Source organism: Acetobacter persici (assembly GCF_018256955.1).
Classification (GTDB): domain Bacteria; phylum Pseudomonadota; class Alphaproteobacteria; order Acetobacterales; family Acetobacteraceae; genus Acetobacter; species Acetobacter persici.
On the sequence record NZ_JAERKU010000010.1, the window covers coordinates 1 to 101,847 of the forward strand.

96 protein-coding genes, 8 pseudogenes and 1 other annotated feature are annotated in these 101,847 nt (G+C 58.6%); of the genes and pseudogenes, 46 read left to right on the plus strand and 58 right to left on the minus strand.

The genetic code is table 11. The features are described 5' to 3' along the window. Window positions 1-222 precede the first annotated feature (222 nt). From JK199_RS11135 to JK199_RS16130, 5 genes and pseudogenes are all read right to left on the minus strand, one after another. Complete coding sequence (locus JK199_RS11135; protein ID WP_039998455.1) at window positions 223-2,328, minus strand: AAA family ATPase; 2,106 nt, start codon at window positions 2,326-2,328, stop codon at window positions 223-225. Between the two features lie 470 nt (window positions 2,329-2,798). Continuing rightward, window positions 2,799-3,800 (minus strand): zinc-binding dehydrogenase, encoded by a 1,002-nt coding sequence (locus JK199_RS11140; protein ID WP_039998456.1) that lies wholly within the window; start codon window positions 3,798-3,800, stop codon window positions 2,799-2,801. After that, a complete protein-coding gene (locus JK199_RS11145; protein ID WP_039998457.1) occupies window positions 3,800-4,315 on the minus strand; it encodes a GNAT family N-acetyltransferase in 516 nt (171 codons plus the stop codon). The genes JK199_RS11140 and JK199_RS11145 overlap by 1 nt, the downstream gene beginning before the upstream one ends. Further along, complete coding sequence (locus JK199_RS11150) at window positions 4,312-4,710, minus strand: LmrA/YxaF family transcription factor (protein ID WP_456304282.1); 399 nt, start codon at window positions 4,708-4,710, stop codon at window positions 4,312-4,314. The genes JK199_RS11145 and JK199_RS11150 overlap by 4 nt, the downstream gene beginning before the upstream one ends. Before the next feature lie 48 nt (window positions 4,711-4,758). Beyond that, window positions 4,759-4,866 (minus strand): annotated as a pseudogene (locus JK199_RS16130) (TetR family transcriptional regulator); the annotation flags it as partial. A gap of 110 nt (window positions 4,867-4,976) precedes the next feature. Here JK199_RS16130 and JK199_RS11155 point away from each other — a divergent pair. Then, window positions 4,977-5,582 carry a glutathione S-transferase family protein gene (locus JK199_RS11155; RefSeq protein ID WP_007396815.1) on the plus strand — a complete coding sequence of 202 codons (606 nt, stop codon included), beginning with the start codon at window positions 4,977-4,979 and terminating at the stop codon, window positions 5,580-5,582. Between the two features lie 78 nt (window positions 5,583-5,660). Here the strand turns inward: JK199_RS11155 and JK199_RS11160 are convergent, their stop codons facing one another. The 3 genes from JK199_RS11160 to JK199_RS11170 form a co-directional block, all read right to left on the minus strand. Further along, entirely contained in the window at window positions 5,661-8,726 is a 3,066-nt protein-coding gene (locus JK199_RS11160) for an efflux RND transporter permease subunit (protein ID WP_007396816.1), read from the minus strand. Next, complete coding sequence (locus tag JK199_RS11165; RefSeq protein ID WP_007396817.1) at window positions 8,723-9,721, minus strand: efflux RND transporter periplasmic adaptor subunit; 999 nt, start codon at window positions 9,719-9,721, stop codon at window positions 8,723-8,725. Before JK199_RS11165 ends, JK199_RS11160 begins: the two co-directional genes overlap by 4 nt. Before the next feature lie 195 nt (window positions 9,722-9,916). Continuing rightward, a complete protein-coding gene (locus JK199_RS11170; RefSeq protein ID WP_007396818.1) occupies window positions 9,917-10,525 on the minus strand; it encodes a TetR/AcrR family transcriptional regulator in 609 nt (202 codons plus the stop codon). Window positions 10,526-10,643: 118 nt separating this feature from the next. Here JK199_RS11170 and JK199_RS11175 point away from each other — a divergent pair, with 118 nt between their 5' ends. The 3 genes from JK199_RS11175 (at window position 10,644) to JK199_RS11185 (ending at window position 13,856) form a co-directional block, all read left to right on the plus strand. Further along, the gene (locus JK199_RS11175; protein WP_230975727.1) at window positions 10,644-12,158 is read left to right on the plus strand and encodes an efflux transporter outer membrane subunit; all 1,515 of its coding nucleotides are present in this window, start codon (window positions 10,644-10,646) and stop codon (window positions 12,156-12,158) included. After that, window positions 12,155-12,772, plus strand: a complete 618-nt coding sequence (locus tag JK199_RS11180; protein ID WP_007396820.1) for a hypothetical protein — start codon at window positions 12,155-12,157, stop codon at window positions 12,770-12,772. Before JK199_RS11175 ends, JK199_RS11180 begins: the two co-directional genes overlap by 4 nt. A 163-nt stretch (window positions 12,773-12,935) precedes the next feature. Continuing rightward, on the plus strand, window positions 12,936-13,856 hold the full coding sequence (locus JK199_RS11185) for a LysR family transcriptional regulator (protein WP_007396821.1): 921 nt from the start codon (window positions 12,936-12,938) through the stop codon (window positions 13,854-13,856). Between the two features lie 2 nt (window positions 13,857-13,858). Here the strand turns inward: JK199_RS11185 and JK199_RS11190 are convergent, their stop codons facing one another. From JK199_RS11190 to JK199_RS11245, 12 genes are all read right to left on the minus strand, one after another. Then, complete coding sequence (locus tag JK199_RS11190) at window positions 13,859-14,092, minus strand: DUF2274 domain-containing protein (protein ID WP_007396822.1); 234 nt, start codon at window positions 14,090-14,092, stop codon at window positions 13,859-13,861. Continuing rightward, complete coding sequence (locus tag JK199_RS11195) at window positions 14,089-15,264, minus strand: TrbI/VirB10 family protein (RefSeq protein WP_039998459.1); 1,176 nt, start codon at window positions 15,262-15,264, stop codon at window positions 14,089-14,091. Before JK199_RS11195 ends, JK199_RS11190 begins: the two co-directional genes overlap by 4 nt. Then, window positions 15,261-16,262: a P-type conjugative transfer protein TrbG gene (gene trbG, locus JK199_RS11200; protein ID WP_007396824.1), complete on the minus strand. Its 1,002-nt coding sequence runs from the start codon at window positions 16,260-16,262 to the stop codon at window positions 15,261-15,263. The genes JK199_RS11195 and trbG overlap by 4 nt, the downstream gene beginning before the upstream one ends. Further along, entirely contained in the window at window positions 16,259-16,942 is a 684-nt protein-coding gene (gene trbF / locus JK199_RS11205; protein ID WP_007396825.1) for a conjugal transfer protein TrbF, read from the minus strand. The genes trbG and trbF overlap by 4 nt, the downstream gene beginning before the upstream one ends. Before the next feature lie 5 nt (window positions 16,943-16,947). Further along, window positions 16,948-18,372, minus strand: coding sequence for a P-type conjugative transfer protein TrbL (gene trbL, locus JK199_RS11210; RefSeq protein WP_007396826.1), 1,425 nt, complete (start codon window positions 18,370-18,372; stop codon window positions 16,948-16,950). A gap of 5 nt (window positions 18,373-18,377) precedes the next feature. Further along, window positions 18,378-19,181 carry a P-type conjugative transfer protein TrbJ gene (gene trbJ / locus JK199_RS11215; RefSeq protein WP_039998460.1) on the minus strand — a complete coding sequence of 268 codons (804 nt, stop codon included), beginning with the start codon at window positions 19,179-19,181 and terminating at the stop codon, window positions 18,378-18,380. Beyond that, window positions 19,178-21,619 carry a conjugal transfer protein TrbE gene (gene trbE / locus JK199_RS11220; RefSeq protein ID WP_212375992.1) on the minus strand — a complete coding sequence of 814 codons (2,442 nt, stop codon included), beginning with the start codon at window positions 21,617-21,619 and terminating at the stop codon, window positions 19,178-19,180. The genes trbJ and trbE overlap by 4 nt, the downstream gene beginning before the upstream one ends. A 13-nt stretch (window positions 21,620-21,632) precedes the next feature. Continuing rightward, window positions 21,633-21,911, minus strand: a complete 279-nt coding sequence (locus JK199_RS11225) for a VirB3 family type IV secretion system protein (RefSeq protein ID WP_007396829.1) — start codon at window positions 21,909-21,911, stop codon at window positions 21,633-21,635. After that, window positions 21,911-22,243: a TrbC/VirB2 family protein gene (locus JK199_RS11230; RefSeq protein ID WP_039998461.1), complete on the minus strand. Its 333-nt coding sequence runs from the start codon at window positions 22,241-22,243 to the stop codon at window positions 21,911-21,913. The genes JK199_RS11225 and JK199_RS11230 overlap by 1 nt, the downstream gene beginning before the upstream one ends. Continuing rightward, complete coding sequence (trbB, locus tag JK199_RS11235; RefSeq protein WP_007396831.1) at window positions 22,240-23,217, minus strand: P-type conjugative transfer ATPase TrbB; 978 nt, start codon at window positions 23,215-23,217, stop codon at window positions 22,240-22,242. The genes JK199_RS11230 and trbB overlap by 4 nt, the downstream gene beginning before the upstream one ends. 149 nt (window positions 23,218-23,366) lie before the next feature. Next, window positions 23,367-23,798 carry a ribbon-helix-helix protein, CopG family gene (locus tag JK199_RS11240; protein WP_007396833.1) on the minus strand — a complete coding sequence of 144 codons (432 nt, stop codon included), beginning with the start codon at window positions 23,796-23,798 and terminating at the stop codon, window positions 23,367-23,369. 7 nt (window positions 23,799-23,805) lie between these two features. Beyond that, a complete protein-coding gene (locus tag JK199_RS11245) occupies window positions 23,806-25,806 on the minus strand; it encodes a conjugal transfer protein TraG (protein ID WP_039998462.1) in 2,001 nt (666 codons plus the stop codon). Window positions 25,807-25,978: 172 nt separating this feature from the next. Here JK199_RS11245 and JK199_RS11250 point away from each other — a divergent pair, with 172 nt between their 5' ends. The 3 genes from JK199_RS11250 to JK199_RS11260 all read left to right on the plus strand — a co-directional run bounded on the left by JK199_RS11250 (window position 25,979) and on the right by JK199_RS11260 (window position 27,876). Beyond that, a complete protein-coding gene (locus JK199_RS11250) occupies window positions 25,979-26,131 on the plus strand; it encodes a hypothetical protein (RefSeq protein WP_007396835.1) in 153 nt (50 codons plus the stop codon). Between the two features lie 189 nt (window positions 26,132-26,320). Further along, window positions 26,321-26,983 (plus strand): hypothetical protein, encoded by a 663-nt coding sequence (locus tag JK199_RS15785; RefSeq protein ID WP_159263348.1) that lies wholly within the window; start codon window positions 26,321-26,323, stop codon window positions 26,981-26,983. Next, window positions 26,908-27,876 carry an abortive infection family protein gene (locus tag JK199_RS11260; protein ID WP_244985102.1) on the plus strand — a complete coding sequence of 323 codons (969 nt, stop codon included), beginning with the start codon at window positions 26,908-26,910 and terminating at the stop codon, window positions 27,874-27,876. Before JK199_RS15785 ends, JK199_RS11260 begins: the two co-directional genes overlap by 76 nt. Before the next feature lie 23 nt (window positions 27,877-27,899). Here JK199_RS11260 and JK199_RS11265 read toward each other — a convergent pair whose 3' ends face one another. From JK199_RS11265 to JK199_RS15790, 9 genes are all read right to left on the minus strand, one after another. Beyond that, window positions 27,900-29,639 (minus strand): relaxase/mobilization nuclease domain-containing protein, encoded by a 1,740-nt coding sequence (locus tag JK199_RS11265; protein WP_039998463.1) that lies wholly within the window; start codon window positions 29,637-29,639, stop codon window positions 27,900-27,902. Window positions 29,640-29,832: 193 nt separating this feature from the next. Further along, window positions 29,833-30,516 (minus strand): lytic transglycosylase domain-containing protein, encoded by a 684-nt coding sequence (locus JK199_RS11270; RefSeq protein ID WP_025811796.1) that lies wholly within the window; start codon window positions 30,514-30,516, stop codon window positions 29,833-29,835. After that, the gene (locus JK199_RS11275; protein WP_007396840.1) at window positions 30,513-30,854 is read right to left on the minus strand and encodes a DUF736 domain-containing protein; all 342 of its coding nucleotides are present in this window, start codon (window positions 30,852-30,854) and stop codon (window positions 30,513-30,515) included. The genes JK199_RS11270 and JK199_RS11275 overlap by 4 nt, the downstream gene beginning before the upstream one ends. 58 nt (window positions 30,855-30,912) lie before the next feature. Further along, window positions 30,913-31,539: a S26 family signal peptidase gene (locus JK199_RS11280; protein WP_039998471.1), complete on the minus strand. Its 627-nt coding sequence runs from the start codon at window positions 31,537-31,539 to the stop codon at window positions 30,913-30,915. Next, window positions 31,536-32,024, minus strand: coding sequence for a DUF2840 domain-containing protein (locus JK199_RS11285; protein WP_025811800.1), 489 nt, complete (start codon window positions 32,022-32,024; stop codon window positions 31,536-31,538). Before JK199_RS11285 ends, JK199_RS11280 begins: the two co-directional genes overlap by 4 nt. Continuing rightward, on the minus strand, window positions 32,021-33,094 hold the full coding sequence (locus JK199_RS11290; protein WP_007396843.1) for a replication initiator protein A: 1,074 nt from the start codon (window positions 33,092-33,094) through the stop codon (window positions 32,021-32,023). Before JK199_RS11290 ends, JK199_RS11285 begins: the two co-directional genes overlap by 4 nt. Next, complete coding sequence (locus JK199_RS11295) at window positions 33,091-33,387, minus strand: helix-turn-helix transcriptional regulator (protein WP_007396844.1); 297 nt, start codon at window positions 33,385-33,387, stop codon at window positions 33,091-33,093. Before JK199_RS11295 ends, JK199_RS11290 begins: the two co-directional genes overlap by 4 nt. Before the next feature lie 96 nt (window positions 33,388-33,483). Next, complete coding sequence (locus JK199_RS11300; protein ID WP_240906421.1) at window positions 33,484-34,005, minus strand: DNA -binding domain-containing protein; 522 nt, start codon at window positions 34,003-34,005, stop codon at window positions 33,484-33,486. 58 nt (window positions 34,006-34,063) lie between these two features. Beyond that, window positions 34,064-34,270, minus strand: coding sequence for a transcriptional regulator domain-containing protein (locus JK199_RS15790; RefSeq protein WP_007396847.1), 207 nt, complete (start codon window positions 34,268-34,270; stop codon window positions 34,064-34,066). A 270-nt stretch (window positions 34,271-34,540) separates the two neighbouring features. Between JK199_RS15790 and JK199_RS11305 the strand changes: the two genes are divergently transcribed. After that, a complete protein-coding gene (locus JK199_RS11305; RefSeq protein ID WP_015074649.1) occupies window positions 34,541-34,774 on the plus strand; it encodes a helix-turn-helix domain-containing protein in 234 nt (77 codons plus the stop codon). A 26-nt stretch (window positions 34,775-34,800) separates the two neighbouring features. On the opposite strand, the gene JK199_RS11310 is transcribed toward JK199_RS11305, so the two are convergent. The 5 genes from JK199_RS11310 to JK199_RS11330 form a co-directional block, all read right to left on the minus strand. Beyond that, complete coding sequence (locus JK199_RS11310) at window positions 34,801-34,956, minus strand: hypothetical protein (RefSeq protein WP_007396849.1); 156 nt, start codon at window positions 34,954-34,956, stop codon at window positions 34,801-34,803. 342 nt (window positions 34,957-35,298) lie between these two features. Further along, window positions 35,299-35,622, minus strand: coding sequence for a DUF736 domain-containing protein (locus JK199_RS11315; protein ID WP_007396851.1), 324 nt, complete (start codon window positions 35,620-35,622; stop codon window positions 35,299-35,301). Window positions 35,623-35,640: 18 nt separating this feature from the next. Beyond that, entirely contained in the window at window positions 35,641-35,856 is a 216-nt protein-coding gene (locus JK199_RS11320; RefSeq protein WP_003618604.1) for a hypothetical protein, read from the minus strand. A gap of 525 nt (window positions 35,857-36,381) precedes the next feature. Then, entirely contained in the window at window positions 36,382-37,317 is a 936-nt protein-coding gene (locus tag JK199_RS11325; protein ID WP_007396199.1) for a DUF2493 domain-containing protein, read from the minus strand. 317 nt (window positions 37,318-37,634) lie between these two features. Then, on the minus strand, window positions 37,635-38,714 hold the full coding sequence (locus JK199_RS11330; RefSeq protein ID WP_159263354.1) for a DUF7146 domain-containing protein: 1,080 nt from the start codon (window positions 38,712-38,714) through the stop codon (window positions 37,635-37,637). An 89-nt stretch (window positions 38,715-38,803) separates the two neighbouring features. Between JK199_RS11330 and JK199_RS11335 the strand changes: the two genes are divergently transcribed. Then, on the plus strand, window positions 38,804-39,079 hold the full coding sequence (locus tag JK199_RS11335) for an HU family DNA-binding protein (protein ID WP_007400755.1): 276 nt from the start codon (window positions 38,804-38,806) through the stop codon (window positions 39,077-39,079). 77 nt (window positions 39,080-39,156) lie between these two features. Here the strand turns inward: JK199_RS11335 and JK199_RS11340 are convergent, their stop codons facing one another. Together JK199_RS11340 and JK199_RS11345 are read right to left on the minus strand one after the other, a co-directional pair. After that, window positions 39,157-40,359, minus strand: a complete 1,203-nt coding sequence (locus tag JK199_RS11340) for a hypothetical protein (RefSeq protein WP_007400754.1) — start codon at window positions 40,357-40,359, stop codon at window positions 39,157-39,159. 138 nt (window positions 40,360-40,497) lie between these two features. Further along, window positions 40,498-42,570, minus strand: coding sequence for a ParB/RepB/Spo0J family partition protein (locus tag JK199_RS11345; protein ID WP_159263356.1), 2,073 nt, complete (start codon window positions 42,568-42,570; stop codon window positions 40,498-40,500). A 253-nt stretch (window positions 42,571-42,823) separates the two neighbouring features. On the opposite strand from JK199_RS11345, the gene JK199_RS11350 reads away from it, so the two are divergent. The 6 genes and pseudogenes from JK199_RS11350 to JK199_RS11370 all read left to right on the plus strand — a co-directional run bounded on the left by JK199_RS11350 (window position 42,824) and on the right by JK199_RS11370 (window position 47,170). Further along, window positions 42,824-43,165, plus strand: a complete 342-nt coding sequence (locus tag JK199_RS11350) for an ArsR/SmtB family transcription factor (protein WP_007400752.1) — start codon at window positions 42,824-42,826, stop codon at window positions 43,163-43,165. Between the two features lie 8 nt (window positions 43,166-43,173). Then, window positions 43,174-43,512 (plus strand): annotated as a pseudogene (locus JK199_RS15795) (arsenate reductase ArsC); the annotation flags it as partial. 147 nt (window positions 43,513-43,659) lie between these two features. Further along, on the plus strand, window positions 43,660-44,091 hold the full coding sequence (arsC, locus tag JK199_RS15800; protein ID WP_040000225.1) for an arsenate reductase (glutaredoxin): 432 nt from the start codon (window positions 43,660-43,662) through the stop codon (window positions 44,089-44,091). Then, window positions 44,091-45,386 (plus strand): arsenic transporter, encoded by a 1,296-nt coding sequence (locus JK199_RS11360; protein WP_007400750.1) that lies wholly within the window; start codon window positions 44,091-44,093, stop codon window positions 45,384-45,386. Before arsC ends, JK199_RS11360 begins: the two co-directional genes overlap by 1 nt. A 21-nt stretch (window positions 45,387-45,407) precedes the next feature. Continuing rightward, window positions 45,408-46,106 carry an arsenical resistance protein ArsH gene (arsH, locus tag JK199_RS11365; RefSeq protein ID WP_007400749.1) on the plus strand — a complete coding sequence of 233 codons (699 nt, stop codon included), beginning with the start codon at window positions 45,408-45,410 and terminating at the stop codon, window positions 46,104-46,106. Between the two features lie 8 nt (window positions 46,107-46,114). Then, window positions 46,115-47,170 carry an ArsO family NAD(P)H-dependent flavin-containing monooxygenase gene (locus JK199_RS11370; RefSeq protein WP_159263357.1) on the plus strand — a complete coding sequence of 352 codons (1,056 nt, stop codon included), beginning with the start codon at window positions 46,115-46,117 and terminating at the stop codon, window positions 47,168-47,170. A gap of 173 nt (window positions 47,171-47,343) precedes the next feature. On the opposite strand, the gene JK199_RS11375 is transcribed toward JK199_RS11370, so the two are convergent. The 3 genes from JK199_RS11375 to JK199_RS11385 form a co-directional block, all read right to left on the minus strand. Next, complete coding sequence (locus tag JK199_RS11375; protein WP_040000220.1) at window positions 47,344-47,904, minus strand: sugar O-acetyltransferase; 561 nt, start codon at window positions 47,902-47,904, stop codon at window positions 47,344-47,346. Window positions 47,905-48,140: 236 nt separating this feature from the next. Beyond that, window positions 48,141-49,541, minus strand: coding sequence for a DHA2 family efflux MFS transporter permease subunit (locus tag JK199_RS11380; RefSeq protein ID WP_172157284.1), 1,401 nt, complete (start codon window positions 49,539-49,541; stop codon window positions 48,141-48,143). Window positions 49,542-49,598: 57 nt separating this feature from the next. Beyond that, the gene (locus JK199_RS11385; RefSeq protein ID WP_007400745.1) at window positions 49,599-50,168 is read right to left on the minus strand and encodes a hydrolase; all 570 of its coding nucleotides are present in this window, start codon (window positions 50,166-50,168) and stop codon (window positions 49,599-49,601) included. Between the two features lie 100 nt (window positions 50,169-50,268). Between JK199_RS11385 and JK199_RS11390 the strand changes: the two genes are divergently transcribed. Then, window positions 50,269-50,928 (plus strand): TetR/AcrR family transcriptional regulator, encoded by a 660-nt coding sequence (locus JK199_RS11390; RefSeq protein WP_040000214.1) that lies wholly within the window; start codon window positions 50,269-50,271, stop codon window positions 50,926-50,928. 290 nt (window positions 50,929-51,218) lie between these two features. On the opposite strand, the gene JK199_RS11395 is transcribed toward JK199_RS11390, so the two are convergent. The 5 genes from JK199_RS11395 to recD2 all read right to left on the minus strand — a co-directional run bounded on the left by JK199_RS11395 (window position 51,219) and on the right by recD2 (window position 56,201). Further along, on the minus strand, window positions 51,219-51,902 hold the full coding sequence (locus JK199_RS11395; RefSeq protein ID WP_159263359.1) for a YoaK family protein: 684 nt from the start codon (window positions 51,900-51,902) through the stop codon (window positions 51,219-51,221). Continuing rightward, a complete protein-coding gene (locus JK199_RS11400; protein WP_029604386.1) occupies window positions 51,902-53,164 on the minus strand; it encodes a cation:proton antiporter in 1,263 nt (420 codons plus the stop codon). The genes JK199_RS11395 and JK199_RS11400 overlap by 1 nt, the downstream gene beginning before the upstream one ends. A gap of 131 nt (window positions 53,165-53,295) precedes the next feature. Then, the gene (locus JK199_RS11405) at window positions 53,296-53,589 is read right to left on the minus strand and encodes a type II toxin-antitoxin system RelE family toxin (RefSeq protein ID WP_003618711.1); all 294 of its coding nucleotides are present in this window, start codon (window positions 53,587-53,589) and stop codon (window positions 53,296-53,298) included. Then, window positions 53,586-53,846 carry a type II toxin-antitoxin system RelB/DinJ family antitoxin gene (locus tag JK199_RS11410; RefSeq protein WP_003618686.1) on the minus strand — a complete coding sequence of 87 codons (261 nt, stop codon included), beginning with the start codon at window positions 53,844-53,846 and terminating at the stop codon, window positions 53,586-53,588. The genes JK199_RS11405 and JK199_RS11410 overlap by 4 nt, the downstream gene beginning before the upstream one ends. Before the next feature lie 168 nt (window positions 53,847-54,014). Beyond that, window positions 54,015-56,201 carry an SF1B family DNA helicase RecD2 gene (gene recD2 / locus JK199_RS11415; protein WP_040000208.1) on the minus strand — a complete coding sequence of 729 codons (2,187 nt, stop codon included), beginning with the start codon at window positions 56,199-56,201 and terminating at the stop codon, window positions 54,015-54,017. Window positions 56,202-56,442: 241 nt separating this feature from the next. Between recD2 and JK199_RS11420 the strand changes: the two genes are divergently transcribed. Together JK199_RS11420 and JK199_RS11425 are read left to right on the plus strand one after the other, a co-directional pair. Next, entirely contained in the window at window positions 56,443-56,631 is a 189-nt protein-coding gene (locus tag JK199_RS11420) for a hypothetical protein (protein WP_083824344.1), read from the plus strand. A 13-nt stretch (window positions 56,632-56,644) separates the two neighbouring features. Then, the gene (locus tag JK199_RS11425; protein WP_212375995.1) at window positions 56,645-58,351 is read left to right on the plus strand and encodes a recombinase family protein; all 1,707 of its coding nucleotides are present in this window, start codon (window positions 56,645-56,647) and stop codon (window positions 58,349-58,351) included. A gap of 60 nt (window positions 58,352-58,411) precedes the next feature. Here JK199_RS11425 and JK199_RS11430 read toward each other — a convergent pair. After that, window positions 58,412-58,657: pseudogene (locus JK199_RS11430) on the minus strand (PIN domain-containing protein); the annotation flags it as partial. Here JK199_RS11430 and JK199_RS11435 point away from each other — a divergent pair. Beyond that, window positions 58,624-59,094, plus strand: a pseudogene (locus tag JK199_RS11435) (integrase core domain-containing protein); the annotation flags it as partial. The pseudogenes JK199_RS11430 and JK199_RS11435 overlap by 34 nt on opposite strands. Window positions 59,095-59,131: 37 nt before the next feature. On the opposite strand, the pseudogene JK199_RS11440 reads toward JK199_RS11435, so the two are convergent. Then, window positions 59,132-60,341, minus strand: a pseudogene (locus JK199_RS11440) (IS3 family transposase). Next, window positions 59,947-60,063, minus strand: a sequence feature (AL1L pseudoknot). (Overlaps the previous pseudogene by 117 nt.) A 90-nt stretch (window positions 60,342-60,431) precedes the next feature. On the opposite strand from JK199_RS11440, the gene JK199_RS11445 reads away from it, so the two are divergent. The 9 genes from JK199_RS11445 (at window position 60,432) to JK199_RS11485 (ending at window position 69,161) form a co-directional block, all read left to right on the plus strand. After that, complete coding sequence (locus tag JK199_RS11445) at window positions 60,432-60,668, plus strand: hypothetical protein (RefSeq protein ID WP_212375998.1); 237 nt, start codon at window positions 60,432-60,434, stop codon at window positions 60,666-60,668. 341 nt (window positions 60,669-61,009) lie between these two features. After that, complete coding sequence (locus tag JK199_RS11450) at window positions 61,010-61,552, plus strand: hypothetical protein (protein ID WP_025826739.1); 543 nt, start codon at window positions 61,010-61,012, stop codon at window positions 61,550-61,552. Window positions 61,553-62,040: 488 nt separating this feature from the next. After that, complete coding sequence (frmR, locus tag JK199_RS11455; RefSeq protein ID WP_043549143.1) at window positions 62,041-62,316, plus strand: formaldehyde-responsive transcriptional repressor FrmR; 276 nt, start codon at window positions 62,041-62,043, stop codon at window positions 62,314-62,316. Between the two features lie 41 nt (window positions 62,317-62,357). Next, a complete protein-coding gene (locus tag JK199_RS11460) occupies window positions 62,358-63,467 on the plus strand; it encodes an S-(hydroxymethyl)glutathione dehydrogenase/class III alcohol dehydrogenase (protein ID WP_043549144.1) in 1,110 nt (369 codons plus the stop codon). Between the two features lie 59 nt (window positions 63,468-63,526). After that, window positions 63,527-63,928, plus strand: a complete 402-nt coding sequence (locus JK199_RS11465; RefSeq protein ID WP_456304281.1) for a VOC family protein — start codon at window positions 63,527-63,529, stop codon at window positions 63,926-63,928. A 24-nt stretch (window positions 63,929-63,952) separates the two neighbouring features. Continuing rightward, on the plus strand, window positions 63,953-64,780 hold the full coding sequence (fghA, locus tag JK199_RS11470) for an S-formylglutathione hydrolase (protein WP_043549147.1): 828 nt from the start codon (window positions 63,953-63,955) through the stop codon (window positions 64,778-64,780). Window positions 64,781-65,006: 226 nt separating this feature from the next. Then, window positions 65,007-65,396: a hypothetical protein gene (locus JK199_RS11475; RefSeq protein WP_212376004.1), complete on the plus strand. Its 390-nt coding sequence runs from the start codon at window positions 65,007-65,009 to the stop codon at window positions 65,394-65,396. Between the two features lie 70 nt (window positions 65,397-65,466). Beyond that, window positions 65,467-67,797 (plus strand): TonB-dependent receptor family protein, encoded by a 2,331-nt coding sequence (locus tag JK199_RS11480; protein WP_244985103.1) that lies wholly within the window; start codon window positions 65,467-65,469, stop codon window positions 67,795-67,797. A gap of 11 nt (window positions 67,798-67,808) precedes the next feature. Next, window positions 67,809-69,161, plus strand: a complete 1,353-nt coding sequence (locus JK199_RS11485) for a PepSY-associated TM helix domain-containing protein (RefSeq protein ID WP_212376007.1) — start codon at window positions 67,809-67,811, stop codon at window positions 69,159-69,161. Between the two features lie 2 nt (window positions 69,162-69,163). Here the strand turns inward: JK199_RS11485 and JK199_RS11490 are convergent, their stop codons facing one another. Beyond that, window positions 69,164-69,874 carry an SCO family protein gene (locus JK199_RS11490; protein ID WP_244985104.1) on the minus strand — a complete coding sequence of 237 codons (711 nt, stop codon included), beginning with the start codon at window positions 69,872-69,874 and terminating at the stop codon, window positions 69,164-69,166. 425 nt (window positions 69,875-70,299) lie between these two features. Between JK199_RS11490 and JK199_RS11495 the strand changes: the two genes are divergently transcribed. From JK199_RS11495 to JK199_RS11505, 3 genes are all read left to right on the plus strand, one after another. Continuing rightward, the gene (locus JK199_RS11495) at window positions 70,300-70,740 is read left to right on the plus strand and encodes a DUF2946 family protein (RefSeq protein ID WP_237592402.1); all 441 of its coding nucleotides are present in this window, start codon (window positions 70,300-70,302) and stop codon (window positions 70,738-70,740) included. 119 nt (window positions 70,741-70,859) lie between these two features. After that, window positions 70,860-73,049, plus strand: a complete 2,190-nt coding sequence (locus tag JK199_RS11500) for a TonB-dependent siderophore receptor (RefSeq protein ID WP_212376011.1) — start codon at window positions 70,860-70,862, stop codon at window positions 73,047-73,049. Next, window positions 73,049-73,978 (plus strand): DJ-1/PfpI family protein, encoded by a 930-nt coding sequence (locus JK199_RS11505; protein ID WP_212376014.1) that lies wholly within the window; start codon window positions 73,049-73,051, stop codon window positions 73,976-73,978. Before JK199_RS11500 ends, JK199_RS11505 begins: the two co-directional genes overlap by 1 nt. Before the next feature lie 287 nt (window positions 73,979-74,265). Here JK199_RS11505 and JK199_RS11510 read toward each other — a convergent pair whose 3' ends face one another. Further along, window positions 74,266-74,418, minus strand: coding sequence for a hypothetical protein (locus JK199_RS11510; protein WP_212376017.1), 153 nt, complete (start codon window positions 74,416-74,418; stop codon window positions 74,266-74,268). Between the two features lie 327 nt (window positions 74,419-74,745). Here JK199_RS11510 and JK199_RS15805 point away from each other — a divergent pair. Both JK199_RS15805 and JK199_RS16050 read left to right on the plus strand, forming a co-directional pair. Beyond that, window positions 74,746-75,249 (plus strand): annotated as a pseudogene (locus tag JK199_RS15805) (TonB-dependent receptor plug domain-containing protein); the annotation flags it as partial. 302 nt (window positions 75,250-75,551) lie between these two features. Further along, a pseudogene (locus JK199_RS16050) lies at window positions 75,552-76,331 on the plus strand (IS110 family transposase); the annotation flags it as partial. Between the two features lie 102 nt (window positions 76,332-76,433). Here JK199_RS16050 and JK199_RS16055 read toward each other — a convergent pair. Together JK199_RS16055 and JK199_RS11525 are read right to left on the minus strand one after the other, a co-directional pair. Next, the gene (locus JK199_RS16055; protein WP_212376085.1) at window positions 76,434-77,057 is read right to left on the minus strand and encodes an NIPSNAP family protein; all 624 of its coding nucleotides are present in this window, start codon (window positions 77,055-77,057) and stop codon (window positions 76,434-76,436) included. 3 nt (window positions 77,058-77,060) lie between these two features. Beyond that, entirely contained in the window at window positions 77,061-77,396 is a 336-nt protein-coding gene (locus JK199_RS11525) for a YciI family protein (protein ID WP_212376024.1), read from the minus strand. A gap of 123 nt (window positions 77,397-77,519) precedes the next feature. On the opposite strand from JK199_RS11525, the gene JK199_RS11530 reads away from it, so the two are divergent. Continuing rightward, complete coding sequence (locus tag JK199_RS11530; RefSeq protein ID WP_237592406.1) at window positions 77,520-78,431, plus strand: LysR family transcriptional regulator; 912 nt, start codon at window positions 77,520-77,522, stop codon at window positions 78,429-78,431. A 109-nt stretch (window positions 78,432-78,540) separates the two neighbouring features. After that, window positions 78,541-79,486: pseudogene (locus tag JK199_RS11535) on the plus strand (IS630 family transposase). Window positions 79,487-79,739: 253 nt separating this feature from the next. On the opposite strand, the gene JK199_RS11540 reads toward JK199_RS11535, so the two are convergent. Beyond that, entirely contained in the window at window positions 79,740-80,387 is a 648-nt protein-coding gene (locus JK199_RS11540; protein ID WP_212376031.1) for an SOS response-associated peptidase, read from the minus strand. A 13-nt stretch (window positions 80,388-80,400) separates the two neighbouring features. Further along, window positions 80,401-82,503, minus strand: coding sequence for an ATP-dependent helicase (locus JK199_RS11545; protein WP_212376034.1), 2,103 nt, complete (start codon window positions 82,501-82,503; stop codon window positions 80,401-80,403). 170 nt (window positions 82,504-82,673) lie between these two features. On the opposite strand from JK199_RS11545, the gene JK199_RS11550 reads away from it, so the two are divergent. From JK199_RS11550 to JK199_RS11560, 3 genes are read left to right on the plus strand one after another with little or no spacing between them, the layout of a single operon-like run. Continuing rightward, on the plus strand, window positions 82,674-83,468 hold the full coding sequence (locus JK199_RS11550) for an ImuA family protein (protein WP_212376037.1): 795 nt from the start codon (window positions 82,674-82,676) through the stop codon (window positions 83,466-83,468). Next, window positions 83,353-84,906, plus strand: coding sequence for a Y-family DNA polymerase (locus JK199_RS11555; RefSeq protein ID WP_237592407.1), 1,554 nt, complete (start codon window positions 83,353-83,355; stop codon window positions 84,904-84,906). Before JK199_RS11550 ends, JK199_RS11555 begins: the two co-directional genes overlap by 116 nt. Beyond that, entirely contained in the window at window positions 84,903-88,079 is a 3,177-nt protein-coding gene (locus JK199_RS11560; RefSeq protein WP_212376039.1) for an error-prone DNA polymerase, read from the plus strand. Before JK199_RS11555 ends, JK199_RS11560 begins: the two co-directional genes overlap by 4 nt. Here JK199_RS11560 and JK199_RS11565 read toward each other — a convergent pair. The 5 genes from JK199_RS11565 to JK199_RS11585 all read right to left on the minus strand — a co-directional run bounded on the left by JK199_RS11565 (window position 88,062) and on the right by JK199_RS11585 (window position 92,230). Continuing rightward, window positions 88,062-89,057, minus strand: a complete 996-nt coding sequence (locus JK199_RS11565) for an LLM class flavin-dependent oxidoreductase (protein WP_212376042.1) — start codon at window positions 89,055-89,057, stop codon at window positions 88,062-88,064. The genes JK199_RS11560 and JK199_RS11565 overlap by 18 nt on opposite strands. Window positions 89,058-89,138: 81 nt before the next feature. Further along, window positions 89,139-89,402, minus strand: coding sequence for a hypothetical protein (locus tag JK199_RS11570; RefSeq protein WP_212376044.1), 264 nt, complete (start codon window positions 89,400-89,402; stop codon window positions 89,139-89,141). 69 nt (window positions 89,403-89,471) lie between these two features. Then, on the minus strand, window positions 89,472-90,131 hold the full coding sequence (locus tag JK199_RS11575) for a hypothetical protein (protein ID WP_212376047.1): 660 nt from the start codon (window positions 90,129-90,131) through the stop codon (window positions 89,472-89,474). Window positions 90,132-90,227: 96 nt separating this feature from the next. Next, window positions 90,228-90,467 carry a hypothetical protein gene (locus JK199_RS11580; RefSeq protein ID WP_212376049.1) on the minus strand — a complete coding sequence of 80 codons (240 nt, stop codon included), beginning with the start codon at window positions 90,465-90,467 and terminating at the stop codon, window positions 90,228-90,230. A gap of 548 nt (window positions 90,468-91,015) precedes the next feature. Further along, a complete protein-coding gene (locus JK199_RS11585) occupies window positions 91,016-92,230 on the minus strand; it encodes an MFS transporter (RefSeq protein WP_212376051.1) in 1,215 nt (404 codons plus the stop codon). A gap of 107 nt (window positions 92,231-92,337) precedes the next feature. Between JK199_RS11585 and JK199_RS11590 the strand changes: the two genes are divergently transcribed. The 6 genes from JK199_RS11590 (at window position 92,338) to JK199_RS11615 (ending at window position 97,307) form a co-directional block, all read left to right on the plus strand. Next, on the plus strand, window positions 92,338-92,967 hold the full coding sequence (locus tag JK199_RS11590) for a TetR/AcrR family transcriptional regulator (protein ID WP_212376054.1): 630 nt from the start codon (window positions 92,338-92,340) through the stop codon (window positions 92,965-92,967). Window positions 92,968-93,129: 162 nt separating this feature from the next. Next, window positions 93,130-93,891, plus strand: a complete 762-nt coding sequence (locus tag JK199_RS11595) for an SDR family NAD(P)-dependent oxidoreductase (protein ID WP_212376057.1) — start codon at window positions 93,130-93,132, stop codon at window positions 93,889-93,891. A 31-nt stretch (window positions 93,892-93,922) separates the two neighbouring features. Then, window positions 93,923-94,375, plus strand: a complete 453-nt coding sequence (locus tag JK199_RS11600; RefSeq protein ID WP_212376059.1) for an SRPBCC family protein — start codon at window positions 93,923-93,925, stop codon at window positions 94,373-94,375. After that, window positions 94,372-95,085, plus strand: a complete 714-nt coding sequence (bdcA, locus tag JK199_RS11605) for an SDR family oxidoreductase (RefSeq protein WP_212376062.1) — start codon at window positions 94,372-94,374, stop codon at window positions 95,083-95,085. Before JK199_RS11600 ends, bdcA begins: the two co-directional genes overlap by 4 nt. A gap of 47 nt (window positions 95,086-95,132) precedes the next feature. Further along, window positions 95,133-96,023 carry an aldo/keto reductase gene (locus JK199_RS11610; protein WP_212376065.1) on the plus strand — a complete coding sequence of 297 codons (891 nt, stop codon included), beginning with the start codon at window positions 95,133-95,135 and terminating at the stop codon, window positions 96,021-96,023. 210 nt (window positions 96,024-96,233) lie between these two features. Beyond that, on the plus strand, window positions 96,234-97,307 hold the full coding sequence (locus tag JK199_RS11615) for an alkene reductase (protein WP_187668684.1): 1,074 nt from the start codon (window positions 96,234-96,236) through the stop codon (window positions 97,305-97,307). A 186-nt stretch (window positions 97,308-97,493) separates the two neighbouring features. Here JK199_RS11615 and JK199_RS11620 read toward each other — a convergent pair whose 3' ends face one another. Beyond that, entirely contained in the window at window positions 97,494-98,366 is an 873-nt protein-coding gene (locus tag JK199_RS11620; RefSeq protein ID WP_212376068.1) for a hypothetical protein, read from the minus strand. A gap of 115 nt (window positions 98,367-98,481) precedes the next feature. On the opposite strand from JK199_RS11620, the gene JK199_RS11625 reads away from it, so the two are divergent. Further along, window positions 98,482-99,843: a hypothetical protein gene (locus JK199_RS11625; protein ID WP_212376070.1), complete on the plus strand. Its 1,362-nt coding sequence runs from the start codon at window positions 98,482-98,484 to the stop codon at window positions 99,841-99,843. A gap of 307 nt (window positions 99,844-100,150) precedes the next feature. After that, a complete protein-coding gene (locus JK199_RS11630) occupies window positions 100,151-101,815 on the plus strand; it encodes a recombinase family protein (protein ID WP_212376073.1) in 1,665 nt (554 codons plus the stop codon). Window positions 101,816-101,847: the final 32 nt, after the last annotated feature.

The window sequence follows — 101,847 nt, forward strand, 5'->3', positions numbered from 1 at the left end:
CCCCGGAACTGCCTGTCCGCTCAAGGAATGTGAAGCGGACAGGGGGCAGACGCCCTCATCTCGGTCATGTATGCCGTCGAAGAGCCGCCCCCGCAGCGGACATGAGCATCAAGATCTTTCGCGACCAAGTTTTGGCGAAAGCAGACTGGCAGCTAATGGGCAGACTCACCCAGATGCGGACACCAGCCACGACTTCCAGTTCCGTTTACTCGCTCATGCTATTTATTGAGCACGGGTTGGCGCGAGCATTCGCTCACACTCCGCCACAATATACTCCGGGATAATCTCGAATTTATGGGGGTTGAGCTGCATCACGTACTCGTTTTCAATGTGGTAAGCCTCATTGATGAACTTGCGTATGACATTATCATCATGTTCAGCATTGATGATGCGAAATAGCTGAATCTTTTCGTAGCCAACTGTCGTAGCGTGAAATTTCGCTCTAATGGCATCCACGTTGGTGACTTCGGACACGAGGGCGTCATAGTCAAAATCGGGAATGAAGGCCTCCCTGATATTAGACTCTGCCGTGTTCTTTTCTTCAGCAGTCATGTCACGATTAGCGGTGCCAGACTGAATGGTTGGCGTTTCCCGCCCCTTGAACAGGCTTGCCAGCAGATTGTATTCCAACTCAGTATCGCCATGCAGCTCGTAGTGGCGGCGCAGATAAATGGCTTTGCAAATGCTGTCATTGAGGGCAGCGACATTGTCGGCGCAGATCTTCGAGAACGTTTGTATGTCATGCCGTTCGATCGGCACTTCGCATACGACGCCTGCCCGAGATGAAAGGAAGCTGGCAGATGGCGAGGCGCCTTGGAAAATCGCACTGGTGCTTTTGATCACGTCGATCGCAGGCTCGATATCGTGGGTGAGCATAAGTGTTGTTCGCCCGCGCAAACTGGCTTTTCCACGAAAAAGCTCATGTAATATGGCGAACTTTTTATTCTTGTCGAACGATGAGATCGGGTCGTCCAGGACAACCAGGTCAGGCTTTTCGCTCAGCACCTGATACATGAACAGGACCAACGCGAAGGCATTCTTCTCACCGTAGCTCAGGTGTCGCGTGGCAGCTTCGATATGATTGGCGAGATCCTGGTGAACTAGCTTCATCTTGTAAGAGTCAGGCTCAGGCACAATCTCGACGGTGTATTTGTAGCCGGCTGATTTTAAAAAGGCATTTATGCTCGACTGGTTCTCATCGATGGCCTTTTTGATGCGGGCCTTATGTCGATTGATCTTACCTTTTAGGTTTCCGACTTTGGCGATCAGCCCGTCGAGCTGCTGATTGATGGGGTCAACAGTCTTTCGCGTTTCCTCGGAATCGAGCTTGTCCATTAACCCCAGGTCGATTTTTAAGGGCGTCAGTCTATCGGCTACTTCTTCGACGTCCCGCAAAGAGAAGAATGACATAGTGCGGAGGCCTTCAAGCTTTTCTATGAGGGCATCTATGTCTGCCTTAAGCCCCGTAAGAAAGCTGTTCTCCTGGGCTGTGAGTTCGACCTTGGCTTTTGTGACTTTATCAAGATTTTCACGACATCTTTCGCTAAAATAACTACCTAGCCTATTGATGATGGCACGCAGGGCGCTGAGATGACCAACGGCGGTAGCATCGTATTCCTTCTCAACTGCAAGAGCCGCATCCTTGCTTCCAGCTTGGTCGAGTGGTGAAGCGCAGTAAGGGCACGCGTCCCCTAATTGCAAAAATTCATTTCCCTTGATCTGCCAGTTGACCCACTTGGCAGGCTCCTGGCTCTTGATAAACGTCTCAAACGGCTTGAGCGCCGCCGGAATGTTTTCAAGTTTGTTGCCTGAGCCAAAAGCCTTATGGATCTTACTTGACTTGGGTATCGCGCCAGTTTTGCTTGGCTTGCCGAATGCGTCGCGCAGCTCCTTCAAGTCCGATATTACCTGACCAATTTTCTGATTGTCGGAGAACGCCTGCCGAATACCAGCCAGCAGTTCGTCGATCTCTGCCATTTCCGCCAGATACTCAGGCGTTCTAATGAAAACCTCGAAGCTGTTCTTTAGTACTTCGTCTTTCTGAAACACAAATTGCTGGATGTAATCGTCATCGAAAACGAGCGCTGACTTCAGCTCATCAATGCCTTCGACCTGAGGAGAGGGCGCTCCCGATTTTCCGCGCCCCTTAAACTGGGCAAGATTCTCCAGTCTGCCGTCAGCACGAATTTTGCTAACGATAGCGCGCGCAATCGTGCTTTTGCCGATCCCGTTTGGGCCATACTTAATGTTGAGGGCGCCTTCCCTCAATCCGATTTCAGCACGGTCTACGCTATTGCAGTTTGTGATTAGGACGGCGATATCCGGCATGTTGTCTCCCCTATTTAGATCTGGATGTAATATGCAATATATTTTGGCGCCGTCTAAGTGACTTAAACACACTGGTCTCAGAAACTCGTCCGCAGGCTAGTTGGTCCACACATTGCTCGCCAAGGATACCGTTGATTCGCCGACTCAAATTAGGAATCTATGGCCGCCTGAAATGCCGAAATGGGGCGCGCGACGTGCCACCGTTCCCTGTGCCGCATATGTCCGCTTCTGGACGATTGCTTTGGTCACGGCAATGACCGCCATGCGCGCACAGTGGCAGCCACATGTCGTCGAGTGAACGGCAGGAAACATTATCTGAGCGCTCCAAAGCGGACAGGCCGGATTCCCCCCCCGTTGCTGCCATTAGTCTACGCTTCGAAACCCCTGACAGCCCGAAGTCAGTCATCACACAGTTTGGAAACTCTACTCGCGCGCGTCACTGAGGGCACGGGCACGCTGGTATTACGGCTTCAAGCCTCAATGCGCACGAGAATCTTTTTCCCCTTGATGCGCCCGTGCTTCAGGGCGGAGAGGCTTGCCGGCAGGTCATCGAACGCGGTGACTATATGCGGCTGGAGGCCGAGGGCACCAATCCGCACAGCGTCGAGCAACTGCGCTCCGGCCTGGCGCCACTCCCGCCAGTTCTCCGCCGTCGCATGGCCGTGCGCGCTGTTCAGCGCGACTTCATGCAGGGACAGCGCCGTCGTGAACGGCGGCAGAGGCGGTGATTCCAGCCGATCCTGAATGCAGACCAGATGTCCGTTATACCCCACCAGTGGCGCCAGACCGCGTGCATACGCCCCGCTCGTGGTGTCGAATACAGCAAAGAGGCGGCGCGGCCCGAGTGCTACGGTCAATTGCGCACGCCAGCGCTCATCGCGATAATCGAACGTACCGGCAACGCCCAACGCAAGCAGCCGTTTGTGATGAGCCGGCGACGCGGTCGCCCAGACACGCCAGTTCCGACGCAATGCCAGTTGCACCAGGATCAGCGACACAGCGCCGCCAGCCCCGGTCACCAGTACATCCCGGTTCGGCATATCCGGTACCTTGGCGAGCGCCTGCCACGCCGTCAGCCCCGGACACGGAATTCCGGCGGCGCTCTCGTCGCTGACACCGTCGGGAATAACGAGCGCACAATCGGCATCCACGATCGTATATTCCGCGAAGCTACCCGGTTTGCCGATCCCCTGATGATATGCGATCCGCGTTCCCAGGGGGATACTCACGCCGTCGCCGACCTCCGCGACGATTCCGACACCGTCCACGCCCGGCACATGCCCCGGCCTCCATCCGTCGGGACTGGCGGCAATGACTTTCCAGTCAACGGGATTGAGCGCGATCATGGTATTCCGCACGACGATCTCACCCGGTCCTGGAGACACGAAGGCCCGGTCCACCAGTTGAAGCTGTTCGGGCTCGCCCGGCGCGTGCCAGCTCCAGGCACGGTATGTCGTTACGGAAGCGTCCATCACCGATCGTCCCTCTTGCGCTGTAAAAGCAGCGTCTGCTCCGCTCGGAAACAAGCGCTGCCTTTCAGAAAATATCCGCATTTCTCCGCGACCCTGCACGACGTCGCGTGTTCCGGTGCGATGATACAGACCGTGCGATCCACGCCGCGCCCGTCCATCCATGCCAATGCAGCCTGAAGGGCTTCGGTCGCAAATCCCTTGCCATGCGCCCAGCGCGCCAGAACCCAGCCGGCTTCCGGCGCAGCGTCCAGAGATGGCTCGATATCGCGCTTCCAATCGGCGAAGCCGACATCGCCGACATAGCGCCCATCCGCTTTCGTGCGGACACACCAGTATCCATAACCCAGAAGATCCCACAGGCCCCGATAGCGAAGAAGGCGAAACCAGCACTCCTGTTCCGACGATGGAACACAGCTGATGTGTCGAACGACATCCGGATCGCTCCACATCGTATGTAGATCGTGGAAATCCGTCATCTGATGAAGCGAGAGACACAATCTTTTGGTTTCGATCACAGTGGTCTCCCTTCCCGATCACCAATACACAGGGCACGTTCCACAGCATGCCGGAGCGGTTCCATGTCGCCCTCGGTCGTGATCCAGAGCGTTGCCCCTTCGAGTTGCGCGAGTGTATCCGTCGCGACGGATACCGGTTCAGAAACTTCCCCGGCGTCCAGAATCCCGGCCATCGCATCGCGCAATCGTGCGAAAAACGTCCGCACCGCGTCCCGAGCGTCCGGTGTCTGCGCCGTCACGCCATACGCGAGATGCAATCCCACGCAGCGCCCTCGTGCCTCGAACGTCTCCGCGATCCTCCCGATCAGCATCCGCCAGGCAGCACGCCAGTCCCCCGCTGGATCCGGAAGATCGACCAGCGTATCGTCGAGAGTCAGGGCCAGCACTGCTGGCACCAGCGATTCCTTCGACGGAAAGCGCGTGTAGAGGCTTTGCGGACGCAGACCCACGCGATCGGCCAGATCGCGCATGGATGCCCCTTCGTAGCCATATTCGCGAAACAGTTCGCGGGCTTCGACAACGATCTGATGGATAGGAACGGGTTCTCTCATTTCGCCTTTGACTCACGAACAGTCGTTCGTCACACTAGAGCCCATGGTGCTGCCGGGCAAGCTCCGTCTGTCTCCTGCCCTCTTAATTTCCAACCACAGGACACTCCGTGATGCTTCTCTATGATCTGGACGTCTCCGGAAACTGCTACAAGATCCGGCTTTTCGCGGCCCTGACCGATACGAAGCTGGATCTCGTTCCGGTCGATCTCGCAGCAGGTGAGAACCATGATCCGGATTTCCGGAAACTGAACCCGTTCGGGGAAGTCCCGGTTCTGGTGGATGGTGACTTCACACTTCGGGACTCTCAGGCCATCTTGGTTTACCTTGCCGCCCGGCTGGCGGACCGCGCTTGGTGGCCTGAAGACGCCATGTCACAGGCCACCATCACGCAATGGCTTTCAGTGGCGTCGAGCGAGGTGCGCAACGGCCCCAACGCCGCCCGTCTGATCCGGAAATTCGGGTATCCCCTCGATATGGGCACTGCCATGCGCTGGACCGACAAACTCCTGCCGGTGCTTAATGCGCATGTCGAGACACAGGACTGGTTTGCGCTCCGCCGGCCTACAATTGCCGACTGCGCTCTCTTTCCCTACCTTGCACTAGCACCCGAAGGCGGTATCAGCCTTACCCCCTACCCGGCTCTTATGCGCTGGCTCGATCGCGTCCGCGATCTACCGGGTTTTATCCCCGTACCGGGTCTCTACGGAGATTGCTGAGACATGAAGGCAGTTCCTGCCGTTTTGAGGTCATATCACAGCAATATGTGCAGAAAGCAAAGATCTAAGCGGGAAATATCAGCCATGTTCGGCATGAATCGTCCCCAATGACTTCCTCGGCCAGAGAGTATATAACGCTGGCAGAAAAAGGAGTGTCAGCACGGTACCGGCGGCAGTTCCGCCAATCAGAGTAAATGCCAGTGCTCCCCAAAAAATCGACTCAGTCAGTGGAATGAATGCCAGGACTGCCGCCAGGGCCGTCAGGATGACAGGGCGTGCCCGTTGTACCGTGGCTTCGACAACTGCATCGGAAAACTCCATGCCGTCTGCCAGATTAGTGTGGATCTGACCAATCAGAATCAGCGTATTGCGCATCAGGATGCCTGAAAGACCGATGAGACCAAGGATCGCATTAAACCCGAAGGGCTGGTGAAACAGGAGAAGCGTGGGAACCATTCCGATGAGGCCGAGAGGTGCCGTCAGAAAGACCATCGTCATCGCCGATAGAGATCGGGTTTCGACAACGATAACCCCGAGCATGAGCAGAATCATGATCGGAAAAATCGGTGCCATTGCTGCGTTGGCCTTCGCGGACTCTTCGGTATTACCTCCCGTTTCAATACGATACCCTTCTGGAAGGGTCGTTCGCAAAGGCTGCAGCACTTTGTCCAGTCGCGCGGCGACCTCGGGCGGCTGAAGCTGATCATTGATATCCGCCTGCACGGTCATCGTCGGAATGCGATCTCGCCGCCACAGAACAGGCTCTTCGCTGCGATATTCCAGCATGCCGATCTGCCGCAGCGGGATACGACGGCCGTCACCGGCAATGATATCCTGATCGAGAAGCCGGGCCGGGTCTGCACGAGACTGGCCGTCGGAGCGCACGATCAGATCAACCGACCGAATATCCTTGGTAGCCTGGGCCGCGCTTATGCCCTGCAACATAAATCGGGTTTGACGCGAGACAGTGTCAGGTGAGAGACTCAACTGCGCCAGCCTGCTCTGATTCATCACGAAATGCAGGGATGGCTGTTTTTCTCCCCAGTCGGTATTCACCTGCCGCGTCTCGGGATCGGCCCGGACAATATCGCTGACCTGCTGAGCGATATGACTTACTGTTTGGGCGTCCGGCCCCATGACGCGGTACATGATCGGAAAATGCGTATAAGGACCAAAGACGAACTCGGTCGCACGCACCCTGGCCTCTGGCGCCAGGCCCTTCGCGACTTCCTGGCGCAAGCTATCGCGCAGCCTGTCTCTCTGCTTCGCGTTTGCGGTCATAATAACGATTTTTGCAAATGCCGGATCAGGCAGTTCCGGATTATACGCCAGAAAGAACCGGGGAGCGCCCCCACCGATATAGCTTGTGACGCTGAGAGTTTCAGGCTGCTTCTGTAGCCAGTCACTGACTTTCCTTGCTGCTTCGGCCGTGCTTTCGATGGGTGCTCCTTTCGGCATTATTACTTCTGCCAGCAGCTCCGGTCGATCCGAACTGGGAAAAAACTGCTGCCGCACAAATCCCATACCGACAAACGCCAGCACGAACAGGCAGACCACGCCTGCACAGACGGCCTTATTATGAGTTATTACGCTGCGGACCAGCCGCCTGAAACGCTCATACCGTGCGGATTGATACGGTGGCTGCGCATGTGCTGCCCGGAGATCAGGCAGAAATTTGACACCCAGATAAGGCGTAAAAATAACGGCGACAAACCATGACGTGATGAGAGCGAACGCGACGATCCAGAAGATGTTTCCTGCGTATTCACCTGCGGCTGATTGTGCAAAACCGATAGGTGTAAAACCAATGATCGTCACGAGTGTTCCCGCGAGCATCGGTGCCGCCGTGTGAGACCATGCGTAGGACGCGGCCGCAATACGGTTCATGCCCTCCTCAAGCTTCACGACCATCATTTCAATAGCAATGATCGCGTCATCGACAAGAAGTCCAAGTGAGATGATCAGGGCGCCAAGCGTGATCCGATCGAGCGCGCGCCCCGTTACAAGCATGAGGATCATGACGATTGCCAGCGTCAGAGGCACGGCAGCTGCCACAACGAGACCCACACGAAAGCCGAGGCTGATAAAGCTGACCAACATGACGACGCTCAACGCCACGAAGAATTTCAACATGAACTCGCCGACGGCCGCGTGAATATTTTGCGCCTGATTAACGATCCGCGTGAGCGTAATCCCGACCGGCAGGCTCCGGTTGATCCCATCTTCAGCATGAGACAGCGCAGCACCGAGCTTCAGGCCATTCCAGCCAGGCCGCATGACAACATTGAGAACCAGGCTGGACTGGTTGTTATGACGGGTCAGAAAATCCGGTGGTTCCTCATAACCTGTGTGGACCGCCGCGATATCACCCAGTCGAACAGTCCGGCCCCCCACACTGATCGTTGTGTTTCCGATAATGTCCGGTCGCGACAGTGGTTGCCGAGTACGAACATAAATCCGACTGGCACTGGTTTCGACAAAACCCCCATCTACAACATCATTCCGTTCCTGAAGCGTCTGGATAACGTCCGTTACGCTCAGGCCGAGTTCCGCCAGCTTCGAGTGTGAGAGATCGATATACAGCCGCTCCGGCTGCTCCCCGACAATCGCTACTTTTTGGACCCCTGGCACATGCAGAAGCTTCTCTCTCACGGTCTCCGCAGCACGGGTCACCAAGAAGAGCGGAACATCCCTGCCTTCAAGGGTATAAACCGTGAAGACCACGTCGGAATATTCGTCGTTGACGAAGGGGCCAATAGCACCTCGTGGAAGCACATGCGCGCTGTCCCCCAGTTTCTTCCTCGCCTGATAGAACTCCTCCGGCACGGCAGATGGAGGTGTATTGTCCTTGAGGGTGAGCATCATGACCGCCATGCCGGGGCGTGCCATTGTTTCCACCCGGTCATACCAGGTCAGCTCCTGCAAGCGCTTTTCCAGCGGATCGGCAACCAGATCCTGTACCTCCTCTGCTGTAGCGCCTGGCCATAGAACAGTAGCTGTCAGCGTCTTGACGGTAAAACTTGGTTCCTCTGCACGGCCGAGTGCAAAGAAAGCATAGGCACCGGATAGGGCGAGCGCGACGATCAGGAACAGCGTGATCGCCTGTTCCCTAACCGCCCATGCCGAGAGATTGAACGCCTTCATTGCATCTGCGCCTGGTCAGGCGCGATCGTCACAACTTCCCCCGCATGGAGGTCATGGACACCAGCAGCGACCACCTGTAATTCGCCGGAAGCACGCAGGTCGCGCATTCTCTGATCGGGCATTATAACAGCCGCGCTGCCTTCAACACGCCGGAGAGGCACCGGGTGAAACGCGACCTTCTTGTTAGATGGTTCGATGATCCATACGCCCGGTGCGCTTCCCATATCGAAAAGAGCAGAAAGAGGAACGACCATATCGTCGGACAGTGACGATGTCAGCGTAACAGTGAGCGTCTGTCCGATCCGTAAGTTCGTCGGAAAATTCGGGATGATGTACCGTGCGTTCACCGTTCTCGTTGCAGTATCTTCAATAGCGGCGATCTGGCGGAGCGACGCGGCGCGCGTGATGATCTGATCGCTCTTTGCATCTGAAACGATCGCTGAAGAGCCGATAGGAAGATTCATGTCTTCGGGGAGATCAACCGACGCCTCCAGAGGACCGGCTGATGCGAAGGTCAGGACCTGTTGGCCTGCCGATACAACATTACCGGCCTCGGCAAAAACGGAAAGCACCGTACCGTCATGGTCGGCCCTCAAAACCGTATAGTCGTCCCGGTCAGTCGCGATCCTGCGATTGGCGTCCGCCGCCATGAGTTGTGCGTGGAGACTTTCGGCACGACTGCGTATTCCATCGTAGAAAGACTTCGACACGGCGCCCGTCTGATCCAGACCCCGATAACGACGTTCGTCAGCCGCTGCATTCTCCCAGGCCGCACGCAAGGATGCCGCATTAGCGCTCTGGCTGGTCACGTCATGCGCAAGATCGGTTCTGTCGAGGGTCATCAGTACATCACCGCGATGTACGACCTGACCCTCGTCGACCTTCCGGGAAACTATTTTCCCCGCAACACGAAAGGCAAGCGTGGGCTGCACGCGTGCTGCGACGACAGCGGGATATATCGGGGACGAAGAGGTCGTGCTGCCGGGAACAATCACAAGGACGGCACGCGGAGCCGTGCGCGGATCTGACGGCGTATGCCTATTGCAACCAACTACGGGCATGAGGAGCAATATGCCCAGCCACTTCCCGAAAAACCGTCTTCTTGGCGGCATTCAAATTGCTCCCTCGATACATCGTGGGAGCCATCTTCGCCGCGAGTGATTATATTGTCAATTCGTCACTTATTAATTCTATACTGAAAGGCTCCTCAGCACCAGGCCGGCCAGGAGAGAGGCATCCTCAATAAGGGTATTATGATTGAACTCGAGAAGCACGGGATGTCTGACAGGCTGGAGTGCAAGGACCACTCCACGGCAGGCTTCTTCTAGTGGAGTCTTGCGCTCAAACTCTCCTGCGTCCCTGCCATCGGCAATCACCGATCTGACGTGTGACAGCAATTCCGCGTCGAAGTCGGCGGCCGTCGACCAGCCTTCTTCCAGAGCCGCGAGCACAATGTCGTGCATTTTCCGGTCATTGAACAGAAGGTCGATTCCGTCACGGGCAAGGGTCAGAAAGATGAGGCGAAGCCTCTCCGACGCTGGTTTGCCGGAGCCCATGGCATCCTTGACGTCCGCCATCACCCGCTCGTGACACTGGCGACAGATCTCTTCGCCGATAGCCCGTTTGGAATCAAAGAACTTGTAGATATATGCAGTCGAGAGACCGATCGCCTTGGCAAGGTCAGCGACAGTCGTTTTCTTGTATCCATAGTGGCGGAAATGCTCATTGGCGGCATCGAGAATCTGCTCCCGCCGCTCATGGTCTATCGGGCCTCTCTGACCTTTGCCTGCTGACTGCATCCGAACCTCACGTCGAAAAAGGGAACACTTAATTCATACGTTGAGCTACTCACGTTGACAATGAGTGACGATTTATGGAACACGTCATACGCCACACTCCATGCGGCTGCACCAATTCATGACAGAGGTTCCCCAGGTGATTCAGAACCGTACCCTGAAGGAAGGAACGCGTTGCCTTATTTACCCAGGGGCGAGACGCCGCCCCGCCGCAGCCATTATTCGACAGTCGGTATTCGCCGCAGTGATGTCATGCCTGACGGCATGCGCTGTCGGTCCGAACTATCGGACACCACAAATATCGCTTATCCCGTTCCACAATGTCAGCAAAACAGCGTTCTCGATATCTTCCTCGGAGAACGCGGTTTCTTGGTGGAAATCATTTCATGATACAGAACTCGATAAAATTGAGTCCCGAGTGCTTACCCAGAATCTTGATCTGAAGGCAGCCTATGCGAGAGTGCTTCAGGGACGGGCAATCGCGCGCTCAGCAGCCGCACAGATGTTACCAACTCTCGATTTTTCCCCTCAGGTTTCGGCGACAAGATTGTCCGAAGAAGGACTCATCGGTCACATTGTTCGGGAAATTCCACACTTCAATCGGGATTATCGCGAGTACAACGTCGGTGGGGTGGCAAGTTGGGAACTGGACATCGCCGGCGGTTTGAGAAGAGCACACGAAGCCGCACGGGATGAGTTTCAGGCTGCTGAGGCAGAAGGTGATGGTACGAGACTGAGCCTCGCGGCCGAGGCTGCCGATACATACCTCCGCATCCGGGGCGATCAGGCCCGGCTACGCATAGCCAGGGATGTTTTCACCTCCAACCAGAAGATGATGGACCTTATCCGGCAGCGTCGCAGTCGAAATGTTGCCGACGACCGGGAATTGTCCTCTGCTACAGTAGTCGTCGAGGCCGCCCGGCAAAACATGATCGATATAGAAAAAGATGAGGAAACGCAGTCAAACCGACTTGATGTCCTGATGGGAACACAGCCCGGAACATACGCTGTAGAACTCAGGATTTATGCTGAATTACCCGCTGTTCCCGCACCATCCGCGAATGCGCAGCCTCTGGAAGTTCTCCGGCGTCGGCCCGATGTTATCGCCTCGGAAAGAAGACTGGCAGCAAGCAACGCCCGCATCGGCGAGGCTCTGGCAAATTATTATCCAAAAATATCTCTTCAGGGCGCGCTGGGTTTCGAAAGTATGAGCCCGCAACAGCTATTCACTGCGCCTGGATTCCAGCCGACTGCGACAGGAGCATTACGATGGCGCATTTTCGATTTCGGAAAAATATCCAGCGATGTCTCCCGTGCTCGTGGTAGTTACGCAGAGGCGCTCGCCAGCTATCAGGCCACCATGTTACGCGCAGCAGAAGATGTAGAAGATGCATTCTTTCATCTTTCCCAGACACGGCAAGCGATCGCGTCACAAATGCATAATGTTGAAGCGTTGCACCATGCTGCGGCTCTCACATGGCAGTCCTATACAGCGGGCACTCTGGCTCTAAATGATGCCCTTCAAGCAAACATCACCTTATTGAACGCGCAGGATCGACTGGCATCCATGCGGGCAGAAGAGGATCGCGCCGCAGTTGAATGCTTTCGCGCACTTGGGGGAGGCTGGCAGTCGTGAATATTACCGATCGCATCATGAATGTTCTTATCCGGCGCGGCGAAACTCTCACAACGTCATCCGATCTCGATCAAGTGTCGCCTGAATATGATTTCAAAGAACAACATGCAATCAAGGTCAGAAGCGATCAGAACTCATTGTTCAAAATCGCTTTGGCATTCAAGCTGAGGGACGACCCTCTTATCCGTTTCTTCCTTTCGCTACGCTTTCCGGCGCGACGTCTGAAAGCATCTGATGCAACGGATATGTTTGATTTTGAAGATTTTATCGTCCTTCGCGAAATTCCCTCCAAAGAAATCATACGCGGCCTTTTAGGCACATTCGATTCTTCGAATACATCTCCTGTGATGCGATCCCCCTCTGATTTTATCCATTTTACTCGGCCCGGTTTCTATAAAGTGTTTGTATCAATTATGGTAACGTCAATTACAAAAGGCGAGTGCCTCCTAACTACAGAAACGCGAATAAAATGCACAGATAGAAAAACAAAGCGGCTATTTCTTCCCTATTGGATATGCATCCGGTGGGTAAGTGGTATTTTACGGCTACGAATGCTAAATCACATCAAGAAAATTTCTGAACAGGGCGGAGACATTAATGTCTCCGCAAGATGAGTTTTATCAGCGTCATTTTATTTAGCTATGTTTTCGGAGGCGTAACAACACCCAATCACAGGATAAAACTGCCATGTTTATTCTGCCCATCTATGCTCGTTTTATACAATTAACGGACAATACGGTTTTGAAACCATGCCGTGGCAAGATGGTGTGACGGGCCATGCGGCGCCCACCGTTCGATCTGTGGCAACTCCTATGCGTGCGGGCAATCGCCGAGCAAGGCAGTATCCACGGCGCGGCACGTTTCCTGAACACCCGGCAATCGGCCGTCAGCCGCTCCCTGCACAACCTCGAAGAGCGGCTGAATGTCAGGCTGTTCACCCGCTCCCCGGCCGGTGCTACCCCGACAGCCTTCGGTGAAGAATTTATCCTCTGGACCCAGATGATCCTGGATAACGTGGCTGGCATGAACGCCCGCGCTCGGCGGACGGGCAAGGGCGAGAATGGCCAGATCTCCATCGGCATCCAGACCTGCGTCCTGCCTGGACGCCTCTCGGCCTTCACGGCGGAGTTCCGTGCTACGCATCCCGATATCATCTTTCGCTATTCCGAGGGCACAGGCAAGAGACTGGTGCGTCGGCTCCAGCGCGGACAGATCGATTTCGCGGTCGTCACACGTCGCAATCTGACGCCAGTCCTGCGCGTCATGCCCCTTTGGAGCGACCGCATCGTGGCGGCGCTCTCCACCGATCACCCTCTGGCGACACGACGGGAAATCTCATGGCAAGATCTGCGTCATGAAACATTCCTGATCGGACGTGATAATGCCGGTCATGATTTCAAGGAACTTATCCGGCGAAAACTCGGTGAAACCGATATCCATCCCAGAATCCGTCATCATGATATCGGCAGCAATCGGGTTGTCGCACTCGTCCAGAACAAGGAAGGCATCGCGCTACTTCCGGCCTCGTGGCTGCCGCTGATCCGCGATCAGCATGGCCACGACATCGCGATCATAGAAATCCGTGACGCAGGCGGTTCCTCCCATCTGGAATTCGGCATTGTCTGGCGGCCCGACAATGAGAATCCCTGCGCCCAGAGCTTCGCCCGATATATCGAAGCCCATCAGCCGTGGCCGTGAGGCTACTTTTCCGACGATGCTGCTTTTGCCTGCCTCCGCGCCCTGGCGAATCCCTTGTCCGACATCATGAACTGCCGAAGCATGGGCGCGACCAGCCGGGCCGGGTCCATCGCCCCATCGTTGCCGGAAAGAAGTGCCGCATAGGCAAGCAGGTCACGATGGAGGTCGGCGGGTAGCGCCACGGTCATTCTGACCGGTTTCTCATCGGGAAGTTCCCGGATTTTCAGGTCCGTCATCGTATATGTCCTTGATCCCGGTAGGGTTTGAGTAGCAGGTCGTGCCCGACCAGAACGGTAAAGGGCAGCCCCGGCCGATCGGTCAGGGTGGGCTGGACGTTCAGACTGCGATCGATCAGCCGGTTACCGACCATGGAAAACCCGTTGCTGGCGCCAGAACGGATCGCCTGCATCAGGTTGTTCTCGTTCCATGACGTCCCGGCTTCGGAGCCCACGCTGAGCAGGGTCGTGGCCAGGGCGGCTTTGAACAACTGCCCCCAGTGACTGTTCACCTCGTCGGACAGGCCGGACTGGCCAATGGCGTCGCCGCCGGGCAGCTTTTCCAGCACCAGGCTTTCGCCATTCGGGAAAATCAGCCGGGTCCAGATAATCTGGGTGCGCTGCTGCCCGAAGGAGACGCTGCTGTTATAGGCCCCGAACAGCAGGCTGCCCTGTGGGATCAGCAGGAAGCGCCCGGTCGGGCTGTCATAGACGTTCTGGGTCACATGGCCCACGATCTGGCCCGGTAGGTCAGAGCTGATTTTCGTGTTCAGCGCGCCAGCGATCGCCGTGCCCGCCTGGAGAACGTAGGGCGAGACCAGCGGCATGATGCGATCGGGGCTGGTTGTCGCGCGATCCGGCTGCCCTTCCAGGAAGGCAATGTTTCCAGCCTGTGGTCCGTCCGTGGTGGACGCCCGCCCCTGAGAGGCAGGAGCGCCCGGCACGGGTGGCATCGCCTGGTCACTGGCACGGTCGCGCTCCCCCGTCTGCACGAACAGCCGGCTGGCGATCGCCGCCTCGGCCTCCTGCGCGGCGCGGTGGTCTTCGGTACCGGAGGCCGCCTTCCCCTGCCCTTGCGCATGCAGGATGGCGCGCCCGAGATCACCGGGCAACGCTGGCCCGAGTTTCGGCACGTCCTTGCCGATATAATCGGAGGGCAGCCCCGCCAGCCCGTCGGCCGAGGGACGGACATCGGTATCCTGTGTGGCCGACGTGGACGGCGGCCTATGGCTGGCCTGAAGGGCGTAACCCAGCGCGAAGGCCACCGCGACCATGCCGACCCCGCCCAGCGACCAGACCACGGTGCGCGACAGACGCACCACGCGCGGCCGATCGGCCCGCAGACGCAGATCGGGCGGCGGCGTTGCAGCACCTGCGGGATTTTCGCCCACTGTCGGCGCCTGCCCGGTCATGTCCGCCGTCCGTCGGTACGGACGATGCGCACCCGTTGCTCGGAATGCTTGTCGCCCAGCCGCAGTTCGGCGGCGGCAAACAGGCGATCCACGATCATCCAGTTCTGCCGCACCCGGTAATTGACCAGTTCCGGCCCACCATCGGCCCCCAGCACAAAGAGCGGGGGCAGTTCCCCCTGCCCGATCCCGGATGGGAAAGCGATATAGACCTTATGCCCATTATCGAAAGCCCGGCTGGGTAACCAGGGCGGTGTGGCGCCTTTCACCGGCTGGATGGCGTAACGGAAATTCAGCGCGTCGAGATCCAAACCCACGTCCACAGGAGCAATGTCATCGGCCGCATCGTTTTGCCGGTGCAGGGCGATCAAATCATCCTCGGGATAGTCCCACGATACCGACGCCATATACGTCACCGGCGTGGAGCGCAGTTCGGCGAGATAGGTGCGCCGATCCGTATTGACGATCAGGTTGGTAGCCAGGTCCGGCCGGGTCGGCTTGACCAGGATATGGATGCGCTTCGTGGCCCCCGCCCCGCTCTCGGTATCGCCGATGATCCAGCGCACGGTATCGCCAGCGGCCACCGGCCCGGTGCCGACCAGCTTTTCACCCTGCTGGAGCATGATATCGGTGATCTCACCGGGCGAGGCATAGACCTGATAGAGCGCGCCGGCAGAATAGGGATAGACCTGCACCGCGTTCACATAACCGGCCCGCGTCGGCTGGATACGCGCCGCCAGATTGGCCTGCGTCACGCGCACGGTCGGGTCGGCGACTTCGGGCACCGGATGGGCCGTGCGTCGTGGCGGCAGCGGCTTGAGCTGGCCCGGCAGGGGAAGGATTTTTGGAACCTCCACGACCTGCACCGGCTTCGGCGGATCGGGCTGGCGCAGGGCCTGAGCGGCATCATCGTAGCGGATGATCGGCGGGTGGTAATGCTGCGCGCAGCCTGCAAGAGGCAGGACAAACAGCGGGAGGAAACGAAGAGCACGACGGATCATTGGCCCAGCTCCTTCGACCAGTTGATGGCGGAGACGTAGATACCCAGAGGATTTTTCCGCAGATGATCGGCGTCACGCGGTGTGCGCAGGACGACCGAGACGATGGCGGTCCAGCGCTCGGTGCCAACAAAAGCGCCGTCGCGGTAATGGCGCTCGCTCCAGGCCACACGAAAGCTGCCGGGCGAGGCCCGGATCACCGAGGCGATATCCACCTCGACCTGCTCGTGCCCGATCCGCGAGAACGGATCGTTGAGGCGGGCATAATCGTTCAGCGCCTGCGCGCCCGACGTGGTGGTGAAATCATAGGACCGCAGCCAGTTCTGCCGGACTACCACAGGGTCCGACGACAGGGCGCGCACGTCGTGGACGAACTGCGCCAGATACCAGGCGATCTGCGGATCGGCGGGCATATAGCCCGCTGTCGCGGGGGCCACGACCTGCGTCTGCCCCAGCCGGTCCACCTGCACCACCCACGGCGTGATGGTGCCGCGCGCGGACTGCCAGACCAGCCCGGCCCCGAGCCCTGCCGAGAGAAAGAGCGATCCGAACGTCATCAGCCGCCAGTTTCTTGCCTGGACGCGGGCGGAACCGATCCGTTCGTCCCAAACCTGCGCTGCTTTCTGATAGGGCGTCACGGGTTCGGGCGTGGTCCCGTAGCGGGTGGTGGAGCGACGGAACATCGTCCTCATTCCTTTTCCGAGAGATCAATGGACGCCGAGCCACTGCCGCCGTCGGCCGAGCGGATGATGTGGGCGGCCTCGGCGGCATGGGTTGCGGCATTGCGACGCTTCATCTTCTGAGCCCAGCGGGGCGGTTCACCAGAACCGCCACCATCTCCACCAGATGGACCATCACCGGCAGGGCCACCTCCCGAGGGGCCGCCGCCACCAGCTGGACCACCCCCACCCGATGGAGACGGCCCGCTGCCACCGGTTTCGTCACCCTCTCCACCGCCCATCCCGCGCGCGGCCCAGCGTCCACCGGCGGCGTAGCTTTCTTTGAGGGATGAACCGGCACGTGATGCCGCCCCTTTGACGGCATTCGCGACGTTCCCGCCGACGGCCCGGCCCATGCCTCCGATCCCGGCGGCCATGCTGCCCGCGCCGCCAGACGCGCCTGCGGCTCCCGCCGAATAGGCGGACGTGGCGGCCCCGGCGATCGCGGCCCCTCCCCGTGCGGCGGCAGCCGTGGCGCCGAGGGCTGCGGCGCCACCGGATGCGACAGCCCCGACACCCGCAACAGCCGCAGCGCCCATGGCACCGACGGCCATGCCGGTCCCTACGGCCGCGCCAGCCCCAAGCTGGGGGGCACCGGAGATCAGCCCGTTGGCGATGCTGCCGCCATAGATGGACAGACCGACGATCGACACCGACGCCAGCACGACCGAGACCGCCTGGCCAATCGTGGGAACCGCGTCGCCATAGGAGGTGTTGAACTGCCGGAACAGGACGGACGCGATGGCGGAGATCACCGCCAGCACCATCACCTTCACGCCCGACGACACAACATTGCCCAGCACCTTCTCGGCCAGAAACGCCGTCCGGTTGAACAGGGCGAACGGGATCAGCACGAAACCAGCGAGGCTGGTCAACTTGAACTCGATCAGGGCCACGAAAAGCTGCACGGCCAGGATGAAGAACGCTGCCAGCACGATCAACCAGGACAGGCACAGCACAAAAATCTGGATGAAGTTTTTGAAAAATGCGACAGGGCCGAGAAGATTATGAACGGACTCCAGCAGCGGCTGGGCCGCATCGAACCCCGTCGCGGCCAGTCGGCCGGGATGGAGGAAATCCGAAAGTGGCAGACTTCCGCCACCGGCCCTGAGACCCATGGCGGCGAAACTGTCGAACACCACCTTCGCAAGATGGTCGAAATTGTTGATCAGGAACGCGAAGAACCCGATATACAGCGTCTTCTTCACCAGACGCTGGATGATGTCCTCATCAGCCGCCCAGGCCCAGAACAGTCCGGCAAGGGCGACGTCCAGCACGGATAATGACCCCGCCAGTGAGATGACATTTCCTTTCAGAAGGCCGAAGCCACTGTCGATCGTGGTCGTGAAGGTATTGAGGAAAGTGTCGATAACACCGACATCGTTCGTGGCCATGACCGTCAGTTCCCACTGCCGCCGAACATGGACACCGTGCCCGGCACGTAGGCGTCATGCTGCGAGAAATGCTGATACTGCGCGTCACTTTCTGCTTCTGTCGCGGCATCGCGCGACTGTTGCAGGGCCATGGCACGCCCGTTCGCGGCCAGTTCCGCCTGGATGTCGGACAGTTGCCGGGATTGCAGGGCCAGAAGCTGATTGCCCGCCTGCGCGGCCTGTAACGCCCCGGTGGAAGTCTGGCTGGCGGAAACCAGTTGCGTCATGGCCGAACTATCGCTCGGGATGTTTCCTACCACCCGCGCCTGCAATTTCAGGGCGTCCTCAAACCCGCCGACGGAATTCTGCCACCGCGTCTGTGCCTGGCTGAACAGGGCGCCGTCAGACATGCCGGCCGAGACGGACGTGTACGCCTGCTGATACTGCTGCTCGACCGACTGCACGCTGTAGGCGATGTTCTGCGCCTGCGCGAGCAGTGCCGTCGTCTGCGAAATCGTTGATTGCAGGGTCGACAATGTCGAAAGTGGCAGGCTCGCGAGATTGCGCCCCTGGTTGACCAGCATCTGCGCCTGATTGGCGAGGGACGTGATCTGGTTGTCGATCTGCTGGAGGGTCCGGGCCGCGATCAGCACGTTCTCGACGTGGTTTGCACCGTCATACACCGCCCACTGGGCATGGGCCGGATGCAAGGGAGAGAATGTCCCGCCAACCGCCAGCATTGCAGAGGTAAAAAGGACACCTCGTCGGAAATGTTTTTCGCTCGCACGACCGAAAAATTCAGCCCAAAGCCGGAAAGATTTTTCAATCATGGCACGCCCTCTGGTCCACGATCATCGCGCAACAGATCTGCCGCCCACATGACGCCACGCGCCTCGAACCACGCGGGGAGAAAACCATTCCGTCCATGCTCCGCCAGCACCGCGTCGATCAGCTTGTGGTCGTCCTTGCCGGATGCCGCGCACAGGGCGAGTGCTACCGGCCCGAGCCCCAGTTCGAACAGACGGTTGCCACGCTGGGCCTGACAGTAATACTCCCGCTTCGAGGCCGCACGGGCGATGATGGCGATCTGCCGCTCGTTCAGCCCGAAATCCCGATAGATCGTGGCGATCTGCGGCTCGATCGCCCGCTCGTTCGGCAGGAAGATCCGCGTCGGGCAGCTTTCCACCACTGCTGGCGCGATCGGACTGTTGGCGATGTCGGACAGGGATTGGGTCGCGAAAATCACCGACGCATTCTTCTTGCGCAGGGTTTTCAGCCACTCCCGTAGCTGGCCGGCGAAATCCCCGTCATCCAGCACCAGCCAGCCCTCGTCGATGACCAGCAGCGTTGGGCGACCATCCAGACGGCCTTCGATGCGATGGAACAGGTAGGACAACACGGAAGAGGCTGCGCCAGAACCGATCAGACCTTCGGTCTCGAACACCACCACGTCGGCTTCACCCAGCCGCTCGGCGTCTGCATCGAGCAGGCGGCCATAGGGACCACCAAGGCAGTAGGGCGCCAGGGCCTGCTTCAGGACGTTGGACTGGAGGAGTGCCACCAGACCGGAGATCGTGCGTTCATGGTCGGGCGATGACGCGAGGGAATTCAGGGCCGACCAGAGATGGGCTTTGACGTCCGGCGTCAGCGTCACCCCCTCGCCGACAAGGATCTGCCCCAGCCATTCGGTAGCCCATTTGCGTTCATCGGGCTCATCAATCCCTGCCAGCGGCTGGAGCGAAACGGCGGGGTGGCCGTCATCATCCGTCAGGCCACCGCCGAGATCGTGCCAGTCCCCGCCCATCGCCAGCGTCGCGGCCCGCATCGAACCACCGAAATCGAAAGCGAACACCTGCGATCCTGTATAGCGGCGGAACTGGAGCGCCATCAGCGCCAGCAGCACCGACTTTCCGGCCCCTGTCGGGCCTGCAATCAGCGTGTGACCCACATCACCAACGTGGAGGCTGAAACGAAACGGTGTGGCACCGGCCGTTTTGCCGTAGAACAGAGGTGCCGCCTTGAAATGCCCATCCTGCTCCGGTCCCGCCCACACGGCGGAAAGCGGGATCATATGCGCAAGATTCAACGTCGAGACAGGTGGCTGGCGCACATTGGCGTAGACATGACCGGGCAAAGAACCCAGCCACGCTTCCACCGCATTGAGGCTTTCCGCCATGCAGGTGAAATCGCGGCCCTGGATGATCTTTTCGACCAAACGGAGCTTTTCTGTAGCGATGGAAGCGGAACCATCCCAGACTGTTACCGTGGCGGTGATGTAGGCCTGCCCGACGTCATCAGCACCGAGGGACTGCAAGGCAAGGTCCGCATCCGCCGCCTTGTTGGCGGCGTCGTTATCCACGAGAACCGACGCCTCGTTGGTCATCACCTCCCGAACAATCGCCGTAATGCTCTTGCGCTTTGCGAACCACTGGCGACGGATTTTCGTCAGCACCTTTGTGGCGTCGGTCTTGTCGAGCAGGATGGCACGAGTGGACCAGCGATACGGCATCGCCAGCCGGTTCAGGTCATCCAGGATTCCGGGGAAGGTCCGTGACGGGAAACCGGTAATGGTCAGGGTTTTCAGATAAGCATCGCCGAGCTTCGGCTCCAGACCACCCGACAGCGGCTGGTCCACCAGCAGCGCATCCAGATGCATGGGAATTTCCGGCACCCTGACGCGCTGGTTCCGTGTCGAAATGGTGGAATGGAGATACGTTAGCGTTTCGCCGTCATTGAGCCATGCCGCTTCAGGCATGAACCCGTCCAGCAGGGCAAGCATCCGATCCGTGCGGTCCACGAACGTATGGAGCATGCCATGCGGATCCGGTCCCTCCCGCTCCCGGCCCTCATAGAGAAACCGTTCGGCACGGCCTGATGATTCCGCAGGCGGCAACCAGACCAGCGTCAGGAAATACTGGCTCTCGAAATGCACGCCCTCATCCTCGAACTGCTCATGACGTTCGAGATCGACCATCTGGCTGGCCGCATCGGGGAAATCGCTGTCGGGATATACTGTCGCGGGCACGCGCTGCGCCTCGACGAACATCGCCCAGCCCGAGCCCAGACGGCGCAGGGCATTGTTCAGCCTGCCAGTGACTCCAACCAGTTCCGCTGGTGTGGCACTGTCCAGATCGGGACCACGAATTTTTGCCGTGCGCTGGAATGAACCGTCCTTGTTCAGGACCACACCATGTTCCATGAGCGCGGCCCATGGGAGAAAATCCGACAGGAGGGCAGCACGGTTGCGATATTCGCCAAGGGACATCATCGCCCTGCCCTCCCTATGACCGCAGCCAGGCGGGGTAACGGAGATGTCGCCGTCCCACCTCGACGAACTGCGGATCGCGTTTGGCACCCCAGACCGCGAGCCCGTGCCCGACGATCCAGAACACGGCTCCAACCAGCCAGAGCCGCAGCCCCAGCGAGATCGCAGCCCCCAGCGTACCGTTGGCGATCGCCAGCGTACGGGGTGCGCCACCCAGCAGGATCGGATCGGTCAGGGAGCGATGCACCGGGACATGAAAACCCGGCACCGCGTCATCGTCATATCCGGCGGCCATCAGATCAGTGCTCCACCCGAGAAGGAGAAGAACGACAGAAAGAACGAGCTGGCCGCAAAAGCGATGGACAGGCCGAAGACGATCTGGATCAGGCGACGGAAGCCGCCGGATGTTTCGCCAAAGGCCAGGGTCAGGCCGGTCACGGTGATGATGATCACCGACACGATGCGCGCCACCGGTCCCTGCACCGATTCCAGAATCTGGTTGAGCGGTTCCTCCCACGGCATGTCCGACCCGGACGCCAGGGCCGAGGAACACCACACCACGGACAACAGCAGCATGGCGGAAAGGACAGGCGCGTGTCGACGCACGCGGATTATGGCATGGGTCATTGAGGTTCTCCCGGATGCTGGAAGGGATGGATGCGATAGGCGCCTGTGGCGGGATCAAGCCCATCCACCGTGGCGAGTTCGGACAACCGGCGCTGCACGCCCCGTCCGGACAGGACGGCGATCACGTCGATCGTCTCTGCAATCAGCGCGCGGGGCACGGTGACGACGATCTCCTGGATCAGTTGCTCCATGCGGTGCAGGGCACCTATGGCGGTGCCCGCATGCAGCGTGCCGATGCCGCCGGGATGGCCTGTGCCCCATGCCTTGAGCAGATCCAGTGCCTCGGGACCGCGCACCTCACCAATCGGGATACGATCAGGCCGCAGGCGCAGGGCCGAGCGCACCAGTTCGGACAGGGTCACGATGCCGTCGCGCGTACGGAGCGAGACAAGGTTGGGCGCAGCACATTGCAGTTCGCGCGTATCTTCGATCAGCACGACCCGGTCGTCGGTTTTCGCAACCTCGGCCAGCAGGGCGTTGACCAGCGTGGTCTTGCCGGTGGACGTGCCGCCAGCGACCAGGATGTTCTTTCTCTCGGCAACGGCCTGGCGCAGGAAATGTGCTTGCCCCTCAGTCATGATCCCGGCCTCGACATAGTCGTCGAGGGTGAACACCGCGACGGCGGGCTTGCGGATCGCGAAGCACGGAGCCGTCACCACAGGTGGCAGCAGTCCCTCAAACCGCTCACCGGTCGGGAGTTCGGCCGAGACACGCGGCGCACCGTCATGCACCTCGGCTCCGACATGGTGGGCGACCAGACGCACGATGCGCTCGGCATCGGCAGGTGTGATGGTTTCCCCCGTGTCGGACAGCCCCTCGGACAGGCGGTCGATCCAGAGCCGCCCGTCGGGATTGAGCATGACCTCGACCACGGCCGGATCAGCAAGGTGCCCCGCAATCGCTGGTCCCATCGCCGTGCGCAGCATGGAAATCCCACGTTGTCGGGCGCCACTCTCAATCGATGTAACCGCCATGGAAGCCCCCCGTCCATTTGGGTCATCCGGCCTTTCCGGACGACGACGGGGATCATTAGAGAGTGTTGTTTTCTCCCGTTTTCAACAGCATTTTCCTGCGATCGTACAGGATCGTAACGGATGCGGTTTTTACTTGCTGGCTGCGGACATCATGATTCCGATGTGGGAGGTACATCCTCCGGGATCTCATGCCGAAAGAACGGCCCCCGGCTGAGTCGTCGGCCAAGGGCAGCCACGAACGCTTCGTAGCGTTCCGCCCCCTGCGCCCGCGCCGCCGCTGCAGCCGGTTCCGGCAAGGGCGGACTGACCGTCATCCAGTAGCGGATGAACAGCGCCAGCGTCTCAAGGCTGATCCCGAGATCGCGCTCCATACGGGCGACCTGCCGGTCGAGGCGGTCCAGCCTGCGACTCATCGCCGCTTCCCGCCGCTCATCAGCATCGGGCGATAGGAAGGATGCGATGGCCGCTTCCGCCACCAAGGAGAGGGACAGATCGCGCCGCGCCGCATGGGCTGTCAGGGCGTCCAGCAGCTTGGGTTCCAGATAGACCGACAGCCGCGCCTTTTTCGGGGATGTCCTCATTGCGCCCTCACAGCCCGAGATCGTTGCCACGGTCGAGACCAGCCTGCCGGGCAATCCGCGTCAGGTCGGCACGATCCCGCGCTTCCGGATCCGGTGGCAGTTCCTCGCCAAAGAGGTCAGGCGCTGTGGGCTTCCTGTGCTTGCCGATATCCGCTGGGTCATGCTCGCGCGACCATTTCCGTCCCGTGTCGAGGGATTCATCACTATCGGCATCGCCGGGTTTATCCGGTGCCGCCGACGCCCCCGCCTGCTCCGGTGGCGGGGTGACAGGAGACGGACGACCACTCCAGTCATCGGGCCGGACAGGCCGGGGCAATTGCGTGGGATCGGGCGGCGGCAGGACGCGCTCGACGAAGCGGCGATCCCGGAAATACCGCGCTTTCCGTGCGCGGATCGGTGGACACCCCGCCACCATGACGACTTCCTCCCGTGCCGGGATCTGCATGACTTCGCCCACCGTCATCAGGGGCCGCGCACTCTCCTGCCGTGATACCATGAGATGCCCGAGCCAGGGCGACAGCCGGTGCCCGGCATAGTTCTTCTGCGACCGGATTTCGGTGGCCACACCCAGCCCATCGGACACCCGCTTCGCGGTGCGTTCATCGTTCGTGGCGAAACTGACCCTGACGTGACAATTGTCCAGGATGCTGTTGTTCTGGCCGTATGCCTTGTCGATCTGGTTAAGGGATTGCGCGATCAGGAACGCCTTGATCCCGTAGCCCGCCATAAAGGCCAGCGCGCTCTCGAAGAAATCCAGCCGGCCAAGAGCAGGAAACTCGTCGAGCATCAGCAGCAGGCGACGCCGCCCCTCCCGGCCAGACAGATCCTCCGTCAGTCTCCGCCCGATCTGGTTGAGGATCAGGCGGATCAGCGGTTTGGTGCGGCTGATATCCGAAGGCGGGATGACGAAATACAGGGAGACGGGCTGCTCGCCCTCCAGCAGGTCACCGATCCGCCATTCGCAGCGACTGGTCACGGTAGCCACCACCGGATCACGGTAGAGGCCGAGAAACGACATGGCGGTGGACAGCACGCCGGAGCGCTCGTTATCTGATTTGTTGAGCAGCTCCCGCGCCGCCGAGGCCACGACGGGATGCGGTCCCTTCCCGTCCAGATGGTTCGTGCGCATCATGGCCGACAGGGTCGCCTCGATCGACCGCTTGGGGTCGGAGAGAAATTTCGCCACCCCGGCGAGCGTCTTGTCGTCCTCGGCATAGAGCACATGCAGGATCGCACCGACCAGCAGGGCATGGGAGGTTTTCTCCCAGTGATTGCGCCGTTCCAGCGACCCTTCGGGATCGACCAGAATGTCGGCGATGTTCTGCACGTCGCGGACCTCCGACGCCCCGCGTCGGACCTCCAGCAGCGGATTGTAGGCCGAGGACGCCGGATTGGTGGGATCGAACAGCAGCACCCGCCCGAAGCGATTCCGGAAACCGGCCGTAATCTGCCAGTTCTCGCCCTTGATGTCATGGATGATGGCCGAACCCGGCCAGGTCAGGAGCGTGGGGATCACCATCCCCACACCCTTGCCGGTGCGCGTCGGCGCGAAGGTCAGGACGTGCTCGGGACCGTCATGTCGGAGATAGGCCCGGCGGTATTTGCCCAGCACCACGCCATCCTCGCCCAGCAGTCCGGCCGCGCGGATTTCCGCGTCCTCGGCCCAGCGGGCGGAGCCATAGGTCGCGGCCCGCTTTGCCTCACGGGCGCGGTGGACGGACAGCGCCACGGCCGCTGCAAAAGCCAGCACCCCGCCGGAACCCGCGATCCAGGCGCCGCGCGCGAAGACCGCCGGCACGTAGGCGTCGAACTCATACCACCACCAGAAAAAAAGCGGCGGAGCGTAGACCGGCCAACGATGCAGAACCGTGAACCACGGTTGACCGAGTTCCGGTTGGAACGCCAGTTCCCAGGCCGTCCATTGAGTGGCCGTCCACCAGGACAGCACGATCATGGACAGGACCACGAGCGCCTGTCCCCACTGGATACGTGTTCCCGGCTGGTCCATCGATCCCTCCCCTTGTCATGGGAGACAGCGAAGAACCGGGATTTTCCGAGAAGCAAGCGTCCTGTGTCACCTGTCGTACCAGTGCGTACAGGAGCGAAAAAATACTTGCACGTTGCGGACTACAGCCAAACCCGCACATCATGCGCAGAATAACCCCGGAAGGAGTCGAGCCATGACCGGATCATCGCCCCTCTTCCCCCCGTCTGACGATACCGTCGATCAGCAATGCACGGAGGAACAGCGGAAGCTCGACCATGTGATTGATGCGGTGAACGCATTGCACACAGGGCACGGCTTCCTGAGCGATGAATTTCCAACGCTTTGAACTGCCCGCCATAGTCACTCTGGCCAAGGCGCTTGACGGGCAATATAAAGAAAAAGGCCCGCCTTTCGGCGGGCCTTAATATATCCTTGGACGATGAGGGGGGGCATAAGCCCGCGTTCTCAAAGCCGCTGCGTTCTTATATCGTGGCTCTGATGCCACCGTCAATATCGTGCCTACAGGAACTCCTCATTGCCTTTCTCCCCGGCCGAGATACAGGATCTGCCCGTCGTCATTTCCGCACCACGCTTTGCAACATACCTGCAAGCCATGGGCAACGACCGGGAAAAGGCTCTCGCACTTTATGAGTGGAATCTCGACGTTTCATCGGCGCTGATCATCCCGCTTCAGGTCTGCGAGGTTGCTGTCCGCAATGGCATCGCTGAAGCGATTGAGCACGTCCATGGTGCCAACTGGCCATGGAACAATGGCTTCATCCGAAGCCTGCCTCGCCCGAAAGGTCGGGCGCGATATAACCCGGCGATCGATCTTCAGTCTCGCGCCTCGACGCTGCCCACAACCGGCAAGATCATAGCTGAATTAAAGTTTGCATTCTGGGAGAATATTTTCACTGCCGGTCAGGACAGCCGCATCTGGAACACGCATTTGCGTACCTGTTTCCCCGGAGCACCATCAGGACCAACGATCTCGCAATTGCGGGCAGCAGCCTACGCGGACCTCCAGATCATTCGACGTCTGAGGAACCGGATCGCGCATCACGAACCAATCTTCACTCGGAATATCGCCGATGATTATCAACGGATCCATGACATGATCGCATGGCGCAGTCAGGTGGCTGCCGCCTGGATGGATCGAAAGCAGACTGTTCTCACCCTGCTCACGATGAAGCCATGACCGGCAAGTTCTCTCCGTTTGTTATCAAAGCTTTGGTCGATACGATCACGGGTGGTGCTGGAAACGATAATACACCACCAATTGGTATCTATCGCTCAGGCCCCAAAATCGAGCAGTTCTTTCTCAACTGTGGCCTCGATATGCGTATCGGCGCGAGTTCGCGCGTCCCGGCCACAACTGACTTCATCCGCAAGGTCGCTAACCACCCTGATGGTAATGCTGAGGTCTATCTCACCCGGATTATCGAACAGGTCTGTGACCCCCGCACCTATCTGGAGCACCCTGACAGAGCGACCGCTGTACGCGAGCATCTCAACAAGGCTCTTGGAGCCGACCAGCTGGCCGTCGTTATCGTCGGCGGGAAGGCTGTTCTGACAGAGCGTCAGGGAGCCGGTGGAATTGTCGAACCATTTATCAAGAAAGTGGCCACGCTGGATTTCGACACGGTTCAGATGGAAATCGCACGGGCTCTCCCAAATCTGGAAAGCGATCCAGAAGATGCGGTGACAGCGGCCTGTTCCCTGATTGAGGCAGTATGCCGTTCGATCCTCGTGGAACTTGCCCTGCCACTGCCGCCTAAAAAGGATATCGATGGGCTGATCCGCGCTGTGCAGATACCCCTTGGCCTGTCTCCAGGGCGTACAGATTTTCCATCGGAAATAGAAGCGGACATCCGTCAGACGCTCAGTGGTCTCACTTCCGTTGCCAAAGGCATTGGCGCATTACGAACGCACGGTGGAGATGCGCATGGTCGCGAAAAAGGTTTCCGGCGCATTGACGCGCGGATTGCTCGGCTTGCCATCAATGCGGCGAGTTCGTTGGCACTGTTCCTGATCGAAACCTGGGAACGCCAGGAACATCGTGCCCTGCCCCAACATGCTGAGCAAATCTGAAGATCAGTCATCCGATTTGCCCATCACAATCCGAGTCCTCGCTTGCGCGCGAACGACCAGTCAATCCCCCCATCGCCGCGCATGATTCCCGACACCTCCCGCCCTCGCTGTTTTTCCAGCGACGGCGACCACGGCACCAGCTCGAAGCCCAGCCCGTCGTCGATCATGGCGAACCGGCCCGACGCCAGGTTGAGACGCTGACGATAGGTGCCGGCAACGGGATTGCCCTCGTCACTCCGCCGGAAGGGGATTCCCGACTTCCCGGCGAGGTTCCGGCCCAGCGCGTCCAGTTCCCGCTGACGCAGGGTGCCGATCAGGTTCCGCGCATAACGGATGCTCCCGCCGTCGCGGCTGGCCAGCCCCTGCTTCACCAGATGATCCGCCCGCTTTTCCATGGCTTCTTTGGCCTCGGCGCCGAACCCGGTGGACGCCAGAGCAGGAGGCTCCCGAGCGATGGCCTGCCGGTCGAGCCAGGTCGCGCCCTCCGCCGTCACCTGCCGTTCCAGCGTGACGTCCGAGCGCACGGCCAGCGCGACACGGTCACGTCCCTGTTTGTCGGTGAAACGCCGCAATTCCACGATCGAACCGACCGATCCATCGCCAGCGGCTTCGAGGTGCGGCAGGCGGACATGGTGCGTGCGTCCGTCAATCCCGTCGATGACCGCATAAGCCGTGCCGCGCAGTTCATCATCCAGACCACGATCGACCAGCCGACCGATAACGGGATCGGTGGTATCCTCGGCGGCCATTACCCAGGATGACGCGGCACGGTCGATCTTCTGCTCCGCCAGCCCCCGGTGGATCCGTTTGATGATGTCGTTGCGCTCGCTGATCTCCCGCAGGGTCGCCTCCGCGCTCTCGTCCATCCGCCAGCGATCCGGCCCGACCTGGTGCGCCAGCCCCATGGTTTCCAGACGGCGCAGGCGCCCCAGCTTCACGGTGGCGAAGGCGTCCGGCGTTTCGCCCGGCGCGCGCCCAAGATCGATGACACCATCCTCTCCCGCGTCCCTCTGAAGCTGGCGGTCCAATTGAGTCCAGCGGTCGGCGTTCACCTGCCGCTCGACCGCCTGATGGATATCATGATCGGTGCGTGGTCCGAGTTCCAGCGTCACCAGATCCTGAGCACGGGCACGCATGCCTTCGCGGATATAATCGCGCGCGATCACCAGGTCGGTGCCATCTTCCGCGACACCCCGGACGATAACGTGCAAATGGGGGTGCGCGGTGTTCCAGTGATCGACGGCGACCCAGTCGAGTTTCGTGCCGAGATCAGATTCTATCTGCCCCATCAGATCCCGTGCGAAAGCCCGCAGGTCCGACATCTCCGGCGCATCCTCGGGAGAGACGATAAAGCGGAAATGGTGACGGTCCCCATCGCAGCGTTCTGCGAAGTCCGAGGCACGGATATCGTCGCTGTCCTTGCCGAACAGGCGCGCATCCTCGCCGTCCCGCGTCACGCCCTCCCGGCGGAGATAGCGAAGGTGTGCTGCCAGCGGTGTGGCGCGCGGCGCATGCCTCACGACGCGGGCCTTGATGACGACGCCGCGTGAGCGGCTGGTCAGCAGGCGATTGGCGGCATGGGCGGCTGCCCTGCCGCGCCCGAAACTGGAGCGACGCCCGGCACTGATTTTTCCCGCGCGGGAAACCCTGCCACCGGCCCGCTGCACGGACGCCAGCACCTGCGTCACGAAAGGCCGCGCCTGCCGGGCGCGGGTGGAGCGGATGCGCCCCGGTCGAACCCGGAATTCCTCATCCCTGTTCATAAAAAATGCCCTACACCGCGCGAAAGATCGCGTCGGATCAAAGAGATGACACCTCAACGCGAGGTGCGGAAAATCCACGCACCTCGCAACGAGACCTAAAAAACCCCGGAAAACAGCCAACCCGACCGAGCCGCGATGTGCGGCCTTTTATCCAGCCCTCACTTTTTCTGTCCTTTTCCGGGGTTTTCGTGATTCACTTCCCCTGCGCCAAACCCACTCCCGGCGCGCTACGGACATGACCTGCGAAGAGCGTGGACGGAGTAAAAATCGTCTGCCCGGATCGTCTTAAAAAAATGCCCTGAGATGACGATGAAAGCGCACTTTCGCTGCCGGAAATGAAGAGCGACGCGGAAGTCCAGCCACCCGCCGGAGCAATGGAAAGCGGGATGGAGAAATGCGCGCTGAACGACGGGTCATCGATCAGCCGGGCGACAGATGCGACATAGGAAACCGTCTCGGCAGGCAATGGCCGACCAGTCGCCAGATGATCGTCATAGCGACCGGGACCGGCATTATAAGCGGCGAGAAACCCTGCATCGCCGTAGCGATCATGCAGCCATCGCAGATAGGCTGCCCCGGCCGCGATGTTGTCATGTGGATCGAAGGGATCATCCCCCAGATTGAGCGTGCGGCGGACGTCCCTCCACGTGCCGGGCATAAGCTGCATCAGACCCATCGCACCGGCGCCGGAGACCGCGTGCCGATCGCCAGCACTTTCGGCACGGAGGACTGCCCGCACCCACGCTGGCGGGATCGCGTTCCGTTCCGCCGCCTGACGCACCAGATCGTCGAAATCCTGCGCGTGGGCGATGGTCGGCGAGAGCGTTAGCGCGAGCACGGCCAGCACGCCGGCGGACATAAAAAACCGGGCGCTCATTCCCGGCCTCCTGGGCGTTTTGCAGGCCGGTTCCAGACCAGTTGCCACTCGCGGCCACCACGTCCGGCCTGGAACAGTGTGGCGCGGATCGGCTGCATGAAAGTGGGATCGTCCAGGAGCACAGAAACATACTCGCCGGCACGTTCCCCGGTGCGTTTCCATCCCGCGCCCAGCTCGGGGCCAGTATCCCCGTCACCCAGGTGAATACGATAATCCGGAGCATGCTCCGCGCCATTGTTTTCCGCTGGTACGAAGGTCAGTTCAGCATCCAGCGATAGGGTGCGCACGCGTCCGGCAAAACCATCAGCGGTGCGGGTGAAAAATCCGATCTGGCTCATGGGAAAAATCCTTTCAGACAGAGTGGGAATGACGGAAAATCCGACGACCACGTCACCGTCATTGGATGGGCGGTTCGCTCTCTTTCGCGGGCAGCATGGGCGGAGCCAGAAGCAGTCCCTTCCGCGCGGGATCATCCGGTTCCGGGAGGGGATCGAAATGCGGCGGCGGCTCCGCCTCTCCCGTCCTGACATGCACCGGCACGGCGCGTCCGATGACGGTGTCCATCGGCAGGACACCGAAATACCGCCCGTCCAGACTGGTTGGCACGGCAGCGTTCATGACGAAGACCTGCCCCGGCCCGAGACGTTGACAGCCCTGCCAGACCGGCAGGACCCGGCCCCGATGGTCGATGGGTTTCGCATCACCGACGGCCTTTCCGTCGATGGTGACATGCGCGCCGTTACGGCAGACACTCTGCCCCGCCAGTGCTGCCACAGGCTTTAGCAGCGGCACGCCGAAAGGCAGGTAGCCGCGTGTCGCCAGCAGCGTCGCCTCGCGCTCCGGCAGGCGGATGGCGACGATGTCACCTACGCGCACCGGGACCGTGGGCTGAATGCGATACAGCCCGACCGGAACACTCGCCGTTTCGTTCCAGACCCAGCGTGGCGCGGGATGAAATGCCAGCGAGGCACCGACGCCGAGCACGGCGAAATACGTGGTAAAAAACCAGCCGCGCCGGGTCATGACGCCGCCCTCCGGCGCAGCCACGCCTCGTGGCGCTCTGACGTGTAGGGACGCGGCTCCTGCGCCGCCGTGAGCCGGTGATGCAGATGCCGCCAGTGATCGGGACAGGCGGCGACAGGATCGATCCCCAACGCCTCCACGCCGTCGATAGCCTCCAGCACCCGGCGCACTTTTGGCCAGCCGCTCTGGCGCAGCAGGCTCTCGCCGCCGGGACGAACAAAGGGCACGGTCTGGCATGCTTCCTGCGCCCCGACGGCGCGCACGATGTCGATGCAGGACACCACAGTGCCGAAATCGTTCGCGGCCCAGCGGATGAAAGCGAACACGCTGTCCGGCGTGAAGCTCATCAGCCTGCGCCGACGGTCGAGAATGAGATCCTCTATGGGATGACCGAACCGGACCCAGTGCTCGATGCGCTTCTCGATCCAGGTCAGTTCGACCGTGGTGAGCACATCGCCCCGTAGCCGGAAAGAACAGTCGGTCATGGGACACCGACCATGCGATCCGCGACCGCTTCCCGAGCCTCTTTTTCCCGTCTCACCGGGGCTATCGGGAAGGTGTCCGAAAGGCCGGAATCCCCTACATAATAAGTTATTATATAAGTTATATAAGTTAAGAGGCCGATTCCGCCTTCAAAACCAATGGGTTGCGCCGTTTTTCGCCAATGGTCCGACGATGAATCCGCCAACGGTCCCACGATATGATGCGCCGCCGGTCCGACGACAGGTTTCACATCGTTATCCACAGTCCCAGTGGATTGACTCGTTGGAGCGGCGCATAAAACTCCCAGTTTTCCGCCAGAAATGACACGAAACGTGTAACCTGGAACCGTGCGGGCGAGGGCTATGGCACGGATTTTGGCGGCGAAGTCGCGACGCCGGGTCAGGCTGCCCGAGCGCGCATGCAGGTCCGCCAGATCGAAGCACCATCCCTCCTTCTGTCGCCCGGCATGGCGTCGCGCCAGGCGGTAAAGCCACCGCTCCAATCCCCCGCCAAGACGGAAATAGGCAGGGTCGACGCTCAGGACGCGGGAACGGTCGCAGGCGGCCTCCATCAGCCAGTCCGCCAGCGTCAGGGCCACCCCATCCTCACGGGAAATCCGGACGTCACTGATCCAGGTAAACGGCTTCTCCCGCCAGTCCGCGCCATTGCGGATGTTGGTAGCGACGGTCGTGGCCGCCAGACGCCCGAGCGCGCCGTGCAGGCGCCGATACTCGTTCGCCCCCGTCGCCCAGCCCAGATCCTGGAACAGACGCCAGGGCGTGAAGCGCACATGGCGCGATACCCACAGGTCGTGGTTCAGGGCATCGACGATCTGTCCGGTCAGCCACAGCAGCACGTCCGCATCCCAGATCGTGGCCATGCCCGATCCGTCCGGTGCCGACACCGTCACACTGGCATGCCGCGCCTCGTAATCGACGGGGATGACACGCGGCGTTTTCCCCAACGGGAAGAACGGGCGGCCCATTAGATCGCGGACGTCGCGGGGCCTTGCCGCCCCCGTGACCACGAAGCGGCGGTCGGGCTGACGCCAGCTATCGGCGGCTGGCATCATCGTCCGGCACTCCGCTGCGCCTTGCGAGCCCTGGCCTGCAAGCGGATGATATAGGCGCGGGGATCGGCCGGCATGGGAATGCCGCCACCATCCCCGGTGGACAGCCGGACGTTTAGATCGGCCCAGGCGCAGAGATCTTCCACGGCATAGACGATCCGGCCGCCAAGCTGGCGGTAGAGGGGACCGGTGCCGCAACTCCGGTGTTTTTCGAGGGTGCGGATGGACAGGCCAACGAAATTGGCCGCGTCCGGGGTGCGCAGATAGCGCGGTGGCAGAGTCGGCTGGACACGCATGGGGTCTTCCTCCCGGTGGATCGGGCCGCGTGCGGAATGTCGCGGCTCATGGGAGGACGCTGCCGGAGAATGAGCTGTGGGGAGGGATGACAAAGTTCAGGCCGCCAGACTGTCACCCCCCTGCTTCAGCCCCTGAAGGAGGGCGATGTGGCCGCCGTTCAGATAGAAGTCGGCACCGTCGAGGTCGCGGTAGAAAGCCCGGTGCCATGAGCTGGCACGCCACTCATTGCGGGACAGGTGCAGGATGCGCTCGCCGTAGATGCCGGCTGCGATCCGGCGCGCTGTCACCCCCGTGCGCCGGCCTTCGGCGATGCAGAGCATGCGGATCTGGCGCAGTTTCTGCTGGGGACTCAGGCGCAAGCTGGAAGGAAGAGGACCGGGCGCCTGGCTGGCAAGCAGGCGGCCGAAGCGTGCAACGCAGGCCAGACGGGTCGGGAGGTGCCCGTCATCGATGACGAACCAGGTTCCTGACGCATCGGGCTGCCGATCGACGACTATGACAAGGCGCAGCGGACCCGCCGCACTGTCCAGCACGAGATGGATGCCATCGGGACCATCATGTCGTGCCCGCTCGTATGGCGTGAGACGGGACAGGATGTCACCCCCATCGCCACGCACGGCAACCTCCGGCGCGATGTCCGGATCCCAGAATGCGGGGGCAAGCCAGGCGGGGAGATCAGGATCGACAGGGAAAACGCAACCCCCAGCGACGAGCAAAAGCGCGCCATGCCTCGGCGTCAACCTTGCCCATCGTCATGGTTGCTGCATGATCGCGCCGGTAGGCCGGATTGTGTCGCAGCCATTCCTGGGCGAGACCGGCAGAGTCGAGCCCGGCGTAGGCGCGACGAAGGGGTGCGGCATCCCACGGCCGGATTGTCGGCACGTCCCCCTCCCCCGATATGTCATGGATTCGACCCAGTATCCGGTGCGGAACCGGAACGGATAGTCCCGAAGACTCAGGGAGGTGATCCCAAACATATCCGGCAAGGTCCGGGTAGTTTCGATATTGAGGGGTAATTCACGCCAGATGGGCCGGAAACTTCGGTTTCCGCGACATCACGTGATGCCCATAGCGCATCACGGGAGAAGGCGTTTGACGTCCGTGTATTATAATACGTAGCGCGATAATACACAAATCGTTCCTATCCTGCGGATGGACATCCGAGGACTTTTCGGCGCGAACGTGAGGCGCCTGCGGCGCGCCGCCGGTCTCAGCCAGGAGGCCCTGGCGGAACGGATGGGCGTGGACCGCGCCTATATCAGTTGGATCGAGACCGGGCGCCAGAACGCGACGCTGCTTTCGCTGTGGCATGCGTCGCAGGCACTGGACGTGCGGCCGGCCGCGCTACTGGACGAAAGTCACTTCCCGACGGACGATCAGAAATAGGCTTCCTCACCCTGCCGTATCCGCCCTCAATGGGGCGGTGGCGGCCTGTGTGATTCGATACGGGTCTGTTGTGCAAGCGCCTCTTTGAGTTCGCGCTCGATCTGTCGGCGCTCGCGTTTGCTGAGATGAAAGCTGGTCAGTTCGGCGCGCAGCATCTGGATATGGTCGTGTAGCGTGGTCATCGTCCTGTTCCTTTCGTTTCTCGAAGACAGGACGGACGGCTCATGCCGGGGCGGACCGGGTCAGGGATCGCCGCAGGCGACCGGCTCGCCGGCGCGTGGGGGAGCCGATTTTGCTCGGCGTGCCCGGCACGGGTGCGCCGGGCAAAATTGGGGGGACCACGCGTCCTTGACGCGGTGCGCCCTCGCGCATGGTACAATGGGAAGGCTGAGGGAAAGCCTCGTGTTCCTCCTGCGTCTCACGTCGGGCGACCAGCGCTGTCGCCCGCGCCCCGGAAGAGCACCCGGAAAAAAGACCCAGAAGGCCCCGCCCGGAGAGACCGGGCGGGGTTGGGTGTGGGAGGTTCAGTCCCCGTTCCGGCTGCGGGGCCGGGTCCAGATCAGGGAGTAACCCTCGCCGTCCTCGTCGGTGAACAGGTTGGCGAAGATCGGGGCGGCGAAGGAAGGATCATCCAGCTTCAGGCTCAGATAGGTGCGCCCTTCGCTGGAGCGGCGGGTCCAGGCCGCACCGAGTTCAATCCTGCCCAGATAGACGCGGTAGTTGGGGGCGTTGTCGTTGGGACGGTTGGTTTCGGCCACCAGGCGGACGTTGCGGGCCTGCAGGGCCAGGGTGACGATTTCGCCTTCGAAGCCTTCGCCCACCTTCTTGAAGGAACCGATGTTAGCCATTGTCGTATCTCCATGCTGTTATCGGGCCGCAACCACCGTGGCCTCGATGGCGATCGACCAGCCGGAGGCGAGCGGCAGAGCACCCTTCAGGGCCGCAGCGCAGCGGAGGACGGCAGGGCCGGAACTTTCTTGTCTCGCGAGGAATGACGGCGCAGCCGTCAGGGGAAGAAAGTTCTGGAACGCCGTTGCGGCCAGCCGATCGAGGCGCAGCCGGTCTTCGGCTAGATCAGCCATCCGACAGAGGCCATGGTGTGCGGACCCGACAGCCCCCCGGAGATGCGATGCCGGCATGACCGGTCCGTCAGGTGGGGGACGATGCGATCTGGCGCGAGACTGTCACGCTGCCACTGTTGTAAACTGGCCCCGTCCAGTGGTCGTTTTTGCCGTCCCCGATGTTACGCCGCCTTTTCACCCGCTCATGGGCAGGGTCGCCCGTGCAGTGCGACAGGCCCCCGCTCCCGGCACAGGCGCATCCTTTCAAAGCGGGCCGGATGATCCCTCGTTCGCTGCCTGCCGTCCCGGCCCTTTCACCGATGGGGTTGGCGCGGGCTTTTCATCCCAATGGACCGTCCCCGCAGACGCACGGGGCTGCCATCGAACTCCGTCCCGCCGGTTCTCCGGGTGGGGCCTTCCGGATGACGGGCGAACGTGCTTCCCGCCATCAGGTGCGCAGCGTCTGGGGAGCCCGACGTCATTGCGGCCCAGGCATCTGGCAGCAGATGTCAGGCCGCCTTCATGAAACAGTCATGGGAATGGCGCTCACGCGCCACCCTCCCTGCGGAACCTCCAGACCGGGATACCCATCTGTTTGGCCTTGTCGGCCAGGTTGTCCTGAATGCCCGATCCCGGAAACACCATGACGCCTACAGGCAGGACTTTCAGCAGGGCGTCGTTGCGCCGGAACGGGGCGGCCTTGCCATGCCGGTTCCAGTCCGGCTTGAAGGCGATCTGCGAAATTTCGCGGTGATCGGCCCAGCGGGAGGCAATGAATTCAGCGCCTTTCGGTGAGCCGCCATGCAACAGCACCATGTCGGGATGCTTCTCGCGCACCTTGTCCAGACGGTTCCAGATGAGGAGATGATCCTCGTAATCGAGCCCGCCGGTGACCGCGACCTTGGGCCCAGGAGGTACGAGCAGTTCGGTTTCGGCCTTGCGGCGGGCGTTGAGAAAATCGCGGCTGTCGATCATCGACGCCGTCAGGGTGCTGCGGCTGACCAGCGAACCGGAGCGCGGTCGCCAGGGCGACATGGTCAGGCGTTCGAACTGGTCGCAGGCGAGGTCGCGGAAGATTTCGTAGGCGTTGCGTCGCTCCAGCAGGGTCAGCCCTTCGGCGATGAGACGTTCCAGTTCCACCGAGCGGATCTCGCTGCCATCCTGTTCCTGCTGGCTGCGTTTCTGCGCCTGCTCGTTGCGGTCGAGATCACGCTCCACCTGCCCGACCATGCGGTGAAAGACGTTGACCGTGGACCAGAGCAGCGGTTCGAGATCGGGTTCGAGCCGCGTGTCGGTCAGCGTGGCTGACAGGGTGTCGAAGATGTCAGCCACCGCGCCCTCGATCTGGCTGGCGTCGGGCAGCGGTCTCGCGTCCGGCTCGTCTTCGAAGGGACGGTGGCCGTAAAGCTGGAGTTCCGCCAGCACGTGGGCGGTGGAGGAGGTGGCGTGCGCGGGTTCGAAATCGTCCTGTGTGCGGGTCATGGGTCTGTCCTCCGGTCTCGGCCGCGCCCCTCGCGGCCTTTCCGGGGGCGGATAGCGGCAGATGAAGGCCGGGCCGGAACCGCTCGCTCGCGCGCGGCCGGAACGCAGTGAAGGATGGCAGGGAGACGGCTATTTTGCTTCGCGATGCAAAGCGCGGCACGCGCGGCGGAAAATAGCCGGCTCCGCCATTGCAGGCCCGGCCTGGCTGACGCCCGCTCCCCTTCCTGAAAGGACGCGGGCGCGCCTCATCCGGAAACGGGACAGCCCCGCGCCACACCGGAAAGAAGCTGACCCTCACACCACCTTCCCGGCCCACCTCAGTGTGTGACCGGATGCAGGAACCGCGCCACATCCTGCGGGGCAAGCTGGGGATGCAGGATCGCCCGCATTGCGCCACGCCCGAGATAGCGGAGATCATCGTTGAAATCCGCCAGACGCGGTGACAGCACGAGGCACTCGATCCCGGCCTCCTGCGTCCGGTCCTGCAGGGTCGTCACCGCATGGTCCCCGGCGGGATCGTCATCGCGCAGCACGTAAAGGCGCCGCAGCGTATTTGGAAACACCATGGCGGCGAGATGCGCCGAGGACAGGCAGGCGGCCAGCGGCAGATCGGGCGTGATTTCATGGAGCGAGAGCACCGTCTCGATCCCCTCGCCCGCCGCCAGAACGTCGGACACCGTGCCAAAGCGCACGGCGTTGCCAAGCAGGTCGCCCATGGCCCGACGGGGCTTGGCGACGGGCGCCTTGCCGCGTCCGTCGCGCGCCAGCCAAGTGCGATGGACGCCGGTAACACGGCCAGCAAGGTCGGTCACGGCGGAGATCATCGCGGGCCAGGTCTCGGTCGGACTGTCGGTATCGGCACGATAGTAGCAATCCGGGTGGAAACGCAAGGATGACAGGTCCGTCAGACGTGTCAGGTGACGATGCCGCAGCCAGGTTTCCGCCAATGTGCTGACGATAGGGCGGGACATGGACCAGAGCCGACGTGCGGCGTCTGCGGTGCCAGATGCCTGCCCCGAAGTATCGTGGCTGAACGCATGGGAGCGGCCGCGATCCGGGGGCTGTCGTGGCTGTGGTTGCGGCAGGCAGAGAAAGCGCCGGGCCTCGTCGGCGACATCGCGAAAATCCAGCAGCCCGAGGCTTTCACGGATGATGTCGAGCAGATCGCCGTGCTGTCCTGTCGCGCCATCCGTCCATTTCCCCGCACGGCCACGGCCGTCCGGTCCACCATGCAGGCGGACATAGAGCGACCGTCCCGGCGTGTTGTGGACGTCGCCGACCAGCCAGTAATTGCCGTGCCGTCGCCCGGCCGAGAGGTAATGCCAACAGACCGCCTCGGCATTTTCAGCCAGCCTGCGGGCCAGATCGCCAGCATCCCATGACTGCGTATCTGTCATCTCACCCTCCCTGCAGGCTTGATGCCGCCATGATTCCCCCGTAACGGCAGAGGCAACGGGCACAGGCCCGAATGCAAAAGGATAGTTTCATGAAGATTGCCGATCTGGTCGATCATATCGCCACCACCACCGACACGAGCAAAACCGATACCCGCAAGGTGCTGGACGCACTGATCGAAGCGATGACCGCCGCCGCCAAGGCCGGTGATGAAATCACCCTGCCGAACTTCGGCAAGTTCAAGGTCAGGGAAGTCGCCGCCCGCGAAGGCCGCAACCCGGCCACGGGTGCGACCATCCAGATCGCGGCCTCGCGCAAGCTGGCCTTCACGCCTGCCAAGGCGCTCAAGGACAGCCTGAACGACTGACCTGCCGACAGGCAAAAGGCGGCGGCCCCTGTCCGCCGCCCCTTCCCCACCACGCCACTTTCTGATGACAGGCCCGCTCATCCGACCTTCTCCATCAGCTTGCGTGCCCTGCCCTCCAGATCCAGTCGTGTGTCCTGGTTGGTTTTCGTACGGGCCAACGCCGTAATTCCCTGTACGAAATCGAACACGCTCTCGGGCTTGCGTCCCTCCTCGTGCAGCACAGTTTCGATGATCCTGGTGGTTTCCGGTTTGGAGAACCCACGACGACGCAGGAAACTTTCCCGATCGTCATCTGTTCTGGCAACCAGCGCACGACGTGACGCCTGAATGCCGGAGACGAACGAGGCCGGGCTGGCCGTAGCGAAATTCCGGAGCGCCGGTGTCGCCTGATGCACAAAGCGCAAGGCGGCAAACTTGCTATGCCGGATCGTGATCTGTTCGAAATTTTCCACGCCCCAGAGCATTCTATTTTGGCACACTCCGCGTAGATAAAACGACGCAATACCGAGACTTTTACTTCCGACTTCCGAATTCCAGGCATAGAAGCCCCGGAAATAGAGATCGGGATCGCCATTGGGCAGGCGTCCGGCCTCGATCGGATGCGTGTCGTCGACCAGAAACAGGAAGACATCGCGATCCGATGCGTAGAGCGTCGTGGTCTCCTTCGTGATGTCGACATAGGGATTATGGGTCATGGTCGCCCAGTCGATAACGCCCGGCACCTTCCAGTTGGTATCGCCTGTGCCGTCACCGGCAATTTTCTGTACTGCACCAACCAGTTCGTGGTCCCAGATGCGGCCGTAATCTGGCCCCGTCACGGCGCGCAGTTCCACACGCCCGTCCTCGGTTTCCAGCGTTTTCACCAGTTCGGCGCGATGCGACAGCAGCCCATGCTGCAAATTGATCGCCGCCAGTGGGGCCGGAAGGTTACGCAGATAGGACGATGGTGCGCCGACCAGACTGCACATCTGGCCAAAGGACCAGTGGGTGGGCGCGATCGGCTCATTCTGCCCCGGCACGGTCAAGGTCAGGCGCTCGGTATTGTCGCGGGATGCTTCCACACGGATGGCGCGGCTCTCGACAGTGCGGGCCGTAGCCCGATCCGCCCGCGCCAGGGTCGCGGCATGCAGGTCGGACAGCGAGAGATACCGCTCGTCATCGGGGCGCGAGAACCATTCGGACGATACGCGGGTGCTGCGTTCGCCACGGGAGGGATCAATCCGGAAACCGCCAGATGCGGCGCCACGGGACGCAGGGGGCAGGATGGTGGCTGTGGTCATGGAAAACTCTCCTCTGATGCCGGTTATTCGGCACAGAAGGCGAAGCCGCCCTCTCCCTCTTTCCGGGGCGCCGGACATAAAAAAAGCGGCTTCCGGTGCCCGGAAGCCGCTGTCTCAAAGTTCCAGACCTCATAAGGGTTACTCGGCGGCGATGGCCTCCATACCCTCGTCCACCGTTGCCGTTTCAACCGGCACTTGCTCTGCACCTCCTGCCGTGCGCAACGCCTCGGGCAGCCAGCCCGAACCATCCAGCAGCCGCTCGGCCTCGCGCGCCATGTCGGGCTTTTTCAGGTGGGCAATACGGTCAGCCGCCTCGTCACCGCGTGCTTCCCGCACCGCCTGCAGGATGCGCGCCTTGGTCACCCGGCCGAGATAGTTCTCGACCGTCGGCTGCCAGCCCGCCTCAACCAGATCAAGGCTGAGGGCCGACGCCAGACGATCGGCCCGCTTGAGGCGCTCGGTGACGCTGCGCTGAGACACCGCGCCGTAGGCGGGCATGCGCTCGTAGAGTGCGTTGACCCCGAAGGACAGGCAATGCGCCAGCAGAGCCATTCGACTGGCATCGTCCAGCCCGTCGATCCAGCGCCACAGCGCATCCTCGTCATCGGGCAGGTCGTGCTTCCAGCCTTCGTTGCGCTGGCGCAGCGCGTGGGCCGGCACACTGCCCGGCATATCGGGCGAATGGACCGGCAGAGAAATTTCCCGGACATAGGCTTCCAGGCAGTCCGCACCCGATGTCTGCCAGTAAACATCACGCACCAGCGTATGCAGCATTTCGGTCAGCGCGATGTGCGGGTTGCTGGCAAAAGCATCCCGCAGGGCCAGCGTGCGCCAGGCCGTCAGTTCAGTGAGAAGCCGGTCAGGCAGTGGTTTGATCCCGTCTTCTTCCTCGGGCTCGACGTCGGGAGCGATGTTGTCGCCCTCCTGATAACCATGGCCTGTGCTATCATGGTCCTGCCCATCATATGCGGGGCGATCGTATTCATCGGCGCTGCCCGCATCATCGGTCTCTTCCGGCTCAGTCGGCATGTCCTCGGGTAGGACGAAGCCCCGCTCCACCTGCAGCGTGCCATCGCTGGCAAGGCTGACGAAGGCCCCGGCCCGCGCCATGTCAGCGGGATCGAATGCGAGGGGACGGGCTTCCAGGGCAAGAATGGCCTGTTCGATCTCGCCCAGCTGTGCATCCACCTCATCAGGGTATTCATCGGCCTGGGCGTATTCAGCCTCGATGGCTTCCTGCTCGGCACGCAGGGCTTCAAGACGGGCTGTCTCTTCATCGGTCAGGGGCACTTCCGTGCCATCGATCTCGACGAACTGCCTTGTGTGCCCCCATGGGAACGACAGGGCGGTTTCGACCCACTTCCAGCCCTCGGCGCGGACCTGTTCAGCCGCCTCCTGCAGCTTTTCCATGACCAGCCGGTCCAGAATGGCCGGATCCTGCAGCCAGCCGCCGTCATCGGCCTCGAACAGGTCGCGCATGATAGGCCCACCGGCCGCGAGATAGGTGTCCAGTCCGACGAAGCGCACGCGACGGTCCGAAGCCCGCACGGTTTTCTCCGTCAGCATGCGGCGAATAACATAGGGCTCGCGGTTATGGCTCTGGCTGACAATCTCCCAGACCTGCTCCTGGCGGGCATGGTCATCGCTGATGGAAAAGGCCATCAGCTTCTCCAGGTTCATGCCGTCCTGCTCATAGATATCCAGCAGCTTGTCGGACACGGTCATCAGCCGCAGGCGCTGTCTGACCACGGTCGGTGCGACGAAGAACGCTGCGGCGACTTCCTCCTCGGACATGCCTTTCTCCAGCATGTCACGGAAGGCACGGAACTGGTCCAGCGGATGCAGGGCCACGCGCTGAACATTTTCGGCAAGGGAATCATCCTCGGCAAGGATGGCCGATCCGGCCTCGCGCACGACGCACGGCACGGGCGCCGTCTTAGCCAGTTTCTTCTGCTTCACCAGCAGTTCGAGGGCACGGAAACGACGCCCACCGGCAGGCACTTCATAGCTGCCGGTTTCGACACCAGCATCATCAAGGACGGGGCGGACGTTAAGGCTCTGCAGCAACCCGCGGCGCTCGATGTCGCGGGCCAGTTCCTCAATCGACAGGCCGGACTTCACACGCCGCACGTTGGACTGGGACAGCACCAACCGGTTGAAGGGGATGTCGCGGGACGAACTCAGGCTGATTTTGGGAATAGCGGTCGCCATGGCGAAACACTCCATGACGGGCGAACAGGAGACTCTCTCCCATCCTCTCAACCCGTCACGAAAATCCGCGCAGCCCTCTGACTCTGAAGGCCCCGGACGCACCCAAAATCCGCGGCCTTTTCCCGGCAGGAAAGGGGGGGGAGGGCGGAAGGTCTGGTCTGAGCATCAAAATTAACGAAGCCGACGGTCCTGATCTCTGTTTTCTCACATAGAATAGCTTGACTTACGACAACATATCCGTGATCGTCGATTTATGGATACAGAATCCGCCCTTGCCGCACTCGGCGCCCTGTCGCAGTCCACGCGGCTGGAAATCTTCCGCCTGCTGGTGCGCCACGAACCGAACGGGCTGCCGGCCGGAGACGTCGCGCGGCATCTCGATGTCCCGCAGAACACGATCTCGGCCCATCTCGCCACTCTGACCCGTGCTGGCCTGCTGACCTCGCAGCGCCATAGCCGTGTGATTGTCTATCGTGCCTGCCTGCCGCGCCTACGGGAACTGATGCTGTTTCTCGTCAAGGACTGCTGCGGGCAAAGCCCTGAACTTTGTGAGCCACTGGTTGCAGAACTGTCGTCCTGCTGCCCATCCGAGTGAGCCCCCCAATGACCGATCGCGTCTTCAATGTCTTGTTTCTGTGTACGGGTAATTCCGCACGTTCAATCTTGGCCGAGAGCATCCTGCGCAAGGATGGTGCCGGCCAGTTCAGGGTCTTCTCCGCCGGTAGCCATCCCAAGGGGCAGGTCAATCCTCTCGCCTTGAAAGTGCTGGCGAACTTCGACTACCCGACCGAGGGACTGCGTTCCAAGCCCTGGGATGAGTTTGCTGTTGCGAACGCTCCCGTTATGGATTTCGTTTTTACCGTCTGCGATGACGCTGCTGGAGAAGTCTGTCCGGTATGGCCGGGGAAACCCATCACGGCCCATTGGGGCATTCCCGATCCGAGTAATGTTTCGGGAACCGATGCCGACCGGGAGCGAGCGTTCGTCTCGGCGTTCAAGGGTCTGAAGAACCGGATTTCCCTGCTTGTCGCATTGCCGCTGGCCAAGCTTGCGACTGCAAGTCTGGTGACGAAATTGCGCGACATTGGCATCGAGCCAACCGGCGTCACGATCTATCATAACCCGGATTGCGGCACATCGCGCAATACGCTTGCCCTGATCCGAAATACGGGGATCGAGCCAACCATCATCGAATACCTCAAAACACCGCCATCGCGCGCCGAACTGGTCAGTCTGATCACGCGCATGGGGATCTCGGTTCGCGATCTCCTGCGGCGCAAGGGCACGCCCTATGATGAGCTTGGCCTCGATAATCCGGCCTTGAGCGATGACGACCTAATCGACGCCATGATGGCGCATCCAATCCTGATCAACCGGCCCATCGTCGTCACCCCGCTGGGTACGGCACTCTGCCGTCCGTCCGAGGTGGTTCTGGACATCCTGCCCAACCCGCAGAGAGGCGCTTTCGTCAAAGAGGACGGGGAGAAGATCGTCGATGAATCCGGCAAGCGGATCGTCTGATGCTGGCGCTTCTGATTTTCGTTGCCACGCTGGTTTTTGTCATCTGGCAGCCTCGGGGGCTGGGTATCGGCTGGAGTGCCATGGCAGGCGCCGCCGTGGCCCTGGCGGCTGGCGTGATCCACTGGCACGACATTCCTGTCGTCTGGCACATCGTCTGGGACGCAACCTTTACCTTTATCGCGCTGATCGTCATCTCGCTGTTGCTGGATGAGGCCGGATTCTTCCATTGGGCCGCCCTGCACGTCGTGCGCTGGGGCAAAGGGCGAGGCCGGACGCTGTTCCCGCTGATCGTGGTGCTGGGAGCGGCCATTGCGGCTGTGTTCGCCAATGACGGCGCGGCCCTGCTGCTGACGCCCATCGTCATCGCCATCCTCACGCAGCTTCGCCTCAGCCCTGCTGCGGCGCTGGCCTTTATTATCGCCACTGGCTTCGTCGCGGATACCACCAGCCTGCCGCTTGTCATCTCCAACCTGGTGAACATCGTCAGCGCCAATTTCTTTGGCATTGCGTTCGATCGCTATGCCGCGATCATGGTCCCTGTCGATCTGGTAGCACTTGGTGCAACGCTTGCCGTCCTGTGGCTGTGGTACCGGCGGCAGGTGCCTGCGACCTATCCCGTCGCCGAACTGCCCGCACCTGCCACGGCCATTCGTGACCACCATGTATTCCGGGCGGCATTTCCGCTGCTGGCCCTCGTTCTGGCGGCCTATTTCCTGACAGCGCCGTTTCATATCCCGGTCTGTGTCGTAGCCTGCCTGGCCGCCGGAACCCTGTTGCTCGTCGCCGGGTATGGCCGGGTGATCCCTGTTCGCAAGGTGCTGCGGGGCGCCCCGTGGCAGATCGTGATCTTCTCCCTGGGCATGTATCTGGTGGTCTACGGGCTGCGCAATGCCGGGCTGACTGACTACCTTGCGACCGCACTGGTCTGGCTTGGCCATCAGGGGACGTTCACGGCCACCATCGGCACCGGCTTTCTGGCGGCTGTTCTGTCGTCCATCATGAACAATATGCCGAGTGTGCTGGTCGGGGCGCTGGCGATCCAACAGGCTCACGACATCACGCCGCTGACACGCGACCTGATGATCTATGCCAACGTCATCGGCTGCGACCTCGGGCCAAAATTCACGCCGATTGGTAGTCTCGCAACACTGCTGTGGCTGCATGTGCTGGCATCCAAGAACCATCGGGTCACATGGGGGCAGTATATGAAAGTTGGACTGGCGATTACGCCGCCCGTCCTGCTGGCAACACTCGCGGCGCTGGCTCTGTGGCTGCCCCGGATCAGCCATCCGTAATGCACGAAGGGACCGATATCTATGACCGAATCTGAGCTGCCCGCCCTGCATCCTGAATATCTCGAACGGATTGACCTCGCGCGGCTTGAGCCACACCCACGGGATGACCATCCGCCGCGTATCCTTCTTCTCTACGGCTCTTTGCGCCCCCGATCCTTCAGCCGGTTGCTGGTGCTTGAGGCAGAACGCATCCTGAAGGTGCTGGGGGCCGAGACACGGGTGTTCGACCCGACCGGCCTGCCGGTAGCGGATTCCGTGCCCGCAAGTCATTCGAAGGTGCGGGAACTGCGGGAACTCTCGATCTGGTCTGAAGGCCAGGTCTGGTGCAGCCCCGAACGGCACGGCAACATCACTGCCGTGTTCAAGAACCAGATCGACTGGTTGCCCCTGACCGAAGGCTCGATCCGCCCGACGCAGGGCCGCACGCTGGCGGTCATGCAGGTTTCGGGCGGATCGCAGAGCTTCAATTCCGTCAATGCCCTACGGGTGCTGGGCCGGTGGATGCGGATGTTCACCGTCCCCAATCAGTCCAGCGTGCCGATGGCCTATACCCAGTTCGGTGACGATGACCGGATGAAGCCATCCCCCCTCTATGACCGGATGGTAGATGTCATGGAGGAGCTGATGAAGTTCACATGGCTGCTGCGCGACCGGACCGACTACCTCGTTGATCGCTACAGCGAACGCAAGGCGGAATTCCGTCTCCCGGAAAGTCTGTGAGCCGGGCAATGGCGGAACAGTTCGATGTTGTGATCGTGGGAGGCGGTCAGGCGGCCCTCGCCGCGTCGTATTTTCTACGACGGACCGGACTGCGTTACGTCATTCTTGATAACGGGACGCAGGCGGGTGGTGCATGGGTGCATGGCTGGGACTCCCTGCATCTGTTTTCACCCGCGTCCTACAGTTCGCTGCCCGGCTGGCCGATGCCAGACACGCCGGATGGCGGCTATCCGACCCGTGACGAGGTGTTGGACTATCTGCACCGCTACGAGGCGCGCTATGCGCCGCCGATCCGCCGTCCGGTCATGGTCGAGTGTGTGGAGCGCGCGAACGGAAAACTTCTGACTGTCAGAACCAGCGCGGGTGATTTTCTTGGCCGTGCGGTTATCGGGGCGACCGGTACGTGGTCAGCCCCCTTTGTTCCCGATGTCGCGGGGCGTGACCTCTTCGGCGGGACGCAACTCCATTCCAGCCATTACCGGAATGCCGCGCCCTTTGCCGGCCGACGTGTGCTGGTGGTGGGTGGGGGCAACTCCGGGGCACAGATTATGGCGGAGCTGTCGCTTGTCGCTCAGGCAACATGGGTCACGCTGCATGACCCCGTCTTCCTGCCCGATGACGTGGATGGACGGGTTCTGTTCGAGCGGGCGACCGCTCGCGTTCTCGGCGGCCCGTCGGCCATGCCTGCCAGCGGTTTTGGCGATATCGTCATGGTACCACCTGTGCGCGCCGCCAGGGAGCGAGGCGTGCTCCACGCGGTGCGCCCGTTTGTACGTATGACCGCAACGGGCGTCGTCTGGCCCGACGGGCGGGAAGAAGCCATCGACGCGATCATCTGGTGTACCGGCTTCCGACCCGCGCTCTCCGCATTTGCGCCACTCGACGTGATCGAGCCGGACGGGCTGATCCGCGTTAACGGGCAGCAGGCCGTCAGGGAGCCACGTCTCTGGCTGCTGGGTTATGGCTCCTGGTGTGGTCCTGCATGCGCTACCCTGCTGGGGGCGGGTCGTGTCGCCAGATCCATGGTCCGGCAACTGGCGGCGTGGCTTGCGTCGCCAACATAGAATGTCTGCTTATTGAAACCTTGAGCAAGCTTATACATGGCCGCGATGAGGCGATTGTCGCCTGTCCGCTAAGACCGGGAAAACGAGCGGTCCTCTGTCGTGCGCCCGAACGAAAAGCGATTGATATGGGAACCAATGTGTCTCGGCAGTCTCAACCCGGTGCAGGTGTGTCCTCAGTCATCGCCGATAGAACGAATGACTCGTGCCGGATTTCCGCCGACAAGGCAGTTCCGGGGAACGTCCTTCGTGACGACAGAACCTGCGGCCACAACCGAGTTTTCGCCAACCGTCACCCCGCCAGTGATCGTTACGCCGGCTGCAATCCAGACGTTTCTCTCGATCACGATGGGTTTTGCAATAACGCAAGCGCGTCGCTGAGACGGTGCGACCGGGTGGCTCGACGTGATGAGACTCACATTGGGTCCGATCATCACATCATCACCAATGTCGATCCCACCCAGATCGTACAGGGTGCAGTTCTGATTGATAAAGACGTTGCGCCCAACCCGGATATGCTCGCCACCACTCGTATAGAATGGCGGTATGAGCGAAAAGCTGTCGTCCACCTTCTGGCCGATGAGATCGCTGAACACAGCCCGGATTTTATCCGCCTCGTCATATGTCAAACGGTTGAGAACCGGCGTAATCGCCATGGCTCGCCTGACGCTTGCCACCATAGCCGCTGATTCCGGCGTCCGTCCGGGAATGACCTTGGTGCGATCGTCCTTTGACATGCGTTATTTTCCTCGGGTTTCGACTGAGCATCCGTTCCCGCGTGCAAGGACGACACGGAGATTAGCTCAACGTAGCCACAAAATAAATGCACCGGAACCAGCCCAACCGCAGGCGTCCATGGTGTACCGCCGGATGGTGGCTTCCGGGAAGGAAACTAGCCCGTGACTATGCCCACGATATCCATCCTGTGACGGCTTCCTGCATCACGTCGTATAAAAATCTGGATCCCATTTAGTTATGACGACAACGTTTTCCTGTGAAGCGCTGACGGCAGCTGGAGCGTTGCCACCAACAACAGGGCATGAAACATGCAGAGCAGGCCGAATGTTTCGGTGAATGCGCCTGAAATGGCATGGGGAATGGCGGCGGTCGGCAGTTGCCATCCAAGAAACGTGGCGCAGAGCGTTGTTATGGTTGGCCCACCAATCCGCTGCACGATGTTCAGCGCGGTCGTCGCCATAGGAATGTTCGGCCGTGCAACGGACGCATAACCCGCGCTCATAGCAGGAATCCCGACTGTGCCGATGCCGGCCCCACGCAGGAACAGGGCAATGGCCAATATGCCGCCATTCAGGCCGGTATAAGCAAGGACAGCGAGCAGCAACGAGCCGACACAGGCGCAGAGTGCGCCACAACTGGTCAGCCTGCGGATACCAAAGCGGTCCGTGAGATGTCCCATCAGGGGATAGGTACACATCATCCCCAGCCCCAGCGGCAGCATGAACAGGCCGGTCCGGTCGGATGAGACGCCACAGGCATGAATGAGCCATACCGGTAGCAGCATCTGTCCGGCAAACGTCACCCCATTCAACAGGAACATGGTCGTCGCGGCCGCTGAAAACGCAGGCGTGTGAAACAGCCTGAGATCAATCAGCGCGCTGTCACCTTTCCGTTGCGCCCAACGGAAGTACGCGACAAACAGCAGCAGAGCACCGCACAGGACTATTTGCCCGAGAAGCTGGCCCGCATGATCGGTTCCATAAAGAAGAAAACTCAGCGCGGGCGCCAGCAGAGCCAGCCCCGTCATATCAAGCGAGCGGGGTCGCACCTCAGCCCGATCGTCAGGCAGAAACAGGACGGCAAGTACGAGCGCCAGCAGACCAAATGGCAGGTTGAGAAGAAAGATCCACCGCCAGGACGCCACCGACAGGATCGCGCCCGCGACGACCGGCCCGAGAAGCGGGGCAAGCAGGACCGGCATGGTGACGGCACTGGCCACTTTTGGCAAATGGCTGCCCGCTGCGCGGGCAACCATCATCTGCGCCATAGGTGCAAGCAATCCTCCCGCCATCCCTTGCAAGAGGCGGAATGTGATGAGCGACGACGCTGACCATGCCAGGGCACAGAGACCTGAAGTAATCGTAAAAGCACCGAAACACCCCACATAAACCGCCCTGCCGCCAATACGGCCCACAAGCCAGCCACTCAACGGCAGTGTCAGGGCAAGTGCCAACAGATAGCCGCTCACCACCCATTGGATGACCGAAAATGGTGCGTGCATTGTCGTGACGAGATCCGGTAGCGAGACATTCACGATCGTCGCATCCAGTTGCGACATGAAAGACCCGATCGCCGCGACACTGACGATTTTCCAGATGCCCGCCGGAAGTCGGGCGGGCTCTTGCGATTGCGGCAAAGCTGTTGCTTTCAGATTTATGTCACGGCGTTGAAGGGCTGCGGGCCGCTATTTTGCTCAGGGCTCCAGAGTGATGGCGTCACTGGTCGTAACGCGGCCGAGCATCGGGAAAACATGGTCACAGGCAAAACGCTGCATTTCTTCGGCGAAAGTGGATGTCAGATCTTCCGCGATCACCACGCCATAACCGTGCTCATGTGCAGCGCGGGCTGTGGACTCGACACCCATATTCGTTGCGATGCCACCCAGAACGATCGTCGTGATTCCGCGCCGCCGAAGCTGAAGATCCAGGTCGGTTCCATAGAAGGCACCCCACTGTTTCTTTGTGACTAGCAGGTCTGTCGGCTCGGCCAGCCCCTCGACCAGTTCGGTCCAGTCAGGGGCAAATCCACCTGGGGGCGGCGCAAAAGGACGATCGACCTCGGTATGCACGGCGTCGGCGAAATCGGGAGCAAAGGCGACATTGACCAGAATGACGGGCGAACCTGCGGCCCGAAACCGGGATGCAAGCTTTTTGGAGCGTTCGACAACCGCCTCTCCCGTGAAAGGAGCCAGCGTCCGATCGACAATACCTTTCTGGAGATCAATCAGGATCAGGGCGGTCCGGGGCGCTGAAAGAGAAATCATGACGGTTCTTCCTGCTGGTTCATGCGGGTCGGATCTGTTGTCCGGGTAGCACGGAACTGGTAAAAATTGAGGAGACACTCAAACAGGGGTATATTTGAGTATGGACTCAAATACGTCAAGTGAGAAACGGGGGACACTTCAGCCACGCCGCGCAGTCGGGCGGCAGCGGGTAGCGGAGCTGCTTGCGGCTGCGTCCGATCTCATGGCGGAACATGGGTACGAAGCCACCACAATGGCGGAGATTGCCAGCAGGGCCGGCGCGAAGATCGGTTCGCTCTACCGTTTTTTCCCCAACAAGGAGGCCGTCGGGGAAGCACTCTTGCAGCAACACATGGCGATCGTGCATGACGAATATGAAGCGCTGGAAAGGCGCGCAGCGGATCTTTCGCCTGAACAACTGGCTGACATCCTGATTGACCTGCTGGCGGTGCTTTACCCGCGTGTAAAATCCCTTCCGGCGCTGATGGAGGCGCATACTGACCGGACGGAAATCCGTGACCGATCACGCCAGCAGGCCCTGGTCGGCATTTCGGCCGCCCTGCGGGTGTGCGCGCCCGGACTGGACGAACAGACGGCCGGCGATATTGCGGCGGTTGTCTTGAATAATATGAAGGTCATGCTGGGTATGACCCTGAAGGACGCTCCGACAACACCAGGTGCGCCGGATGAACTGCGCCGGATGAACAGGCTCTATCTTTGCGCACGTCTCACACCCTGCCGGGGGACAAGGGCGGGCCACGTTTCCGGGGACAGTTATTGATTCGCTGGAACAATGCGGGCCGGAGAATACCTGTCAGCGAAAATCGACTCCTTACCTGACGATGTATCGACGGCAGATGTTGAAACCGTATGTCGATAATTCTGCTGCTCTGAATGCGGACTGCAGAGGGGAAAACTGACACCAGATATTTGGTCCGCTCATGTCAGCTTTGGGGGGGGGAAGGAGAATGTCGGCTGTCAGGCATGAAAACCCGACCTAACCGAGAGGCATATTCGCATTCGTGAACGCATTACGTCCCACGTCTGATCTGGTCCTGCCGGACTGAATGTTCAATTATCGTCTTGCCCTGCACGTTCTGTTTTCCAGATATCCCGGTATAGAAAGACAAGGAAAGGGACGGGCCACAGGAACGGAAAACTACCGTGCAAGGCCAGCCCCGTAGCGGCGGCCATCACGCCTGCCAGAAAAGCCCCCCACGAAAGTAGCGGCAGAAAAATGCTTCCTGCGATAGGGCGAATGTTCCTGTCCGGCGCAATCCATGACGCCATCCATTCCGCAATTCCCGATGCGGCTTTCAGCAGGTTTGTTGTCACGACGATCGTGGGCATGGGCGTGCCGGAGAATTTCGCGATCGTTTCGCCCTGAACAGCCAGCAGTGCCGGAAGCACGAGAAATTCGCCCCAGTAGCGTAGGGAGGATCCATGCACGATCTGTGCCAGAACCATGAAGATTGTCATCACCATGACACCATAAGCTGGCGACCATAACAGCCGCATCAGGCCGGACAGGATGGCGGCAAGGAAAAAGACACCCAGCACACCCACCAGAAGCAGGCCATGGTGCCAGTTTCCGCTGATAAACGAGGCGCCCATATGCGTGGTATTGCCCGTCATCGCGCCTGCAAAGACACCGCCCAGATCGACGAAACTCAGGGCATCCACATAGCCTGCGACAAGCCCGAGAATGAGAATCCGCCGGGCGGAAATCGAGACCGGGAGAAGGGAGGAGGGCATTATTGCGACCGGGAAGCGATTGACGGATAGAGCCTGCGGGCGACCCGCTCCATGGTCAGACCCTGCACGATGATGGTGAACACCACGACACCATAGCAAACAGGCAGTAGCAGGTCGCGCAGGTCTCCGGGTGGTAGGCCAAGCGCCAGAGAAACCGAGATGCCGCCACGCAGGCCGCCCCATGTCAGGATACCGAGAACACGGCCCCGTTCCCACTGCCGGAGATGAACCGGCAGGGTGGAGAACAGCACGCTCAATGCCCGCACGGCAATAGACAGCGGGATCACGGCAAGCGTCGCCAGCACCGTAAACAGATGCGGCGTGATCTCCAATATTTCAAAGCCAATGAGCATGAACAGGAGCACGTTCAGCACTTCGTCAATCAGCGTCCATGCAATGTCGAGTTCCTTGCGGGATACTTCATCGAAAACGGAATGGCTGTAACTGGTTCCGAAACATAGTCCGGCCACGACGACGGCAATCGCTCCGGACATCCCCAGCTGATTGGCGATGCTGAAGGTTCCGGTCGCCAGAGCCAGCGAGGTCAGCAGATCGATATGCGGGTCACGCTGCGCCTTGAGCACACGAAGCGCGATCCACCCGGTTATCGCTCCAAGAAGACCACCACCGAGCGCTTCGCGGCAGAAGCTCATGGCAATCTCAGAAGCGCCCACCCCTTGACTGTCTCCAGTCGCCAGCCCGATCGTCACACCGAAAATGACGACGCCCACGCCGTCATTGAACAGGCTCTCACCCGCAAAAACGGCCTGTATCGGTCCTGGCAGGCCGAGACGTTTCAGCATCCCCACGACTGAAACCGGGTCTGTCGGAGCGAGAATGGCGCCAAGTACGATGCACCATGTAAAGGGAACGGCGTGCCCCAGAAAGGGGAAAACACACCACGCCGCGACCGCCAGAAAAGCCACGGCCAGAACGGTTCCCAGAATAGAGAGGGCTGTTACAGACATCAGCTTTGCGCGCAGATGTCCGACATTCACCTGCATGGCTCCCGCAAAAAGCAGCAGCGAAAGGGCACCGTTCAGAAGTGCCGCAGGCAAATTGATGGCACCGAGCACGGATCGTGGGAGAGCCTGAAGATCATAGGCCGGGATCAGCGGGTTCAGGATCATGACCAACAGCGAGGTCAGCAATGAGAAGACCAGAACGCCAATCGTGACAGGAACACGCAATGTGTGGTGGTTGAGAATGCTGAAGCCTGCCGAGAAGGTCAGGAGCAGGGCAAGAAGACTGATTGTATCCATGGCCTCATCGCTGGCCGCCCTGGCGCCTCACGTCAAGAAAAACCGGGAATAGTCTGTTATTCGAGAAACTTAACCGGGCATTGAATGGCAAAAATGAGGGCGGGAGCTGACTTTCTACCAAGAAAGTAAATTCACTCTGTTCGCTTCGAAGCCAGTTCATAAATCTCATTATCGGCTCTCCGGCCAACGGCAATTACATAGATGACGATCCGTTCGTCGATGACCTGATAAACAAGGCGGTAACCATCTTTCAGAAGCTTGATCTTATAAAACCCTGATAGGTCGCGATGCAGTTCGTTTCCTGGAGAGTGAGGGTTCCAGATCAGCTTTTCCAGCTTCTTTTCAAATTTCTTACGCACGCTGCCGTCAAGAGCATCCCACTCTCTGAGTGCTCTGTCGTCGAATTCAAGACAATACTCTTTCATTCGCGATGACGGTTCTTAAGCTCTGCAAAAGTCATACGATGCTTTTGGGCAGGGTTTTTTAGGCGTTCGCGCACAATCTCGATAAGCTCCGCATCCTCGTCTGTGACAAGCCTCCGCTTGACGGGAGAGCGACCCGTTTCAGCAATATACGCGAGCGTATCGCGCAGTGCGTCAGAAAGTGAAATGCCTTGAGCCGACAACTTCTTAACTGCGGCTGCCTTCAGCGTTTCATCTACCCGGAATGTAACAGCAGACATACAAAGCCTCCTTGCGTGTATGCACATATGTATCACAGCTGTTGGTACAAATGAAGCGAAAGATGGTCGATGCTGATGTCTGCATTCGAGAAACCTGATCGGTTGCGGAAACGGCAGAAAAGAGGCGAAAGCCGACATGGGGACACACCCTTCACCCCCGCCACTCCATCATGCGACGCTACCGGCCAGCCACTCCCTGAGCTTCGACCACCGTCGCCTTCCGCCCTGGTTTCGCACGGCCATGCCCAGCGCCTTCTTCTGCCCCACAAGCACGACGAGCTTCCGCCCCCGTGTCACGCCCGTGTAGAGCAGGTTCCGCGCCAGCATGGCGTAATGCTGCGTCACCAGCGGGATGACCACCGCCGGATATTCCGATCCCTGGCTCTTGTGGATCGTGGTGGCGTAGGCCAGCACCAGTTCGTCCAGCTCGCCGAAGCCGTAAACGACCTCCCGTCCGTCGAATGAGACCGTCAGTTCGCCTTCTTCGATATCGATCCTGTCGATAACGCCGAGATCCCCGTTGAAAACGTCCCGGTCATAATCGTTGGCGATCTGCATCACCTTGTCACCGGGACCATAGGTCCAGCCAAACCGCTCGACCTTCACCTCGCCCGGCGGGTTCAGCGCCTGCTGCAATTCGATATTCAGCGACCGCGCACCAAGGCCACCCCGGTTCATCGGGCAAAGCACCTGCACGTCGCGGACCGGGTCCAGTCCGAACCGCGCCGGAATGCGATCCTTCACCACCACCAGCAACTTGCGCAGCCCGATCTCCGGTTCCGCCGCCTCGACGAAGTAGAAATCCGACCCTTCCTCCGCGCTCAACTCCGGCATTTTGCCTTCGTTAATCCGATGCGCATTGGTGATGATGCGGCTCTGCGCCGCCTGGCGGAACACCTCGGTCAGCCGCACCACAGGGACAGCACCGGAGGCGATGATATCGGCCAGCACCTGCCCCGGTCCGACCGACGGCAACTGGTCCACGTCGCCCACGATCATCAGGGCTGCGCTATCGGGCAACGCACGCAGCAGGGAGCGCATAAGCAGCACGTCCACCATGCTGGCCTCGTCCACGACCAGCAGATCGCAGGTCAGCGGGTTGGTATCGTCCCGCTTGAAGCTGCCGGTCGCCGGATCTGTCTCCAGCAGGCGGTGGATGGTCTTGCCTTCCAATCCGGTGCTTTCCGACAGGCGCTTCGCCGCCCGTCCCGTTGGCGCGCAGAGCTGCACGTCCGTGCCCTTGGCCGTCAAGATCTTCAGGATGGCGTTGACCAGCGTGGTCTTGCCGACGCCAGGACCACCGGTGATCACCAGAACCTTGCTGCGCAAAGCCAGGCGCACCGCCTCCTGCTGGCTGGGAGCCAGAGCGAGCCTGGTCTTTTTCTCCACCCAGGTCATGGCTTTTTCAGCATCGATCTCCGGCCAAGGCGGTCGGCCGACGGTACAGGCATGCAGTCGCTCGGCGATGCTCTGCTCCGCGCGATAGAGACCAGCAAGGAAGATACAACTCGTCTCTCCCACGCTGTCAGCGACCACGTCGCCCGCTTCCAGTTCCAGTGTGAGGGCTGTCTCGATCAGAGGGGCGGCGACCTCCAGCAGTTCGGCGGTGCTGGTCAGCAATTCCCCGACCGGCAGACCGCAATGCCCCTCATCCATGGCCTCGCCGAGCGCGTAGGAGATCCCTGCCCGCACCCGGATCATCGCGTCGGGTGCGATCCCCATCTTCCGGGCAATCTGGTCGGCGGTCTTGAACCCAATCCCCCGGATGTCTTTCGCAAGCCTATAGGGATTTTCGCTGATCAGTTGGACCGCATCCTGACCATAGGTCTTGAAGATACGCACCGCCCGCGAGGTGCCGACACCATTGCTGTGCAGAAACAGCATGATCTCGCGGATCACCTTCTGATCCGCCCAACCACCGACAATCCGTTCGGCCCGCTTGGGGCCTATGCCCGTCACCTCCCGCAGGCGTTCAGGTTCCTGCTCGATCAGGTCGAACACCGCCTCGCCGAACGCTTTCACCAGCTTCTTCGCGTAGACGGGGCCGATGCCCCGGATCATGCCGGAGCCCAGATAGCGTTCGATGCCCTCGACCGTGGTCGGCGGGCTGGCCTTGAGGAACTCGACCTTGAACTGCAGCCCGTGGGTATGATCGTTGAACCAGCGCCCCGACATCTGCACGAACTCGCCTGCCGAGATCATAGCGGCATGGCCGACGACAGTGACCAGATCGCGCTGTCCGCGCACCTTCACCCGCAGAACGCAGAAGCCGTTCTCGGCGTTGTGGAACGTCACCCGCTCCACGAGGCCTGCCAGCGCTTCCGTGAGCGAAGAGTCGGTGGCGCGTCCGCTCATCCGGCCTGCCGGAGGATCGGCACTTCCGTATCGTTCATGATTCGCCCTCCCCTTCCGTCACGCCGCCGTAAGCCAGTATTTGTACGACGCGCCTCTATCCGGGACTACCCATAACTACGATTCCGCACTCTGGAGCACGCGCAGGCGCGACCTTCCACAATGCGGATTTCCTTTGAAATAACAGTCATCTGTCCGGATCGTGCATCTGTTTTCCTTGCCATGCGGTCGGAAGAGAGCAACGATGACCGACAGACCCAGCCAGTCCATTGCCCCGGCGTATCGACCACCCGAGCCCGAATTGCGGCTTGTCCTGCGCCCCGATGCTCCCGACCCGCGTCTCGTGGCGCTCGTCCGCCTCATGGCCCGTCGCGCGGCACGGGACTGGTTCCGATCTCAGCAACAGGAGCAGCGCCGCCGCTCCGGACCGTAAGGGATACCCCGCCATGAAGGTCGCGCTCTACGCCCGCTATTCGTCCGACAACCAGCGCGACGCCTCGATCGCTGACCAGCTCCGCGTCTGCCGTACCTACGCGGAAAAACAGGGCTGGACCATTGTCGAGGAATATACCGACCACGCCGTCTCGGGCGCGTCTTTAATGCGGCCCGGCATCCAGGCGCTGATCGCGGATGCACAGCGCGGACGGTTCCAGATCGTGCTGGCCGAGGCGATGGACCGCCTTTCCCGCGACCAGGAGGACATCGCCGGCGTCTTCAAACGCATGAACTATGCTGGCGTGCGGATCGTCACCCTCTCCGAGGGCGAAGTCTCCCACCTCCATGTCGGCCTCAAGGGCACGATGAACGCCCTGTTCCTGAAAGACCTGGCGGAGAAGACCCATCGCGGCCTGCGCGGCCGGGTCGAGCTGGGCAAGTCCGGCGGCGGCAATGCCTACGGCTATGACGTGGTACGCAAACTCGACGCCAATGGGGAGCCGATCCGGGGCGACCGCACCATCAACTCGCAGGAAGCCGAGGTGGTCCGTCGCATCTTTCGCGACTTCGCAGCCGGGCTGGGACCGCGCGCCATCGCCTTCCGTCTCAACGACGAAGGCATCTCCGCACCGGGCAGCGGGGCCTGGGGCTTCTCGACCATCAATGGCAACCGGCTACGCGGCACCGGGATCCTCAACAACGAGATGTACGTGGGCAGGCTGGTCTGGAACCGCCAGCGTTTCATCAAGGATCCCGACACCGGCAAGCGCCAGGCCCGCCCCAATCCGGAAGCCGAGTGGGTGATCCAGGAGGTGCCGGACCTGCGGATCGTCGATCAGGATCTGTGGGATGCCGTCAAGGCGCGGCAGGCCAGCGTCAGCGCCAGCCACGACACACGCGACACATCCTCGCCTGACCATTTCCGCGAGAAGCGCCGTCCCCGCTATCTGTTCTCCGGCCTGAGCAAATGCGGCTGCTGCGGCGGCGGCTATTCGATGATCTCCGGCACCTTGCTCGGCTGCTCGACCGCCCGCAACAAGGGCACCTGCGACAACCGGACCAATATGCGCCGCGAGGAACTGGAGCGGCGCGTGCTCGACGCCCTGCGTCACCACCTCATGGACCCGGACCTGTTCGCCGAATTCTGCTCGGCCTTCACCACCGAGATGAACCGACTGCGCATGGAGGCATCGGCCGACATCGGCGCAGCGGAATCAGAACTGAAGCGGGTCGAGCGCGACATCCAGCGCCTGATGGACCTCTACCTTTCGGAAGCGATCTCGATCGAGACGGTCAAGGAACGCGGATCGAAACTCGAAGCCCGCAAGACAGAACTCAAGGAGTTCCTTGCGACTGCCGAAGCACCCCCGCCCCTGCTCCATCCCCAGATGGCGGAGTTCTACCACCGGCAACTCGCACGCCTGCACGACATGCTGCATTCCGAGCTGGACGAGAAGCGCCAGGAGGCGGCCGAGGTGATCCGCTCGCTGATCGAGGCGATCATCCTCACGCCGTCCGACAAGGGCCTCCAGATCGATGTCCGGGGCGATCTTGCCGGCATCCTGACGATGGCGTCGGGCGGACAAACGAAAACCCCAGCCCGTTTCCGGACTGGGGTTCGTGATGCGTTCTTATCGCAATTTGAGATGGTTGCGGGGGCCTGCAACCAAAGAAAACTGCTGCTTGTTAGCGGGTTCGTCGAGAGGCTCGCAGCATGACATAATCGATTGATAAACAGTCATTTTTATCAATATTTCATCTCGCCGTACCTTTCCCGGTCAGAGCGTGTCAGTCAGCCAGCCCTCGGTTCGAAGACCATCCACCAGCTGGAACTCCCGCAGATTGCCGGTCACAACAATCAGCCCCCTGCTCCGGGCATACCTGGCAATCATGAGATCATACGGACCTATGATACGGCCATTCCGTTCAAGTTCGGTCCGAATGTCCGCCGTATGGGCAGCCGCTTCACTATCGAATGGCAGGACCGCTAGCCTTGCCGCGAGGCGCTCGACTTCACGCCTTGACCAACGACTACACCCAGGAATGCCTCGGTCTGGTCGCCGACACGTCGCTATCGAGCGAACGGCTTGGCAGCGAACTCGACCGGATCGCAGAAAGCCGAGACTTTCCCATGATGATTGTCAGCGACAACGGCACTGAGATGACTTCGAACGCGATCCTGGCCTGACAGGAAAAGCGGTTAGTGCTGCGGCACTATATCGCACCGGGAAAGCCGTAACAGAACGGGTTCGTCTAGAGTTTCAACGGCCGGTTCCGCGAACGAATGCCTCAACGAGCACCTGCTCCGCAACCTTGTCCACGCTCGGACGGTCATCGACGCCCGGCGGTCCGACTGCAACGCTGTCAGGCCGCATACCGGCCTGAATGGCATGACGCCAGAGGCTTTCGTCAACACGCCAAAACGGCATACCACAACTCACAGACCTTAACTCAAAACTGAATTGCCCCGGGTTTTGTGGAGACGTTTTTTATCTGATTTAAGCGGCTAAAGCATGTGATTTCTGTTGCGCATAAAAGCGGGCCTCAGCTTCTGCTGGCGGGATGTTTCCAATGGAAGACAGAATGCGGCGATTATTGAACCAGTCGACCCATTTAAGCGTTGCCAGTTCAACAGCGTCTCTGTTTTTCCATGGTCCTTGCCGATAGATGAGTTCAGTTTTGTAAAGTCCGTTAATGGTCTCCGCGAGGGCATTATCATAGGAATCCCCAACACTGCCGACAGAGGCAACGAGGCCCGCTTCAGCCAGTCTTTGCGTGTAGCGAATGGACACATATTGACAGCCCCTATCGGAATGGTGGGTCACTTTGCCCTCGGGCTGCCTCTGGCACAGAGCCTGCTCAAGGGCATCCAGCACGAAGTCGGTATGGGCCGTTGATGAGACACGCCACCCCACAATCACGCGGGCAAATACATCAATGATGAAGGCCACATACACAAAGCCCTGCCAGGTGGAAACGTAAGTAAATCCGAAACCCAGAGCCTGTTGGGGGCTGGAGCATGAAACTGGCGCTGCACCAGATCCTGTGGGCAGGGACGTTGTGGATCAGGCCGTGTGGTTCTGATCCCCTTGCCACGAATGACACCTTTAAGTCCCATCTGGCGCATCAGCCGCTCTACCGTGCAGCGGGCGATAGTCCTGCCTTCGCGTCTGAGCTGATGCCAGACCTTACGCGCTCCATAGACACAAAAATTATCGTTCCATACTCTACGGATTTCGTCGCTCAACTCTTTGTCTTTCTGGCTGCGCACACAGGGATTTTTCTGTCTGGCAACGGTTGCATAATAAACAGATGGTGCAATCGGCAGGATCTTGCAGATTGACCCGACACCATATGTCTGCCGGTGCTCATCAATGAAGCGCGTCATGGCCTGAACCGGCGGTCGAGTTCCGCCTGGGCAAAATACGCAGAAGCCTTACGCAGGATTTCATTGGCCTGCCGCAGTTCGCGGTTCTCTCGCTCCAGTTGCCTGATCTTCTCTCGATCAGGCAGTTCACTCACCGCAGGCGCATTGGCCCGCTCATGCAGACGGGTCCATTTTGACAGCGTGTCAGGATGAATATCCAGCTTTGGCGCGATCGTCATCACCGCAGACCACCGCGAAGGATAGTTCTTCTCTTCCTCCAGAACCATGCGGGCTGCACGGTCACGAAATTCAGGCGGAAAACGCTTCGATTTGTTGCTCATGAATTCTTCTTACCTCTCGGGTCGTTCTGTCTCCACAAAACCCGGGGCAATTCAGTCCTCGACAGTCTTGCTGCAGGCGTGCCCTGCGTCATGACGCCGGTCGCCACCGAGGGGCTGATCTTACCCGAAGCACTGACAAAGCTTGTCGGCACCGGAAATGCAAATCTGGCACAGCTGATTGTTCGCGCCCACACGGAACGCGACCTTTTCAATCAAAACTCGAAGGCTGGCCAAAGCTATATCGGCGATCAGCATGACGAGCAGTGTGTCGTTCAGAGCTTGCAGATAGCCCTTCGCGCCACAGCAGACACGCAGAAGGCGGGGTAACCCAACTCACGGAAAGATAGCGAAGCAGATCTGCGACCGTCAGTGTGACGCGAAACGGCGCAGATGTAACGCCATACGGATCACGGCAAAATCAGACGATTCGGATCAAAAATAGCAAAATTTTTATTAGGGAATAAATTTTTTTCTAACAGTTGACGTTGACTGTACTTCTTCCCCTTTGCTTGTCAAGTAAAATCATGCGCCCTCTTGCCGCAACAATGTTCAGGTAATACTCTAGGCAGGATACAGAATAACCGAACACACAACGGACACTATAAGGTAAAGTCCGTTCCATTTTCTGTATTTCTCAAAAAATTAAAAATAGAGGGAAAGAAAAAGCTATGGATATTTATAGCTTCATCAAAGAACTCGTCGAAGACGAGTTCAACAGGGGAAATGTCCCCGCAAATGGATACGCCTCTGATGGGGTCTTCTCAATCATAGACGACCATTTTTACGATACGGATACCGCGAAAAAACTGGCAACTGTTCAGGCCCCCGAGTTGAATGGTGATGACTTCCACTATTACCGGGAAGAGCTTTACCGCACAGAAGGAGGTGCTTTCTTTTTGGTAGGCCGAGGCCATGGTTGCACACCATGGACATATGGTGGTTATCCGGGTCACATGGTTGTCCCTATGACAGACGCCTCTGTCCGTCGGTGGTTACAGGGACGAAACCTAAACTACCTTTACCTTAACCTTTTCGGAATACCGCCTGAAGCCGGGCGCAAAGAACCTTTTTCTGTTCTACTACCTGAAGACCTAACGGAGGAAGTTTTCCAAAGAGCATCCGCCATGAATATTCCCGTACAAACTTGGATCGAGATCTTTCTGAGAAATGCGCTAGAGCGTGAGAGCGATCAGGGAGACACACTGCCGTAACGCACCTCATGAGAGCATGGTGCCTCTCCTCACAGGAGAGGCGCTTGCGTGTCGCACAGTTAGTGTATTTTTAGAATACATATATCATACGAAATCACATTATACTATCTTATACTTGATGCTAATATTCGGGACCACAGTTATCCCCCAACAAAGGGCATTTACACGATTTGATAGCCACTCCCTTCATTCAAACTGAGCAGACAGACTGCTGTCGCCTCATCTCGGTCGTTTGGACCACAAGGTTGTTTGCCAAATAGCGGACATCAGCGCTTCAAAGCCTCGATGCAGAGATTGTCTGGATCTCACTGATTACACCTATTGAATGATCCCAAGACACAGACAGGCAACCCATGAACGTTACGGTGAAAATTTCAGCGATACGGAATTGTGATCGGATCATATGACAAGCACGTCCTTATATCCTTTCATACTACCCCATAGTATGAAAGGATACTCAAGGGCAGTATATTCGGAGTAAGCGTTTCGTGCCGCACACACCAGCTGAGAAAAAGCGCGTTCTGACCCGCGTGCGCCGTATTCGCGGGCAACTTGATGCGCTGGAACAGGCTTTGGAGAAAGGGGCTGATTGCGGTCCAGTGTTGCAACAGGTGGCGGCCATCCGGGGAGCGATCAACGGATTAATGGCCGGTGTTCTCGAAAGCCACTTGCGGGAAGAATTTGTTGAGTGTGCCGGTGATCGTGATGCTGCCAATGGTTCGATCGAGAATGTGGTGTCACTCGTGCGATCCTATCTCCGGTAATGCCCTCGATGCTGGCCGATAGGTTGTTTGGAGAAAAAATCATGAAATCACGGGCCGCAGTTGCTTTCGAGGCGGGTAAGCCCCTTGAGATTGTCGAGATCGACGTAGCGCCTCCTCGTGCGGGTGAAGTACTCGTGCAGATCACGCATACGGGTGTGTGCCACACCGATGCGTTTACCCTGTCAGGGGGTGATCCCGAGGGACTGTTTCCAGCCGTTTTGGGTCACGAAGGTGCGGGAATTGTCATCGAGGTCGGAGAAGGGGTCACCAGCGTTGCCCCCGGCGACCATGTCATTCCGCTTTACACGGCGGAATGCGGTGAATGTCTGTTTTGTAAGTCGGGGAAAACCAATCTCTGTATTTCAGTACGCGCCACACAGGGCAAAGGTGTGATGCCGGATGGCACAACGCGCTTTTCCTACAAAGGTCAGCCGATCCATCATTACATGGGGTGTTCGACGTTCAGCGAATACACGGTTGTCGCCGAGGTTTCTCTGGCAAAAATCAATCCTGCCGCAAATCCAGGGCATGTTTGCTTGCTGGGATGTGGCGTCACCACCGGGATTGGTGCGGTACACAACACGGCCAAGGTGCAGCCTGGAGATACGGTTGCCGTCTTCGGTCTGGGCGGGATCGGTCTGGCGGTCATTCAGGGAGCGCGACAGGCAAAGGCTGGCCGGATTTTCGCTATTGATACCAATCCGGAAAAGTTTGAACTTGCCAAGGCCTTCGGCGCCACGGAATTCCTCAACCCCAAGGATTATGACAAACCGATCCAGCAGGTTCTTGTGGAAATGACCGGCTGGGGCATTGATCATACCTTTGAATGTATCGGCAACGTCAACGTCATGCGCGCGGCGCTAGAAGCCGCGCATCGTGGGTGGGGGCAGTCGATCGTCATCGGTGTGGCAGGGGCCGGTCAGGAGATATCAACTCGTCCCTTCCAGCTTGTGACGGGTCGTTCGTGGCGCGGCACGGCTTTTGGTGGGGTCAAGGGACGCAGCCAGCTTCCCGGAATGGTTGAAGATGCCATGCGTGGCGATATCGAACTCGCGCCGTTCGTAACCCACACCATGCCGCTCGAAGACATCAATACGGCCTTCGATCTGATGCATGAAGGAAAATCCATCCGTTCCGTCATTCATTTCTAAGGTCTGTGTTGCGCGGTGCAATATCATTTCCAATGGTTGGAAATTACAGGAGATTGATCATGGCTGTTATTTCCGGTGACGGTGTTTTCTCTCACGTTTTTCTTGGGGCCGTGGATACTGCGGTATCCGCGAAATTCTATGACGCCGCGCTTGCGGCTCTGGGCATAAAAAACCTGGGGCCGTTCGGGCATGGGTGGGTTCTGTACGGCCGCGAAAAGCCAGCCTTCATCATTGCACGTCCTGGCAACGGTGAAGCGCCCTCAAGCAACGGTGTCACCATCGGTTTTGCAGCAGCGACACCCGCCGAAGTGGATGCTTTTCATGCCGCAGGTCTTGCCAATGGGGGAACCGATGAAGGCAAACCCGGCCCGCGAAGCCACTTACCGGGCGCTTATGCCGCCTATCTCCGGGATCCGGCAGGGAACAAGATCTGCAGTTATACCTTCACGGACGGTAACTGACATGCGCAAAAGGCAGTGAGAGCCATGGAACGCAAGGAAATGCACTGCTCTTTTGGGGGCGTGCAGGAAGTCTGGCGACACAAGTCCGTGTCGTTGGGTGTGGAAGCAAACTTCGCGATCTACCTGCCGCCTCAGGCAAAAACTGAAAAGGTTCCCGTTCTTTACTGGCTCTCCGGTCTGACATGTACGGAGCAGAATTTCATTGGCAAGGCTGGCGCGCAACGCGTGGCCGCAGAACTGGGCATCGCCATTGTCGCGCCGGATACCAGTCCACGGGGCGTGGGGGTGGCTGATGACGATGCGTACGATCTTGGTCAGGGCGCTGGATTTTACATCAATGCGACGCAGGAGCCGTGGGCTGCGCATTATCGGATGTATGATTACGTGGTCACGGAACTTCCTGCGCTGATTGAGGCGAGTTTTCCGGTTACGCAGCAGCGGGGTATTGCGGGACATTCGATGGGTGGATTTGGCGCCATCATGATCGCGCTGCGTAATCTTGGCCGCTATCGTTCTGTGTCAGCCTTTTCACCCATTGTGGCGCCAACGCAGGTACCATGGGGTGAAAAAGCATTCAGTGCTTATCTGGGTCCGGATCGTGCCAGTTGGGCAGCCTATGACCCGCTTGAACTTGTGCGGACAGCGAAGGAAAGACTGCCTGTTCTGATAGATCAGGGTCTGGCGGACCAGTTTCTGAAAGAACAGCTCAGGCCAGAACTGCTCCAGGAAGCCGCACGGAATGCAGGGCAGGAACTTATCCTGAATCTTCGTCCTGATTACGATCACAGCTATTATTTTGTAGCCAGTTTTATTGCAGATCATCTCAGATATTTCGTGAGTAAACTACGATGAATAGATTGTGAGTTTTTTGGATCCGGAATTTTCTGGCTTTGAGTGGAGATGAAATCTGTTAGGGGCATCTTTCAAACTGTGAAATCAGCTGGCAGCTTTCTGCTCCTTCTATCCGGAATCAGACATGCAATACTGCTCAAAGATCAGAGATGTCGTCATTGAATGGTAGGATTGAAGCGATCGGTATGGACTGGTTAACAGAGAGAACTTGATGTAACGGTGACGCATGACTCCACGTGCTCACAGTTCGACTTACCTGCTGGCCTTCTGGCCTCTCGTATTGCTTGCACTGATTGCACGCCTGACATTTGGCGGAATTGCTTCCCCAGCGGCACTGGTCGACGATCCTCTCAAAACTTTCACGAAGCTGAACATTCTTTGCGACGATCAGAGCGCATCGTCTGATCCAGACGGACAGCACCATCGCTCAACCACCCCCGATGATGACGGCTTTCTTCTGTCCGAAGCATTGGACTTGCTCGTTGTAAGCATCGTTTTCTGTCTTTTTGTGGGATTATGTGTTGCTGGCATTCGCCAGGCATGGATGTTCACATCCATCCGGGGTCCGCCAACACCGAAACGGACTTCTCTCTGCCCGCAGGGGCCTCCTGCCTGATCTGAATTGAAAGAGCCGCTCACCTGCCATGCCGGTGAGCATTTTGTGCTATCTCTTCAGGTTCCTTCACATGTTTCGTACTGTTTATTTTTCACTCCCGTTTTACGGGACAATGATCGCTGCCGCCATCTTCTCGGCTACCACTACCTACGCTGCCGTCGGCACAGAGAAGCCTCGCCCACCTTTGAGCAAACGTGTTCCTCCTGCGTCCAGAACCAAAAAAAATCCCGTCAAAACCGAACAGATTCTTGTAACGGGATTAAGCCGATCATCTGCCCTTACACGTCCCGCAGGCCAGACGACTTATAGTTCCGACCGAAGTAGTTTCGCGAACCAGGTTGGCCAGAGTGTTGCCGATATGGTGGTGACCATTCCTGGCGTCAGCTTCACTCAGGGGAATGGCCCTCGCGATACGAACGTGTCCATTCGTGGCTCAGGAGATCGTCAATCATGGGGACTTAAAAATATTCAGGTTCTGGAAGATGGGTTCCCCATGACCCAACCCGATGGGACCGCCCGGGCCGATCTGATTGATCCTCATGCCTATCAGGGTGTGGATGTTTTCGAGGGGCCTGCCTCAACCCTGTATGGCAATTACACCATTAATGGCGCCATCAATTTCCGCACCCGGAAGGGAGCGGATATCCACGGACTGGAACTGGGCTCTGATTTCGGCAGCTTCGGAATGTTCAATAATTATGCAACGCTCGGTTTTGGCAACAGACACTATGACCTGATGATCTTTGGCAGCGATGTGCGTGGAAACGGCTTCATTACCAATAGCCGTTATAATACCTCGACAGAAAATGTGCGGCTGCGTGTCAATCTGACGTCTGCCGATCGTCTCATCCTGAAATTTGTCAACAACGTCACGGATGCGTTTTTGCCAGCAAGATTGTCACTCAACCAGTATCGGGCCAATCCTTACCAGCAAGGGTGCGCCAATGCGTCCGGCGCAGCAACTGGCTGCGCATCTGTCAATCTGCTGGTCAATGGCCACTATGGTGCAAAAGTTGCCATGAGCCCTGAAGCCGCAGGTCTAGGGCGTTTCGACCGACGCACGGTGGTTGGCCTGCGCTGGGAGCATGATTTCAACAGCCGCACAACCTGGCGAAACCAGTTTACCTACGATCAGCGCCATATCGACCAGCCAACGTCGCCTATGGCGTATGTCGGTCCTTATAATTCCTATAATGTTAGCAGCGACATTACCAACCATGCCGAACTTGCTGGCAGAACATTGGAAACGTTTGCTGGCGTCAGTTTTGATTATCTCGATTTTGGTTCGCAGACGTACAACATCATGCCTCTCGGCGGTGCAACACGAGGGGCCATGAGTTCCGAAAGCTACGGGCACCAGTGGAATCTCGGTGCGCGCTTTCAGGAAGACTGGCATTTTGCACCCGACTGGCACATTGTCGCCGGGCTTGGCGGCACATATTCCGATATTGGCGCAACCGAAACACTCTATGGCTACTCCGCGATGGCCAGAAGCCAGCGGGCCATCACAGCCAACCGTTTCTATTTCAATCTCGCGCCAGAAGGCGCGTTGATTTATACGCCGTCAAAAAACTGGACACTGCATACTCGTGTTGGCACAGCCTATGGCACGCCATCTTCTTCTAATCTTTTCATTACGCCACAGGGGGAATACGGGAACAATACACAACTGAAAAGCCAGACAAGTGTCGGCATTGATCTGGGGGCCGACTGGCATCCCTCCTCGACGATCAGCATTCAGGCAACAGGTTTTTACGAGTTTTATAAAAACGAGTTGGTCAGCCAGTCTGCCGGGGTCAACACCGTTGGTTCCTACACTTTTAACGCACCCGCGTCAGAACATCGTGGTGTTGTTCTGGGTGTGGAGTGGAAGCCGTTGCCAAAAATGCTTCCCGGTGGTCGGGTTAAGCTGAGTTATACCTACGATAATCAGGTTTATACCAATTACACCGAGGTTCTTTCCAATAGCATGCTTTCACGCGGCTTCAGCCGTAAAGGGCATTATATCCCCGGGGTCATTCCCAATTTTCTCAATGCTCGCTTTCTCTATGATCAGCCAGATGGCCCACTGGAAGGGCTGGGCGGATATGCGGAAGTTACGTGGCGTGATTCTTACTGGCTGGATAACGCCAATCGCTTGAAAGCGCCAGGGTATGCCCTGCTTAATCTTGAAATGCATTATGATCCTCCTGCCCGGTTTGGCTGGGCACATCGTTTGCACTGGTATTTCGAGGTACAGAACGTTGCCAACCAGACCTATATCGCGGGAGCCACAAACATTAGCGATAAACTGCAAGCCAATGGTCAGCAGGCGGGCGCCACGACACTCATGAACAGCACAGGCTCCATCTACGCGGGTTCGCCCCGTGCGTATTTTGGCGGCGTGCGGATCAGGTTTTGAGGGATAGTGCCATGACCATACACAGTGCCACTCTCTGGCCAGACCGTCGCACGCTCTGGCGCTGGCATTTCTTCGCAGGGTTATTCTGCCTGCCTTTTGTGGCTTTTCTCTCTCTGACAGGGGCGGTTTATCTTTTCAAACCCCAGATAGATGACTGGATTGACTGGCGATATGACCATCTGCCCATCGCCTTGTCGCCTTCCCCCGAGCGGGATGTTCAGGCAGCCGTATCAGCAGTGCCGCAAGGGGCTTTTCTGGCTTATGAACTTCCCCGGACATCGCAGAGTGCTGCGCGTGTTCTTGTTAGCAGGCCAGACGGAGAAGCGGTGCGCGTCTATGTGGACAGGAATACCCATACCGTTCTGAAAACTGTTCTGGAAGAGAACAGATTTGAACGGCTTGTTTTTAGGCTGCACGGTCAGCTGCTATTGGGCAATGTGGGGTCTGTCATTATGGAAATGGTTGCATCATGGACCATTGTGCTCATCGTGACAGGCGTGCTGCTCTGGTGGCCGCGCCATCAGCGCGGGCTGGCAGGCATTGTCTATCCACGCCTTGGAACAAAGGGACGAACCCGCTGGCGGGATCTCCATGCTGTCACTGGTGTTTGGACGTCAGTGTTTCTGGTGCTGTTTCTGGTATCCGGTCTTCCGTGGTCTTTCGTCTGGGGGCATGCCCTGCAATCGGTCGAAAACACGGTTGGTCGCCTGACCTCTGTCAAGGACTGGGAAATTGGCGCGGTTCCAGTTGCCACGGTCATTGCCGGGCACCCGCTCGGACAACCACAGAAACTTCCCGTAAAAGAGAATACGGATATGCCCGGTATGGACATGCCAGCCGCTTCAACCTCTTTTCCTGAAGGAGATTTGCTGAGTGGTTTGGATACTGTTATACAGACTGCGAGCACTCTTTCCCTGCCAGCTCCGGTCATCATTACACCGTCTGGCTCTCTATGGACTGTGCGTTCCGACACGCAAAACCGACCTTTGCGGGAAAGTGTGACAGTAACACCCGATGGCCATGTGTTGAAACAGGAAACGTTTGCCGAGAAAGGTCTTATCGATCGGATCATTGGCTACGGCGTTGCGGCGCATGAAGGCCAGCTTTTTGGAAAGATGAACCAGGCCATTAACCTTTTAGTGGCAGTCGGCTTACTGATGATGAGCTGTGCAGCAACAGTGTTGTGGCTAAAACGCAAACCTGTGGGTTCCGTGGGGGCTCCACCTGCCTTGTCCTCTCAAAAATATGGAATGGTTGGTATGACGACCCTTGTCATTCTGGGGCTGCTTCTACCAGAACTGGGGGCCGCATTACTTGTTCTGGTTCTCGCAAACCGGATGTTTGCGAGATTAGGTCCGACCTGACATTAGGAGGATGGTAAAAGCCGTCTGAGTTCGCTTGCAATCTGATGGGCACTGGCATCAACGGGGATCATGCCAACCAGATGGTTGTGTCCATCCATGAGATAAAGAAGTGAACTATGATCGACGAGGTAGCCTGAGCCATTGGGGGCATGACGTCGTGCTGAGACATGAAAGGCCTTCATAACCGGCTGAAGCTGACTTTCGGAGCCAGTCAGGCCGACAATATGAGGTGAGAAACGCTCGACATACTCCTGTAACACTGCAGGAGTATCACGTTCGGGATCAACTGAAATGAACACGGGAATAATGTTTTGTCCCCGCTTACCAAGCTCATCAAGAGCGGCTGACACAGTCGCAAGTGTCAACGGGCAGATATCTACACAGTGCGTATAGCCAAAATACAGAAGCGTATAATGCCCCTCAAAATCTGCCTGACTGACGGTCTGCCCATGACCATTAACCAGAGTGTAAGGCCCGCCAATCTGTGTATGCTGCTGCGACGTCAGAAATAGTCTTAGTCCTGCAGCCCCAGAAAACAGAAATAACACTATACCAAGCAGAAAAAATATCGTTTTCCACTCCTGCCGTCTGGCAGAAGACGCTTGCTTGGTTGATGCAACTTTTATGTGCTTCTTATGACTCATCTTATCATCATAACAAACGGTGCCCCGAACAACAGCATAATACTTTCTCAGCCAAAAGCGCAGGTCCAATCAGTCTGTCCTCATGAAACAAACCGTTAAAGAATTCCCGTAACCTAAACCTATGTATAACTAAGTCAGCGACAACAGAACTCCTTATCATGACGTATGGCAGAACTCTCCGGAAAAAGTGGCGGAACCAGTATCTGTTTGAATCTATTTAGGATATGCACGAAATCAGCATAGAATGGCTCTGAACACATAACCATGACAGACGCACATGAGAGGCGCTGATTAAGCCATCCCCAAAATGAAAAAAGATGCATGAACTCTCATTCAATGCCTCACTAAAAATAGAGAAAATCATCTTCTTTGCGGTCTCCAGATATGAGACTTAAAATACTCAGATGACGCGCACAAAACCGATACAAATTCATTGACACTGCGAGCTAATAGTTCTTTATAAAACCAGTCATATATTGGAGTTATCAATAGTTTTGACTACTCTCGAAACTCGACTGAAACACAAAACAACACTCCTCGCAATTCTTGTGAGGATGTTGGTTCTTGTCGGGTTTTTAGGACAACTTTTCCTTCAAGGTTTCTCCCTACCTGATGAAGCGCCACGGGCCGCAATTGAGCGGCTAACAGGCATTGATATCAGCCCTCAGCGCAGCATGAGCCATGATATGGCGATGATGGATATGGATATGCCTATGAGCATGTCAGGTCATCACCATAATACGCATCATCACGACAAAAGCTGTCCGCTTTGCCCGTTGCTGGAACTTGTCGCTGTTATTCTGACAAGCCTGCCCGCCCTGCCCGCTTATACTGTATATCGATATCAACAGGAAATGCTGGCGCATCCTCCCAGAGCGCCACCATCTGTTCTGACAGGTCTGCCACCGGCGCGCGGTCCTCCTTTGTTTTCCTGAGCCTTTCGTCAGCCTCTGGTTTGTGTCGTCTTATCCCACACGCCGCTTTTATGCGTGTTTGGGAGTGTTTCTGCACGATCCAATGCTGAGTTTTTCTCAGTTCAGGATTTTCTTTAATTATGTATGAAAAAACCCGTGGCGCTCAAGGAGCGTTAGCGTGTCGCTTTGTCGCGCGCATTGTCGTGCTGTCTTACGGTTTTACCGCTACACCTTTATGGGCGCAGAGCAGCACCGACAAAACATTATTTTCCCAGACTGGGATGTCACCTCAGAAAGAAAAAAGAACAGAAGTCGCATCCCAGTCACAAAGCTTTGTGATCGTTAATGGAACACGGCAACCTGCCGAGAATTATCTTGCTCAGACCAGTAGTTCAGCTCTAAAAATTCCCGTTTCCATCCAAAAAACACCAGCATCAGTACAGGTCATCACTCATGCTGTCATACAGGATCGTGGCGCTCTCAGCATTAATCAGGCCATCGAGACAGTCAGCGGTGTTGAGCGTAATCTGACCTTCCCTAATTCTCTGACTTTTCGTGTACGTGGATTTGTGGACGCTTCTACAACCTTGCGAGATGGTTTTAGAGAACAGACCGGAACCCAAGATATTCAGGGCGTTGATAACATTGAAGTCCTGAAAGGTCCCGCATCGGTATTATACGGTGGTTCAACCTCTTCAGGCGGTACCGTCAACGTCACGACAAAGCGAGCCATTGCAAACCATAACTTTCTGAATGCCGGATTATCAGGTGGAAGTTTTGGATTATTCCGTGGAACCGCAGACGGTAATCGTGATCTATCAGGAGATGGAAAAATTGTAGGACGTATCAATTTCGCCTATCAGCATGATGATACATTCCGAGACTTCGGTTACAACGAAACAACCTATGTTGCTCCGACTGTTCAGTGGTCTCCCTCTCTTCATGATAAGATTGATTTCTTCGCGTCTTGGCAGCTTTCAAACTACACTTGGGGTGCATCCCAAACCCCTTTGATCCGAAAAGCTCTGGCCCTCCCCGTCTCCTATAACTTCGATAACCAGACGCTTGGAGCCTCGCATCAGAACTCCTGGCGTTTAGGATACAACTGGGTACATAAATTTTCCGATTCATTCCGATTTCGCTCAGGCTTTGCAAGCTCAATCAACAACTATGATTTCGGTACGGATCGTATGAGCACCTTTGCTCTCTCAACGAACGGACGAACCCTGAACCGAGGAGTATCCAGCGGCCCTCAGATGGGTAAAGATTTTGATCTCCAGAATGAATTTTCAGGCATTTTTCATACTGGTCCACTGAAACATGACTGGCTGGTCGGCAGCGAGCTCTATCAGACAGATTATAGTGCAAAAACCTACGCGGCCTCACTTCCTGCACTTGTTCTTACATATCCCGTTTATACGGGGGCACCAGGACTTGCACGGTTACGTTCCAATATTTCAACACAGGCAGAAGCCGCCTCGGTATATTTTCAGGACTACATTTCTCTTTTTGATCGCTTCTATGCCCTTGGTGGGGGGCGCTATGATGCCACGACAACATCTTCTCTCAATAAAATAAAAGACATTAACACTTCTGTCTCTGCAAATAAATTTTCTCCAAGACTTGGTATTCTCTATGCCGCACGCAGAACAACGTCTCTCTATTTTAATTGGTCAACGAGCTTTATTCCCACATCAACTTCCTCCTTCACTGGAGCTCCCCTTTCTCCGGGAAGGTCTCGTCAGATTGAAGCAGGCGTCAAACAACAACTGTTTCATGATCACCTGCAAGCGACTGTCGCGGTATATAATATTCGTCGCTCAAATGTTGCCACGACAGACCTTGCCCATCCGCTTTATTCCATTGCTGTTGGTCAGCAACGTAGCCGAGGAATAGAAGCTGATGTAGCTGGTGAGATTTTACCGGGCTGGAAAGCCGTTCTCAGTTACGCTTACACTTTTGCAAATGTAACCCGTGACAACAAGTATCCTGTCGGTAGTGTTCTTGCTGGCGTTGCCAAACATACCGGAAACGTCTGGACAACATACGAGTTTGCCGACGGAACAGTTTTGCATGGTTTAGGCTTAGGACTGGGTATCAGAGCTGCCACCCGACGGGAAGCAACACTTCCCAATTCGTTCTACCTTCCTGGCTATTTCCGACTTGATTCTGCCTTGTGGTATAAGTTTTCCTTACACGGACGACCAGTCAGGGCTCAGCTCAACATGACGAACCTGACCAATGCCCGCATTTATGACACAAATGGAACATTTTCCATGCGTGCGGAAGCGCCACGTTCGGCTTTGGGTTCACTTCAGGTGGCATTCTGATGACGAAATCCAACGGCTCTCTTGAGGCCGGCTCGTGCGCCGTTTTTGCTCAAATCAAACCCTCTTACAAAGAAACAATCATGCCAAATTTACTACCAGACGCTTCTGCTTTACCCGATCTTAAACGACGTGCCCTTGCTACTCTTGTCATGGCCTCCATAGTCTCAGAACGTGCCCAAGCAGCAACAACCAGTTCTGAGAAAGAGCATATGGCGCATATGCAAGGTATGAAATTCGCTGGCCCACCAATTAAAATTGCCATGCTTGTTTACCCCAACATGGTTCTTCAGGATCTTGTCGGTCCACAAACAATTTTTAAAATTCTAGGTTCTGAAATTCATCTGGTTGGCATGACTATGACGCCAGTCTCCACCGATGTCGGTATTCCTGTCCCTCCAACAGACACACCAGCGACGTGTCCACAGGAACTGGATGTATTGTTTGTACCGGGCGGTCTAATGGGAACAATTGCCTGCATGAACGATCCCGACGCCCTTGCTTTCTTGATAAGTCGTGCACCACACTCTCGCTTTATTACAAGCGTTTGCACAGGTAGCCTTATTCTTGCCGCAGCAGGGCTATTGGAGGGATACAAAGCCACATCCCATTGGGGTGTTGTTGATTTACTGCCGTTAATGGGAGCCATTGAAAGCCACGAACGCGTTGTGCAGGATCGCAATAGGATTACAGGAGGCGGTGTGACTGCTGGCCTTGATTTTGGGCTTACTCTCGCAGCACAATTACGCGGGCAGGCCGCAGCAGAGCATATTCAACTCATTATCCAGTATGCACCTCAGCCCCCGTTTCATCATGGCGACCCATCGGAAATTCCGGAAGCCCAAATGGCACTTGAACGTAGCCGTAGAGCATGGATGGACGGGAAAGCATTGCAAGCAGCACAAACGGCCTCAAAACGATTAAAGCTATAAGAGGCGTGTCTATCCCGGTCACCCTCGCTGCCACACCCCTCGAGGCAAAGAAATTTCTAAAATGATGGTGCATTCTGCATTTAAGCACGAACAGCCCAGAATACGGCGATCGCTGACGATCACTGGTCTGACAAGCATTATCGGGTAAACCGACCTATGCCCGCTGTTCCTCACTGCACTTCGTTTTTGTTGTCTGGCCGTCGCCTGCTCCACGGGCGGAAAATGCTTGTGGTGTTGGCGACGTTGCTGGGATTGTTGAGGCAGCTTGCTCTACAGAGTGTGGCACGCTAGGTGAAGTGCCACGCACGACACTGGAGCGCCTGACCGGGCTCCAGATCGAACCGAAAGCCATCCCGCGCGATAGGCACATGACCATGCCCGGCATGAGCATGGCGCCGGGTCGACGCCACACAACACCCGATCATCAGCATTCGCACCATGACGATGGCGCGTGCTTTCTGTGTCCATTGCTACACTTGCCCGATATCGTGCTGGCAACGCCATTTACCGCGATCTTGGTGGCTGTTCGCGTTGTTTGCACGCGATACATTCTGCCACCTGCGCAAGCGCCACCTTATGAGCGCGGAAACCGGTTGCCGCGGCCGACCGGACCACCCCTGACGACCTGAGCCATTGCCACCGCCTGACAACCGGACTGAGCGCTTTCGTAATAAGGGCGCGTGTCCGTTTTTTCAGGCTGTCTTTTGCCTCAGATCCGGATTTCTTTCATGAACTATCTTATTAGTTTCCGTGCGTCCGGCGCACGGATGCTCGCCTGCGGCTGCGCTCTCGCAGCGCTCAGTTATGGACCTGCCGCTATCGCGGCCGAGTCCCCAAACGTCACACCAAAAAAGGCGGCAGCATCCAAAAAGCGTGCCTATGAGACGACAAGCGTCCAGACGTCGAACTGGTCTGGAGAGACTCTCATCGTGAGAGGCAAGCACCTCAGTTACACGGCGCCGACGTCCTCAGCCGCAACACGCACCGATACGCCGCTCATTCAGGTTCCCCAGTCGGTCCAGGTGATCACACGCACACTCATTCAGGAGCAGGACAGCCATTCATTGAGCGCCGCTCTGGTCAATGTCTCGGGCATTACGCCGACACGAACGGATGCGATCCTGTTTGTTCCTCCGATCGTGCGAGGATTTCCCGCAGAGGTCTATCTCGATGGCTTGCCAATCTCTGCCGGGAACCAGCAGGCCTTCGCCCCCAATGCGCTGGTCGGTGTCGAGCGCATCGAAGTTCTCAAAGGGCCTAGCGCCACACTTTGTGGTGGCGGGCTGGGTACGCCCCTTGGCGGGATTATCAATATTGAATCTGAACGTCCTGGCGACAAGACAGGAGGATACGTTGCGATGCGCGACGGGAGTTATGACACCCTGAACCCGTATGGCGATGTCAACCTGAGGCTCTCACCAAAGGTTTCCATTCGTCTTGCCGGTGAATACCAGAGTTACGAAAGCTGGATTAACGAGGTTCATAGCAAGCAACCCTCACCATGCCACAGCCTGTCATCGGCTGCGATCTTTCGCGCGCCTTCCTCAATCTCTGCGACCTTCCTTCCGGCAGGATGCAGCGCATTCCCAATACCCGTGACGCCATCGCCGAATGGGCCGAAACGCTCATGCCTGATGTGCTCGTCGTTTTCGAGGCCACCAGCGGCTGCGACGACATCCTCATCGCCACCCTGACCGAACGCGCGCATCCGTTCTCGCGCGCGAATCCGCGTCAAGCTCGCGAGTTCGCCCGCGCAACCGGCGTTCTGGCCAAGCCCGACCGCGTCGATGCGCGCGTGCTTGCCCAGATGGGCGCGGCCCTGGATCTGCCTGTCACCCGCCCGGTCAGTCCGGCCCGTGCGACATTGGCCGTTTTCCTACGTCGCCGCAGGCAGTTGGTCGACATGCGCAAGGCCGAGAAGTTGCGTCGTCACAGCGCAGGCCATGATGACATCGCCGAGCAGATGGACGCCATGATCGCTCTGCTCTCGACCCAGATCAGCGTGCTTGATCAGCGCATCAAAGCCATAATCGCTGCAGATCGCGCGCTTGCGGAACAGGCCGCCCTGATGAGCACCGTGCCCGGCATCGGCCCGACCGTAATGGCCGTCCTACTCGGCGAACTACCGGAACTCGGCACATTGTGTCGCCGCAAGATCGCCTCTCTTGCCGGTCTGGCACCCCATGCACGCGAAAGCGGCTCATGGAAGGGAGTACGACGCATCTGGGGCGGGCGACGAAAGGTCCGCGAAGCCCTCTATATCGCAGCCCTGTCCGCGTCCCGCCGCGTGCCTGCACTCATTGCCATGCGCGATAGGATGCGCGCCAAGGGCAATCTACCCAAGACCATCCTGATCGCCATCGCACGCCAGCTCCTCGTCTTCCTCAATGCCATGATCCAGAAAAGTCAGCCTTTGCAGATCACACGATCAACACAGTTGCCCCCGGGTCAGTTGTCAACGAAAATCAACACACTCGCTCTCAGGCAGCGCAATGACCGACATCGCCTCGAGGATGTTTTCAGGTCCGCCTTTCGGCGGCCAGATTCCTGCAGAATAGGCGGCCGCTCGCAACGCTCCGCGCTGTGCGAGGCTATCGAATTTCCAGATATGGGTGATCCGGGGCGGTCCGTCGAGTGCGTACATGTTGACTATCAGGTGCGCCGTGTAGTCCCGGGCCGGCTCTATCGCAGCCTCCCAGCCAGCGAGCGTCGGCGGAAGCCCACCGGGCTTCAGTTTGTAGTTGCGGAATTCGTAGACCGCGTCGTGGGCAGCAGGCTGTGCTGGCGGCAGGAAGGGAAAGGGCATGTAGCTGTTCATCTCCAGCGCCGTTATCACGCCGCCGGCATTGAACGGATTGGCGCTCATTAGGGCGCGATGGCGCTCCCGCTGCAGGGAGGCGGCGTCCTCGAAGCGTCGCAGGATCAGCATACGACCGAGCGGCCCCATCTCGGTGCGCCAGCATCCCAGCAGGGCGCCGTCGGCATCGGGCATCGAGGTCCATTCCCGTGCGGCCTTCGCCACTTTCGCTGCGGAGAGAAGCGGAAAGGCCAGTGTCGTGAGTTCGTAGAGTTCGCGCATGGATCAGGCCTCCTGCGGCGAAGGTGTTTGGAGCCCGGGAAGATGCCCGGAGGATTCGGCCGCGAAAGCACCGAAGAGCGGATCCCACTCAGTGATCGTCAAGCTCTCGACGAGCCCCTCTACTGCAAACGGGTCAGCGGCGACCAGCGCCTCGGCCTTGGCGCGATCGGGAACGGTGAAAATTAGAAAACCGGATCGCAATGGCGTGCCGAGCAGGCGACCGGATGCGCGCAGGCTGCCCGCAGCGACGAGTTCCTTGATATAAGCGACATGGGCGGCAAGGTGCCGGTTCCACCCATCTCCGTCCGGATGCGACATGGTTACGATGAAGAAAGCCATTTTTGTCTCCTTGCCAGGGTGGGCGGATAAGCAGAGATAGATTGACGCGTCTGCGCGATAAAGAGATGAAAGGTTTCATGATTTGAAACCCACGGTTTGGAGTAAATGGATCGTCTCACTAGCATGGCCGTATTTGTAAAGGCGGCGGATCTCGGCTCCTTCACAGCGGCGGGAACGGCGCTGGGCCTCTCGTCGCAGATGGTCGGCAAGCATGTGTCTTTCCTGGAAGAACGGCTGGGAGCCCAGCTTCTCCAGCGCTCGACCCGGCGCCAGAGCCTGACCGCGGTCGGACGGACCTTCTACGAGCGCTGCCGCGTGGTGCTCGCCGAGGTCGAGGCGGCCGAGGCCACGGCGCGCGAATCCGCCACAACCCCGCGCGGGCGGCTGCGCGTCAGCGCGCCGGTGACTTTCGGCAGCATCGCGCTCGCACCTGTGATATCGGACTTTCTGCGCATCCGTCCCCACGTCGAGGTCGCGCTCGACCTGACCGACCATTACGTCGATGTCGTGGGCGAAGGGTATGACGCCGTCATCCGCCTCGGGCCGCTCAAGGATTCTGAGCTTATGGCCCGCGCGCTCGCTCCCTACAAGCTGATCGCGTGTGCCTCACCCGTCTATCTTGCCGCTCGGGGCGCACCGCGAACGCCTGAGGACCTCTCGAAGCATGACTGCCTCGGCTTCGTCTTCGCCTCCGGGCAACCCTTCGCCGAATGGCGTTTCGACAAGGAGGGAAAGGTTTACGAGGTGCAGGTGCGCAGCCGGTTTCAGGTGAATGACGCACGCGTGCTGCAGGCAGCCGCGCTGGACGGGCAAGGCATCATTCTCCAGGCCGACCTGATCGTGGCCGATGACTTGGCGGCAGGCAGGTTGGTGCAGGTCCTGCCCGATTATGAAACGCCCAAGCGCCCCATGCATATTCTGTTTGCCGCGACCCGCCCGCCGACGCAGACGCTGCGCCGTTTCATCGACCACGTTGTGCGCTGCTTCGGAAAAGATTCAGGCCCCGGAAGGCATCAATCAAGCCGCGGGACATAGCTGCCTCAGATCCCGCCCGTTCGGGCTAGAGCAGTTCCACTGAACTCTGAATCGAGAGGTGACAGTGAAGGCGCGATGTGATTCACCGTTTTTCCTGATGGAGACGGTGATGGCACGAGCATTGAGTTATGATCTTCGGAAGCGGGTTCTGGAAGCTGGAGTTGGGGGAGCGTCAGCCCGCTCGATTGCGGCGCGGTTCGGTGTTGGGATTTCGACGGCGATCCGCTGGCTGCGTCGGGAACGCGAAAGCGGCGAGCAGACGCCCCGTCGCCAGGGCAAGCCGCGCGGGTCACGGCTGGACGCGCATGAAGCGTTCATTGCTGGCATGATCGAAGCGCAGAAAGACATCACGCTCCACGAAATGATGGCGCGTCTGAAAAGCGAACGGGCCGTCGGGATCGGTCGCAGCATGCTCAGTCGCTGGCTGCGGCAACACGGATGGACATTCAAAAAAAGACCGCTCATGCACTGGAGCAGGAGCGTGAGGACGTCCTGAAACGACGACAGGAGTGGTTTGATCTCCAGCCTGACCTCGATCCGAAGCGTCTGGTGTTCATTGACGAAACCAGCCTCTCCACGAAGATGACCCGTCTGCGCGGACGTGCCTTGTGCGGGGAACGCTGCCGCGCCGGTGTGCCGCACGGGCACTGGAAAACCACGACTTTCACCGGTGGACTGCGTCTGCGGGCATGACCGCGCCCTTCGTGCATGATGGTCCCATGAACGGTACGGTCTTTCAGGTCTATGTCGAACGGGTTCTCATCCCGACACTGAAATCGGGCGATATTGTCGTGATGGACAATCTTCCGGCGCATAAGCTGCCGGCGGTACAGAAGGCCATTGAGCAGGCAGGGGCGGAACTGATGTTCCTTCCGCCATACAGCCCGGACTTTAATCCCATCGAGATGGCCTTCTCAAAACTCAAGGCCTTGCTGCGCGCCAGAGCCGAACGGACTGTCGGTGCTCTGTGGGATACCGTCGGCGCGCTGCTTCCGGCTTTCACTCCCAGCCAATGCAGCAGTTTCTTTACAGCCGCTGGATATGAGCCAGATTAAAGTGGAACTGCTCTAGCAGCTTTCAAGCTATCAGCCCTTTTATGATAGGCATAGGTATGATCCAATTTGGAATGCTGAGTTCAAAAGGGAGCTGCCGTCGTCAAACATCGCATTGAATGATCGGAAAGTCCCAGCCCCGGTCATAAGCGCAGTGACCGCTCATGAGCGCGTAACGATCGCAAGCGTCATGTAGTTAAATGGCAGTTTGCCTGCTGCGTCCGAACAATAGACTTTCTGTTCCCCTCCATAACTGTCACTCCAAAGGCCGCGGGGGATCAACACAAGCAAGCATGCCATCTGACAAAGACTTCTGAAGACACAGAGCCTCGCTGACAGTCGCATTCATCCATACATCCAGATCATCTGGCTGCGTCAGAATCACCGGCATGGCTTTCGGATGGATGGCTCCAACTTCCCGGTTCGCCTCGGTGGTCAGAAATCCAAACAGGTCATCCGTTGTCTCTCCATCAGCCAGTTTCCGCACGGATGTCCATCGGCACCAGATACCGGCAAAGAAAGCCACCTGCTCACCGTCGCTGCGGGCAAACCACACAGGCTGCGATTTCCCGTCAGGCAGACGTTCCGGCTCCGAGAACGCCGTCAGCGGCACCAGACAGCGGTGCTCCACCCCTTCCCAGCGCTTCCACCATACAGATCCCGGATTGCGGATATTGGTCACACCGCGATCCACCTTATGGCCTTTCAGGTAACCGGGCGGTGTCGGCATGCCCCAGCGCGCCATGACCAATTCACGACCGCCTTCCCCGTTCCGCACAATCGGCGCCATGGTGTTCGGATAGATCTCAGGCAGCGGTTGGAGATTGCCCGTGCGGTCATCAAGGACTTTGGCAATCTCGCGGATCGCCTGCGGGTTCGAGGTCATGGAATAGAGATTGCACATCCGTATTGCTCCCTTATGACCACATGCCGCGTAATCTGGCTGCCATATCGATCCTTACGGATTTCACGGCCTCCTGCCGGGCCTGTTCTTCCGGTTTTACGACCGGCCAGGATATGGACTGGAACAGGGACAGCATGTCCCGATCAATGAAACGTGTGCGCGAGGCATAGACATGCCGGTCGCCCCGGCTGTGCTGCCCATGCACATAGAAACGCTGCGGCACCATGATATCGAGACTGTCCTTCGCCCGTGTCATGGCGACATAGAGCAGCCGGCGTTCCTCCTCGATGTCGTCCTGTTCACCGGTGGCCAGATCAGACGGAATGCACCCATCGACCGCGTTCATAACGAACACGTTCTTCCATTCCTGCCCCTTGGCGGAATGAATGGTGGAGAGGATCAGATAATCCTCATCCAGCAACGGCACGCCAGCCTGATCGGATGTGGCATCCGGCGGGTCCAGCGTCAGTTCAGTCAGGAACTTCTCTCGTGACGGATAGCCCCCGGCGATCTGCTCAAGCTGCACCAGGTCGGCCAGACGGATGGAGGCGTCCTCATGCAGCCGCTCCAGATGTGGCTCATACCAGTACCGCGCAGCTGCGATCTCGCCCGGCCAGCCGACCTGATGACTGCCAAGAGCGGTCAGCATATTCACGAAACCCGCCCAGGCCTCACCACTCCGCTGTGGCGCTTTGACATCCTTCAGCGCCTCGAACGGATGCGCACTCTCGCCCATCGTATCCAGCACGCGTCGGGCCGAACCCGGCCCCACGCCCGGTAGAAGCTGCAACACCCGAAAGCCCGCGATGCGGTCGCGCGGGTTCTGGGCAAAACGCAATAGCGCCAGCACATCTTTCACATGCGCACTATCGAGAAACTTGAGGCCACCGAACTTCACGAACGGAATATTGCGCCGGGTCAGTTCCACCTCCAGCGTGCCGCTATGGTGCGAGGCCCGGAACAGCACAGCCTGCTGCTTCATCGGTGTGCCAGCCTCACGCTCTTCCAGCACCCGATCCGCGATGTAGTTGGCCTGCGCCGTGTCATCCCAGATAGTGACCAGTCGTGGCTTTTCCTCCGACGCCCGCTCGGTCCACAGATCCTTGGTGAACCGCTCGGCTGCCTCTCCGATCACGGCATTAGCCGCATCCAGAATGGGTTTCGTCGAACGATAGTTCCGGTCCAGCGTCACTACATGGGCCGGGGAATCGAAGGACGCCGGAAAATCAAGAATGTTGCGTACGGTCGCGGCCCGGAAGGCATAGATGCTCTGCGCGTCATCGCCCACCACCGTCAGCCCGTGTCCGTCCGGCTTCATGCCCAGCAGGATGTCCGCCTGCAGCCGGTTGGTATCCTGATACTCATCGACCAGCACATGATCCCATTTGCCGCCGATATCTGCGGCTAGAACCGGGTCGCTGACCATCTGCGCCCAGCATAGCAGCAGGTCGTCGTAATCCAGCACGCCCTGTTCCTGCTTGGCAGTGACATAGCCTGCAAAGAGCTGTTTGAGCTGGGCTTCCCAGCCCGAGCACCACGGATAATGCTTCAGCAGCACATCCGCGAGCGGCGCGCCTGAATTCACCACACGGGAATAGATGGCAAGGCACGTGCCCTTGCCGGGGAATCGCTTCTCGGTTTTGGAAAATCCCAGATCATGGCGGATCAGATTCATCAGATCAGCGGAATCCTCGCGGTCATGAATCGAGAAGGCCGGGTCCATACCGATCTGCTGGGCATACTCCCGCAGCAGCCGCGCACCGATGGAATGAAACGTCCCGGCCCAGGCCAGCGCGTCGGCCAGAGGTCCGACCTTGTCGCCCAGCACGGTTTTGCAGATGCGTTCCACCCGCCGCGTCATCTCAACACTGGCCCGGCGCGAGAAGGTCAGCAGCAGGATGCGGCGCGGATCAGCGCCCGAGGCGATCAGATGCGCGACCCGATGGGCCAGCGTGTTGGTCTTGCCCGATCCGGCACCGGCGATGACCAGCAGCGGGGATGAGACCGCCCTGCCTGCCGAGACTCCGGTCCCGTGCGTGACGGCCTGCCGCTGCGCGTCATTCAGACGGGACAGATAATCGTCGCTGCCCGAAGCGGGAGAAGGTTCTGGATTCAATTCCTTAGCGCACTTTCATCAACAATACTGAGCCGACATTGGACACCAGCATGCCGGATACGGAGCGAATTTGCATTGACTTGCGTAGCATGGTTGGAACAAATCAGGAACATATAATCAGGAACATATAATCAGGAAATCCGCCTACACAAGGACCGTCGAGCCGTGACATGACTGCTGAAATCCATAAAAAACCCGGTCTGGAGACGCTGCGGGCCGCAATCAGCCGTCTCGAAGGGTACAGCGACCGACGCCGCACGGTGCTGCCCTTTGGCGTGCGCGAGATCGACAGCCGCCTGCCGGGTGGCGGTCTCGCGCTGGGCTCTCTGCATGAGGTGGCGGGCGGCGGGAATGACGCCCTGCACAGTGCCGCCGCCGGTCAGTTCTGCGCCGGGATTGCAGCCCGCACGCGCGGCAAGGTGCTCTGGATTGTCACCCGTCAGGACGTATTCGCTCCCTCCCTGAAACAGGTGGGGCTGTCGGCACGACGAACCATTTTTGTCGAGGCCAGTTCGGATGTCGATGTGCTGGCCTGCTTCGAGGAAGGGCTGCGGCATGGCGGCATGGGGGCCGTGGTCGCCGAGGTGGCGCGTCTGTCCATGACGGCCTCACGTCGCCTGCAACTGGCGGCCGAAACGTCTGGTTCGCTTGGCATCGCGATCCGCCGCTGGCGGCGGCAGACGGATGCGGCGGATTTCGGCCAGCCCACGGCTTCTGTCACACGCTGGCGGGTTTCGGTCCTGCCGTCTGTGTCTTTGCCGGTGCCCGGTGTGGGCCGTCCCCGCTGGCTGCTGGAACTGATCCGTGCCCGTGCGGGCGAATGTGCCGATTTTGAAGTGGAGGCCTGTGATGCCAAAGGAAGGCTCGCCCCCTGTATCCCGGTCGCGGATCGTCTCGCTTTACCTGCCACTCTGGCCGACCGACCGGATCAGGAAACGACTTGGGCCAGACGCGCCCGCGCCTGAGACGCCGCTGGCGCTGGCCGGGCGTGAAGGACGACGTCGGGTTGTCCTGTCGGTCGATCTTGCCGCCCGGAAGCTGGGGCTGCGCCCAGGCATACCGGTGGCCAAGGCTCAGGCGCTCTATCCCGATCTGGTGCTGATGGACGCCGATCTCGAGGACGACCGTCTGGGGCTGGAAAAACTTGCCCTGTGGTTCCAGCACAGGATCGCGCCCATCGTGGCGGTCAACGCCCCGGACGGGCTGGTGCTCGACACGACCGGGGCAGATCACCTGCATGGGGGCGAACTTCCCATGCTCAAGGATATGGTCCACCGCATGGCGGGAGCCGGTTTTTGCGCTCGGGCCGTAGTCGCGGACACCTGGGGGGCGGCCCATGCGCTGGCTCGCTATGGCCGGTTAGCGATTGCGGCTGTCCCTTCAGATAAAACGACCTCTGCTCTGGCTGATCTTCCCGTTGAAGCACTCCGCCTGCCCTCACCTATCATTGAGGGTCTGGCCACGCTGGGCGTATCCCGCATCGGACCACTGGCCGCCATGCCCCGCGCACCGCTGGCCTTGCGGTTTGGCCCCGACATCGCCCGCAGGCTGGATCAGGCGTTCGGGCGTATGGGTGAAGCCATCGTGCCTGTCCGCCCGGTTGATCCCGTGGAGGTCAGCCGTAATTTTGCCGAACCCATCGGCGCGGCCGAGACCATCGCCAAATACATTGGTAAGCTGGTGCCACTGCTCTGCCAGGGACTGGACGAACGTGGGCAGGGAGTGCGCCGCCTCGATCTGCTGCTGCATCGGGTGGACAGCCGCACCGAGGCGATCCGGGTCGCGACCGCCATGCCGGTACGCGATGTGAAGCGCCTGACCCGCCTGCTGTGCGAAAAAATCGAAACAATCAATCCGGGTTTTGGCATTGAGCGCATGGTGCTGATCGCGTCACTGGCGGAGCCCATGGATCGGCGACAGACCGTGTCTTCCCTGATCGCAGAGGAAGAGACCGATGTGTCCGACCTGATCGACACACTGGCCAACCGTGTGGGCATGCAGGCGCTGTATCGCTTTGCCCCCGTAGAAAGCGATCTGCCCGAACGCTCGTTCTGCCGGGTATCGGCAATGGCCTCCGAGGAAACAAAGGACTGGCCGGAGCACTGGCCTCGACCCACCCGGCTGCTGGCACGACCGGAACCGGTGCAGGCCATGGCGGAACTGCCGGACCAGCCACCGCTGTTCTTCATCTGGCGAGGCGTGCGACGGAATGTGAAATGCGCTGACGGGCCTGAGCGGGTCTTTGGCGAGTGGTGGAAAAATGACGCCGAGCTGACCATTGCCCGTGACTATTTCCGGGTGGAGGATACGAGCGGCGAGCGCTTCTGGCTTTACCGTGCTGGTGACGGTGAGCATGGTGAGACCGGCTCGCAGGGCTGGTTTTTGCACGGGATTTTCGGATGAGCGCCTCGGCACAGCGCTACGCCGAATTGCAGGTGACGACCTATTTCTCGTTCCTACGCGGGGCGTCTTCTCCGATCGAACTGTTTACGCAGGCAAAAGCCCTTGGCATCGAGGCACTGGGCATCTGTGACCGCAACTCTCTGGCCGGGATGGTGCAGGCCCATGTCGCGGCAAAAGAGGTCGGGCTCCGGCTTGTCGTGGGTTGTCGGCTTGATCTGGCCGATTTCCCGCCTATGCTGGTCTATCCGACGGACCGCGCGGCTTACGGTCGTCTCTGCCGCCTGCTGAGCCTCGGCAAGGCCCGTGCCGGGAAAGGGAAATGCCATCTGCTTTGGGAAAACCTAGTGGCCTGGGGCGCGGGCCTGATCGTCGTCATGATCCCTGACACGGCAGATGATGCCTGCGGTCTGCATTTGCGCAAGCTGAAAGACGCCTTTGCCGACCGGGCCTATCTGGCCCTCACCCTGCTGCGCCGCCCGAATGACCAGATGCGTCTCTACGAACTGTCGAACCTGGCTCATCAGGCACGGGTGCCGACCATTGTGACGAACAATGTGCTGTTCCACACCCATGACCGACGCATCCTGCAGGATGTCGTCACCTGCATCCGGCACAACACCACGATCGACGAGGCCGGGTTCGTCCGGGAGCGTCATGCCGACCGCTATCTCAAACCACCGCAGGAGATGGCCCGGCTGTTCAGCCGTTACCCTGAAGCGGTTGTCCGCACCATGGAGATTGTCGAGCGCTGCCGTTTCTCGCTCGATGATCTGGCCTACCAGTATCCCGATGAAATGTCCGTGCCCGGTCAGACACCCCAGCAGGCGCTGGAAACCCTGACATGGGAGGCCGCAGCCCGCACCTATCCCGAAGGAGTGCCGGACGAGGTTCACAAAAGCCTGAACCACGAACTCAGCCTGATCGGACGGATGCAATATGCGCCGTACTTCCTGACCGTGAACAGCATTGTCCGCTATGCACGCAGTCAGGATATTCTCTGCCAGGGCCGTGGCTCGGCAGCCAATTCTGCTGTCTGCTACGTGCTCGGCATCACCGCCATTGATCCGGCCCGCAACTCCCTGCTGTTCGAACGCTTCGTCTCTGAAGAACGGGCCGAACCGCCGGATATCGACGTGGATTTCGAGCACGCACGCCGGGAGCAGGTCATCCAGTGGGTCTATGAGCATTACGGGCGTGACCGGGCAGCCCTGACGGCCGTGGTGATCCGCTATCGCGCCAAGGGGGCCTTACGCGATGTCGGCAAGGTCATGGGCTTGCCGGAAGACCTGATCCGCACACTCTCGAGCCAGATTCATGGCTGGGGCCGCAGGCTGGACGATGACGCTCTGACTGACAGCGGCATTAATCTGTCCGACCGGCGCATCCGTCTGACCCTTGATCTGGCCCGATGCCTTATCGGCGTGCCCCGCCACCTGTCACAACATCCCGGCGGTTTTGTGCTCACACATGATCGGCTGGATGAACTGGTGCCGATCGAACCCGCCTCGATGGAGGCCCGCCAGATCATTGAATGGGACAAGGACGATATCGACGTCCTGAAATTCATGAAGGTGGATATCCTGGCGCTTGGCATGCTGACCTGCATGAAAAAGGGGGTGGATCTTCTGGCGGACCATAAGGGACAGCATTTCACCCTTCAGACCATCCCGGCCGAGGATCCGCGCACCTACGCCATGATCCGCAAGGCTGACACGATCGGCGTCTTCCAAATTGAATCCCGCGCCCAGATGTCCATGCTGCCACGGCTCAAACCGCGCGTCTTTTATGACCTCGTCATTGAAGTGGCGATCGTAAGGCCAGGCCCCATACAAGGTGATATGGTGCATCCCTATCTGCGTCGCCGCGAGGGCCTTGAGCGCGAAGACTATCCGACACCAGAACTGGAAGCCGTTCTCAGTAAAACACTTGGAATCCCGCTGTTTCAGGAACAGGCGATGCAGGTCGCCATGATCTGTGCCGGATTTACCGCCGCCGAGGCCGATCAGTTGCGCCGGGCCATGGCGACGTTCAAAAATACGGGCACTGTCTCACAGTTTCAGAGACGGCTTATCGATGGCATGCGCGCCAACGGCTATGATGAGGCCTTCGCCGAGCGGATCTATCAGCAGTTGGAAGGGTTCGGGTCTTACGGATTTCCCGAGAGCCATGCCGCCAGTTTCGCTATTCTAGCCTATTCGTCATCGTGGATGAAATGCACCCATCCGGATGTGTTTCTGGCGTCACTCCTGAATTCCCAGCCTATGGGGTTCTATGCCCCGGCGCAACTTGTCCGCGATGCCCGGGAACATGGTGTGGAAATCCGGCCCGTTTGCGTCAACGCATCGCGCTGGGATAGCACGCTGGAAGGACCGGAAAGGCCAGACGGGATCTTCGCCGTGCGGCTGGGCATGAGTCTGGTCAAGGGGCTGGCCAATGACGATGCCGCCTGCATTGTTGCCGCAAGGGCGTCACGTCCGTTTACCTCGGTCGATGACCTATGGCGTCGGGCTGGCGTGAAAGCAGCAGCTTTGAACCATCTGGCCGAGGCCGACGCGTTCCGCCCTTCGCTCGGGCTGGCACGGCGCGAGGCGCTCTGGGCGATTAAGGCCTTACGGGACGAACCGTTGCCCCTGTTTGCGGCTGCGGAAGTAACGCGGGAAGCAGAGGAGCCGGATGTGTTGCTCCAGCCCATGCGCGATGGGGCAGAGGTGGTGCGGGATTACAACCGGCTTGGTCTGAGCCTTCGGGATCATCCGCTGACCTTTCTGCGCGAGGATCTTCGGGCACGGGACATCATAACGTGTCAGCAGGCGCTGGCGGCGAAGGACGGGAAGCGTCTCACCGTAGCGGGACTGGTGCTGGTCCGGCAGCGACCAGGATCGGCGGAAGGCGTAGTATTCCTAACGCTGGAAGATGAGACGGCCAACACGAACGTCATCATCTGGCCGGACATGTTTGATGCGAACCGGCGCGTCATACTTGGTGGCCAGATGCTTGCCGTGAAAGGCATGCTCCAGAAAGAAGGTGAGGTCGTACATCTGGTGGCGAAGGAGATCACCGACCTCTCCGGCCTACTGACGGACGTCGGGAACCGTTCTTTGCAAAACGTCGGCATAGACCTGCAGGAACCCAGATCCGAACATCTGGTGATAAAGTCACGAAACTTCCACTGACTGATGATCTATCAGCTTCTGCGCAATCCCGGTAAGGGTTGCCCGCCTCGCGGCCTGTGAGAAAAGGGGTGCGCCGATCATGAGTTCGTCGGGATGATGCTGTTTTATGAAAGTAGAAATCCCTGCGGCCACGACATCAGCCCTTCCAGTAAACGTATAACGCAGGGTTCTGTCGATAAGAGCCTGTTCCTGTTCGCTCCATGAAACGGCGCGAGGTGCTGGAAATTGCGTTGGACGCCCTCGGCGTAACGCAACAAAATGCTGTTCCAGTGAAGTCGCTGCATGCTGCGCCTCGGCAGCTGTTTCTCCGATAATCGCATTGACGGCCAACATGGCGTAAGGCTTCTGAAGACGCTCTGACGGTTCAAAACGCTGACGATAAAGTGCCAGAGCCTCTTCCATCAGATCCGGTGCAAAATGACTGGCGAAAGCAAACGGCAGGCCCATGATTGCGGCCAGATGCGCTGAAAACAGGGAAGACCCAAGCAGCCAGACGGGCACATCCAGCCCGGCTCCCGGTACAGCAAAAACCGTCTGACCTGATTGGGGTTTCTCGAAATAATGCAGCAGTTCCGCAACATCCTGAGGGAAACGATCAGCAGAGCCGGGATCGCGCCGCAATGCCCGCATGGTCGACTGATCGGAACCGGGTGCTCGCCCCAATCCAAGGTCGATCCGTCCGGGGTAGAGAGAGTCCAGCGTCCCGAACGCTTCTGCGACGGCAAGCGGTGCATGATTGGGAAGCATGATGCCACCTGCCCCCACCCGAATGGTTTTCGTCGCTCCAGCAACATATCCAATTGCCACAGCGGTCGCGGCGGAAGCGATACCGGGCATTGCATGATGTTCCGCAAGCCAGAAGCGACGGAACCCTAAACTCTCTGCATGCACAGCAAGGTCCGCGCTGCGATGTAGCGCATCTGCAGCAGAACTCCCTTCATTGATGAAGGCCAGATCAAGAATTGAGAGCGGAATCATGGGAACAGTCCTCTTATCCAGTCCGTCTTCACATGGGACTGCAGACAACATACTCCAAGCCGCCAGATGAACATCCTATTCTTAGCAATCTCTTGAAGGAGAAGAGAGCATTTTTAAATGCGATAGAACTAAAAGAAAAAAACCAGCAATTTCATATGCATCCCTCAGGGTGCGTATGAAATTGAGGTAGCGTGCCCTCATCTGCCTATAGCAACGACCATAAGTACACCAAAGGAAATAGCTGTTTTCTGCCATTTCCTTGATCTCGGGCTTTCTCGCATCTGTTGCCATCTTCTCAGTGACAGCAGTCATGACACGAGCATGACAGCATGTTTCTGATGTCATGACGCCACTTTTCAGACAGTGACACCCACACTCAGGCGTCATCATAGCGTCATTCGGCAAGCACCCCCGTCAGGCAGCGGTTCGCAGCCCGTCCTCCGCGACTGCCGCAATTGCCTGCCTGAGTGCCGCCACAACCAGTTCAGGATCACAGACCATGTCCTTGAAAATAAGGATCGGGCGCTGACTGGATGGATAGCGATGAAGTCGCCTTAAGGTCTCGTCCTTTCGCGCCTTCTGCGTTGACGAATAAGCCGTGAATGTCCGGTCAAACAGACCGACGACTTCGATAAAACAGCTTTTGCCGGACTGGGTCGAACTCACTTTGAAGTCGGCAAAAGCCTCTTCCTGAAAAATGCATCCTTTCACAACAGGATGAATGTCGAGCTTTAACGTCGAAGGCAGGGTAGACTTGATCCGCCGATACACAGCCAATTCGTAAAGGGAGTCAAACTCATGACCATCCTGTACGAGCTTTTCTTCCACCGGCAGATGCGGATGGCACTGGTGCACAGCCTCACGAAAGGCGACCCATGCCCCCTCCCCTGGCTGCCAGTATTTCTTGCGCAGATCCCAGGCCTTTCGCCCAAGGTCCGCCAACATAAAGCCATGGACACAGACGCCAACGCGGGCTGAAAGCTCGGCGTACAGGTCAATATCCCGGCGCGGAAAAAGACCGGCCCCGCCGGCCATCGGGAACTGAAGAGGGTCAAAACGATAATCCGGTGTCATGAGGAAGTATCCTAAAAAAAATGGCTCCGATCATGCAGCGTGATACGGAGCCAGGAAAAGATTGTCTGGGATAGAGATAGAGCGTGACTGAAGAGGTCAGGCTGCCTGCTTCATTGTCACTGGAGCCGCCAGAAGCTGTTCCAGGCGGCCATAACGACGTTCCATGTCGCGATGCAATATGACCAGGCCCTCAAGAGCCTCAAAAGCGACCTCGCTGCCGCCAAGGATCTCAAGCAGCAGAACACCCTCCAGAACATGAAGGGCTTTGAGTTCCATCGCTGCATGCACAACGTCATCGGTTACGGGAAACAGGTCGGAAAGCGGATAATGAGACATGACTTTTGTCCTTGTCGTCCAAAAAAAGGGAGGAAAAGACCACACACATCGCTTCCCATGGGGCATTAGCGGATATGCGTAATCGTGAGGACAGACACAAAACCATCCATGAATTACCCAGACCAAATACTATTCTTCAGAAAACCATTTCAAAACAATGGGTTAAAAGAGAGCATTTTTAAATGCGATAGAACGAGAAAAAAGAAGAAAAAAACGCAGCGATTTCATATGCTTGCGCAGCATGCATATGAAATTGCGGTAGCGTGCCTTCAAACGCCCTTCGAAAGGTCGGAAAAGAGACAAAAACGGGACAGAAAAGGGAAAAAGGCGGCCATATTTACGGCCCTGACAGTGCAGCTCATCAGTTGCACATCATATGACGCCAGTCATGACAGCATCATTTCAGCACTTTTGAAGCGTCATGACACCGTCAGGAACGATGACATGACGGGAAATGGCGTCATTGTGACGTCGTGCTTCCTTCAATGGCTCTGAATATCCTTACCTAAAAACCGCGCGGTAACTCCAGAAGCTACCACAACAAATTCCTACTTCCCGTTCCCATGCCCGAGCCGGTGCCCAGATCGAAATCCGTGGGACCGGGCTTTCCATGCGATCAGGAAGCCAGTAGCTGCGAGCGCCGTTACCAGCCAGGGCAATGATGCTGCACCCCATATGTCAAGCAGCGAGCCACCCAAAAGGCCCCCACCGGCTATGGCACTGTTCCACGCCACGACATTCATTGACAACGCAACATCCGCGCCATCGCCAGCTGCATCGGCGAGCGCTGTCTGGAGCAAAGTCGCGGCCCCACCGAATGTCAGCCCCCATATGGTCACACCAATCATAATCACCGCAGGTGACGCTGATCCGATGACGAAACCCCCTGCCACGACCACGAATATGGCCAGACTGAGCAGGACGGACAGGCGCAAGGCGCGATCGACCGTGCGGCTGGTCAGCCAGATGCCAAACAGGGCGGCGACCCCGAACAGCAGCAGGATGCGATCTGCCTGTCCCGCCAGTCCGGCAGGTGTGACGAACGGCACGATATAGGTGTAGAGAACATTGTGCGCGAGCATCCAAGCCATCACCACGCCCAGAACAGACCGCACGCCCGGCATGCCCAGGACATGCCGGAACGGCAGGCGCTCGTGATGCGCGGCCCCCGGAAAGTCAGGAACCTTCGCCAGTACCCACACGATCAGCAGAACGGTTAGGCCCGACATGATCCAGAAGGCCAGACGCCAGCCGACGGTAGCGCCCAGCCATGTCCCGGCGGGTACCCCCAGCGACAGTGCAATCGGTGTGCCGACCATGGCGATCGCCAGGGCACGGCCCTGCTGGGCGCGCGTCACCATCCGGCGTGCGTAGCCAGCCAGCAACGCCCAGGCGAGACCCGCCGCCGCACCCGCTCCGTACCGGGCCACGAGGGTGGCGCCGTAATGCGTTGAAAACGCGGTAATGGAATTGAACACCACGAAACCTATGATCGCCAGCAGCAGAACCTTCCTGCGCCGCCATCGCTGCGTGACGAGTGTCAGCGGAATCGCCGCACTCAGTGAGCCTATGGCATAAGCCGTCACCATCTGCCCTGCCAGCGCAGAGGAAATATGCAGACCCGCACCGATCTCGGGCAACAGACCGGCTGGCAGGGTTTCGGTCATAATGCAGATAAAGCCGGTCATTGCCAGTGCGAGCAGACCAGCAACAGGCAGGCGTTCATTGGAATTTTGCGACGGTAAAGTTGTCTTCGGGGTCATGCGCCACTCATATACAGATCGATTGATACACATATATGGGAGTAGCAAAATCTTGGCAATTATTTCTGGATCACTTAATATGGAAGTCTTTCGGAAGGAGCGATAGCATGGCGCGGACTGGGCGGCCCCGTGAGTTTGACCGCGACAAGGCGATTGACGCCGCCACAGCGCTTTTCTGGGCGCAGGGCTATGAGCCGACCTCCCTGACCCAGCTCAAGTCCTGCATGGGTAATATCTCGCCCGCGAGCTTCTATGCCGCGTTCGGCTCGAAGGAAGCCCTGTTCCGCGAAGTCGTGCAACGTTATCTGGAAACCTACGGACAGGTGATGGCGCCCTTATGGGACGAGAGCCTGTCCCCGCGCGATGCCATCGAACGGACGTTGCGTGGTTCGGCGCGCATGCAGGCAACCCGTACACACCCGGCCGGGTGTCTGGTCGTCTGTGGCGCCAGTAACTGCTCACCTGAAAACGAACCCGTTCAGGCGCTTCTCGCGGCAGAACGACAGCGCACGCGTAAGGGCATTAGAGCCTGCGTGGAACGCGCCATCGCCAATGGCGAATTAAAAGCGTCCCCGGCGACAAAGGTCCTGCCCAATGTTCTGACGACTTTTTTCCACGGCATGACATGCGAAGCCCGGGACGGGATTATCTCAGATACTCTGGATGCAGCCGTCACGTCTCTCCTGACACTGTGGGATATCAACGCGGTGGAGCCGGGAATAGAAAAACAGTCATGAAAGCGCAGACGATCTGACAGCGACGATCCGGACCTGATAGGAGAATTCCATATCAGTTGGTCCACAAATTCTTGACGTTACCTCGCGCTCCAATTATGGATCGATTGGTATGAAAGTGGTATTCTCAGAACACGACGCCATGCCTCTTCAAGGAATCCGATCATGAGCACATCAAAAATCGCCTTCGTCACGGGCGCCAATCGTGGCATCGGCTACAGTATTGCGAAACATCTGACAGCCTCCGGCATCAGCGTGATCGGCACTTATCATGCCAATGAGGATGAGGCGAAAGCCGCCGAATGCGCCCTCAGCCAGCAGGGCGCAAAGCTGCGCATGCTGCAACTGGACATCACGAACCATGCGTCGTTCACGGATTTTGCTCACCGCGTCAAAGCCTTTCTCGCAAACGAGTTCGGGCAGCAGGGACTAAATTATGTTGTCCAGAACGCTGGCAACATCATTCACACACGCTTCGATGCCGCGACATCCGAACAACTCGACAACCAGTACAACATCCACTTCAAGGGCCCCTACCTGCTGACGGTAGCGCTCCTTCCGCTGATCTGCGATGGAGGCCGCATTCTCAACATCACCTCTGCCGCCACCCGTTTTTACCTGACGGATCATGGTCCCTATTCGGCCATGAAGGCCGCAACCGAGGTCATTTCGCTCTACATGGCAAAGGAACTGGGCGAGCGGGGCATTACGGTCAATGCCGTCGCCCCCGGCGCGGTTGCATCGGATTTCGGCGGTGGCCTGGTCCGTGACGATGCCACGATCAACAAAAACCTCGCAGAGATCACGCCGCTAGGGCGTGTCGGCCAACCCGACGACATTGGGTCTGCGGTGCGTGCCCTTCTGTCCGACGACATGCGTTGGGTGAATGGCCAACGCATCGAGGTAACGGGAGGCCAGTCGCTATGACGACCAGACAGACACGAGCAGGAGAGTCCCGATGATCCACGTTATGGCCAGTAGTGTCATTCCTTCATCTGTTTCATCCGTATGGGGACTGATCCGTGATTTCGGTGCCCTTGGAAGCTGGTTGCCGGGTGTGAAAAGCTGCGTGATCGAAGGCGATGATCCCGGCGACCGTGTTGGCGCGATCCGTCGTGTTGAAATGGGCGATGTCGGTGTCATCCGTGAACAGCTTCTGGCGCTGTCCGACGTGGATCATGCGGTGACCTTCTCGATCATTGAATCGGCTTTACCGATCCGGAACTACCGGTCGACCATCACGCTTCTGCCCGTAACGGATGGCGATCGCACATTTATCCGGTGGCGCGGTCAGTTTGAAGCGGCTGCCGAACACGCAGCCAGCATGGAGGCCAGAATGCCGATACATATCTACCAGCCAGCGTTCGACAGGCTGGCAGAAATTCTGGCGTTGATGGAAACACAGTCATGAGCAGCTTTAATGGCAAATCCGCCCTCGTGCTTGGCGGCAGCCGCGGGATTGGGGCCGCTATTGTCCGCCGCTTCGCAACAGATGGTGCGAAAGTCGTTTTCACGTATCTGTCCTCCCCTGACGACGCTCAGGCCTTGGCGGCAGAGACCGGAAGCAGGGCCATGCGCGCCGACAGTGGCGACCGGGACTCTCTCATTGCGCTGATCGCCTCGCTCGGTCCTCTCGATGTGCTGGTCGTCAACTCTGGAATTCTTGGCGCGGGTGATCCACTGGACATGCCGCCGGATGACATCGACCGGCTTTTCCGTATCAATATCCACGCGCCTTATCATGCGGCGGTTTCTGCTGCACGAACTATGCCCGACAACGGTCGCATCATCTTCATCGGCTCAGCCAATGCCGACCGTATGCCGATGACCGGCCTTGCAGCCTACAGCGCCAGCAAGGCCGCACTGAAAGGCATGGTCAAAGGACTGGCACGTGATTTCGGAGCGCGCGGTATCACCGTCAACGTTGTCCAGCCCGGTCCTACCGATACCGACATGAACCCTGCCGATGGCCCGCTGAAAGACGTAATGCACGACTTCATGGCGATCAAACGCCACGCTACAGGCGCGGAGATCGCAGGACTGGTCGCGTATCTTGCTGGGCCAGAGGCCGGCATCATCACCGGCGTTGCATACAATATCGATGGCGGCTTCGCAGCCTGATGGAATGATTGATCACAACCCACCCGCAGAAAAAAGGACCAAGGACCATGACCGATACAGCTTTCAACGCCTCCCTATCCGGCACCTTCAGAATCGGAGGCGATCTAGAAATCAACCGGCTGGGCTTCGGCTCCATGCGCATTACGGGGCCGGGGATATGGGGACCACCCGCCGACCATGATGAAGCCGTCCGCACGCTGAAACATCTTCCCGAACTCGGCGTCAACTTCATCGACACGGCGGATTCCTACGGACCGGATGTCTCGGAATGGCTGATCAGGGAGGCGCTGCATCCCTATCCCAAAGACTTCGTCATCGCGACGAAGGGAGGGCTGACCCGTTCGGGACCGGACATCTGGAAGCCGGTCGGACGGCCGGAATATCTGCTCCAGCAGGTACACAAGAGCCTGCGCAATCTCGGCGTCGAGCAGATCGATCTGTGGCAGTTGCACCGGATCGATCCCAGTGTCCCGGCGGACGAGCAGTTCGATGCGGTCCGGTCCTTCATTGATCAGGGACTGGTCCGCCACGCGGGACTGAGCGAGGTTTCCGTCGACGATATCAAGGCCGCGTCGAAATTCTTCAAGGTCGCGACCGTCCAGAACCGCTATAATCTCGTCGACCGCACCAGCGAGGAAGTGCTCGACTACTGCTCGGTGCAGAACATCGGGTTCATCCCGTGGTTCCCGCTTGCCGCTGGCGATCTTGCCAAACCGGGGTCTATTCTGGACACCATGGCAACGCAGTACGGCGCCCACCCAGGTCAGATTGCCCTGGCCTGGGTTCTGAAACGCAGCCCGGTGATGCTTCCGATCCCAGGCACGTCCAAGATCGCCCATCTGGAACAGAATGTCGCCGCCGCAGATATCCCGCTCTCCGATGAGGATTTCACAGCTTTGGATGCAGAAGGCCACAAGGCATTCCACTCAACGCCATAAGAAAGCACTTCCGGGCAGTCGCAGTCCCGACACCGAAAGGCCGGGGTGGCTGTCCGGACTTCGTCTTTCAGGCCAATGGAACAAACAGTCAGGGAGTGAAATGAGTTGGTCGTTAAGGGACGCGACCCGGCAACGCATCAAGCGTCCTGTTGTAATCCCCATGAAGCTTACCCAGTTTATAGAAACTGTATTTTTTAGGAAGGATCTGTCATGCCCAGCCTGTTTGAGCCTATTGAACTGGGAAGTATTTACGCCAGAAACAGAATTCTCATGGCGCCGCTGACACGCGCCAGAGGCACCCGAGAGCATCTTCCAACCGCCATTATGGCTGAGTATTATGCCCAGCGTGCCGATGCAGGGCTGATTATCTCGGAAGCAACCGGGATCAGCCGGGAAGGTCTTGGGTGGCCGTATGCACCGGGCCTCTGGTCGCAGGAGCAGGTCGAAGCATGGAAACCAATTACTGCGGCCGTGCACGCGAAGGGCGGAAAAATCGTAGCCCAGCTCTGGCACATGGGCCGTATGGTGCATTCCAGTGTGACGGGCCAGCAGCCAGTCTCCGCCTCAGCGACGAAGGCCCCTGAGCCATTACATACCTATGATGGAAAACAGGCTCCCGAAGTCGCTCGTCCTCTTAACAAAGATGATATTGCCCGCATTTTGAATGATTACGAAAAAGCTGCCCGCAATGCGTTGGCTGCCGGCTTTGATGGGGTCCAGATTCACGCCGCTAACGGCTATCTGATTGATGAATTTCTTCGGGACAGCACCAACCACCGCTCCGACGACTATGGTGGTTCTCCTGAAAACCGTATTCGTTTTTTGCATGAGGTCACAGAACGGGTGATCGCCACGACTGGTGCAGACAGAACGTCCGTAAGGCTCTCACCGAATGGCGACACCCAGGGGTGCATCGATAGCCATCCCGAACAGGTTTTTGTGCCTGCAGCAAAGCTCCTGAACGATCTTAATATTGCTTTCCTCGAACTGCGCGAACCCGGCCCCAATGGTACATTTGGCAAGACCGACCAGCCAAAGCTCCATGGACCAATCCGCCAAGTTTTCACGAAACCATTAGTTTTGAATCAGGACTACACACGGGAAGACGCGATCGAAACGGTTGCCACTGGTGTGGCAGATGCTATTGCATTCGGTCGGCCTTTCCTTGCCAATCCGGATCTGGTGCATCGTCTGGAAAATAACCTTCCCCTGAATAAGGACGATATCCGCACCTGGTACTCACAAGGGGCTCATGGCTATACTGATTACCCGTCAGCGCCTTGACACCTGATGTTTCTGCAAGCTCCCTCCCTCAGAAGGAGCTTGCACTTTCACCTCAAAATGCATCTGAATACTAATATTATATGTGTGGTGGAATTGAGTTATTACGGTTTCGGAAGAATAATATTTTCATAGGCAACATGCCCCTTCCTCTGAACACAAGAGACGCCATAATTTCCACTACTCTGATCACTTCTGATCTACTTTGAGCCAGAACCTGATACTCGCCTTGCGGGTTAATTCCCATCCTGCCTGGCGCATAGTATTTGCCAGGGCCCTCATCTGTGATGTTGACAGGGGCCAAGCGCACCCGAGCAAATCCTCCGTCACAAGTCTGGACGTCACGGGAACTGTTTGCGCTGCAGCCCAATGTTCAAGGCACGATGGAATCCTTTCTGGCAGTCGCGTCATAAAATCCAATTTTTTATTGGGTGAATTATCGTTTTTTACTTCTTCTGGAAGATTAACGTCTTCATTGAGGACGTAAATGCGTTCTTCATAATTTGCCGCGACATCACTCCCTTTTCCAAAGAGCTTTTCAGAAACAAGCCTGACAGACTCATCAAAACTCATCTCCTCTTTTTCTATTTCGATATCGCCACTCTGCAGTTCAATCCAGGCTCTTTCGAGACCGATACTATGCCAGTAAGCCACGGAATAATTCGCCGCCAGCGTCTCGAGAGTCACGGGAACCCAACATCCAAAAATAATATTCCATATCTCCAGTTTTCCGGTTTTACGTCCAATCCGGCGACTTCTCTCTATCCATTCCTGACGAACCGGATTTGAATAAACCGGCATATCGCCTTTTTTATTGGAATCATAAGGATATCGGGCCGCAATTTCACGAACATTGTCCCAGGACTTCCAGGCAATCGTCGCGCCACGAACCTCTGCTGGATAGATCAGTCCGATGGTCTTCAGCGTCACTTCTTTCCAATCCCATGTAACAATATTCCACATCTCAAGTATATCTGCCTCTGAATTGTAGCGTGTATTGCGACTCAACCACGCTATTCTTTGTTCCGACGACATGGCCCGGATGCGATTATCCCGCAGCATTCCGATCATCCTTTTCTGCTTACCCCAAACTGGAGTTATGCAGATACCCTGTCCGAACGGCTCAACGAGGAGGAGTCTCTTTTGAAGGGGACTCATAGCCTGTTCTGCATTAAAAATGATAACCGCCGATGTGGGACAGAATATCGATATTATCTTGTGGGAGCAGAAAAAATACCGATATGATCCAGTTGCTCTATCTGTCTGTGAAGAAACAGCTTTTTCGAGGCTCCAACGGACCATGCAAAGCACACCCAGAACGGTTTTAGTTCAACTAAACGTAAAAGACAGGTTTTTGAACTTCCGCATGCAGACTCTCCTTTTGGAGTGCCTCACACCAGAGCAGACGCGCCCTCCCCAAACGACAGCAACATCATGCGGTCAATCATCCCAACACCACCCCTCCCCGACCGCCTGGCTTCGGGTGGCGCAGATCCTTCTTGAACAGGGTCTGCGGGAAACCCTCGCAGCCGGCCCCCCTGATGGACAAAGTTTCCGGTCTTTATTCATGTCTCAACAGGACGATGAACTGAGCCAGATTAGCCGCAATAGCCTTTCCGAGCAGCTTGATATCCTCCAAACTATCTACAAAACCCTTTATAAAAACGAAGAATATTCAGATTTTTTTTCAGAACCGGATCCCACACTTGTTCCCCCTTATTCATTCGAAACCTACAACAGGATGCGTCACAGGATCCTTCACGAAGCCAGGGTGTTTATCGGACGACCTTTACACATCGCGGCCCGTGCATATTTTCACCATCCGGACATTCCATTGTCCTGGCAACGCTGCAGACAGACCCTTGATGCTCTGAACGGCGCGGACACCCTGCTGGTCGAGCCCCATGATCCTTTCCCGACTGCCTATCAGCCCCCGCCTCCCCCCGGAAAGCGGTCCCTTAATTTAGGCCATAAACGTAAGCGGTTTTTTGCACTCAAAAAACAATTCGGAGGCGTTATGTCCCTTCTGGCGGCCATGGATGTCATCTGGTGCACCCACTATCTTCCTTCCCATAATGCTGAGGACCGACGTAAGTCCGGCACTTGCGATATCCGACCATTGCGCCCCCGTCACAGTTTCATGGACGATGATCGTGACCGGGAACTGACAGCTGCAACCCTCGCCTACACTCTGTGGTTCCAGAGATGGGGGCTGGAACAGAAATTTCTTCAGAGCAATAGTCCCTGCTTCCAGTCCTCTGACTGTCCCGAGGCAACAGCAATTTCCGCCCCGGAATTCGATCCAGACTCATGGCTGGCCCAGACCACTCCGTTCATACGGATCAAGAGTGGCATAACAGGCCAGATCTATAAGACGCACCGTGCTTTTTATGGGCAGTGCACCACACCACCTTCGTTTCTCGAGCCTGACACAGCGTCAGGGTCGCCCTTTTTCCTGCCATTGCCCGCCCTCCCCGAACGTCTTGTGCAGGAACTGGCCAGACAGGAAAGCCCTGAGTCAAAGCCCCGCCAATCATAAACATCACCCCGGCACACTCTCTTGCCACCCGGTGTTATTTGGAGAGTCCCCTTCAAAGGGAACGTTTCAGACCTCTTTTTTATCGCGAGGATCGTGCTTGCAATTCCGGAGGCACAGCGCGATGGTCGATCCCGTCACCCCTATTCAGTCGTCCCAGCAGGTGTGTTCAACACCTCAGTCCGTACACCCCCTCAGGTCGCTGGTTCGACTTCTGGCCCGGCAGGCGGCCAGAGACTGGTACGCAGAGCAAAGATCACGGCATCCTCTGAACGAGGACACGCCAGAGAACTGACAGGATCGAACCGTCATGAGAGTTGCGCTTTACGCCCGTTATTCCTCGGACAACCAGCGGGATGCCTCCATCGAGGACCAATTCCGGATCTGCCGCGCACACGCAGAAAAAAACGGCTGGCAGATCGTTGCCAGCTACAGTGACCGGGCGATCTCCGGTACAACCCTGCTCCGCCCCGGCATTCAGGACCTGATGGCACAGGCCCGGGCCGGACAGTTTGACATTGTGCTGGCAGAAGGTCTGGACCGCCTGTCCCGTGATCAGGAAGACGTGGCGGGTTTTTACAAGCGCATGAAATTTGCGGACGTGCAAATCGAGACGCTCAGTGAGGGCAGGATCACTGCTCTGCATATTGGCCTGACCGGCACAATGAACGCGGAGTTCATTGATAAACTTTCAAAAAACACCCATCGCGGCCTCTACGGTCGTATTAAGGACGGTAAATCAGGGGGCGGGCTGTGTTATGGCTACGATGTTCTCAAGCTCCGCGATGCAGAGGGGGAACGCATTTACGGCGAACGCGCCATCAATAACGAGCAGGCCCAGATCGTCCGCCGGATCTTTCAGGAGTATGCCGACGGTAAATCTCCCAAAGCCATTGCTCTTACCCTGAACGCAGAAGGTCTTCGCGGACCTCTTTCAGGAGCCTGGGGGCCATCAACCCTCAATGGCAATCGGGAGCGGGGCACGGGCATTCTCAATAACGAGCTTTATATCGGTCGCCTGGTCTGGAACCGCCTGCGCTATCTCAAGGATCCTGTTACCAAGAAACGTGTTTCACGCCTGAACCCTGAATCCAAGTGGGTCATTGAGAACGTGCCTGAACTGCGGATTATTGAGCAGGATCTCTGGGAGGCAGTCAAAGCCCGTCAAAGCAAGACGACGTGGTCCCAGAAATCCCGCGGCACTGGAACTCATCCGCTCAACGCCCTGCAGCGTCCGACCTATCTCCTGACCGGTCTGAGCAAATGCGGTTGCTGTGGCGGCGGTTTCTCGATGATCTCCAAAAACCATCTTGGCTGCTCTACGGCGCGCAACAAGGGCACCTGCGAGAACCGCCTGACAATCCGGCGAGATGTCCTGGAGAAATCCGTGCTCAACGGTCTGAGGACCCAGATGATGGATCCTGCCCTCTTCAAAGAATTCTGTGACGAGTTTACCCGTGAGGTCAACCGGCTGCGGATGGAAAAAGGGGCCGATCTGGCTACCCTGAAATCCGAACTTCCCAAAATCGAACGCGAACTGGACAAGGCCGTTCAAGCGATCCTGGATGGCTTTGCCAGTTCTGCTCTAAAGACACGCATGGAGCAACTTGAAGCCCGCAAGGCCGAGATCGAAGTACGGCTGGCCGAGGCCCCTTCCCCGCCGCCACTCCTTCATCCGAACATGGCGGAGTTGTATCGCCAGAAGATCGGCCTCCTCCACGACAGCCTGCAGAACGAAGCCACCGGGACGCAGGCTAAGGAAGCCATTCGTTCTCTGATCGCCCGGATCAAACTCATTCCTGAAAATGGAGAGCTAGCAATCTTCCTTGAGGGTGACTTGGCGGCGATGCTGGTCTTTGCGACAAACAAGAAGAACGCCGAGCATCATCCAGACGCTGGCGTTCTTAATAAGTTCTTAGTGCAGGATTCATTGGTTGCGGGGGCAGGATTTGAACCTGCGGCCTTCAGGTTATGAGCCTGACGAGCTACCGGGCTGCTCCACCCCGC

Coding starts and splice junctions, on each gene's coding strand:
- JK199_RS11155 (WP_007396815.1), top strand. CDS start 4,977: ATGCTTCTCTATGATCTGGACGTCTCCGGAAACTGCTACAAGATCCGG.
- JK199_RS11160 (WP_007396816.1), bottom strand. CDS start 8,726: ATGAAGGCGTTCAATCTCTCGGCATGGGCGGTTAGGGAACAGGCGATC.
- JK199_RS11360 (WP_007400750.1), top strand. CDS start 44,091: ATGCTGGCGCTTCTGATTTTCGTTGCCACGCTGGTTTTTGTCATCTGG.
- JK199_RS11170 (WP_007396818.1), bottom strand. CDS start 10,525: ATGCAGTCAGCAGGCAAAGGTCAGAGAGGCCCGATAGACCATGAGCGG.
- JK199_RS11250 (WP_007396835.1), top strand. CDS start 25,979: ATGACCGGATCATCGCCCCTCTTCCCCCCGTCTGACGATACCGTCGAT.
- JK199_RS11590 (WP_212376054.1), top strand. CDS start 92,338: ATGGCGCGGACTGGGCGGCCCCGTGAGTTTGACCGCGACAAGGCGATT.
- JK199_RS11325 (WP_007396199.1), bottom strand. CDS start 37,317: ATGACCCGCACACAGGACGATTTCGAACCCGCGCACGCCACCTCCTCC.
- JK199_RS11570 (WP_212376044.1), bottom strand. CDS start 89,402: ATGACATCAGAAACATGCTGTCATGCTCGTGTCATGACTGCTGTCACT.
- JK199_RS11185 (WP_007396821.1), top strand. CDS start 12,936: ATGCGGCGCCCACCGTTCGATCTGTGGCAACTCCTATGCGTGCGGGCA.
- trbG (WP_007396824.1), bottom strand. CDS start 16,262: ATGATCCGTCGTGCTCTTCGTTTCCTCCCGCTGTTTGTCCTGCCTCTT.
- JK199_RS11555 (WP_237592407.1), top strand. CDS start 83,353: ATGCCAAAGGAAGGCTCGCCCCCTGTATCCCGGTCGCGGATCGTCTCG.
- JK199_RS11450 (WP_025826739.1), top strand. CDS start 61,010: ATGGATATTTATAGCTTCATCAAAGAACTCGTCGAAGACGAGTTCAAC.
- recD2 (WP_040000208.1), bottom strand. CDS start 56,201: ATGAGCGGACGCGCCACCGACTCTTCGCTCACGGAAGCGCTGGCAGGC.
- JK199_RS11190 (WP_007396822.1), bottom strand. CDS start 14,092: ATGACGGACCTGAAAATCCGGGAACTTCCCGATGAGAAACCGGTCAGA.
- JK199_RS11530 (WP_237592406.1), top strand. CDS start 77,520: ATGGCCGTATTTGTAAAGGCGGCGGATCTCGGCTCCTTCACAGCGGCG.
- JK199_RS11540 (WP_212376031.1), bottom strand. CDS start 80,387: ATGTGCAATCTCTATTCCATGACCTCGAACCCGCAGGCGATCCGCGAG.
- JK199_RS11315 (WP_007396851.1), bottom strand. CDS start 35,622: ATGGCTAACATCGGTTCCTTCAAGAAGGTGGGCGAAGGCTTCGAAGGC.
- JK199_RS11295 (WP_007396844.1), bottom strand. CDS start 33,387: ATGCGTGTCCAGCCGACTCTGCCACCGCGCTATCTGCGCACCCCGGAC.
- JK199_RS11140 (WP_039998456.1), bottom strand. CDS start 3,800: ATGGACGCTTCCGTAACGACATACCGTGCCTGGAGCTGGCACGCGCCG.
- JK199_RS11135 (WP_039998455.1), bottom strand. CDS start 2,328: ATGCCGGATATCGCCGTCCTAATCACAAACTGCAATAGCGTAGACCGT.
- JK199_RS11175 (WP_230975727.1), top strand. CDS start 10,644: ATGACAGAGGTTCCCCAGGTGATTCAGAACCGTACCCTGAAGGAAGGA.
- JK199_RS11585 (WP_212376051.1), bottom strand. CDS start 92,230: ATGACCCCGAAGACAACTTTACCGTCGCAAAATTCCAATGAACGCCTG.
- JK199_RS11565 (WP_212376042.1), bottom strand. CDS start 89,057: ATGATTCCGCTCTCAATTCTTGATCTGGCCTTCATCAATGAAGGGAGT.
- JK199_RS11280 (WP_039998471.1), bottom strand. CDS start 31,539: ATGACCCGGCGCGGCTGGTTTTTTACCACGTATTTCGCCGTGCTCGGC.
- JK199_RS11425 (WP_212375995.1), top strand. CDS start 56,645: ATGAAGGTCGCGCTCTACGCCCGCTATTCGTCCGACAACCAGCGCGAC.
- JK199_RS11225 (WP_007396829.1), bottom strand. CDS start 21,911: ATGGCCGCCGGATATGACGATGACGCGGTGCCGGGTTTTCATGTCCCG.
- trbJ (WP_039998460.1), bottom strand. CDS start 19,181: ATGATTGAAAAATCTTTCCGGCTTTGGGCTGAATTTTTCGGTCGTGCG.
- JK199_RS11345 (WP_159263356.1), bottom strand. CDS start 42,570: ATGGCGACCGCTATTCCCAAAATCAGCCTGAGTTCGTCCCGCGACATC.
- JK199_RS11350 (WP_007400752.1), top strand. CDS start 42,824: ATGGATACAGAATCCGCCCTTGCCGCACTCGGCGCCCTGTCGCAGTCC.
- fghA (WP_043549147.1), top strand. CDS start 63,953: ATGGAACGCAAGGAAATGCACTGCTCTTTTGGGGGCGTGCAGGAAGTC.
- JK199_RS11580 (WP_212376049.1), bottom strand. CDS start 90,467: ATGTCTCATTATCCGCTTTCCGACCTGTTTCCCGTAACCGATGACGTT.
- JK199_RS11620 (WP_212376068.1), bottom strand. CDS start 98,366: ATGCTGCGGGATAATCGCATCCGGGCCATGTCGTCGGAACAAAGAATA.
- JK199_RS11290 (WP_007396843.1), bottom strand. CDS start 33,094: ATGATGCCAGCCGCCGATAGCTGGCGTCAGCCCGACCGCCGCTTCGTG.
- JK199_RS11460 (WP_043549144.1), top strand. CDS start 62,358: ATGAAATCACGGGCCGCAGTTGCTTTCGAGGCGGGTAAGCCCCTTGAG.
- trbE (WP_212375992.1), bottom strand. CDS start 21,619: ATGATGTCCCTTGGCGAATATCGCAACCGTGCTGCCCTCCTGTCGGAT.
- JK199_RS11305 (WP_015074649.1), top strand. CDS start 34,541: ATGGACATCCGAGGACTTTTCGGCGCGAACGTGAGGCGCCTGCGGCGC.
- JK199_RS11320 (WP_003618604.1), bottom strand. CDS start 35,856: ATGGCTGATCTAGCCGAAGACCGGCTGCGCCTCGATCGGCTGGCCGCA.
- JK199_RS11390 (WP_040000214.1), top strand. CDS start 50,269: ATGGACTCAAATACGTCAAGTGAGAAACGGGGGACACTTCAGCCACGC.
- JK199_RS11335 (WP_007400755.1), top strand. CDS start 38,804: ATGAAGATTGCCGATCTGGTCGATCATATCGCCACCACCACCGACACG.
- JK199_RS11560 (WP_212376039.1), top strand. CDS start 84,903: ATGAGCGCCTCGGCACAGCGCTACGCCGAATTGCAGGTGACGACCTAT.
- JK199_RS11505 (WP_212376014.1), top strand. CDS start 73,049: ATGACGAAATCCAACGGCTCTCTTGAGGCCGGCTCGTGCGCCGTTTTT.
- JK199_RS11395 (WP_159263359.1), bottom strand. CDS start 51,902: ATGCCCTCCTCCCTTCTCCCGGTCTCGATTTCCGCCCGGCGGATTCTC.
- JK199_RS11475 (WP_212376004.1), top strand. CDS start 65,007: ATGACTCCACGTGCTCACAGTTCGACTTACCTGCTGGCCTTCTGGCCT.
- JK199_RS11445 (WP_212375998.1), top strand. CDS start 60,432: ATGACGCCGGTCGCCACCGAGGGGCTGATCTTACCCGAAGCACTGACA.
- JK199_RS11595 (WP_212376057.1), top strand. CDS start 93,130: ATGAGCACATCAAAAATCGCCTTCGTCACGGGCGCCAATCGTGGCATC.
- JK199_RS11265 (WP_039998463.1), bottom strand. CDS start 29,639: ATGAACAGGGATGAGGAATTCCGGGTTCGACCGGGGCGCATCCGCTCC.
- trbF (WP_007396825.1), bottom strand. CDS start 16,942: ATGTTCCGTCGCTCCACCACCCGCTACGGGACCACGCCCGAACCCGTG.
- JK199_RS11270 (WP_025811796.1), bottom strand. CDS start 30,516: ATGAGCGCCCGGTTTTTTATGTCCGCCGGCGTGCTGGCCGTGCTCGCG.
- trbL (WP_007396826.1), bottom strand. CDS start 18,372: ATGGCCACGAACGATGTCGGTGTTATCGACACTTTCCTCAATACCTTC.
- JK199_RS11465 (WP_456304281.1), top strand. CDS start 63,527: ATGGCTGTTATTTCCGGTGACGGTGTTTTCTCTCACGTTTTTCTTGGG.
- JK199_RS11575 (WP_212376047.1), bottom strand. CDS start 90,131: ATGACACCGGATTATCGTTTTGACCCTCTTCAGTTCCCGATGGCCGGC.
- JK199_RS11260 (WP_244985102.1), top strand. CDS start 26,908: ATGGCGCAGTCAGGTGGCTGCCGCCTGGATGGATCGAAAGCAGACTGT.
- JK199_RS11510 (WP_212376017.1), bottom strand. CDS start 74,418: ATGGTGCGAATGCTGATGATCGGGTGTTGTGTGGCGTCGACCCGGCGC.
- JK199_RS11485 (WP_212376007.1), top strand. CDS start 67,809: ATGACCATACACAGTGCCACTCTCTGGCCAGACCGTCGCACGCTCTGG.
- JK199_RS11275 (WP_007396840.1), bottom strand. CDS start 30,854: ATGAGCCAGATCGGATTTTTCACCCGCACCGCTGATGGTTTTGCCGGA.
- JK199_RS11500 (WP_212376011.1), top strand. CDS start 70,860: ATGTATGAAAAAACCCGTGGCGCTCAAGGAGCGTTAGCGTGTCGCTTT.
- JK199_RS11230 (WP_039998461.1), bottom strand. CDS start 22,243: ATGACCCATGCCATAATCCGCGTGCGTCGACACGCGCCTGTCCTTTCC.
- JK199_RS11600 (WP_212376059.1), top strand. CDS start 93,923: ATGATCCACGTTATGGCCAGTAGTGTCATTCCTTCATCTGTTTCATCC.
- JK199_RS11195 (WP_039998459.1), bottom strand. CDS start 15,264: ATGACCGGGCAGGCGCCGACAGTGGGCGAAAATCCCGCAGGTGCTGCA.
- JK199_RS11420 (WP_083824344.1), top strand. CDS start 56,443: ATGACCGACAGACCCAGCCAGTCCATTGCCCCGGCGTATCGACCACCC.
- JK199_RS11340 (WP_007400754.1), bottom strand. CDS start 40,359: ATGACCACAGCCACCATCCTGCCCCCTGCGTCCCGTGGCGCCGCATCT.
- JK199_RS11550 (WP_212376037.1), top strand. CDS start 82,674: ATGACTGCTGAAATCCATAAAAAACCCGGTCTGGAGACGCTGCGGGCC.
- JK199_RS11285 (WP_025811800.1), bottom strand. CDS start 32,024: ATGACCGACTGTTCTTTCCGGCTACGGGGCGATGTGCTCACCACGGTC.
- JK199_RS11370 (WP_159263357.1), top strand. CDS start 46,115: ATGGCGGAACAGTTCGATGTTGTGATCGTGGGAGGCGGTCAGGCGGCC.
- JK199_RS11480 (WP_244985103.1), top strand. CDS start 65,467: ATGTTTCGTACTGTTTATTTTTCACTCCCGTTTTACGGGACAATGATC.
- JK199_RS11330 (WP_159263354.1), bottom strand. CDS start 38,714: ATGACAGATACGCAGTCATGGGATGCTGGCGATCTGGCCCGCAGGCTG.
- JK199_RS11630 (WP_212376073.1), top strand. CDS start 100,151: ATGAGAGTTGCGCTTTACGCCCGTTATTCCTCGGACAACCAGCGGGAT.
- JK199_RS11615 (WP_187668684.1), top strand. CDS start 96,234: ATGCCCAGCCTGTTTGAGCCTATTGAACTGGGAAGTATTTACGCCAGA.
- JK199_RS11310 (WP_007396849.1), bottom strand. CDS start 34,956: ATGACCACGCTACACGACCATATCCAGATGCTGCGCGCCGAACTGACC.
- JK199_RS11385 (WP_007400745.1), bottom strand. CDS start 50,168: ATGATTTCTCTTTCAGCGCCCCGGACCGCCCTGATCCTGATTGATCTC.
- JK199_RS11525 (WP_212376024.1), bottom strand. CDS start 77,396: ATGGCTTTCTTCATCGTAACCATGTCGCATCCGGACGGAGATGGGTGG.
- bdcA (WP_212376062.1), top strand. CDS start 94,372: ATGAGCAGCTTTAATGGCAAATCCGCCCTCGTGCTTGGCGGCAGCCGC.
- JK199_RS11410 (WP_003618686.1), bottom strand. CDS start 53,846: ATGTCTGCTGTTACATTCCGGGTAGATGAAACGCTGAAGGCAGCCGCA.
- arsH (WP_007400749.1), top strand. CDS start 45,408: ATGACCGAATCTGAGCTGCCCGCCCTGCATCCTGAATATCTCGAACGG.
- JK199_RS11405 (WP_003618711.1), bottom strand. CDS start 53,589: ATGAAAGAGTATTGTCTTGAATTCGACGACAGAGCACTCAGAGAGTGG.
- JK199_RS11400 (WP_029604386.1), bottom strand. CDS start 53,164: ATGGATACAATCAGTCTTCTTGCCCTGCTCCTGACCTTCTCGGCAGGC.
- JK199_RS16055 (WP_212376085.1), bottom strand. CDS start 77,057: ATGCGCGAACTCTACGAACTCACGACACTGGCCTTTCCGCTTCTCTCC.
- JK199_RS11375 (WP_040000220.1), bottom strand. CDS start 47,904: ATGTCAAAGGACGATCGCACCAAGGTCATTCCCGGACGGACGCCGGAA.
- JK199_RS11610 (WP_212376065.1), top strand. CDS start 95,133: ATGACCGATACAGCTTTCAACGCCTCCCTATCCGGCACCTTCAGAATC.
- JK199_RS11245 (WP_039998462.1), bottom strand. CDS start 25,806: ATGGACCAGCCGGGAACACGTATCCAGTGGGGACAGGCGCTCGTGGTC.
- trbB (WP_007396831.1), bottom strand. CDS start 23,217: ATGGCGGTTACATCGATTGAGAGTGGCGCCCGACAACGTGGGATTTCC.
- JK199_RS11625 (WP_212376070.1), top strand. CDS start 98,482: ATGATAACCGCCGATGTGGGACAGAATATCGATATTATCTTGTGGGAG.
- JK199_RS11240 (WP_007396833.1), bottom strand. CDS start 23,798: ATGAGGACATCCCCGAAAAAGGCGCGGCTGTCGGTCTATCTGGAACCC.